112 protein-coding genes and 1 riboswitch (2 of these 113 running past the window's edge) are annotated in these 112,830 nt (G+C 56.0%); of the genes, 46 read left to right on the top strand and 66 right to left on the bottom strand.

Annotation, left to right across the window (positions count from 1 at the left end):
* The 4 genes in view from H7F20_RS00945 to H7F20_RS00960 are tightly spaced (at most 6 nt apart) and all read left to right on the top strand, a layout consistent with a single transcriptional unit that may run on beyond the window.
* Positions 1–560 carry the 3' portion of an RnfABCDGE type electron transport complex subunit D gene (locus H7F20_RS00945; protein WP_185784275.1) on the top strand. Its footprint begins 451 nt before the window's first position, so only the last 560 of its 1,011 coding nucleotides appear in the window; its start codon lies beyond the left edge, outside the window; its stop codon occupies positions 558–560.
* Positions 557–1,156 carry an RnfABCDGE type electron transport complex subunit G gene (locus H7F20_RS00950; protein WP_185784276.1) on the top strand — a complete coding sequence of 200 codons (600 nt, stop codon included), beginning with the start codon at positions 557–559 and terminating at the stop codon, positions 1,154–1,156. Before H7F20_RS00945 ends, H7F20_RS00950 begins: the two co-directional genes overlap by 4 nt.
* A gap of 6 nt (positions 1,157–1,162) precedes the next feature.
* Positions 1,163–1,768, top strand: coding sequence for an electron transport complex subunit RsxE (gene rsxE, locus H7F20_RS00955; RefSeq protein ID WP_185784277.1), 606 nt, complete (start codon positions 1,163–1,165; stop codon positions 1,766–1,768).
* 1 nt (position 1,769) lies between these two features.
* A complete protein-coding gene (locus tag H7F20_RS00960; RefSeq protein ID WP_185784278.1) occupies positions 1,770–2,345 on the top strand; it encodes an electron transport complex protein RnfA in 576 nt (191 codons plus the stop codon).
* 22 nt (positions 2,346–2,367) lie between these two features.
* On the opposite strand, the gene H7F20_RS00965 is transcribed toward H7F20_RS00960, so the two are convergent.
* The gene (locus H7F20_RS00965) at positions 2,368–3,378 is read right to left on the bottom strand and encodes a 2-oxoacid:ferredoxin oxidoreductase subunit beta (RefSeq protein ID WP_185784279.1); all 1,011 of its coding nucleotides are present in this window, start codon (positions 3,376–3,378) and stop codon (positions 2,368–2,370) included.
* A 2-nt stretch (positions 3,379–3,380) separates the two neighbouring features.
* Complete coding sequence (locus H7F20_RS00970; protein ID WP_185784280.1) at positions 3,381–5,240, bottom strand: 2-oxoacid:acceptor oxidoreductase subunit alpha; 1,860 nt, start codon at positions 5,238–5,240, stop codon at positions 3,381–3,383.
* Positions 5,241–5,390: 150 nt separating this feature from the next.
* On the opposite strand from H7F20_RS00970, the gene H7F20_RS00975 reads away from it, so the two are divergent.
* The 3 genes from H7F20_RS00975 to H7F20_RS00985 all read left to right on the top strand — a co-directional run bounded on the left by H7F20_RS00975 (position 5,391) and on the right by H7F20_RS00985 (position 9,869).
* Positions 5,391–5,744: a 4Fe-4S dicluster domain-containing protein gene (locus H7F20_RS00975; protein ID WP_185784281.1), complete on the top strand. Its 354-nt coding sequence runs from the start codon at positions 5,391–5,393 to the stop codon at positions 5,742–5,744.
* A gap of 143 nt (positions 5,745–5,887) precedes the next feature.
* Positions 5,888–9,418 carry a pyruvate:ferredoxin (flavodoxin) oxidoreductase gene (nifJ, locus tag H7F20_RS00980; RefSeq protein ID WP_185784282.1) on the top strand — a complete coding sequence of 1,177 codons (3,531 nt, stop codon included), beginning with the start codon at positions 5,888–5,890 and terminating at the stop codon, positions 9,416–9,418.
* 73 nt (positions 9,419–9,491) lie between these two features.
* A complete protein-coding gene (locus H7F20_RS00985) occupies positions 9,492–9,869 on the top strand; it encodes a HEPN domain-containing protein (RefSeq protein WP_185784283.1) in 378 nt (125 codons plus the stop codon).
* A 9-nt stretch (positions 9,870–9,878) separates the two neighbouring features.
* Here the strand turns inward: H7F20_RS00985 and H7F20_RS00990 are convergent, their stop codons facing one another.
* From H7F20_RS00990 to H7F20_RS01030, 9 genes are all read right to left on the bottom strand, one after another.
* Entirely contained in the window at positions 9,879–10,211 is a 333-nt protein-coding gene (locus H7F20_RS00990; protein WP_185784284.1) for a 2Fe-2S iron-sulfur cluster-binding protein, read from the bottom strand.
* 18 nt (positions 10,212–10,229) lie between these two features.
* Positions 10,230–11,291: an NAD(P)/FAD-dependent oxidoreductase gene (locus tag H7F20_RS00995; protein ID WP_185784285.1), complete on the bottom strand. Its 1,062-nt coding sequence runs from the start codon at positions 11,289–11,291 to the stop codon at positions 10,230–10,232.
* A complete protein-coding gene (locus H7F20_RS01000) occupies positions 11,288–11,527 on the bottom strand; it encodes a NifU family protein (RefSeq protein WP_185784286.1) in 240 nt (79 codons plus the stop codon). Before H7F20_RS01000 ends, H7F20_RS00995 begins: the two co-directional genes overlap by 4 nt.
* A 2-nt stretch (positions 11,528–11,529) precedes the next feature.
* Entirely contained in the window at positions 11,530–12,672 is a 1,143-nt protein-coding gene (locus H7F20_RS01005) for an Mrp/NBP35 family ATP-binding protein (RefSeq protein WP_185784287.1), read from the bottom strand.
* Positions 12,673–12,883: 211 nt separating this feature from the next.
* Entirely contained in the window at positions 12,884–13,216 is a 333-nt protein-coding gene (locus tag H7F20_RS01010; RefSeq protein WP_185784288.1) for an MGMT family protein, read from the bottom strand.
* A 4-nt stretch (positions 13,217–13,220) separates the two neighbouring features.
* On the bottom strand, positions 13,221–13,850 hold the full coding sequence (locus H7F20_RS01015) for a LysE family transporter (protein WP_185784289.1): 630 nt from the start codon (positions 13,848–13,850) through the stop codon (positions 13,221–13,223).
* Positions 13,847–14,524, bottom strand: coding sequence for a tRNA (guanosine(46)-N7)-methyltransferase TrmB (gene trmB / locus H7F20_RS01020; protein ID WP_185784290.1), 678 nt, complete (start codon positions 14,522–14,524; stop codon positions 13,847–13,849). The genes H7F20_RS01015 and trmB overlap by 4 nt, the downstream gene beginning before the upstream one ends.
* A 41-nt stretch (positions 14,525–14,565) precedes the next feature.
* On the bottom strand, positions 14,566–15,639 hold the full coding sequence (locus H7F20_RS01025; RefSeq protein WP_185784291.1) for a cell wall metabolism sensor histidine kinase WalK: 1,074 nt from the start codon (positions 15,637–15,639) through the stop codon (positions 14,566–14,568).
* Entirely contained in the window at positions 15,639–16,325 is a 687-nt protein-coding gene (locus tag H7F20_RS01030) for a response regulator transcription factor (protein ID WP_185784292.1), read from the bottom strand. The genes H7F20_RS01025 and H7F20_RS01030 overlap by 1 nt, the downstream gene beginning before the upstream one ends.
* A gap of 234 nt (positions 16,326–16,559) precedes the next feature.
* Here H7F20_RS01030 and H7F20_RS01035 point away from each other — a divergent pair, with 234 nt between their 5' ends.
* The 3 genes from H7F20_RS01035 (at position 16,560) to H7F20_RS01045 (ending at position 18,404) form a co-directional block, all read left to right on the top strand.
* Positions 16,560–16,868, top strand: coding sequence for a T9SS type A sorting domain-containing protein (locus tag H7F20_RS01035; RefSeq protein WP_185784293.1), 309 nt, complete (start codon positions 16,560–16,562; stop codon positions 16,866–16,868).
* A gap of 163 nt (positions 16,869–17,031) precedes the next feature.
* Positions 17,032–17,346, top strand: a complete 315-nt coding sequence (locus H7F20_RS01040; protein ID WP_185784294.1) for a T9SS type A sorting domain-containing protein — start codon at positions 17,032–17,034, stop codon at positions 17,344–17,346.
* A gap of 74 nt (positions 17,347–17,420) precedes the next feature.
* Complete coding sequence (locus H7F20_RS01045) at positions 17,421–18,404, top strand: acyl transferase (RefSeq protein ID WP_185784295.1); 984 nt, start codon at positions 17,421–17,423, stop codon at positions 18,402–18,404.
* A gap of 21 nt (positions 18,405–18,425) precedes the next feature.
* On the opposite strand, the gene tyrS is transcribed toward H7F20_RS01045, so the two are convergent.
* Positions 18,426–19,727: a tyrosine--tRNA ligase gene (gene tyrS / locus H7F20_RS01050; protein ID WP_185784296.1), complete on the bottom strand. Its 1,302-nt coding sequence runs from the start codon at positions 19,725–19,727 to the stop codon at positions 18,426–18,428.
* A gap of 92 nt (positions 19,728–19,819) precedes the next feature.
* Between tyrS and H7F20_RS01055 the strand changes: the two genes are divergently transcribed.
* Positions 19,820–20,830: an NAD-dependent epimerase/dehydratase family protein gene (locus H7F20_RS01055; RefSeq protein WP_185784297.1), complete on the top strand. Its 1,011-nt coding sequence runs from the start codon at positions 19,820–19,822 to the stop codon at positions 20,828–20,830.
* Here H7F20_RS01055 and H7F20_RS01060 read toward each other — a convergent pair.
* Genes H7F20_RS01060 through H7F20_RS01070 form a run of 3 tightly spaced genes read right to left on the bottom strand, consistent with a single transcriptional unit; the run spans position 20,827 to position 23,287 of the window.
* On the bottom strand, positions 20,827–21,228 hold the full coding sequence (locus tag H7F20_RS01060) for a DUF4296 domain-containing protein (protein WP_185784298.1): 402 nt from the start codon (positions 21,226–21,228) through the stop codon (positions 20,827–20,829). The two genes, H7F20_RS01055 and H7F20_RS01060, sit on opposite strands and share 4 nt — an antisense overlap.
* Positions 21,225–22,559, bottom strand: a complete 1,335-nt coding sequence (locus H7F20_RS01065) for a dihydroorotase (protein WP_185784299.1) — start codon at positions 22,557–22,559, stop codon at positions 21,225–21,227. The genes H7F20_RS01060 and H7F20_RS01065 overlap by 4 nt, the downstream gene beginning before the upstream one ends.
* Positions 22,559–23,287 carry a polyprenol monophosphomannose synthase gene (locus H7F20_RS01070; RefSeq protein WP_185784300.1) on the bottom strand — a complete coding sequence of 243 codons (729 nt, stop codon included), beginning with the start codon at positions 23,285–23,287 and terminating at the stop codon, positions 22,559–22,561. Before H7F20_RS01070 ends, H7F20_RS01065 begins: the two co-directional genes overlap by 1 nt.
* A 127-nt stretch (positions 23,288–23,414) precedes the next feature.
* Between H7F20_RS01070 and H7F20_RS01075 the strand changes: the two genes are divergently transcribed.
* The 3 genes from H7F20_RS01075 to H7F20_RS01085 are packed head-to-tail and all read left to right on the top strand — an operon-like array spanning position 23,415 to position 26,486.
* On the top strand, positions 23,415–25,079 hold the full coding sequence (locus tag H7F20_RS01075; protein ID WP_185784301.1) for a glycosyltransferase family 39 protein: 1,665 nt from the start codon (positions 23,415–23,417) through the stop codon (positions 25,077–25,079).
* Positions 25,076–25,735, top strand: a complete 660-nt coding sequence (locus H7F20_RS01080; RefSeq protein ID WP_255443942.1) for a DUF4271 domain-containing protein — start codon at positions 25,076–25,078, stop codon at positions 25,733–25,735. Before H7F20_RS01075 ends, H7F20_RS01080 begins: the two co-directional genes overlap by 4 nt.
* Positions 25,736–25,739: 4 nt before the next feature.
* Positions 25,740–26,486, top strand: coding sequence for a uroporphyrinogen-III synthase (locus H7F20_RS01085; RefSeq protein WP_185784302.1), 747 nt, complete (start codon positions 25,740–25,742; stop codon positions 26,484–26,486).
* A 98-nt stretch (positions 26,487–26,584) separates the two neighbouring features.
* Here H7F20_RS01085 and pckA read toward each other — a convergent pair whose 3' ends face one another.
* Both pckA and H7F20_RS01095 read right to left on the bottom strand, forming a co-directional pair.
* Entirely contained in the window at positions 26,585–28,201 is a 1,617-nt protein-coding gene (pckA, locus tag H7F20_RS01090) for a phosphoenolpyruvate carboxykinase (ATP) (protein ID WP_185784303.1), read from the bottom strand.
* 64 nt (positions 28,202–28,265) lie between these two features.
* Positions 28,266–28,655 (bottom strand): DUF423 domain-containing protein, encoded by a 390-nt coding sequence (locus H7F20_RS01095; protein ID WP_185784304.1) that lies wholly within the window; start codon positions 28,653–28,655, stop codon positions 28,266–28,268.
* A gap of 75 nt (positions 28,656–28,730) precedes the next feature.
* On the opposite strand from H7F20_RS01095, the gene H7F20_RS01100 reads away from it, so the two are divergent.
* Positions 28,731–30,104 (top strand): saccharopine dehydrogenase family protein, encoded by a 1,374-nt coding sequence (locus H7F20_RS01100; RefSeq protein ID WP_185784305.1) that lies wholly within the window; start codon positions 28,731–28,733, stop codon positions 30,102–30,104.
* 49 nt (positions 30,105–30,153) lie between these two features.
* Positions 30,154–30,624, top strand: coding sequence for an Lrp/AsnC ligand binding domain-containing protein (locus H7F20_RS01105; protein WP_185784306.1), 471 nt, complete (start codon positions 30,154–30,156; stop codon positions 30,622–30,624).
* 6 nt (positions 30,625–30,630) lie between these two features.
* On the opposite strand, the gene H7F20_RS01110 is transcribed toward H7F20_RS01105, so the two are convergent.
* The 3 genes from H7F20_RS01110 to leuS all read right to left on the bottom strand — a co-directional run bounded on the left by H7F20_RS01110 (position 30,631) and on the right by leuS (position 35,807).
* Complete coding sequence (locus H7F20_RS01110) at positions 30,631–31,326, bottom strand: zinc metallopeptidase (RefSeq protein ID WP_185784307.1); 696 nt, start codon at positions 31,324–31,326, stop codon at positions 30,631–30,633.
* Between the two features lie 114 nt (positions 31,327–31,440).
* Positions 31,441–32,544: an alanine dehydrogenase gene (ald, locus tag H7F20_RS01115; RefSeq protein ID WP_185784308.1), complete on the bottom strand. Its 1,104-nt coding sequence runs from the start codon at positions 32,542–32,544 to the stop codon at positions 31,441–31,443.
* 425 nt (positions 32,545–32,969) lie between these two features.
* The gene (gene leuS / locus H7F20_RS01120; protein WP_185784309.1) at positions 32,970–35,807 is read right to left on the bottom strand and encodes a leucine--tRNA ligase; all 2,838 of its coding nucleotides are present in this window, start codon (positions 35,805–35,807) and stop codon (positions 32,970–32,972) included.
* Positions 35,808–35,987: 180 nt separating this feature from the next.
* On the opposite strand from leuS, the gene H7F20_RS01125 reads away from it, so the two are divergent.
* The 5 genes from H7F20_RS01125 (at position 35,988) to H7F20_RS01145 (ending at position 39,487) form a co-directional block, all read left to right on the top strand.
* Positions 35,988–36,866: an ABC transporter permease gene (locus H7F20_RS01125; protein ID WP_185784310.1), complete on the top strand. Its 879-nt coding sequence runs from the start codon at positions 35,988–35,990 to the stop codon at positions 36,864–36,866.
* 18 nt (positions 36,867–36,884) lie between these two features.
* Positions 36,885–37,157, top strand: a complete 273-nt coding sequence (locus H7F20_RS01130) for a DUF3098 domain-containing protein (protein ID WP_185784311.1) — start codon at positions 36,885–36,887, stop codon at positions 37,155–37,157.
* Between the two features lie 5 nt (positions 37,158–37,162).
* A complete protein-coding gene (locus H7F20_RS01135) occupies positions 37,163–37,963 on the top strand; it encodes an undecaprenyl-diphosphate phosphatase (protein WP_185784312.1) in 801 nt (266 codons plus the stop codon).
* 25 nt (positions 37,964–37,988) lie between these two features.
* The gene (truB, locus tag H7F20_RS01140; RefSeq protein WP_185784313.1) at positions 37,989–38,699 is read left to right on the top strand and encodes a tRNA pseudouridine(55) synthase TruB; all 711 of its coding nucleotides are present in this window, start codon (positions 37,989–37,991) and stop codon (positions 38,697–38,699) included.
* 65 nt (positions 38,700–38,764) lie between these two features.
* Positions 38,765–39,487, top strand: coding sequence for a hypothetical protein (locus H7F20_RS01145; RefSeq protein ID WP_185784314.1), 723 nt, complete (start codon positions 38,765–38,767; stop codon positions 39,485–39,487).
* Here the strand turns inward: H7F20_RS01145 and H7F20_RS01150 are convergent.
* Genes H7F20_RS01150 through H7F20_RS01175 form a run of 6 tightly spaced genes read right to left on the bottom strand, consistent with a single transcriptional unit; the run spans position 39,470 to position 46,160 of the window.
* Positions 39,470–40,126 (bottom strand): thioredoxin family protein, encoded by a 657-nt coding sequence (locus H7F20_RS01150; RefSeq protein WP_185784315.1) that lies wholly within the window; start codon positions 40,124–40,126, stop codon positions 39,470–39,472. The genes H7F20_RS01145 and H7F20_RS01150 overlap by 18 nt on opposite strands.
* A 37-nt stretch (positions 40,127–40,163) precedes the next feature.
* Positions 40,164–41,030: a YitT family protein gene (locus H7F20_RS01155; protein WP_185784316.1), complete on the bottom strand. Its 867-nt coding sequence runs from the start codon at positions 41,028–41,030 to the stop codon at positions 40,164–40,166.
* A complete protein-coding gene (locus tag H7F20_RS01160; protein WP_185784317.1) occupies positions 41,027–42,445 on the bottom strand; it encodes a TolC family protein in 1,419 nt (472 codons plus the stop codon). The genes H7F20_RS01155 and H7F20_RS01160 overlap by 4 nt, the downstream gene beginning before the upstream one ends.
* Positions 42,442–43,800 (bottom strand): HlyD family secretion protein, encoded by a 1,359-nt coding sequence (locus H7F20_RS01165; protein WP_185784318.1) that lies wholly within the window; start codon positions 43,798–43,800, stop codon positions 42,442–42,444. The genes H7F20_RS01160 and H7F20_RS01165 overlap by 4 nt, the downstream gene beginning before the upstream one ends.
* Positions 43,794–45,470, bottom strand: coding sequence for a peptidase domain-containing ABC transporter (locus tag H7F20_RS01170; protein WP_185784319.1), 1,677 nt, complete (start codon positions 45,468–45,470; stop codon positions 43,794–43,796). Before H7F20_RS01170 ends, H7F20_RS01165 begins: the two co-directional genes overlap by 7 nt.
* A gap of 15 nt (positions 45,471–45,485) precedes the next feature.
* Entirely contained in the window at positions 45,486–46,160 is a 675-nt protein-coding gene (locus H7F20_RS01175; RefSeq protein WP_185784320.1) for a TetR/AcrR family transcriptional regulator, read from the bottom strand.
* 136 nt (positions 46,161–46,296) lie between these two features.
* On the opposite strand from H7F20_RS01175, the gene H7F20_RS01180 reads away from it, so the two are divergent.
* From H7F20_RS01180 to H7F20_RS01190, 3 genes are read left to right on the top strand one after another with little or no spacing between them, the layout of a single operon-like run.
* Positions 46,297–46,650: a hypothetical protein gene (locus H7F20_RS01180; protein ID WP_185784321.1), complete on the top strand. Its 354-nt coding sequence runs from the start codon at positions 46,297–46,299 to the stop codon at positions 46,648–46,650.
* A gap of 39 nt (positions 46,651–46,689) precedes the next feature.
* Positions 46,690–47,253: a DNA-3-methyladenine glycosylase I gene (locus tag H7F20_RS01185; RefSeq protein ID WP_185784322.1), complete on the top strand. Its 564-nt coding sequence runs from the start codon at positions 46,690–46,692 to the stop codon at positions 47,251–47,253.
* A complete protein-coding gene (locus H7F20_RS01190) occupies positions 47,240–47,827 on the top strand; it encodes a hypothetical protein (protein WP_185784323.1) in 588 nt (195 codons plus the stop codon). The genes H7F20_RS01185 and H7F20_RS01190 overlap by 14 nt, the downstream gene beginning before the upstream one ends.
* Before the next feature lie 56 nt (positions 47,828–47,883).
* Here H7F20_RS01190 and aat read toward each other — a convergent pair whose 3' ends face one another.
* The 4 genes from aat to H7F20_RS01210 are packed head-to-tail and all read right to left on the bottom strand — an operon-like array spanning position 47,884 to position 51,335.
* Entirely contained in the window at positions 47,884–48,564 is a 681-nt protein-coding gene (gene aat, locus H7F20_RS01195) for a leucyl/phenylalanyl-tRNA--protein transferase (protein ID WP_185784324.1), read from the bottom strand.
* 29 nt (positions 48,565–48,593) lie between these two features.
* Entirely contained in the window at positions 48,594–49,976 is a 1,383-nt protein-coding gene (locus H7F20_RS01200; protein WP_185784325.1) for a short-chain fatty acid transporter, read from the bottom strand.
* Between the two features lie 36 nt (positions 49,977–50,012).
* Positions 50,013–50,390, bottom strand: a complete 378-nt coding sequence (locus tag H7F20_RS01205; protein ID WP_185784326.1) for a DUF3127 domain-containing protein — start codon at positions 50,388–50,390, stop codon at positions 50,013–50,015.
* A gap of 54 nt (positions 50,391–50,444) precedes the next feature.
* On the bottom strand, positions 50,445–51,335 hold the full coding sequence (locus H7F20_RS01210; protein WP_185784327.1) for a flavin reductase family protein: 891 nt from the start codon (positions 51,333–51,335) through the stop codon (positions 50,445–50,447).
* 155 nt (positions 51,336–51,490) lie between these two features.
* Here H7F20_RS01210 and H7F20_RS01215 point away from each other — a divergent pair, with 155 nt between their 5' ends.
* Together H7F20_RS01215 and H7F20_RS01220 are read left to right on the top strand one after the other, a co-directional pair.
* Positions 51,491–52,639 carry a PAS domain-containing sensor histidine kinase gene (locus H7F20_RS01215; protein WP_185784328.1) on the top strand — a complete coding sequence of 383 codons (1,149 nt, stop codon included), beginning with the start codon at positions 51,491–51,493 and terminating at the stop codon, positions 52,637–52,639.
* Positions 52,640–52,641: 2 nt separating this feature from the next.
* A complete protein-coding gene (locus H7F20_RS01220) occupies positions 52,642–52,992 on the top strand; it encodes a hypothetical protein (protein ID WP_185784329.1) in 351 nt (116 codons plus the stop codon).
* An 88-nt stretch (positions 52,993–53,080) separates the two neighbouring features.
* Here H7F20_RS01220 and H7F20_RS01225 read toward each other — a convergent pair whose 3' ends face one another.
* From H7F20_RS01225 to greA, 4 genes are all read right to left on the bottom strand, one after another.
* Positions 53,081–53,473, bottom strand: a complete 393-nt coding sequence (locus H7F20_RS01225; protein ID WP_185784330.1) for an HIT family protein — start codon at positions 53,471–53,473, stop codon at positions 53,081–53,083.
* 132 nt (positions 53,474–53,605) lie between these two features.
* Complete coding sequence (locus tag H7F20_RS01230) at positions 53,606–54,256, bottom strand: SdpI family protein (protein ID WP_185784331.1); 651 nt, start codon at positions 54,254–54,256, stop codon at positions 53,606–53,608.
* Between the two features lie 4 nt (positions 54,257–54,260).
* Positions 54,261–54,515: an autorepressor SdpR family transcription factor gene (locus H7F20_RS01235; RefSeq protein ID WP_185784332.1), complete on the bottom strand. Its 255-nt coding sequence runs from the start codon at positions 54,513–54,515 to the stop codon at positions 54,261–54,263.
* 178 nt (positions 54,516–54,693) lie between these two features.
* Entirely contained in the window at positions 54,694–55,167 is a 474-nt protein-coding gene (greA, locus tag H7F20_RS01240; RefSeq protein ID WP_185784333.1) for a transcription elongation factor GreA, read from the bottom strand.
* Positions 55,168–55,290: 123 nt separating this feature from the next.
* Here greA and H7F20_RS01245 point away from each other — a divergent pair, with 123 nt between their 5' ends.
* Positions 55,291–55,737 (top strand): hypothetical protein, encoded by a 447-nt coding sequence (locus H7F20_RS01245; protein WP_185784334.1) that lies wholly within the window; start codon positions 55,291–55,293, stop codon positions 55,735–55,737.
* 2 nt (positions 55,738–55,739) lie between these two features.
* Here H7F20_RS01245 and H7F20_RS01250 read toward each other — a convergent pair whose 3' ends face one another.
* The 5 genes from H7F20_RS01250 to H7F20_RS01270 form a co-directional block, all read right to left on the bottom strand.
* Positions 55,740–57,974 (bottom strand): TonB-dependent receptor, encoded by a 2,235-nt coding sequence (locus H7F20_RS01250; protein WP_185784335.1) that lies wholly within the window; start codon positions 57,972–57,974, stop codon positions 55,740–55,742.
* A 117-nt stretch (positions 57,975–58,091) separates the two neighbouring features.
* A riboswitch (TPP riboswitch) is annotated at positions 58,092–58,218 on the bottom strand.
* Between the two features lie 66 nt (positions 58,219–58,284).
* Entirely contained in the window at positions 58,285–60,393 is a 2,109-nt protein-coding gene (locus H7F20_RS01255; protein ID WP_185784336.1) for a DUF4301 family protein, read from the bottom strand.
* Positions 60,354–60,986, bottom strand: a complete 633-nt coding sequence (pnuC, locus tag H7F20_RS01260) for a nicotinamide riboside transporter PnuC (RefSeq protein ID WP_185784337.1) — start codon at positions 60,984–60,986, stop codon at positions 60,354–60,356. The genes H7F20_RS01255 and pnuC overlap by 40 nt, the downstream gene beginning before the upstream one ends.
* The gene (locus H7F20_RS01265) at positions 60,970–61,230 is read right to left on the bottom strand and encodes a thiamine-binding protein (RefSeq protein WP_185784338.1); all 261 of its coding nucleotides are present in this window, start codon (positions 61,228–61,230) and stop codon (positions 60,970–60,972) included. The genes pnuC and H7F20_RS01265 overlap by 17 nt, the downstream gene beginning before the upstream one ends.
* Positions 61,231–61,290: 60 nt before the next feature.
* Entirely contained in the window at positions 61,291–61,929 is a 639-nt protein-coding gene (locus H7F20_RS01270) for a 4'-phosphopantetheinyl transferase superfamily protein (RefSeq protein WP_185784339.1), read from the bottom strand.
* 131 nt (positions 61,930–62,060) lie between these two features.
* On the opposite strand from H7F20_RS01270, the gene ahcY reads away from it, so the two are divergent.
* On the top strand, positions 62,061–63,377 hold the full coding sequence (gene ahcY / locus H7F20_RS01275; RefSeq protein ID WP_185784340.1) for an adenosylhomocysteinase: 1,317 nt from the start codon (positions 62,061–62,063) through the stop codon (positions 63,375–63,377).
* Between the two features lie 130 nt (positions 63,378–63,507).
* Here ahcY and H7F20_RS01280 read toward each other — a convergent pair whose 3' ends face one another.
* The 4 genes from H7F20_RS01280 to H7F20_RS01295 all read right to left on the bottom strand — a co-directional run bounded on the left by H7F20_RS01280 (position 63,508) and on the right by H7F20_RS01295 (position 65,725).
* Complete coding sequence (locus tag H7F20_RS01280; protein ID WP_185784341.1) at positions 63,508–64,092, bottom strand: DUF3332 domain-containing protein; 585 nt, start codon at positions 64,090–64,092, stop codon at positions 63,508–63,510.
* A 183-nt stretch (positions 64,093–64,275) separates the two neighbouring features.
* On the bottom strand, positions 64,276–64,536 hold the full coding sequence (gene rpmA / locus H7F20_RS01285) for a 50S ribosomal protein L27 (RefSeq protein ID WP_185784342.1): 261 nt from the start codon (positions 64,534–64,536) through the stop codon (positions 64,276–64,278).
* A gap of 39 nt (positions 64,537–64,575) precedes the next feature.
* The gene (gene rplU / locus H7F20_RS01290; protein WP_185784343.1) at positions 64,576–65,151 is read right to left on the bottom strand and encodes a 50S ribosomal protein L21; all 576 of its coding nucleotides are present in this window, start codon (positions 65,149–65,151) and stop codon (positions 64,576–64,578) included.
* 121 nt (positions 65,152–65,272) lie between these two features.
* Positions 65,273–65,725, bottom strand: a complete 453-nt coding sequence (locus H7F20_RS01295; protein WP_185784344.1) for a DUF4199 domain-containing protein — start codon at positions 65,723–65,725, stop codon at positions 65,273–65,275.
* 219 nt (positions 65,726–65,944) lie between these two features.
* Here H7F20_RS01295 and H7F20_RS01300 point away from each other — a divergent pair, with 219 nt between their 5' ends.
* Both H7F20_RS01300 and H7F20_RS01305 read left to right on the top strand, forming a co-directional pair.
* Positions 65,945–67,264: a pitrilysin family protein gene (locus H7F20_RS01300; protein ID WP_185784345.1), complete on the top strand. Its 1,320-nt coding sequence runs from the start codon at positions 65,945–65,947 to the stop codon at positions 67,262–67,264.
* Between the two features lie 4 nt (positions 67,265–67,268).
* Entirely contained in the window at positions 67,269–69,347 is a 2,079-nt protein-coding gene (locus tag H7F20_RS01305; RefSeq protein WP_185784346.1) for a pitrilysin family protein, read from the top strand.
* 1 nt (position 69,348) lies between these two features.
* Here the strand turns inward: H7F20_RS01305 and H7F20_RS01310 are convergent, their stop codons facing one another.
* On the bottom strand, positions 69,349–70,263 hold the full coding sequence (locus H7F20_RS01310; RefSeq protein ID WP_255443943.1) for a DMT family transporter: 915 nt from the start codon (positions 70,261–70,263) through the stop codon (positions 69,349–69,351).
* Between the two features lie 51 nt (positions 70,264–70,314).
* On the opposite strand from H7F20_RS01310, the gene H7F20_RS01315 reads away from it, so the two are divergent.
* Positions 70,315–70,770 (top strand): hypothetical protein, encoded by a 456-nt coding sequence (locus tag H7F20_RS01315; RefSeq protein ID WP_255443944.1) that lies wholly within the window; start codon positions 70,315–70,317, stop codon positions 70,768–70,770.
* Between the two features lie 72 nt (positions 70,771–70,842).
* Here H7F20_RS01315 and H7F20_RS01320 read toward each other — a convergent pair whose 3' ends face one another.
* The 5 genes from H7F20_RS01320 to mutY are packed head-to-tail and all read right to left on the bottom strand — an operon-like array spanning position 70,843 to position 75,296.
* A complete protein-coding gene (locus H7F20_RS01320) occupies positions 70,843–71,820 on the bottom strand; it encodes a pyridoxal-phosphate dependent enzyme (protein ID WP_185784347.1) in 978 nt (325 codons plus the stop codon).
* A 28-nt stretch (positions 71,821–71,848) separates the two neighbouring features.
* Positions 71,849–72,406 (bottom strand): gliding motility lipoprotein GldD, encoded by a 558-nt coding sequence (gldD, locus tag H7F20_RS01325; protein WP_185784348.1) that lies wholly within the window; start codon positions 72,404–72,406, stop codon positions 71,849–71,851.
* The gene (locus H7F20_RS01330; RefSeq protein ID WP_185784349.1) at positions 72,396–73,724 is read right to left on the bottom strand and encodes a gliding motility-associated protein GldE; all 1,329 of its coding nucleotides are present in this window, start codon (positions 73,722–73,724) and stop codon (positions 72,396–72,398) included. Before H7F20_RS01330 ends, gldD begins: the two co-directional genes overlap by 11 nt.
* An 18-nt stretch (positions 73,725–73,742) precedes the next feature.
* Positions 73,743–74,207: a single-stranded DNA-binding protein gene (locus H7F20_RS01335; protein WP_185784350.1), complete on the bottom strand. Its 465-nt coding sequence runs from the start codon at positions 74,205–74,207 to the stop codon at positions 73,743–73,745.
* Between the two features lie 15 nt (positions 74,208–74,222).
* Complete coding sequence (gene mutY / locus H7F20_RS01340) at positions 74,223–75,296, bottom strand: A/G-specific adenine glycosylase (RefSeq protein WP_185784351.1); 1,074 nt, start codon at positions 75,294–75,296, stop codon at positions 74,223–74,225.
* 100 nt (positions 75,297–75,396) lie between these two features.
* Between mutY and H7F20_RS01345 the strand changes: the two genes are divergently transcribed.
* From H7F20_RS01345 to H7F20_RS01360, 4 genes are all read left to right on the top strand, one after another.
* A complete protein-coding gene (locus H7F20_RS01345) occupies positions 75,397–75,687 on the top strand; it encodes an HU family DNA-binding protein (protein WP_185784352.1) in 291 nt (96 codons plus the stop codon).
* Between the two features lie 255 nt (positions 75,688–75,942).
* The gene (locus H7F20_RS01350) at positions 75,943–77,505 is read left to right on the top strand and encodes a ribonuclease E/G (protein ID WP_185784353.1); all 1,563 of its coding nucleotides are present in this window, start codon (positions 75,943–75,945) and stop codon (positions 77,503–77,505) included.
* Positions 77,506–77,622: 117 nt separating this feature from the next.
* Entirely contained in the window at positions 77,623–80,031 is a 2,409-nt protein-coding gene (locus tag H7F20_RS01355; protein WP_185784354.1) for an amylo-alpha-1,6-glucosidase, read from the top strand.
* Positions 80,032–80,033: 2 nt separating this feature from the next.
* Positions 80,034–80,522 carry a regulatory protein RecX gene (locus tag H7F20_RS01360; protein ID WP_185784355.1) on the top strand — a complete coding sequence of 163 codons (489 nt, stop codon included), beginning with the start codon at positions 80,034–80,036 and terminating at the stop codon, positions 80,520–80,522.
* A gap of 61 nt (positions 80,523–80,583) precedes the next feature.
* Here H7F20_RS01360 and H7F20_RS01365 read toward each other — a convergent pair whose 3' ends face one another.
* The 4 genes from H7F20_RS01365 to bioA form a co-directional block, all read right to left on the bottom strand.
* Complete coding sequence (locus tag H7F20_RS01365) at positions 80,584–81,447, bottom strand: cupin-like domain-containing protein (RefSeq protein WP_185784356.1); 864 nt, start codon at positions 81,445–81,447, stop codon at positions 80,584–80,586.
* A gap of 78 nt (positions 81,448–81,525) precedes the next feature.
* Positions 81,526–82,614 (bottom strand): biotin synthase BioB, encoded by a 1,089-nt coding sequence (gene bioB / locus H7F20_RS01370; protein ID WP_185784357.1) that lies wholly within the window; start codon positions 82,612–82,614, stop codon positions 81,526–81,528.
* A 60-nt stretch (positions 82,615–82,674) separates the two neighbouring features.
* Positions 82,675–83,859 carry a beta-ketoacyl synthase N-terminal-like domain-containing protein gene (locus H7F20_RS01375; protein ID WP_185784358.1) on the bottom strand — a complete coding sequence of 395 codons (1,185 nt, stop codon included), beginning with the start codon at positions 83,857–83,859 and terminating at the stop codon, positions 82,675–82,677.
* A gap of 4 nt (positions 83,860–83,863) precedes the next feature.
* Positions 83,864–85,138, bottom strand: a complete 1,275-nt coding sequence (bioA, locus tag H7F20_RS01380) for an adenosylmethionine--8-amino-7-oxononanoate transaminase (RefSeq protein WP_185784359.1) — start codon at positions 85,136–85,138, stop codon at positions 83,864–83,866.
* A 63-nt stretch (positions 85,139–85,201) separates the two neighbouring features.
* On the opposite strand from bioA, the gene H7F20_RS01385 reads away from it, so the two are divergent.
* Positions 85,202–86,683, top strand: a complete 1,482-nt coding sequence (locus H7F20_RS01385; RefSeq protein ID WP_185784360.1) for a glycosyltransferase family 39 protein — start codon at positions 85,202–85,204, stop codon at positions 86,681–86,683.
* On the opposite strand, the gene bioD is transcribed toward H7F20_RS01385, so the two are convergent.
* From bioD to H7F20_RS01430, 9 genes are all read right to left on the bottom strand, one after another.
* Positions 86,668–87,321 carry a dethiobiotin synthase gene (gene bioD, locus H7F20_RS01390; protein WP_185784361.1) on the bottom strand — a complete coding sequence of 218 codons (654 nt, stop codon included), beginning with the start codon at positions 87,319–87,321 and terminating at the stop codon, positions 86,668–86,670. The genes H7F20_RS01385 and bioD overlap by 16 nt on opposite strands.
* A complete protein-coding gene (locus H7F20_RS01395; protein WP_185784362.1) occupies positions 87,291–87,677 on the bottom strand; it encodes a DUF2007 domain-containing protein in 387 nt (128 codons plus the stop codon). Before H7F20_RS01395 ends, bioD begins: the two co-directional genes overlap by 31 nt.
* Positions 87,670–88,827, bottom strand: a complete 1,158-nt coding sequence (locus H7F20_RS01400) for an aminotransferase class I/II-fold pyridoxal phosphate-dependent enzyme (RefSeq protein ID WP_185784363.1) — start codon at positions 88,825–88,827, stop codon at positions 87,670–87,672. The genes H7F20_RS01395 and H7F20_RS01400 overlap by 8 nt, the downstream gene beginning before the upstream one ends.
* A gap of 114 nt (positions 88,828–88,941) precedes the next feature.
* The gene (locus H7F20_RS01405) at positions 88,942–89,220 is read right to left on the bottom strand and encodes a F0F1 ATP synthase subunit epsilon (RefSeq protein ID WP_185784364.1); all 279 of its coding nucleotides are present in this window, start codon (positions 89,218–89,220) and stop codon (positions 88,942–88,944) included.
* A 46-nt stretch (positions 89,221–89,266) separates the two neighbouring features.
* Positions 89,267–90,775, bottom strand: a complete 1,509-nt coding sequence (gene atpD / locus H7F20_RS01410) for a F0F1 ATP synthase subunit beta (RefSeq protein ID WP_185784365.1) — start codon at positions 90,773–90,775, stop codon at positions 89,267–89,269.
* A gap of 149 nt (positions 90,776–90,924) precedes the next feature.
* A complete protein-coding gene (locus tag H7F20_RS01415; protein ID WP_185784366.1) occupies positions 90,925–93,678 on the bottom strand; it encodes a TonB-dependent receptor domain-containing protein in 2,754 nt (917 codons plus the stop codon).
* 203 nt (positions 93,679–93,881) lie between these two features.
* A complete protein-coding gene (gene glmS, locus H7F20_RS01420; RefSeq protein ID WP_185784367.1) occupies positions 93,882–95,729 on the bottom strand; it encodes a glutamine--fructose-6-phosphate transaminase (isomerizing) in 1,848 nt (615 codons plus the stop codon).
* 103 nt (positions 95,730–95,832) lie between these two features.
* On the bottom strand, positions 95,833–97,641 hold the full coding sequence (locus H7F20_RS01425) for a DUF4270 domain-containing protein (RefSeq protein ID WP_185784368.1): 1,809 nt from the start codon (positions 97,639–97,641) through the stop codon (positions 95,833–95,835).
* 6 nt (positions 97,642–97,647) lie between these two features.
* Complete coding sequence (locus H7F20_RS01430) at positions 97,648–98,457, bottom strand: glycogen/starch synthase (protein WP_185784369.1); 810 nt, start codon at positions 98,455–98,457, stop codon at positions 97,648–97,650.
* Positions 98,458–98,559: 102 nt separating this feature from the next.
* Between H7F20_RS01430 and panC the strand changes: the two genes are divergently transcribed.
* From panC to H7F20_RS01460, 6 genes are all read left to right on the top strand, one after another.
* Positions 98,560–99,408, top strand: a complete 849-nt coding sequence (gene panC, locus H7F20_RS01435; protein WP_185784370.1) for a pantoate--beta-alanine ligase — start codon at positions 98,560–98,562, stop codon at positions 99,406–99,408.
* A 13-nt stretch (positions 99,409–99,421) separates the two neighbouring features.
* Positions 99,422–99,772: an aspartate 1-decarboxylase gene (gene panD, locus H7F20_RS01440; RefSeq protein ID WP_185784371.1), complete on the top strand. Its 351-nt coding sequence runs from the start codon at positions 99,422–99,424 to the stop codon at positions 99,770–99,772.
* A gap of 2 nt (positions 99,773–99,774) precedes the next feature.
* A complete protein-coding gene (locus H7F20_RS01445) occupies positions 99,775–100,740 on the top strand; it encodes a lysylphosphatidylglycerol synthase transmembrane domain-containing protein (protein WP_185784372.1) in 966 nt (321 codons plus the stop codon).
* A 22-nt stretch (positions 100,741–100,762) separates the two neighbouring features.
* Positions 100,763–101,908 carry an alpha/beta hydrolase gene (locus tag H7F20_RS01450; protein ID WP_185784373.1) on the top strand — a complete coding sequence of 382 codons (1,146 nt, stop codon included), beginning with the start codon at positions 100,763–100,765 and terminating at the stop codon, positions 101,906–101,908.
* A gap of 71 nt (positions 101,909–101,979) precedes the next feature.
* On the top strand, positions 101,980–103,338 hold the full coding sequence (gene radA, locus H7F20_RS01455; protein ID WP_185784374.1) for a DNA repair protein RadA: 1,359 nt from the start codon (positions 101,980–101,982) through the stop codon (positions 103,336–103,338).
* 149 nt (positions 103,339–103,487) lie between these two features.
* Positions 103,488–104,174 carry a hypothetical protein gene (locus H7F20_RS01460; RefSeq protein WP_185784375.1) on the top strand — a complete coding sequence of 229 codons (687 nt, stop codon included), beginning with the start codon at positions 103,488–103,490 and terminating at the stop codon, positions 104,172–104,174.
* Positions 104,175–104,294: 120 nt separating this feature from the next.
* On the opposite strand, the gene H7F20_RS01465 is transcribed toward H7F20_RS01460, so the two are convergent.
* A complete protein-coding gene (locus tag H7F20_RS01465; protein ID WP_185784376.1) occupies positions 104,295–105,335 on the bottom strand; it encodes an NADP(H)-dependent aldo-keto reductase in 1,041 nt (346 codons plus the stop codon).
* 21 nt (positions 105,336–105,356) lie between these two features.
* Positions 105,357–106,121, bottom strand: a complete 765-nt coding sequence (locus H7F20_RS01470) for an exodeoxyribonuclease III (RefSeq protein WP_185784377.1) — start codon at positions 106,119–106,121, stop codon at positions 105,357–105,359.
* 133 nt (positions 106,122–106,254) lie between these two features.
* On the opposite strand from H7F20_RS01470, the gene H7F20_RS01475 reads away from it, so the two are divergent.
* Positions 106,255–106,776, top strand: coding sequence for a hypothetical protein (locus H7F20_RS01475; RefSeq protein WP_185784378.1), 522 nt, complete (start codon positions 106,255–106,257; stop codon positions 106,774–106,776).
* Between the two features lie 74 nt (positions 106,777–106,850).
* The gene (locus H7F20_RS01480) at positions 106,851–108,926 is read left to right on the top strand and encodes a TonB-dependent receptor domain-containing protein (RefSeq protein ID WP_185784379.1); all 2,076 of its coding nucleotides are present in this window, start codon (positions 106,851–106,853) and stop codon (positions 108,924–108,926) included.
* Between the two features lie 103 nt (positions 108,927–109,029).
* On the opposite strand, the gene H7F20_RS01485 is transcribed toward H7F20_RS01480, so the two are convergent.
* Both H7F20_RS01485 and H7F20_RS01490 read right to left on the bottom strand, forming a co-directional pair.
* Positions 109,030–110,583, bottom strand: coding sequence for a glycine--tRNA ligase (locus tag H7F20_RS01485; protein ID WP_185784380.1), 1,554 nt, complete (start codon positions 110,581–110,583; stop codon positions 109,030–109,032).
* 38 nt (positions 110,584–110,621) lie between these two features.
* Positions 110,622–111,518 (bottom strand): hypothetical protein, encoded by an 897-nt coding sequence (locus H7F20_RS01490; RefSeq protein ID WP_185784381.1) that lies wholly within the window; start codon positions 111,516–111,518, stop codon positions 110,622–110,624.
* A gap of 44 nt (positions 111,519–111,562) precedes the next feature.
* Here H7F20_RS01490 and H7F20_RS01495 point away from each other — a divergent pair, with 44 nt between their 5' ends.
* Both H7F20_RS01495 and H7F20_RS01500 read left to right on the top strand, forming a co-directional pair.
* Positions 111,563–112,264 (top strand): ComF family protein, encoded by a 702-nt coding sequence (locus H7F20_RS01495; RefSeq protein WP_255443945.1) that lies wholly within the window; start codon positions 111,563–111,565, stop codon positions 112,262–112,264.
* Positions 112,265–112,315: 51 nt separating this feature from the next.
* A protein-coding gene (locus H7F20_RS01500) for an Ig-like domain-containing protein (protein WP_185784382.1) crosses the window boundary here: on the top strand, positions 112,316–112,830 show its start. 1,105 nt of this gene lie beyond the right edge of the window; 515 of the gene's 1,620 nt are visible here — the first part of the coding sequence; the start codon lies at positions 112,316–112,318; its stop codon lies off the right edge, out of view.

The following is a 112,830-nucleotide window of genomic DNA, read 5'->3' on the forward strand; positions in this document are numbered from 1 at the left end:
ATACCTCCCTGGTGGATGCCATTACCGGGGCCACACCGCTTGGGATGATAAAGGAAGGTGTGCAATACGGGCAGAGCATGAGCGAGATCAGTGCTTCCCTGCCTTCCGCCCTGGAGATGTTCCTGGGGGTGACCGGGGGGTCCCTGGGGGAAATGTCTGCCCTTGCCTTGCTTTTAGGGGGTGCTTACCTGATTATCAGGCGCGTGATCTCCTGGCACATTCCGGTAACCGTACTGGCTACCATTGCGGTAATGACGGCCATTTTCTGGTGGCTGGACCCGGAGCACTATGCCAATCCGCTGATCCATATACTTTCCGGGGGGGCAATTTTAGGCGCATTCTACATGGCAACAGACCTGGTGACCAGCCCGGTAACCAAAAAAGGCATGGTGGTCTTTGCGGTGGGTATCGGGGCGCTTACGGTGGTCATCCGGTTATTCGGGGCCTACCCGGAGGGCATCTCCTTTGCCATCCTGATCATGAACGCATTTGTACCGCTGATCAATACCTATTTCAAACCCAGGAGGTTCGGGTCCCGGATAAAAGCAAAGATGCTATGACTGCACAAAAGAAAGATTCCACATTGATCAACATGGTGCTGGCACTTTTTATCATCACCGGGGCAGCCGGTTTGTCCCTTGGATATGTCAATGAACTTACCCGGGGGCCAAAGGCAGCGGCGAAACTGGCCAGGAAAGTCCAGGCGGTGGAAACGGTATTGCCGGAATTCGATAACCAGCCCGTGTCGGAGGTGGTCAGGGTAATGGCCGGGGAACCCGGAGACAGCACTGAAATCTATCCCGCCTACCTGCAGGGGGAATTCGTGGGGGCGGCAGTGACAGGCGCCTCGGAAAAGGGTTACAACGGCCTGATCCGCCTACTGGTGGGCTTTCATGCCGATGGAAGCATGGAGAATATCGCAGTTTTGGAACAAAAGGAAACCCCCGGGCTGGGCACCAAAATGAAAGGCGAACGTTTTCTGCGCCAATTCCGGGGGAAAGATCCATCGGAATTTGAGTTGAAAGCCGTCAAGGACGGGGGGGACGTAGATGCGCTGACCGGGGCCACCATCACCACCCGGGCGTTTTCAGAGGCGGTGCAACAGGCCTGCGAAGCATACAGGGGATACAAAGAATCCCTGCCAACCGAAAATTGAGCGGACATGAGCAATGCATCCAAATACAAAAGCACATTCCTGAGGGGTATCATCCGGGAGAACCCCGTATTTGTCATGTTGCTGGGGATGTGCCCCACCCTGGGGGTGACCTCATCGGCATTCAACGGCCTGGGGATGGGGGTGGCCACCTTATTCGTGCTCCTGATGTCAAATACGGTGGTTTCCCTTGTAAAATCGCAGATTCCGGCCAAGGTGCGCATCCCCGCATTCATCGTGATCATCGCGGCCTTCGTTACGGTGGTGGAAATGATCCTGGAAGCCTATATCCCCCTCCTCTATGAACAACTCGGGATCTTTATACCGCTTATCGTGGTCAATTGCCTGATCCTTGGGAGGGCGGAAGCCTTCGCTTCAAAGCACTCCGTGGCATCCTCCGCAGTCGACGCACTGGGGATGGGGTTGGGGTTTACGATGGCACTCACGGTCCTGGGGGGCACCCGGGAGATCCTGGGAAGCGGAAGTTTGTTCGGGTTCCCCTTTGTAGGGGAGGAAGCGAACATGCTGATCCTGTTCATCCTGCCCCCGGGCGCATTTATCGCTCTGGCCTACCTGGCTGCAGTATTTAACAAACTAACCCGTAAAATAGCATAAGATGGAATTCTGGGTCATTTTTGTCGGTGCCGTATTTGTGAATAACATCGTACTGTCCCAGTTCCTGGGGATCTGCCCGTTTTTAGGGGTATCCAGCAAGGTATCCACCTCCCTGGGAATGGCTGCGGCCGTCCTTTTTGTGATGACTATCGCCACCACGGTCACGTATTTGCTGCACCAGTATATCCTGGTACCCATGGGCCTGGAATACCTGCGGACGATTGCGTTTATACTGGTCATAGCAGCCCTGGTCCAGATGGTGGAGATTGTCTTAAAGAAAGTCAGTCCGTCCCTCTACCAGGCCCTCGGGGTATTCCTGCCGCTGATCACCACCAATTGCGCAGTGCTTGGGGTCGCCATCCTGGCCCTTGGGATGGAAGACGGGAATTTGATCAAGGCGGTATTCTTTGCCGTATCCAGTTCGGCAGGCTTTGCCCTGGCGCTGATCGTTTTTGCCAGCATCCGCGAATACCTGGAACTGGCAGACCTGCCCGAAGGCATGAAAGGGGTCCCCATCAACCTGCTTGTGGCAGGCTTGCTGTCCCTGGCCTTCCTCGGGTTTGCCAACCTGGTCTAGAAGCGGGGTATCCGTCTTAAGGTCAGTGTACTTCGTAAGTCTCCCCTGAAAAAAACAGGTCGTCCGTTTTTCTGAAATCCGAGTTGGATTTTACCTGTCGGGTCAGGGCGTCTTCGCGCTGCTCAAAGGTCACGTCCCCGTAACTCCGGATAATCCCGGTAACCAGCGGATCCTCCAGGCGAATCAGCATCTGGTGCAGGGTCGGGTCCTGTTCGCAGGCGTCGTGGACCAGAATGTCTTCGGGGGTCACCCCGTTCTCCCCCAGCTTCACCACCCGCAACCGGAGCCCCTCGAGTACCAGGCCCTTATCCCGGTCTTTTCCGAAAATCATGGGTTTTCCGTGTTCCACGTAGAGCTGTTTGTCTGCGCGAACGGACTTGTCCGTATACTCCGCATAACACCCGTCGTTGAAGATGACGCAATTCTGCAGTACCTCGATCAGGGAGGTACCCTCAAAACGCCCGGCGGCCGTAAATATCTCGGCCATTTCTGCGGGCATGTTGCCCGCCACCCGGGCAAAAAAACGGGCTTGTGCCCCAATGGCCAGTTCCCCGGCATGGAATGGGGGCTGGGTATTGCCGTAGGGCGAGGACTTGGTTTTCTGCCCCACGAACGAGGTGGGCGAGAACTGCCCTTTTGTTAGGCCGTAAATCCGGTTGTTGAATAAAATCATGTTCAGGTCAATGTTCCGCCGGAGTACGTGTATGAAATGATTCCCCCCGATGGCCAGGCTATCGCCGTCCCCAGTGATCACCCAAACGCTGAGGTCCGGGTTTGCCAGCTTCACCCCGGAAGCAATTGCCGGCGCCCTGCCGTGGATGCCATGCATGCCATAGGTATCCATATAATAGGGGAAACGGGAGGAACACCCGATACCGGAAATAAACACGACATCCTCCTTGGGAATCTCGAGGTCGGCCAGTGCCTTTTGCACGGAGCGCAGGATCACATAGTCATCGCATCCAGGGCACCAGCGGATTTCCTGGTCGCTGGCGAAATCCTTATAGGTATACTTTTTCGTTTTGGTTTCCATAGCTAAGACAAAAGTTGTTTGAATTTATCCATCAGTTCATCGTTTCCAAAGGGCAGTCCCTGCACCTTGTTGAACTGTTCCGGTTCCAGTCCGGAAAAATTGATCCGGAGCAGTTTGGCAAACTGTCCGGTGTTTAATTCGCAAACCAGGATCTTTTTAAATGCTCTCAAAACCTCTCCGGTGTTCCCGGGCAGGGGATTGATGTAATTGAAATGGGCCAGGCCGATATTCCCGTACCCTTCCTGCTGCATTTGCTTGACCGCGGTATGCAGCGCACCATAGGTACCTCCCCAGCCGACGACCAGCAGGTCCCCTTCCGAGGCAAACTCCGGGACCACATCGGGGATGCGGTGTTGAACGCGCCGTATTTTCTCGGACCGGATACGGGTCATTTCCTCATGGTTCCCCGGGACGTAGGACACATTGCCCGTGGGGTTGTCCTTTTCCAGCCCCCCCAGCCGGTGTTCAAGGCCCGGTGTCCCGGGGAGCACCCAGGACCTGGCCAGTGTTTCGGGGTCCCGCTGGTAGGGTTGCCAGTCCTCCCGGGCCTCCCGGAGGATCCGGTTCCCGATCTCCGGCAGGCTGGCGGCCGATTCGATCTTCCAGGGAGCCGACCCGTTGGCGATGTAGCCATCCGTCATGAGGATGACAGGGGTCATGTGTTCCAGGGCGAGGCGGCAGGCTTCAAATGCAAAATGAAAACAGTTGGCCGGGGTACTGGCGGCAATAACGATCAACGGGCTGTCCCCGTTGCGGCCATACATGGCTTGCAGCAGGTCCGATTGTTCTGTTTTGGTGGGAAGCCCTGTCGACGGCCCGCCCCTTTGCACATCCACCACCACCAGCGGCAGTTCCAGCATCAGTGCGAGTCCAAGGGCCTCCCCCTTCAGCGCAAGGCCCGGCCCGGAAGTCGTGGTTATGGCCAGGTCGCCCGCAAAGGCGGCACCGATTGCGGAGGATATCCCGGCAATTTCGTCTTCGGCCTGCAGGGTTTTTACTCCAAAATGCTTGTGTTTGACCAGTTCGTGCAGGATCTCCGATGCGGGGGTGATCGGGTAGGATCCCAGGAAAAGCTCCCGACCCGATTTTTCGGCGGCAGCGAGGAAACCCCAGGCTGTGGCCGTGTTCCCCATGATCACCCGGTAGGTGCCCGAAGGCATTTTAGCAGGGGCGATGCTGTAGGAATTCGGGATGAGCTCCAGGGTTTCCGAGTAGTAGTACCCTGCGTTCAGGACCTTGGTGTTGGCTTCAATCAGATGGGGTTGCTTCCGGAATTTCTTGCGGAAGAAATCTATGGTGTGTTCGGGGGAGCGGTGGTACATCCAGTAAACCATCCCAAGGGCGAACATATTCTTGCTGCGGGTAATGGATTTGTTGTCCAGTCCCTCCACGCCTTTGAGGGCTTCTTTGGTCAGGGAAGTCATGGCCACCTCGATCACCCGGTAATTTTCCAGGGAACCGTCCCGGAGCGGGTTGGTTTCGTACTGGGCTTTCTCCAGGTTTTTCTTGGTAAACGAATCCGAGTCGGCGATAATGGTGTGTCCGGGTTTGACGGCATAGAGGTTTGTCTTGAGGCCTGCGGGGTTCATGGCGACCAGCAGGTCCACATTGTCCCCCGGGGTACTGACCTCGATGCTTCCGATATGCACCTGGTAACCGGAAACGCCGTAAAGGCTCCCCTGTGGGGCCCGGATTTCGGATGGATAATTGGGGAATGTGGCCACATCATTGCCAAACATGGCCGAGGTATCCGTGAACTGGGTCCCTGTAAGCTGCATCCCGTCACCGGAATCGCCCACAAAACGTACGACAACTGCTTCAAGGGATTGGATATCCCTGGCCTCTGGAGATGTTTTGATCATGGCATAATTGCTTTTAGGCATTCAAATTTCAAAAGGAGTCAGATTGGAATAAATATACCGTCTATCTAGCGGGTGGCACCTGATAATTATCATGAATAGAGCGGGTTGCGTATCCTAATTTTATGAATCAACCCATTAAACCAGCGAATCATGGCTATTGTAATTACCGATGAATGCATCAATTGTGACGCCTGTATTTCGGAGTGTCCCAACAATGCCATTTACGAACCCGGGGAGGAATGGTCCTACTCGGATGAAACCGCCCTCAGTGGAAGGGTCAGTATGCCGGTCACGGGGCAAGAAGTCGATGCAGATGCCGAAAACGACCCCATTTCAGATGAGTTTTACTACATCGTGCCGGGCAAGTGCACCGAGTGCAAAGGCTTCCACGACGAACCCCAGTGCGCCTCCGTTTGCCCGGTGGATTGCTGTGTACCGGATGAGGACCATGTGGAAACCGAAGAGCAGTTACTGGCTAAGAAGGCCTGGATGCACGGGGAATAAAAATGATTCCCGGGGCCGCCGGGCCAAAGACGTTTTACGCCATGCATTACCCGATTAAGCAGGTACGTGGCGCGGTGTGGAAGCCTGTGCAAACAGGCTGGCTTTCCCCCCAATCTAATGAAGCATATAACAACCTTCCCGTCATGAAAAAAGAATTTCCAAAACTGATTTGCGATGCAAATGAAGCCGTAGCCCGGATAGCCCATAAAACAAACGAGGTCTGTGCCATATACCCCATCACCCCGGCGTCCCCGATGGGGGAACACGTAGACGTGTTCAGCGCCAGGGGAGAAAAAAATATCTGGGGCAATGTCCCCAGGATCGTGGAGATGCAGAGCGAAGGGGGTGCGGCCGGGGCGGTCCACGGTTCCCTGCAGGGGGGTGCCCTGACCACGACCTTCACGGCTTCCCAGGGGCTGCTGCTGATGATCCCGAACCTGTATAAGATTGCCGGGGAGCTGCTCCCCGGGGTAATCCATATAGCGGCCCGTACGGTCGCCACACATGCCTTGTCCATATTCGGCGACCATTCGGATGTTATGGCCGCGCGCCAAACCGGGTTCGCCATGCTCTTCGGGGGGTCTGTACAGGAAGCCATGGACTTTGCCCTGATCGCCCAGGTGGCCTCCCTTAAATCCAGGGTGCCCTTCCTGAATATCTTTGACGGTTTCCGAACCTCCCACGAGATTTCGAAAATCGACGCCATCCCCGACGACATCATCAAAACCATGATGCCGGAAGAAGCCATCATTGCCCACAAACAGCGCTCCCTGGACCCGGACCACCCGGTCGTTAGGGGAACTTCCCAAAACCCGGATGTCTTCTTCCAGGCGCGGGAAGCAGCCAACCCCTTCTATGAAAAGGTACCCGGCATCGTGGCGGAAACCATGGACGAATTCTACCAGCATACCGGTCGGAGGTACAGCCCCTTTTATTACATCGGCCACCCGGAAGCGGAAAGGCTGATCGTTATTATGGGATCCGGGCAGGGGCCGGTAATTGAAGCAGTGGAAACCCTGGTGGAACAGGGCGAAAAGGTCGGGGCCATCATCGTGCGGCTGTTCAGGCCGTTTTCCGTGTCCCACTTTATCGGTTCCATCCCGGAGACTGTCCGTAAAATTGCCGTTCTGGACAGGACTAAGGAACCGGGTAGTACGGGCGAACCCCTGTACCTGGATGTAGTCACGTCGTTTGCGGAAAGCAGCAGGCAAATGCCCCGGATCATCGGGGGAAGGTACGGGCTGTCCAGCAAGGAATTCGACCCCGCCATGGTGCGTGCCGTTTACGATGAACTCGACAAGGCCGCGCCCAAAAACCACTTTACGGTGGGAATCCTGGACGACGTGACCCACAACAGCCTGGAAGTCGGCCAACGGATGCAGACCGTGAAGCATACGTTCAATTGCATGTTCTACGGCCTCGGTTCTGACGGTACCGTGGGGGCCAACAAGAATTCCATCAAGATCATCGGGGAAACCACCGACAATTTCGTTCAGGGGTATTTTGTCTATGACTCCAAAAAGGCCGGGGTGCGCACGGTATCCCACCTGCGATTTGGCCCCGAACCCATCTATTCGACCTACCTGATCCACCAGGCGGATTTCATCGCCTGTCACCAGTTCAATTTCATCGAGAAATTCGACCTGCTGAAAAACATTAAAAAAGGGGGCACCTTTTTGTTGAATGCCCCCTACCCGAATACCGAAATCTGGGACAAACTCCCGCGGAAAATGCAGTCAGCGATCATTGAGAACCAATTGGATTTCTACGTGATCGATGCGACGCGGGTTGCCCAAGAGGCCAACCTGGGCAAACGGACAAATACCATCCTGCAAACCTGCTTCTTCGCCATTTCCGGGATTTTACCGAAGGAGGAAGCGATTGAGAAGATCAAGAATGCCATCGTCAAGACGTACTCCCACAAGGGAGACCGGATTGTACAGATGAACTTTGACGCAGTGGATGCCTCCCTGCAGAACCTTCAGAAGGTGAACTATCCGGACCGGGTAACCAGCAACACGGGGCTCAAACCCATGATGACGGGCACCGAGGATCCCTTTGTCCGGGAAGTCCTGGGCCGCATACTCGCCGGCGAGGGCGATTTGCTTCCCGTCAGTGCCTTCCCCGTGGATGGCACCTTCCCGACGGGGACCACCCAGTATGAAAAAAGGGGGATAGCCGATTTCATCCCTGTTTGGGATGACGCGGACCTGTGTACCCAGTGCAACAAGTGCGTGGCCATTTGTCCGCACGCCGCGATACGGGCCAAGGTGGTTCCGAACGACCTGCTGGCAGATGCACCGGATGCCCTGAAGGCAGTCCCTGCAAAGGGCCGGCCTTTTGACAGCTCGGCGGAATCCTACATCCTGCAGGTATCACCTGAGGACTGTACGGGTTGCGACCTGTGCGTCGCAGTTTGCCCGGCAGTCAGCAAGGAGGTTGAAGACTTCAAGTCCATCAACATGCACCGCAAGCTGGAAGTGGAGGCCGAACAGGACAGGAACTGGGATTACTTCATCAACCTGCCGGATTACGACCGGGCCGCCCTGCAGATAACCAATGTCAAGGGATCCCAATTCCTGGAGCCCCTGTTTGAATTCTCGGGAGCCTGTTCCGGTTGCGGGGAAACCCCCTATATCAAGATGCTTACCCAGCTCTTTGGCGACAGCATCCTGATTGCCAATGCCACCGGGTGTTCCTCCATCTATGGCGGAAACCTGCCCACCACCCCCTACAAGACCAACAAGGAAGGCAGGGGACCTGCCTGGGCCAATTCGCTGTTCGAGGACAATGCAGAATTCGGGTTTGGGATGAAACTGGCCCTGAGCAAGAAACAGGAAATCGCGGTGGACCTGCTACAATCCCTGAAATCACAAATTGGGGAGGACCTGGCAGAGGCCATCCTCAATAACCCGGAAGAATCCGAAGCGGACCGCAACCGGAAATTCTCAGATCTGGAAAAACTCCGGAAAGTCCTCGAAACCGTGGATGATCCAAAAGCCCAAAAACTGCTCCGCCTCGCCGACTATCTCCGCAGGAAAGCCGTATGGATCGTGGGCGGGGACGGATGGGCCTACGATATCGGCTACGGAGGCCTGGATCATGTGCTGGCATCCGGGGAGGACATCAACGTGATGGTCCTGGATACCGAGGTATATTCCAATACCGGCGGACAGACTTCCAAAGCGACCCCCCTGGGCGCGAGCGCCAAATTTTCGGTTTCCGGCAAAAAAACCGGCAAGAAGAGCCTTGCGCTCCAGGCGATATCCTATGAAAACGTCTATGTCGCCCAGGTTGCCATGGGCGCCAGGGACCTTCAGACCCTGAAGGCCATCGAGGAGGCTGCGGCCTATCCGGGGCCTTCCCTTATCGTAGCCTACTCCCATTGCGGGGAACACGGCTATGACCTGAAAGACGGGGCCTTGCAGCAACAAAAGGCCGTCGAAACGGGCTATTGGCCGTTATTCAGGTTTGATCCTTCCAAACCCAAAGGCAAGAAATTCCGGCTGGATTCCAAAGAACCTGCCGCGCCACTGAGTGATTTCATGTACAATGAAACCCGGTTCAGGCGCGTGGTCAAAGAGAATGCAGCATTGGGTGAAGAGCTGTTGAAAAAAGCTCAGGAAGAAGTGGACACCCGGTGGGAGCGGCTCGAGCTTTTCAGTAGCATGTAACCATCGACACCACTGCGATCCGCGACGCCTTCATAAAAGGCGCTCCCGGGTTTCACCAAAATATTTGTCAGTCATGAAAGATAAAGCCAACGTATTATTCAAGGAAGGTCTCCGGAAATTAAGGGAAGCCAATGACGAACTCAGCAGGCCTGAAGAGGATGTGGTTACCGCCCTGGTCTGCAGTAACTCCCACGCAGCCATCGAGAATTACCTCAAAGGGTTCCTGATGCTCCATGCTGTTAAACCGGCAGAAGATGCCTCCATTGAAAACCTGTATGAACAATGCAAATCATTGAACAGGCAATTTGAAGAGGTCCACCTTTCCGGTTTTGAATGCACTGCCCACAAGGAGGAATCCCGGTTCTGCCAGGAATCGTCCCGGTACAGCCGGTGCTTTGACATAGCGGACAGCCTGGACACCTTCCTCAGGAGGACGAAAATCATCGCCTGAGGCCGCGGGTTACGAACCTTCGGGGGCCAGCTCCACCTCGAGGCCGTCCAGACCCTTCGTCAGGTGGATCTGGCACCCGAGCCGGCTGCTGGTCTCCACGTAAAACGCTTCGGACAACATGGCCTCCTCCTCGTCGGATTTCTCAGGCAGGGGATGCCCGCTTTTCACATAGCACTGGCAGGAGGCGCACATGGCAATGCCGCCGCATACCCCGATCGTACCTTCCGGGGCCAGTTCATACACCTTTACCAGCTCCATCAGGTTCATATTCATATCGGTAGGCGCGGTAACCCTGTGGACCTCGCCGTGCCGGTCGGTAATTGTTATTTGTATATCACTCATACCAGGATCAAATGGGGGTTAATCAATGGTGCGGATTACCGCCTTCGGGGCTTCTTTCCTGCTGCCGTCAAATCCGTGGATCCCGCCTACGGTGGTGTATTTCATCACGTATTTTTTGTCGGGATAAATCCGCTGGTACGCACTCTGGCACATCAGCGTCGCTTCGTGGAAGCCGCAGAGGATCAGCTTGAGTTTCCCCGGATAGGTGTTGACATCACCAATGGCGTAGATGCCGGGAATATTTGTCTGGTAATCCAGGGTATTGTCTACCTTGATGGCGTTTTTCTCGATTTCAAGACCCCAGTTGGAGATGGGGCCCAGTTTGGGGGAAAGCCCGAAAAGCGGCACAAAGGCGTCCGTTTCTATCCGGATGTCCTCGCTGGGTTCCGCCGAGCGCCGCACCACCACGGCCTCTAGTTTATCCTTCCCTTCCAGGTGGACCACTTCCGCCGGCGTGAGGAGGCGTATTTTTCCGCAATCCTTCAACACCTGCACCTTCTCCACCGAATCCAGGGCGCCCCGGAATTCATTCCTGCGGTGTACCAGGGTCACTCCACCGGCAATATCTGCCAGGAAGATACTCCAGTCAAGGGCCGAATCGCCCCCGCCTGCAATGACCACCTCTTTCCCCCTATATACCTCGGGGTCCCGGATCATATAGGTCAGCCCCCGGCCCTCATAAAACTCCAGGTTTTTCAGCAGGGGTTTCCGGGGCTCAAAACTGCCCAACCCGCCGGCTATTGCAACCACCGGGGCCTGGTGCCTGGTGCCTTCGCTGGTGGTGACCACAAAGGTCCCGTCCTCCTGCTTTTCGATGGTCTCGGCCCTTTCGCCAAGGGTAAACCCGGGTTGGAACGGCTCTATCTGGGCCATCAGGTTGTCCACCAGTTCCCCGGCAAGCACCTCGGGGAACCCGGGAATATCGTAAATGGGTTTCTTGGGGTATATCTCGGCCAGCTGCCCCCCGGGCTGGGGCAGCGCATCGATGATATGGCATCTGAGCTGCAGGAGGCCGGCTTCAAATACCGCAAAGAGGCCCGTCGGGCCGGCGCCGATAATCAGGATATCCGTCTTTATCATGAGATATTGATGACCTGTTCGATCTGGGGGGCGTGTTTTTTAATGGTCATTTCAACACCGCTCTTCAGGGTCATCTGGTTGACGGTGCAACCCACGCAGGCCCCTTCGAGGCGTACCTTGACCCGGGTGCCGTCCTCGATCCCCACGAGTGTAATATCGCCCCCGTCGCTTTGCAGGAAGGGCCGGATTTCCTCCAGGGCAGCCTCAATTTTAGATTTTAGTTCTTCAGGTGTCATGTTCACTTCTTTTTTACCGCTTCGCAACCGGCCATGGTTGTAATCTTTATCGCCTCGGTGGGCGGCAGTTCCTCATTCCTGGCCACCAGCTCCCGGACGGTCTCGCGGGTAAGTTCTTCGAAGGCCTTGCTGGTAGGGGTACCTTCCTGGAGGGCGGCCGGCCTGCCGATATCCGAGGCTTCCCGGATACTCTGTACCAGGGGGATCTCTCCGAGGAACGGGATATTGAGGTCTTCCGCAAGGTTTCTTGCCCCGTGCTGCCCGAAGATGTAATACTTGTTATCCGGCAGTTCCTCCGGGGTGAAGTACGCCATGTTTTCCACCAAACCGAGGACCGGCACCTGTATGGCTTCCTGACGGAACATGGCAACCCCTTTCCTCGCATCGGCCAGTGCGATTTGTTGGGGGGTGCTGACCACCACGGCCCCGGTTATCGGCAGGGACTGCATGATGCTCAGGTGGATATCGCCCGTACCCGGCGGCAGGTCGACGAGGAGGAAATCCAGCTCGCCCCAATGGGCGTCAAATATCATCTGGTTCAGCGCCTTGGCGGCCATCGGGCCCCTCCAGATCACGGCCTGGTCGGGTTCCGTAAAGAAACCGATGGACAGTACCTTGACCCCGTAGTTTTCTACCGGGCGCATCCTGGATTTGCCGTCGGCCTGCACCGCCAGAGGCTTTTCCCCGGCCACGTCAAACATGATCGGGATGGAGGGCCCATAGATGTCGGCGTCGAGCAGGCCTACTTCAAAGCCCATTTTCGCCAGGGTCACTGCCAGGTTGGCCGTAACCGTGGATTTTCCCACTCCCCCTTTGCCGCTCGCAACGGCAACGATATTCTTTATCCCCGGGATGGCCTTGCCGCGGATGGTATTGGCCTGGGTTTTCCGGGCCGGTGCGTCGACCGCCACGTTCACCTTGATCTTGGCTTTTTCATACACCTCGCGGTGGATGGCCTGCAGGATGCTGACCTCGGTTTTCTTGCGGGCCTGCAGGCTGGGGTTGGAAATGGTGATATCCACCACCACCTCATCCCCGAAAACCTGAATGTTCCGCACCGCTCCGCTCGCGACCATGTTCTCTCCTTCACCGGGAACCGTAATACTTTCCAGCGCCTTCCGTATCTTCTGCTTATTCAGCTTCACAGCCATAGTAATTATTCAAATTCATTCTAAACAACAAAGATACGGCTTGGAATCCAAACCGGAAAAGCGAAACTCCCAATAAATAAGGCTTTTAAACCCGGAGATCATGTGCAGCGTTTCTCTGCCGGGTACCGGGAATCCCGCTCACGGTTCGTCGGCAGGGCCCCGGAAATCCTGTTCCGAGTTTTCCGCAGGGTCCTTGAAATCCCGTTCAGAGTTCCTCTGCAGGGTCCCAGAAATGGCTTTGGAAATCCACCACCTGGTTGTCCCGGATGCGAACCCCTTCATTCTCGAGCAGTTGCTGCATCAGGTTGGTCCCGTCAAAGTGGTGTTTGCCGGTAAGCAGCCCCTTCCGGTTCAGTACCCGGTGAGCCGGCACATCTTCCATCCCGTGGGACTGGTTCATGGCCCAGCCTACCACCCGGGCACTGCGGGCAGTGCCGAGATATCGGGCTATTGCACCGTAGGAGGTTACCCGTCCGTAGGGGATCTGCCGGACAACTTCGTAAACACGGTCAAAAAAATGGGGGTCTTTAGCATCCATGCCCTCAGGTGTAAAATACGCGAATCAGGGTGATGACCAGCAGGATGAGCATCAGCACGGCCAGCACGTAATTGGAATTCTTGGAGAAGGCATTGCTCCGGGAATCGAGCTTGGTGAAATAGACCGTGTACAGGTACAGTACCGCAAAGGTGCCGCAACCGGCCGAAACGATAAAGACGGCAATGTCCCAGAATTTGAAATCGATCCAGCCCGAGGCGTTCCACATGGCGTTCAGCGCGCTGTAGTACGGGATGGTCAACAGGTTCAGGGAGGCCAGCACGATCCCTTTGAGGTAGCTGTTCCGCTTCCTTACTTCCATAAGCTGACGGGGAGCCTGCTTTTCCTTTCGGGCCTTTACAAAAAAGTAAACGGCAAAAAAGCCGAATACCAGCAAGGCTGCTTTTTGCAACCAGACGATCACCTCCGGGTTCCGGTAGAGGAATTTCGAGATCAGCACCGCCACATAGGCCTGCAACACCACCATGGTGGACACCCCCAGGCTGAAGATGATCCCGTTGGACTTGCCTTTTTCCACGCTTATCTTGGCGGCATTCAGGTTCAGCAGGCCCGGTGGCACGGTCGCCATAAAGGCCGCGGAAAACGTCGCGAAAAATAAAATCAGCAGGTGTGTCATAGGTCATCCAGGCAGAACGCGAGGTAGGTAATGGCTTTCCCCTGTTCAAGATACTGTTTTTCGTAAAATGTCTGGATTTCCGTTACGGCTGACGGGGCACCGGAATTCCTGTAGATGTCGTGGTTGGCATAACGGACCGGTATCCCGCAACCCTGGAGGAGGCCCAGGGTGTACCCGTGCATGAACTCGCTGTCTGTTTTGAGGTGGACCACGCCCCCGCCGGCAAGGATGGCCTTATAGCGCCTCAGGAATACCGGGTTGGTCATCCGGTGTTTGGTCCGCTTGAACTTGATCTGGGGATCCGGGAAGGTAATCCAGATTTCCGAGACCTCCCCGGGGGCAAACACCCGGTCGATCAACTCGATATGCGTCCTGAGGAAGGCGGCATTCGGCACCGGTTCTTCCAGGGCTGTCTTGGCGCCCCTCCAGATCCGCGCCCCCTTTATATCGACCCCGAGGTAGTTGACGGCAGGGTTCCGACGCGCCAGTTCCAGGGTATATTCGCCCTTGCCGCAACCGAGCTCCACCACAATGGGGTTGGTATTCCCGAAAAACCCGGACCACTTCCCCCGGTAATTAAAATCGCCGGCGAGCAGGGTGTCCCGATCCGGCTGGATGACATTGGCAAAACGCTCGTTGTCGCTGAAACGTTTCAGTTTGTTTTTACTGCCCACGAAGTCGCAAGGTTTGGTGGGACAAAGCTACGAAAACGGCATCAGACGGATGCAGGTTCCGGAGCTCCGGCAGCCTTTTCGAGGGTAAAGGAGAATTCGGAGCCCACATCCACCACGCTTTCCACATATATCTTTTCATTATGGGCCTCGATGATGTGTTTGACAATAGCCAGGCCGAGACCGCTGCCCCCTTCCTTCCTGCTACCGCTCTTATCGACCCGGTAGAACCGCTCGAACAGGCGGGTGAGGTGTTGCTCGGCGATCCCTTCCCCGTTGTCGGTTACCCGGATGATTACCTTGTTCTTTATCAGGTTTTCCACACTGACCTCCGTGGTGCCTTTCGGGTGTCCGTATTTGATGGAATTAACCACCAGGTTGGTCAGCACCTGCTGGATCTTTTCCTTGTCGGCCCGGACAAAGACCGGCTGGGTGTATTCCATGTCAAAAACCAGGCTGATCTCCTTCTTCGCCGCCTTCATCTCGAGCAGGTCAAACACGTTCTGTATGAGTTCCACAATGTCGAAGGTCTCCCATTCCAGGTGCAGGTCGCCCACTTCGAGCTTCGTGATCAGGTCCAGGTCCTTGATGATGTATATGAGCCGCTCCACCCCTTTGGCAGCGCGGTTGAGGTATTTTTTCCGGACCTTCCGGTCTTCCATCGCGCCGTCGAGGAGGGTGTGGATATAGCCCTGCACGGTAAACAGGGGGGTCTTCAGCTCATGGGAAACATTCCCCAGGAATTCCTTGCGGTATTCCTCCCTAATCCTCAGGGTGTCGATCTCGATTTTTTTGGCCCTGGCAAAATTTTCAATCTCTTCGTTGAGCGTCTTCAGGTCGGTGGTGATAGGGCCGGAGGTCAGGGAAGTGGACTCCAGCAGGGACACATCTTCGTATATCTGCTCAATCCGCCGGTAGATAAACTGCTCCGCCCGTACCTGGATAACGATAAAAGCAATGAAGAATACCAGAACCGCCAGCACGGGGAGGACATACCAATAATCCTGAAGTCCCCCGGCCAGGTACAGGAGGGCGGTGCAGGTCAGGATCAGGAACAGGGTAATGTAGGAGGAGGACCGAAGTGAAAAGCGGTAGGACCTGCGGAGTTTGGTGGCCATTACTCGACGAACTTATACCCCACCCCTTTCACGGTCTTGAAATGCGACTCCCCGATTTTTTCCCGGAGCTTGCGGATGTGGACGTCGATGGTCCGTCCGCCCACGACCACTTCCTGCCCCCAGACCTTGTCCAGGATGACTTCCCTTTTAAACACCTTGTCCGGTTTGGAAGCCAGCAGGGCCAGCAGTTCAAATTCCTTGCGGGGCAACATGAGTTCCTCGCCTTTGTTGACCACTTTGTACTCTTCCCGGTTGATGACCAGTTTGCCCACTTTCAGGATGTCGGCAGCTGCCCCGTCCTGGTTTTTCAGGCGCCGCAACAAGGCCTTTACCTTGCTGACGAACACCTTGGGCTTGATGGGCTTGGTGATATAGTCGTCCGCCCCGGCGTCAAATCCTGCCACCTGGGAATAATCCTCACTGCGGGCCGTCAGAAAGGCGATAATGGTATCCTCCAGCCCTTTTGTTTTCCGGATGATGTCGCAGGCTTCTATCCCGTCCATTTCGGGCATCATAACGTCCAGGATGATCAGGTGGGGGTTCTTTTTGCGGGCCTTCTCCACCCCATCTGCCCCGTTTTTGGCCGTGAACACCTGATAACCCTCCGCGGTGAGGTTGTAGCTGAGGATTTCCAGAATATCGGGTTCGTCGTCTACGAGAAGAATTTTGATATCCTGATTTTTCATGGGAAAGACGTTTGGTTGATGTACTCTCAAAAATATAACAAAAGCACTAGTTTGGGGTTCCCTTAACCGCAATTTAATACTCCTAACATTGCGGTAACACAGCACCGGGCATTTCCGTTAAAGTTTTCCGGATTTATGCATTTCATCGAAAAATGGCGATCTTTAGGGTACCTGCAAGGGGATCGCATGGCAAAAGAATTATCTTTGCGGCACGCGTTTTGTGAGAATTAGACTATGAAGCACCTCTACACCCTGCTTTTTCTTTTATTCCTTACGGCCGGCTTCTCCCAGCAGGAGAAAAGCCGTGGGGATATCGAGGGCTTCAAGTTGTATCCCAACCCCGTTACACAGGGCAAAGTCTACATTGTCACGGCGTCCAACGCGCCCAAAAACGTCCATATCTACGACGTGCTGGGGACGCCTGTTCTCAAAACCACCATCCTCGGTACAGAGTTAAACCTTACAGGCCTCGACGCCGGGGTCTACCTGATCCAGGTATATGAAAAAGACCGGGTGGCGACGCGGAAGCTCATTGTCAAGTAATCGGGTACCGCAGAAATTTCACTCGCTCAAAAGTCCAATTTCATCGATGAACGGCACACCGCCATTCATTTACCTACAAAAATTCCAGCTTCACAACAATTTCTGAGTTCCTGGCACCTGCCGTGCTATATTTATTTCATTGATCCCAAATCAATTCCACCCGATGAAGCAATTATACCTACTGCTGTTCTTCATGGGAACATTCAGCCTTGCCGCCCAACATACCGGTGCGGTTGCCGGCAACGAAGAGGCCCGGATCCGGGTGCACCCGAACCCGGCCACAGCCGACGTGGTTTATGTTGAATCCGATTCGAACGCCCCCAAGACCGTCCGGGTATTTGACCTGTTCGGTAAAGTGGTGCTGGAACGGCGCCTGATGGGCGATGCCCTGGTCATTGACCGTTTGGTCCCGGGGGTCTACATGGTGCGCATTGAGCAAAACGGCAAATACGCCACCAAGAAACTGGTGGTTCGTTAACTGATCCCCCATCCGGTCCCGACTGGAAAGCCCGGAGCGGCAAAATGGTTACTTTTGCGCCATGGCCCCACGGTATGGACCCTTTCGAAACCCTGCGAATAGAAAATAACAATGCCTTTGAGCAACGCGCCCTGGCGCTTTTCCGGGAGCAATGCCGGGAAGTCCCGGTATACGCTGAATTCTGTCGCCACCTCGGGGTACTTCCCCAGGGCGTTACCCGCCTGGCGGACATCCCCTTCCTGCCCATTGCCTGCTTCAAGGACCACCGCGTACTGCGAAGCGGCCTGACCGGGGAAATCGTTTTTCAAAGCAGCGGGACCACCGACAGCGGCCTGAGCCGACACCACGTGCCGGACACCGCCCTGTACGAGGCGAGTTTCTCCCATGGCTTTGAATACTTCTACGGACCGGTTCAGGACTGGTGCATCCTGGCCCTGCTACCCTCCTATCAGGAACGGCCGGGTTCTTCCCTGATTTACATGGTAGAGGGCTTGATTGCACAGGGGGCGGCAGCAGGCAGCGGGTTCCTCAGCGGGGAACCGGGGACAATCGCCCGCCGCGTGCAGGAGGCGGACCGCGGCGGCAAACAGGTGTTGCTCATCGGGGTTTCCTTTGCCCTGCTGGATCTGGCGGAAGCCTGCCCTATGCAACTCAGGAACACCGCCGTTATGGAAACCGGGGGGATGAAGGGCCGGCGGAAGGAAATTGTCCGGGAGGAATTGCACCAAAGGCTTTGCAAGGGGTTTGGCCTGGATCGGATCCACTCGGAATACGGCATGACCGAGCTGCTTTCCCAGGCCTATTCTGCAGGCCACGGGATCTTCCGGTGTCCGCCCTGGATGCAGGTACTCATCAGGGATACCGAAGACCCCCTGAGCCTGAACCCGCCGGGCAAAACCGGGGGCATCAACGTGGTTGACCTGGCCAACAGGGATTCCTGTGCCTTTATCGCCACCCAGGACCTGGGCAAACTGCTGCCGGATAATGGGTTTGAAGTACTTGGCCGCTTTGACCATTCGGACATCCGGGGGTGCAACCTGCTAGCCATCAGCCCGTGAATACCCGGGGCAGAAGCAGGGTTATTCGCCTTCGGCCACCAGCACGAAATAATTTTTTTTGCCCCGCTGCAGCAGGACAAACTTCCCGCTGATAAGGTCCTTTTCATCTATGGTGTAGGAATCGTCCACCTTGTTTTTGTTCACGGAAATGGATTGCTGCTTCAGCTCGCGTAGCGCTTCCCCGTTGGATTTCAGGAATCCGGTGCGTGCCGACAGGGCGGCGACCATATCCAGGCCGGAGCGGATTTCACCAACGGGCAGGTGGTACTGGGGCACCCCTTCAAAGACCTCCATAAAGGTCTCCTCCCCCAGGGATTTCAGGGCCGCTTCGGTCGATTTGCCAAAGAGGATGGAACTCGCCGTCACTGCGTTGTCGAGGTCCTGTTGGGAGTGGACCATCACAGTCAGCTCCTCGGCAAGGCGCCGCTGGAGTTCCCGCTTGTGCGGCGCCGCCTTGTGCGAAGCCACCAGGGCCTCGATTTCCTCCCGGCTCAGGAAGGTGAAAATCTTGATGTATTTTTCGGCATCGTCATCCGAGGTGTTTAGCCAGTACTGGTAGAATTTATACGGGCTCGTCTTGTGCGCGTCCAGCCAGACGTTGCCGCTTTCGGTCTTGCCGAATTTGGTGCCGTCTGCCTTGGTGATCAGCGGACAGGTGAGCGCATAGCCCTTGCCCCCGTCAATGCGCCGGATCAGCTCGGTGCCCGTGGTAATGTTTCCCCACTGGTCACTGCCGCCCATCTGCAGCGTGCAATTGTATTTCCGGTACAGGTGGAGAAAGTCATACCCCTGTACGAGCTGGTAGGTAAACTCGGTGAAAGACATCCCCTCCCCCGACTCGTCGGAGACGCGCTTCCGGACGGAATCCTTGGCCATCATGTAATTGACCGTGATATGCTTGCCGACATCCCGGATAAAATCGAGGAAGCCGAAGTCCTTCATCCAATCGTAGTTGTTGACCAGCACCGCGGCATTCTCTGCATCATTCTCAAAATCCAGGAACCTGGACAATTGCATTTTGATGGCTTCCTGGTTCATCCGCAAGGTCGTCTCGTCCAGGAGGTTGCGCTCCGCAGATTTGCCGGACGGATCCCCGATCATCCCGGTAGCGCCCCCCACCAGGCCAATGGGTTTGTGTCCTGCCAGCTGGAAGTGGCGCAGCATCATCACCCCGACCAGGTGGCCGATATGCAGGGAGTCCGCTGTCGGGTCGATCCCCACATAGGCAGCCTGCATCCCCGACAACAGGTGTTCTTCGGTGCCGGGCATTACATCGTGCAGCATCCCCCGCCATTCCAATTCCTTCACAAAGTTCATAGCCATGTTCCTGAAATTTCCGAGCAAATATAGTTAAAACAGGGCGCTCCGGCAGCCATGCGCCCCAGATATCGGGGCAGAATCCCTAATTTAGGCACATGGTTTTAGTAACGGGCGCAACGGGCCTGGTAGGCAGTCATTTACTCATGGAACTGGTCAGGTCCGGGCAGCCGGTCCGGGCTTTGCACCGGATGGAAAGCGACCTGGAGCGGGTCCGCAACCTGTTCGCCTGGACGGACCCGGCCCTGGAAGGGGCCTGGGGACAGATCGACTGGTTTGAGGCCGATATTTCCGATATCCCGGCCCTGGAGGCTGCTTTTGAAGGGGTGGAAAAGGTCTTTCATTGTGCCGGGTACATTTCCTTTGATCCGGCAGACCGCAGCCTCCTGCAGAAAGTAAACTTCGAAGGCACCCGAAATGTGGTGAACACCTGCCTCGCCTTCGGGGTCCGGCGCCTGTGCCATGTAAGCAGCATCGCGACCATCGGGGGCCATGGGATGCCCGTCACAGAGGAGGACCCCTGGGATCCGGCCAGGACCAATGTATACAGCACCAGCAAGTACCTCGCCGAGATGGAGGCCTGGAGGGGCAGCCAGGAGGGACTGGAAACGGTAATCGTCAACCCGGGTGTCATCCTGGGTACCGGCCAGTATGAGGAGGGGAGCGGGCGGTTGTTCGAAGCCGTGCACCGCGGCCTCCGCTATTACCCCCCCGGGGCCACGGGTTTTGTCACGGTCGGGGATGTGGTCCGGGCTATGTGCGGGCTGATGGAATCCGGACATTCCGGGGAGCGGTATATCCTGGTAAACGAAAACCTGACCTACCGGGAGCTGCTGGGTCGGATTGCCCGGGCTTTTGGCAGGAAGCCGCCATCACGGACCCTCAGGTTCTGGCAATTCCACCTGCTGCGTTCCCTGGATTGGATCCGGTCCATGCTAACGGGAAGCAAACGGAAACTAACGGGGGCCGGGATCCGCGGCCTCCGGGATCCTAAGGAATATGTCAACGGAAAAATCCTCGATGCGCTGCCCGGTTACCGGTATGAAGACCTCAACGCGGTAATTAATGCCTGTATCCGGCATTTCAGGGAGTCCCGGAGTGAGGCCTAGAGGGAATCGTTTTCCTGTTCATCGATCAGGCCTTCCCTCCCCTCCTTGTTTCGCTGCCCGATTACCTCCCCCACGCTGTCGCGCTGCTGGGCCAGCCGGTCCGCTACTTCCTGGTAGATCCGCTCGTAGACCGCCGGCCGGGAAGCATAGTAAAAATCACTCTTTGCAAATTGCAGGCTGTCTACCCGGTGCTTTTCAAAAACGTAGGATAAGGGTTCGATCCCGTTTCGCTCCAGTTGACCGCGATAGGTGTTGTCGATGGCCTCCATAACCGCCAGGTCAAAGAGGATATCGCTCATCTTTCCCGGGGGGATCAGGTTATCCGGTTTTTCGACCAGTGCATCCTGGCATCCCAGCACCAGCGTAAATAAAAGGAAAATCCGCAGTTTTCGCATCATCGGTTGAATTCAAGCCGGCTGGCATTTCGCTTTTCGGATACCCGACCCAGTTCAAAGGCCGGGTGTCCGTTCACAAAGGTGTACCGCACCCGGGATCGGAAGCGCTGTCCCTCAAAAGGGGACCAGCCGCATTTATACAGGATATTGATCGGGTCCACCCGCCATGGGTCATTGTCGTCCACCACCACCAGGTCGGCGTAGTAACCTTCCCTGAGGTAGCCCCGGCGGTCGATATCAAAAAGGATGGCCGGGTTGTGGCACATTTTTTCAACCAGTTTTTCCACCGGAAGCAGCCCATCGGCCACTTTTTCCATCAACGCAGGCAAGGCATGCTGCACCAGCGGGCCGCCCGATGGGGCTTTGGTATAGGGGTTCCGCTTTTCATCCAGTGTGTGGGGGGCGTGGTCGGTGGCGATCAGGTCGATGCGGTCATCCAGCAGGGCTTCCCACAGCCGGTTCCGGTCCGAGGCGGTCTTGACGGCCGGGTTCCATTTGATGAGCGTGCCCTTTTCCCGGTAGTCCTCAGAGCTGAACCACAGGTGGTGGATGCAGACTTCGGCCGTGATTTTCTTCGAGGCCAGCGGGATGTCATTGCGGAACAATTCCATTTCCTTTCCTGTTGAAAGGTGGAATACATGGAGGCGGGCCCCGGTTTTTTTCGCAAGTTCAATGGCTTTGGAAGAAGAGAGGTAGCACGCCTCCTCGCTCCGGATGATGGGGTGGAGTTCGATGGGGATATCGTCCCCGTACTGGCCTTTGTAATATTCCAGGTTTTTCCGGATGGTGGCTTCGTCCTCGCAATGGGCGGAAATGACCATTTCTGTATTGCTGAAAATTTGTTCCAGCACCTTTTCGTCGTCGACCAGCATATTCCCGGTGGAGGAGCCCAGGAAGAGTTTGATGCCGGAGCAGCTTTTGGGGTCCAGTTTTTTGATTTCCTCGAGGTTGTCGTTGGTGCCCCCAAACAGGAAGCTGTAGTTGGCATGGGAATGCCTGGCCCCCAGAGCGAACTTTTCCTCCAGTTTTTCAATGGTGGTGGTCTGTGGGATGGTGTTGGGCTGCTCCATGTAGGAGGTAATGCCCCCTGCCACGGCAGCACGGCTTTCCGAGGCAATGTCCCCTTTGTGGGTAAGCCCGGGCTCGCGGAAATGCACCTGGTCATCGATCAGCCCGGGCAGGAGCCAGGCACCCCTCAGGTCGATGATGGTCGCCCCACCGGTGGTGATCTGCGGGCCTATCCGTTCAATATACGGCCCGTGAATCAGGAGGTCCCCTTCGGTAACCTTGCCCTCATTGACCATCCGCGCATTGGTAAGCAGGTATTTTTTCATTAAAATCCGTTCTTTTTAAACAGGCTCCTCACCTTCATGCTGATGACGCCGAATACGGCTTCCCACACGATGGTCTTGCTCATTTTGGACTGACCCTTTTCCCGGTCCGTGAATACGATGGATACCTCCTGAATCCGGAACTTCCTGAGGTAGGCCCTGAATTTCATTTCAATCTGGAAGGCGTACCCCACGAAGCGCACCTGGTCCAGGTCGATCGCCTCCAGTACCCGTCGATGGTAACAGACAAACCCGGCGGTCGGGTCGTCCACTTTCATCCCGGTGATCAGTTTCACATAAAAAGACGCCCCATAGGAGAGGAGCACCCGGTGCAGCGGCCAGTTCACCACGTTGACCCCTTTTTTATACCGGGACCCGATGGCCATATCCGCCCCGTCCAGGCAGGCGCGGTGCAGGCGCGGCAGGTCCCCGGGCCGGTGGGAGAAATCGGCATCCATCTCAAAGATGTATTCATAGTGCCGGTCCAGGGCCCACTTAAACCCGTGGATATAAGCGGTGCCCAGTCCCGCTTTGCCGGAACGCACCTCCAGGTGCAGGCTTCCTGCAAATTCCGGTTGCAATTCCCGGACCTTCGCGGCCGTTCCGTCGGGGGAGCCATCATCGACGATCAGAATATCATAGGGTTTTGGCAGCCCGAAAACGGCCCGGACGATCGCTTCGATATTCTCAATTTCGTTGTAGGTGGGGATAATTACCAGCCCATCTGCCATGGATCTCCGGGTTTTAGGCAAAAATACCAATTTTACAGGCGCCGGGGCAGCCCCTGCAGAATTTTGTGCAATGGCCTTCCCTGCCCCGTATGCCTTATTTCGTAACTTTGGCCCAACGCCAACGCCGATGAACCAACGTTTTCCCAGGATACTACTGGCTTTAGTCGGGTGTCTTTTACTCCTCAATCTCGTACAGGCTGCCTTTACGGAGTTGTTGTACGACGAGGCGTACTACTGGTACTATGCGAAGGACCTCTCCTGGGGCTATTTTGACCACCCGCCCATGGTAGCCTGGATGATTGGCCTGGGCAGTGCGCTTTTCGAAGGGGAATTGGGGGTGCGACTGATCAGCGCCTTGCTGGGAACAGCAACGGTGGCGCTCATCTGGATCCTGATCGACAACCCGGACAGGAATAAATATCCCGTTTCCCTCTTCCTTTGGATTACCTCCATCACGTTACTTCACGCCTATGGCTTCCTGAGCCTGCCGGATACCCCACTTTTGTTTTTCACCGCCCTTTTCCTGCTGGCCTACAGGCATTTCCTGCAAAAGCCCGGGATTCCGGCGGCCCTGTTGCTGGGAATCGTCATGGCTGCCCTGATGTACAGCAAATACCACGCAGCCCTGGTCATCCTCTTTGTCCTGCTGTCCAACCTGCGGTTGCTGCGATCCGGTCATGCCTGGCTGGCCCTTTGCGTTTCCCTGGTTTGTTACCTGCCGCACCTGGCCTGGCTCTACCAGCAGGAATTCATCTCGGTGCGCTACCACCTTTTTGAACGGCCCAACCAGCCTTATAGTTTTACCAAATTCACTGCGGGTTATTTCCTGAACCTCATCGCCCTGTTCGGGCTGACGTTCCCCTGGGTATACAAAAGCCTGTGGCAATACCGCACGGCAGACCCGTTCCGGCGCGCCCTGAAATATGTCGCGTGGGGCATCCTCCTGTTTTTCTTTGTATCGAGCTTCCAGAGGAGGGTTCAAACCCAGTGGCTCATCGCCGCCTGCATCCCGATGGCCGTGCTGGTCGGGGAGACCCTTCTGAACCGACCGCAGATACGGAAGTGGGTGGTGCGTGCCTCCATGGCCAATGTGGTAATATTGCTTTTCCTTCGGGTAGGCCTGGTCTATGAGCCCCTTTTCCCGGTACCTTTCGAGGCCCACGGGAACAAAGCCTGGGTTTCCAGCCTCCAGCAGACTGCCGGTGGCGCCCCCGTGGTTTTTGAAAATTCCTACCGGCAGGCTTCCATGTATCAATTCTATTCCGGGGCGCCATCTTTCAGCCTCAATAATGCCTGGTACCGGAAAAACCAGTACTCTATTGACGATTCGGAAAGCATCGTACAGGGGAAACGCGTATTCTTCATCCCCGTGGTGGATATGGAATCTACAGATTATTACCTGGACCAATCGGGGAAAAAGAAGTACGGCTGGTTTATCGATCAATTCACCTCCTACCGAAAATTGCGGGCTGGGACCCGGCCGGAAAACAGCTATCCCAGCGGGGAAGAGGGCACGTTCTGGCTGTACAACCCATACCAGAAACCCGTGCCGCTGCAGGATCTCAAATTCGGGATCGTTATCATGGACGGGTACAAGGAAACCCAACGGGTCATCCAGGTGCGGCCCGGGACGGGAGAGGTGTTGCCCGGGGACCTGTCGCCCGCAGACAGCCTGCAGTTCCGGTTCCGGTTCCCCGAGACCGGGGAACGGCCAGTCTATATCCGGGCGGCAGTCACCGTTCCCGGACTGATTTTCGGGCTCAACGGAAATACCCAGAAAATCTCGGAATGATGGAGGCTATTGACCGGTATATCGCTTCGAATGACTGGATTACGGGGATCCTCTTACTGGCCCTGGTTTGCCTGGTTTTTTCCAGGGGCATGTTCTTCAACAAGTTCGAAAACTTCATAATCCTCCCCTTCAACAACAAATATGTGGTGCTCTACAATAAGAAAGGGAGGCTGGTCAGCGGTTTCCATATCGCGCTCAGCATTTTCCAGGTACTGAACCTGGCGCTTTTTATCTACCTCGGAGGGCTGGCGTTTGCCGGGGAAGGCCGGTGGGGGACCCTGTTCCTTTTTCCGGTGATCCTCGGGGGCTTGCTGGCTTTTACGTTCCTGAAAATCGGGATACAGCTCCTGGGGGGATACATCTTCAGTTCGGAGAAACTCGCGGCCTCCATGGTTTTCAGCAAGCTCAGCTACCTGAATTACAGCGCCCTGCTAATCTTTACCGCCAACCTGTTGCTGACTTATCTGCTTCCGGGTTCCCGGGTCGTCGCCGGGGTAGGGGTTTTCCTGCTTTTGGCCATCAATGCCATCGGCTGGATTACCGTGCTGAAAATTCATCAAAAGGAGATTGCATCGCATTTTTTCTATTTTATTTTGTACCTTTGCGCACTTGAAATTGCTCCCTTTCTGATCATTTCAGTAGCGCTAAAAGCTTGATTCTATGAAGGTAAAGACGATTCTGGTTTCACAACCGGAACCAAAAATGGAGAACAGCCCGTATTCCAGGCTTATTGAAAAGGAAAAAGTCAAAGTAGATTTCAGACCGTTTATCCACGTGGAAGGGGTGGATGCCAAGACCGTCCGCCAGCAGAAAATCGATATCTCGAAATACTCGGCGATCATCCTGACCAGCCGGAACTCGGTGGACCATTTTTTCCGTATTGCGGAGGAAATGCGCTTCAAGGTGCCGGACACGATGAAATATTTCTGCCAGTCGGAAGCCGTTGCCTACTACCTGCAGAAATACGTCGTTTACCGGAAACGGAAGATCTATGTAGGTAAACGGAATTTTGTAGACCTGTTGCCCCTGTTCAAAAAGTACAAGGACGAGGTCTACCTGCTGCCTTCGTCGGACGTGTTGAAGCCCCAGGTCCCGGAGACCCTGGAGCAGGCGGGCATCAACTGGACCCGCGGGATCTTCTACCGCACCGTGATCAGCGATTTGTCGGACCTCCGCAATGTATACTACGATATCCTGGTATTTTTCAGCCCTTCGGGAATTGAGTCCCTGCTGAAGAACTTCCCCGATTTTGAGCAGAACAATACGCGGATAGCCGTATTCGGGAATTCGACCATCAACGCTGCCACCGAGGCTGGCCTGCGCATCGACATCAAAGCGCCCACCCCGGAAACCCCCTCCATGACCATGGCGCTTCAGAAGTACATCAACGACGTCAACAAAAAATAACCCGGTTGCGGGCCCCTGCAAACCCTTTGTGGCTCAGCGGTCCCTGAAATTAAATTTACAGTTCAAAAAAAAGCTGCCCCTACAGGCAGCTTTTTTATTTAGAACGCATAGCGCTGGGGGCCTCCCCTCCGTATTTCCTCCGTGGCGTACTCCTCGAACTTCCTGAAATTCTCCCGGAACGCATTGGTGAGCTTGAAGGCCATGGTGTAATAGGCCTTGTCGTCGTTCCAGGTCGCCCTCGGGCTGAGGACCTGGGTGGGCACACCCGGGCATTCCCTTGGTTGTGCCACCCCGAAAACCGAATGGATGTGATATTTATCGTAAGTGTAGAGCCCCAGCTTTCCGCTGAGTGCCGCGTGGATCATCGCCCGGGTATATTTCAGCTTCATGCGGGTACCCACCCCGTATGGCCCGCCTGTCCAGCCGGTATTGACCAGCCAGACGTTGGTCCCCGCTTCCTGCATCTTCCGGCTCAGCATCTCGGCATACACCGTAGGGTGCAAGGGCATGAAGGGAGCCCCGAAACACGCCGAGAACGAAGGCACGGGCTCATCCACGCCTGCTTCGGTCCCCGCCACCTTGGCCGTATACCCGGAGATAAAGTGGTAGGCTGCCTGGGCCGGGGTGAGTCGCGAAATCGGCGGGATAACGCCAAAGGCGTCTGCGGTCAGGAAGAATATGTGTTTCGGATTCTTGCCAATGGAGGGGTCCTGCCGGTTTTCAATATGGGTTAGCGGATAGCTTACGCGCGTATTCTGGGTAATGCGCGTATCCGAATAATCGACCGCCCCGTCCCGGTCCAGGACCACGTTCTCCAGCAGGGCCCCTTCCCGTATGGCGTCGTAGATTTCAGGTTCGTTCTCCGAAGAAAGGTTGATCACCTTCGCATAGCACCCGCCCTCGAAATTGAAAATCCGGTCATCGGGGGTCCATCCGTGTTCGTCATCCCCCACCAGCCGGCGCGTGGGATCCGTGGAAAGCGTGGTCTTCCCGGTGCCTGAGAGGCCAAAGAAGATGGCGGTTTCCCCCGACTCCCCCACATTGGCGGAACAGTGCATGGGCAGCGTGTCCTTAAAGACCGGCAGGATGAAATTCAGGGCAGAGAAAATCCCCTTTTTGATTTCCCCTGTGTAGCCGGTACCGCCGATCAGGGCAATCTTCCGGCTGAAGTTCAGGATGGCAAAATTGTGCTGCCGCGTACCGTCCACCCCGGGATCGGCCAGGAAGCCAGGCGCATTGATAACCGTCCAATCGGGATCAAAACCGGAGAGCTCCGACGCGGTAGGGCGGATAAACATGTTGTAGACAAACAGGTTGGACCAGGGGTATTCATTGACCACCCGGATTCCCATCCGGTATTCGGGGTCTGCGCAGGCAAAGCAATCCCGCACGTAGACTTCCTTGTCGCCCAGGTAGGCAACCACCTTGTCGTACAGGCGGTCGAAGGCATCCGGCTCAAACGGGATATTGATATTCCCCCACCAGACCCGGTCCCGGGTAATATCGTCCCTGACGATAAAGCGGTCCTTGGGGGAACGCCCGGTGAACTCCCCGGTTTCCACCGCCAGGGCCCCGGAATCTGCTTCCCGTCCCATGCCCTTTTCGATGGTAATTCGGTGCAGGTCCTCCGGCGGTAATTGATAATGGACAGTATCCGATCCAATTCCATACGCTTTTAACGAAATCGATTTCGTTCGCGAGGTGGATGTGCTCATAAAACTGAATTTTAGGTTGTTTAATCCGCTGCAAAGGTACGATGACCCGGCGACGGCAGAAAAATTATCTGCCCTTTGACCGGAAAATACGGTATAGCAGGTAGCCCCACCCGGAAATTAGCAATACCCCTCCCAGGGGGGTGATCCATCCGATGGCGCTGAGATCCCACCCGGTCAGGCCGGCGGTGCTCAAAAAGTAAATCGAAAAGGAAAAACAAAGGATGCCGGTGACCACCAGGCCGAAAACACGCTTCCGGCTCCGTGGATCGAGGGTCTTTTCCAGCCCTAAAAACAACAGGAAGAGGGCGTGGTACATCTGGTACTGCACCCCGGTGCGGAAACTTTCGAGTGCCTCCGGTTCCAGTTGCTCCTTCAGGCCGTGGGCGCCCAGGGCCCCCAGGGCCACTGCGGATCCCCCAAAGGCCACTGCCGTCATCACAATTGTTTTGTTCACAACTATATCCTCCTATTTCCTTACAAATGTAACAATTTGATACCTTCGTATCTCGCAAACTCCAAACAGATTCCCATGCCAAAACGCATCCTGATCGTAGGGGCCGGAAAATCGACGTCCTACCTGCTGCATTACCTGCTCCGGAAGGCACCTGAAAAAGACCTGTTGCTGGTCATTGCCGACAAACAACCGGACCAGCTTCCCGAAGAGGTCACCGGCCATCCCCATACCGAAATTACAAAATTGGATATTTCCGATGCCCCTTCGCGGCGGGAGGCCGTCCGCCAATCGGACATCGTGATTTCCATGCTTCCGGCCTCCCTCCATATCGAGGTGGCCCGGGATTGCCTGGAATTCGGGAAAAACCTGGTGACCGCCTCCTATATCAGTGCTGAAATGCGCAAACTCGATCCGCAGGTGCGGGAAAAGGGCCTGATCTTTATGAACGAAATCGGACTGGACCCCGGCATCGACCACATGAGCGCCATGCAGGTGATCGACCGCATCAAGGCTGACGGGGGTAAAATCCTGTTGTTCGAATCCTTTACGGGCGGGCTTGTCTCCCCCCAGAGCGATACCAACCTCTGGAACTATAAGTTTACCTGGAACCCCCGCAACGTGGTGGTTGCCGGACAGGGAGGCGCCGCGAAATTCAAGCAGGAAGGCACCTATAAATACATCCCCTACCATAAATTGTTCCGCCGTACGGAATTCCTGGAAATTGAAGGTTACGGGACGTTCGAGGCCTACGCCAACCGGGACTCCCTCAGTTACCGCGAAGCCTACGGCCTGCAGGATGCGCTGACCCTGTACCGGGGCACCATGCGCCGTGTGGGTTTCTCCCGGGCCTGGAACATCTTCGTGCAACTGGGCATGACGGACGACAGCTACCATATTGAAAATTCCCGGGGCATGTCCTACCGGGACTTTACCAACCTTTTCCTGCCTTATTCCCCTACCGATTCCGTGGAATTGAAACTCCGCCATTACCTGAAGATCGACCAGGACGACATCATCTGGGGCAAGCTGCTGGAGATCCACCTGTTCGACAGGGAGCGCCTCGTTCAGCAGGATAATGCCACCCCGGCCCAGATCCTGCAGGAAATCCTGGAAGCCAGCTGGACCCTGGGCCCCGAGGACCGGGATATGATCGTGATGTACCACAAATTCGGCTACCAGGTGGGCGAGCGCAAATACCAGCTTGACTCCAATATGGTGGTGGTCGGCGAAAACAGGCGGCTTACGGCAATGGCCAAAACGGTTGGCTTGCCCGTTGCCATGGCCACCCTGCTGATCCTGGAGGGAAAGTACCGGAAAGCCGGGGTGCAGATCCCCAGGGACCCTGAAATATACGAGCCGGTACTGGAGGAACTCGCGCAGAACGGTATCGCGTTCCGGGAATACGAGGTGCCCTATCTGGGATATAACCCGGATTCGGTGGCCAGCTAGGCATACGCGATTTTATGGTATATTTAAGTTCCTATCAACCTAACAGCGCATGAAGAACATTCAAGGGAACCTGCAAATAGACGGGATCGACAAAAAGATCCTGCGCTACCTGATGGAAGATGCGCGTAAACCCATCCTTGAAATTGCCCGGAATATTGGCATATCAGGCGCTGCCATCCACCAGCGGCTCAGGAAACTCGAAAAATCGGGCCTGCTCACCGGGTCCAAATTCGTCATCAACCCGAAAGTCCTCGGGTATACGACCATGGCCTATATCGGCATCTTCCTGGATAAGGCCATGAGCAACCCCTATGCCGTAAAGGAACTCGAAAAGATCCCGGAAGTACTGGAATGCCACTATACCACAGGCAACTGGTCCATCCTCATCAAGGTATTATGCCGGGACAATGAACACCTGATGCACCTGCTCAATAAAAAAATCCAGCAAATTGAAGGGGTATCCCGAACGGAGACCTTCATTTCGCTGGATCAGCAAATCGATCGGCAGATCAGTATTTGACCGAGGTCAATCCCTGCCGCCTAATACCTGTAACCCCCAGTATACAAGCGTTGCCAAAGATCCTATGGCCGCCACCAGATAGGTGCGGGCTGCCCACTTGAGGGCATCTTCGGACCCCTTGTATTCCTCCGGGGTAACCACATTCTTTTGTTTCAGCCAGGCCAGGGCCCGGTTGCTGGCATCGTACTCCACCGGCAGGGTGATAAAACTGAACAGGGTGGCCAGGCCCATCATGATCAGGCCCGCCACAGCCACGTAGTATCCAAGCCCGGACCCCGAGGCAGCGCCCAGGATCAGGCCGCCGAAAACAACCCACATGGAAAGGCCTGAGGTTACACTAACCACCGGCACCAGTTTGGAGCGTAGGGTTAGCCACTCATAGGCCTGTGCATGCTGCACAGCGTGCCCGCATTCGTGGGCTGCCACGGCAGCGGCGGCCGCGTTGCGCTGGTTGTAGACCCCTTCGCTGAGGTTAACGGTTTTCTTGACAGGGTTGTAATGGTCCGTGAGCATGCCGGCAGCACTTACTACCTTAACGTCTCGGATCCCATGGTCCGAGAGCATTTTCTCGGCTATTTCGGCCCCGCTCATCCCATTGCGGAGATGCACCTTGGAATAATGGCGGAATTTGGATTTTAAACGGCTGCTGACCAGCCAGCTCACCAGGGCAATGGCACCGATCAGAATATAGTATCCCATCATAATTCAACTCTTTTTTGCGTATTAAAATAGTACATATACAGCAAAAATCCGGCCATACCCGCCGGATTCCCGCTTTCTAACTCCTTTTCTGGACATACCTGACAGATTGTACTGTCAGACCAGGATACGCGCACTCAGGTCAAACGCCTCGCTGATTTCCGAATACACTACCCGTCCGTCGACGATGTTCAGCCCTCTTTTGAGGGAAGCATCTTCCGAACAGGCCGCCTCCCAGCCCTTGTTGGCAATATTCAGCGCATAAGGCAGGGTGACGTTGGTAAGGGCGAGGGTGGAGGTGTAAGGTACTGCCCCCGGCATGTTGGCCACGCAGTAGTGGACTACGTCGTCTATGATGTATATCGGGTTCTCATGGGTGGTGGGTTTGGTGGTTTCCACGCAGCCCCCCTGGTCTACGGCCACATCGACGATTACCGTCCCGGGATGCATGGTCTTGAGCATATCCCTGGTGATGAGCTTGGGGGCACGCCCTCCTTTTATAAGCACCCCGCCCACAATGAGGTCATGGGTGCGGACGTGTTTGCGGATGTTGTATTCGTTGGAATATTCGGTCACCACATGACTGGGCATGACATCGTTCACATAGCGGAGCCGTTTCATGTTGACATCGAGTATCGTAACGTGGGCGCCCAGTCCCGCTGCCATTTTGGCTGCCTGTATCCCCACGGTTCCGGCGCCCAGCACCAGTACCCGGCCCGGGGGTACTCCTGGGACGCCACCGAGCAACACTCCCCTGCCCTTTTTAGGTTTTTCGAGGTACTTGGCACCCTGTTGGATCGCCATCCGTCCCGCCACCTCCGACATGGGGGTGAGCAGTGGGAGGGTCCCGTCTGAATCCTCGACCGTTTCGTAGGCAATACAGACCGCACGGCTGTCGATCATGGCCTGGGTAAGGCGCTGGCTGGACGCAAAATGGAAGTAGGTAAACACAATCTGCCCTTTCTGCACCATCGCGTATTCCTCGCGTATGGGTTCCTTTACCTTGACAATCATTTCGCTGAGCGTGTACACCTGACCAATGGTGTCCAGGATATGCGCCCCGACCTTTTTGTAATCCTCATCGGAGAAGCCACTCCCGAATCCGGCCCCGGACTGCACATGCACCGTATGGCCGTTATGGACCATTTCCATGACGCCGGCAGGGGTCATGCCCACCCGGCTTTCGTTGTTCTTAATCTCTTTTGGAATGCCAATAATCATTTGTCGCTGGTTTTGATGATACAAGGCAAAGATGGATTAAATTTTTTTACCTGATATCTAAAAATCGATAAAATGCAGGGGTATAACTTTAAATTAAAGTATAATATCTACTTATACCCCTATTTTTATAGGGGGTGATTGCCTTATAATGAAGTTTTTTAAAGTATACCCCCCCCCTGACTATCTGCAGGTGATTCTGGCTCCCGAGCAAAAAGTCCCGTGCCCGTTTGGCCTTTCGATTGAGACATGGCAATGCCTGTCCGGGGCGCTGTCGGCATCCGGTTACTTTGAACCGGAAAGGGATGGCAAGTGAGCCAAAAGCGAAGGGGGCCTGGTTCCCAGGAAGGAATTTCAGGGACTGAACCGAAGAGTTTGAGGCGTCTACCGGGAAATTCCCGGAATCCCGCCTTAGGGCCGTGGACTTCCTATCCTACGATATTCACAATCTTCCCCGGCACCACGATCACCTTTTTGGGGGTGCGGCCTCCGAGTTGCTGCCGGGTTTTCTCATGGGCCAGGACGGCCGCCTCGATCTCTTCCCGGCTCATGTCCAGGGGGAGTTCCATGGTAAAGCGCATTTTCCCGTTGAAAGAAATCGGGTATTCCTTGCTGCTCTCCACGAGGTATTGCTGCTCATAGACAGGGTAAGGCTCCCGGGCAACCGATCCGGTATGCCCGAGCTTTTGCCAGAGCTCCTCCGCTATATGGGGGGCATAGGGCTCGATGAGTACCACCAGGGGCTCCAGGATGGCGCGGTCCCGGCAGTTGCTCGCGGTGAGTTCGTTGACGCAGATCATAAAGGTGGAAACCGAGGTATTAAAGGAAAAGGCCTCGATGTCCTCGGTCACCTTCTTAATGGTCTTGTGTAGCGTTTTCAAATCGGTTTTTGCAGGATTCCCGTCGAGCACCTCAAAGGTGCGGTCCGGGCCCTGGTGGAAGAGGCGCCAGAATTTTTTAAGGAACCCGTATACCCCACTGAGGCCTGCCGTGTTCCATGGCTTGGACTGCTCCAGGGGCCCCAGGAACATTTCGTACATGCGCAGGGCATCGGCCCCGTATTCCTCGCAGATATCGTCCGGGTTGACGACGTTGTATTTGGATTTGGACATTTTTTCGACTTCCCGGCCCACATAAAACCCGCCATTCTCCCGGAGGAATTCACACTCCTCAAATTGGGGCTGCCATTTTTTAAGGCCTTCCAGGTCCAGTTCATCCGATGGGCTAACCAGGCTGACATCCACCCGGATCGCATCGGTGTCCTCGCCGGCAGCCAGGCCTTTGCTCAGATAGGTCTGGGTGCCGCTCCGGCGATACATCACCGCACTCGTCCCCAGAATCATCCCCTGGTTGATGAGTTTTCGCGCGTATTCGTCAGTGGGCAACCAACCCCGGTCGAACAGGAATTTCTGCCAGAAACGGGAGTACAGCAGGTGGCCCGTTGCGTGCTCGCTGCCCCCGATATACAGGTCCACATCCTTCCAGTATCCAATAGCTGCTTCGGAGACCAGGGCGTGTGAATTGCCCGGGTCCATGTACCGGTTGAAATACTGGGAACTGCCCGCCCAGCCCGGCATGGTATTGAGCTCCAGGGGGAATACGGTTTGCCGGTCAATCCGGGAATTATCCACCACCGCTTCATTTTTGGTGTCCCAGGCCCATTTCAAGGCATTCCCCAATGGAGGCTCCCCGGTTTCGGTGGGCAGGTACTTTTCTACTTCCGGCAACTCCAGTGGCAGGCAATGCTCCGGCAACAAACGGGGCAACCCATCGGTGTCGTAATAAACCGGGAAGGGTTCCCCCCAGTAGCGCTGCCTGCTGAACACCGCATCGCGGAGGCGGTAGTTGATGGTCCCCCTGCCGAGGCCTTTGGCTTCCAGGGCTTCAATCACCTTTCGGGCCGCCGCTTCCTGCCCCAGGCCGGAGATGAAATCCGAATTCGCAATCACAGCACCGGCCTTGTCCTCAAAGGCCTCCTCCTCAATGGAAACACCCTCGAAAATATTCGGGATCGGGATCCCGAACTGCTTTGCAAAATCATAATCCCGCTGGTCCCCGCAGGGAACCGCCATCACCGCACCCGTTCCGTAGCCGGCCAGCACGTAGTCCCCGATCCAGACGGGCACCTTCTCCCCGGTAAGCGGGTGGGAGGCATATGCGCCGGTAAATACGCCAGACACCGTTTTTACATCGGCCATCCGCTCCCTTTCCGAGCGGCGGGAAGTCGCCTCCACGTAGGCGGACACCTGCTCCTGCTGCCCCGGGGTGGTGATTTTGGAAACCAGGTCGTGCTCGGGGGCAAGGGTCATGAAGCTCACCCCGAAAATCGTATCCGGCCGGGTGGTGAACACCTCGATGTCGAAGGATTCCTGCTGGTGGGCATCTGGCACCGTGCGGAAGGTAACCGAGGCGCCGACGGAACGGCCGATCCAGTTGGTCTGGGCATCCTTGAGCGGCTGCGGCCAGTCTATCTGGTCCAGGCCGTCGAGCAACCGCTGCGCATAGGCGGTGATGCGCATCATCCACTGGGTCATTTTTTTCCGTACCACGGGGAACCCGCCCCGTTCCGAAACCCCGTTGACCACCTCATCGTTCGCCAGCACCGTCCCGAGTTCCGGGCACCAGTTGACCTCGGCCTCCGCGAGGTAGGTCAGGCGGTACTTCAGGAGGAGGCGCTGCTTTTCGGCTTCGGAGAGTGATTTCCACCGGGCCGCGGAAAAATCGGGCGTATCCGCGTCGCAGGCTGCCCTGATCCCCGCATTGCCCCCGGCCTCAAATTTTTCGACCAGGGTGTGCAGCGGCTCCGCCCGGTCGGTATCCCGGTTGTACCAGGAATCGAAAAGTTGCATGAACACCCATTGGGTCCAGCGGTAATAGGCGGGGTCGGAGGTACGTACTTCCCGGCTCCAGTCGTAGGAGAAGCCCAGCTCGTCGAGTTGTTCCCGGTACCGGTTGATATTGGCCTCGGTGGTGACGGCCGGGTGCTGCCCGGTCTGTATGGCGTATTGTTCGGCGGGCAGGCCAAAGGAATCATACCCCATGGGCTGCAGTACATTGAACCCCTGGTGCCTTTTGAACCGGGCGTAGATATCGCAGGCAATGTATCCCAGCGGGTGGCCTACGTGCAGGCCAGCCCCCGACGGGTACGGAAACATGGTCAGTGTATAGAATTTGGGTTTTTCGGAGGGGAATTCGGCCTGGAAGGTTTTGTTTTCCGCCCAGTACTGCTGCCACCTGGACTCAATTTCCTTGAAGTTGTACTGCATGTTTCAGGGTAATCCTCACGGGGCGGCTGCCCCGTTTATTAATTTGCGCAAAAATAAGGGGAATCCGTTTACTTTCCTATTTTTACGGAGAACTTGGACGGGGCCTGCGCGGGTATCCCGCAAACCTGCAATATGCGGGATATGCCATAGCCCGGGGCCGGTTTGCATTGTGAATGACGTATGGGCAAGTCTTTTGAACGCTACCAGAAACGGAAGCTGATTTCCTCCTATTTCTCGGTTACCCTCAGTATCGGGCTGGTCCTGTTCCTGCTGGGGATCCTGGGCCTGCTGGTGCTGAACACCAAAAAGCTCGGCGACCACTTCAAGGAGCAGATCACCATTTCCGTATTCTTCAGGGATTCGGCCAAGCAGGTCGAAATAGACCAGTTACAGAAAAGCCTGGTAATGGCCGACTACACCAAGTCCGCGGTCTATGTCTCCAAGGAAGAGGCCGCCGAGCAGCACAGCGAGGAAATCGGGGAGAATTTCATGGAATTTCTGGGGTATAACCCGCTGAAGAATTCCATTGACGTCCATCTGAATGCGGCTTATGTGTCCCCGGTACAAATCGATTCCATCGCGGCGGACATAGGTGAAAAATCCTTCGTGGAGGAGGTGAGCTACGACCGGCCCACCATCGAACTGCTCAGCGAAAATGTACAGCGCATCGGCCTGGGGATCCTGGTGGCCTCGGCCGTATTCACCCTGATTGCGGTCCTGCTGATCAATTCCTCCATCCGGCTTTCGATCTACTCCAAACGCTTTATCATCAAGACCATGCAAATGGTAGGGGCGACCAAGGCCTTTATCCGGAAACCATTTATCGCTACCAGCGTGAAACTCGGCTTGCTGGGCGCGCTGATCGCCCTGCTGGCCCTTTACGGGCTGCTGGTATACCTGGACAACAACTTCCCGGAACTCGGGCTCCTGGACGACCCCGCCCAACTGGGCCTGCTTTTCGGCTCGGTTTTCCTGCTGGGGATCTTCATCGCGGGGATCAGCACCTTCTTTGCCACCCAGCGGTTCCTGAATCTGCGTACGGACGATTTATATTACTAAGTTCACTACCTTTGCGCCATGAGTAAAAAGACCAAAACTCCCGACAATCAGAAGCCGAAGCGGGAATTCATCTTCCAGAAACGCAACTATATACTCATGTTCATCGGCATTGGTTTCATCGCCCTGGGGTACATCCTGATGTCGGGCGGTGGCAGTAACGACCCGAATGTCTTTAACCCGGAAATCTTCAGCTTCCGCCGCATCCGCCTGGCACCGACCCTGGTGCTGATCGGGCTGGGCATACAGGTCTACGCGATCCTCGCCAACCCCCACAAGAATAAATCCAACTAGGATCCTTGGAATTAATCGATGCCATCCTGCTGGGAATCATCCAGGGCCTGACGGAATTCCTGCCGGTCTCCTCCAGCGGCCACCTGGAGTTGGGCAAGGCCCTCCTGGGCGACAAGTCCGTGCCTGAGGAAAGCCTATTGTTCACGGTGGTCCTGCACTTTGCCACTGCACTGAGCACCCTGGTGGTATACCGGAAAGATGTCGGCCGCATCCTGGGCGACCTGTTCCGGTTCCAGGACAACGAATCCACCCGTTTTTCCCTTAAAATCGTACTGTCCATGATCCCTGCAGCCCTGATCGGCCTGTTTCTGGAAGAGGAACTCGAACTGTTTTTTGGCGGGAATATCGTTTTTGTAGGGTGCATGCTCCTCTTTACGGCCCTGCTCCTATTCCTGGCCGACCGGGCCCGGAGGACGGACCGGCCGGTGTCCTTTGTCGATTCCTTTGTGATCGGCATTGCCCAGGCTGTTGCCCTGCTCCCCGGTATTTCACGTAGCGGCGCGACCATTGCAACCAGTGTCCTGCTGGGGGTCGACAAAGCCAGGGCTGCCCGCTTCTCTTTCCTTATGGTGGTTCCCCTGATCCTCGGGAAGATTGCCAAGGACCTCCTGGACGGGGAACTGGTGTTTGAAAACGGCAATGCGCTCCCCGTGGCTGCGGGTTTTGCAGCTGCCTTTGTTTCCGGTCTGCTGGCCTGCACCTGGATGATCCGCCTGGTGCGCAACAGCAAACTAACCTATTTTGCCGTATATTGCCTGTTAGCCGGGCTCCTCGCCATCGTGGCCGGTACCTGGCTTGCCGGCTGATGCGGCACCCCAAAGAATACCTGTTTTGGAATTTACCAAGGAACCCTATCTGAGCGGGCAGATCCTGCTTATCGACAAACCGTATGAATGGTCGTCTTTCCAGGCCCTCAATGCGGTAAGGTGGACATTGCGCCGCGCCTTTTCCCTCAAAAAAATAAAAGTTGGCCACGCCGGGACCCTGGATCCGCTGGCCACCGGCCTGCTACTGATCTGTACGGGGAAGGCCACCAAACAAATTGCCGACTTACAGGGGATGCCCAAGGAATATACGGGCACCATCCGCTTTGGGGCGGTCACGGCCTCCTACGATCTGGAAACCCCGCCCGAAGGCAACTATCCCACCAACCACCTGACGGAAGAAGCCCTGCATCGTGCGACGGAGGCGTTCACGGGTGAAATCCGCCAGCAACCCCCGGTTTTTTCCGCCCTGAAAAAAGACGGGAAAAGGCTTTATGAGTATGCCCGTGCGGGCGAAGAGGTGGAAATCCCCTCCAGGACCGTGCATATCGGGTTATTTGAACTGACCCGGGTGGAACTGCCTGAGGTGGATTTCCGGGTACGGTGCAGCAAAGGCACTTACATCCGGTCCCTGGCCCACGATTTTGGGCAGCACCTTGGATCCGGGGCCTATCTTTCGGCCCTGAAAAGAACCAAAATAGGTCCGTATTCCGTAGATATAGCCCGGACGCCGGATGCATTCCGGCAGGCATTCCGCGAAAAAGGGTTTGAAATATGACCCGGTTTATGGGGTAGGCAACCCGGCCAAATAAAATAAATTGCCGAAAAAAAGGTTATAGCAATATGAATTTGAACCGCAGTCAACTGGCGCTACTGATTACCGGCTTTACGCTGGGCATCGTGGTATTGACGTTGTTCAACATTCATCTGGGCAGTGGAGAGGCCGAGGAATACGTCATTGAGATGAGCCTTGACGAGGAGGACCTCGAAACCCTGTTTGAGGAAGATGAGCCCGCCAAGCAGACCCCCCAGGAGGCCATCAAGAGCCACATGGCCTTCAACGAAACCGCCAAACCCAGTTTTGGCAACCCCGAACCCCTGAAAACCCTTCAGGAAATACTCGAAGAACGGCAGGCACAGTCTGATTCCGAATCGGAAGCCGGATTAGGCGAGGACAGCGAGGAATTTTCCAGCAGTTTGCGGGAACTCGCAAAGAAGCGTCAGGAGTCTGAAGAGTTGCTGGGCGAAAAAGAAGCCGAGAAAAAGGAATACACGAATTACCTGAAGGACAAACGCACTTCCATATCTTATTCCCTGATCGACCGGAATGCCTATGACCTGCCACCGCCAATCTATACCTGTATCGAAGGCGGCAAGGTAGTGGTAAACATTGAGGTAGACCGCTCGGGGTACGTGGTGGATGCATCCTTCAATGCCAGCAGCTCCTCGACCTCCAATGGGTGCCTGGTAGAAAATGCCATCCAATATGCCCTGCGGGCCCGTTTCAGCAGCGCTTCCCGCGAGGAGCAGAAAGGCACGATCACCTATTTATTCGTCGGCAAATAAGATCCCCGCCAATTCCCGGGCTATTGACCGGCCCTTGTCCCTGTTGTACCACATTTGAAGCGATTCCCGGAATTCCGGGGTCAATTTCCCATGCTTTGCCTTATAGGCCCTGACCAGCTCCTTTGCTTCCGCCGGACGCGGCCCCCAGCACCCGCCCACCTCCAGGCTTTCCGGGTCGAAGGCGATGAGCTTCGGGATGGAAAGCGCCCCATCGGTGCGGAAATGCTCCATCAATTCGGGGTTTCCGTCCCGGGAGGCGATCCGCAAATCCAGGGAAGGTATTTGCCGTGCAATGGCGTGCATTACAGGCAGCACCGGGGCTGCATCCCCGCACCAGCTTTCGGTAAGCACCAGCCAGGTCAGGGGTTGGGAAACCCGGGACACTGCCTTGTTGATTTCGGGGTCGAGCCTTAGGGTTTTGTCCCACCGGTTCATCCGCTGGTGGTTCAGGCGCGTATACTGGACGTTCGCCTCGCTGGGAACTGCACCGGAGGTTTCCCCCTTTTCCGCCATCCGGCCCACGGCCTCCCGGTAGGCCCCATATCCCACGGCACCGTCCAGGGCCCGGGCCAGCAACCCGGGTAGGCCCGGTGGGGCATCTATTTCACAATTGGCTTGCTGCTGGTGTTTTTCTTGCATATTCATCGGGACCTTGGCCGGGATCCGGCCGGATTCCTTACAAACGCCGCTTTTTGATCATCCCGCCCCGGGTATCGCTGATCCGGTGCATCACCACAAAGGCGCCGGGGTCAATCCGCTCCAGTTCCCGGTAGAGCCGGCTGATCTCCAGCCTGGTAATTACGGTAAAGACAGCTTCGTAGGACTGGTGGACCCCGCTTACCCGGTAGCCCCCGCGGGCAGGGAGGAGGGTGACCCCCCTCCCGAGTTTTTCGATCAGCATGTGGCGGATGGCTTCGCTTTGCTCGGAGATGACCGTCACCCCGTGGTACTCTTCAATCCCGTCAACGACAAAGTCAAGAGTTTTCGATGCCGCCAGGTAGGTGAGCATGGAGTACAGGGCAACCTCAAAGGAAAGCAGGTAGGCAGCCGCCACGAATATAAGGAGATTGATCAGGATAATCACGTCCCCGATCTTTACCCGGAGCTTCTTGCTCAGGAAAATTGCCAGTACCTCCGTGCCGTCCAGCACGCCCCCTCCGCGTATGGACAAACCGATACCTGCCCCCAGGAAAAATCCGCCGAATACCGAGACGAGCAGCGGGTCGTCAGTCACTTCGGGGAATTCAAACAGCGCCAGGCAGCCGGCCAGGCCCAGGATGGCCAGGGCGGCGCGGACTACAAAACCGCGTCCGACCACCCGGTAGCCAAAAATGAGGAAGGGGATGTTGACTACGACAATCAGGATGGCCAGGGGAATGTCGGTTATCCCCGATATCAGCAGGGAGATACCCGTAGCCCCGCCATCGATAAACCGGTTGGGCAGCAGGAAGCCTTCCAGGCCAAATGCGGCTGAGGCAATCCCCAGCACGATGTAGCCCGTATCCTTGATGGCGTTGATTATTGCTTTGGTGTTGTCGGTCATGGTCGTGGTGTTTCGGGTTCCCCCTGGTTGAGCGCCAGGGCCTGGAAAAGCTTTGCCTTGGCCGACAAAAATTTATTCTCCACTTCGTTTGCTTTGAGGCGCGCATCGATCAGGGCCCGCTCGCGGCTATTGATCAAAAAGAGCGAACTCTCCCCGAACTCAAACTTTCGTTCCTCCGCCCGGAGCAGCTGGCTGTAGTCATTTACAATATCGCGGATCAGGCTGTTCTGGGTCTCAAAGGATTCCAGTTCGGTGAAGATACCCAAAACCTTGTTGCGGATACCCACCCCTGCACTGATCCTTTCGAGTTCCACATCCCTGAGCTGCAGTTTGGCCAGTTTGAGCTCCCCCCGTTCTTTCCTGAGGAAAAGCGGCATGCTGAAGCGGAGGCCGCCTTTGTACTGCCCGGTGTCGAAGGAGTTCAACAACTCGGGGGTCTCGGTTAGGAAATTGTATTCCAGGTCCAGCTCGGGAAGCAACTGACTGGCCTTCAGGCGACGTTCCACATCCAGCGCCTCCATTTTATACTCCAGGGACCGGAGTTTCGGGTGAGTTTCCAGGTCCCAGCTTTCTGCAAGATCCTCTTCCAGGCCCAGGGCCAGGTCCACTGACAGGGAGGGCGCGGGCTCGGGGGTCACCCAGGGCTGCAATTCAACCGGCAGGTCGTCTTCCAGCCAAAGGTAGGTGGAGACTTCCAGGGCTGCCTGCCTGACCGTAACCCGGGCCTGTTCAAGGCCCAGCCTGCGGTTGGAGTAGGCAATCCGCGCTTCCACCGTATCGATGGTAGGCCGGTCCCCGGCCAGGGCGCTGCGCCGGATCCCGTCCAGGCGTACCCCGGCATTCCGGACGAAGCCTTCATAAACCCCCATGTCCCGGTAGGCCTGCAGCCACTGGAAATACGCAATGGAAGCCTCAAAAAGCAGGGCGTTCACCAGCAGCTCCTGCTCGGCCTGGCTCTGCTGCTGATAAAAACGGGCCTTTTTCAGCACGGCCATCCGCTTGTCCATCCAGATGCCCCGGCCCACGGATACCGAGACGCCCGCGCTGTAGAGCCCCGCGTCCGGCAGGGCTTCGGCCGGGTTTAGGAAGTCCCCGTCGCTCTGGGCAAACTCCCCTTTCAGTTCTATCCCGTACCAGGTAGGGATCTTAAAAGTGGCATTCAGGCGGTCATAGTATTCCGACCCCTTGAATTCCTTCCGCTCCAGGTCCACTTCCAGTTTGGGGTCAAATCCTCCCCGTGCCTGCAGCAAGGCGGCCTCCCCCCCATCCAGGACCAGCCGGGCCTGGCTTGCCAGCGGATGGAACTGTTTTACCTGGGCAATATACTCCCGGAACCCCAGAACAATGCTGTCCGACTGTCCGTACAAACCGGTCAGTCCGAGGAATAACGCCAGGAATGTTCCCTTGTACCTCATTGTTTTTCCATGGATTTGGCAGTCCCGGTATCGTTCGGGTTATAGTAATTTGGCGGGAATCCGTTGAGTTGCCTCCAAAGTTCGAACCAGATGGGCACGTCCTGGAGCAGCCCCAGGCTGTAGGCCCCGGAGCCCACGCGGAGCTGGGCCGGCCACGGATGGTCATCGGGATCGGGGGCGATCAGGATGCGGTACTTACCGTTCTGGCTGATATTTGTCTCGATGGCGACCACCACGCCCCCGTATGTACCATAGGACACGTTTGGCCAGCCGCTGAAGATGATTGCCGGCCAGCCGTCGAACTGGATGCGGAACTTCTCGCCCAGGTGGATCAGCGGCAGGTCGATCGGGGCCACATAGGTTTCCACTGCCAGGTCTACCGAGGTGGGCATGATGCTCACCAGTTGCTCCCCTTCCTTGAAGGTCTGGCCGATCCCGGATTGGATGGCCTTATTGACAAACCCGTTCTGGGGCGCGCGGATCACATTGAGGTCCCGCCGCCTTTCGTAATTGGTGAACTGGTTTTCGAGCTTGGTTACCTGGGCCTCCGTATCGAACTGGTCCGACTGGGCCGTAAACAGGTCGCTCTGGGCCTTGGAGATCTTGTCGGTGTATTCCGCCTGAATCCGGCCTACCTCCATGCGCGCATTGAGGACCTCATTCTTGCTGGCGAGCAACTTGTTCTCGGCGGAGATCAGTTTCGCCTGGGCCTCCTGCAGCTTCAACCGCTTTTCTTCCACGTCCGTGACCGCTTTCAGGCCTTCGTCCTCGAGCGTACTGGTACGGTCAAACTGCCGTTGGGCGATGAGGATCCCCGTACGTGCCGCTTCCAGGTCGATGCTGTCGCTCTTGACCTTCAGGTTGGCCTGCATCAGTTTGTTGCGGGTCTGCTCGAGCTTCAGGCCCCGCTCCTGCCCCAGGGCCACGATCTGGGCTTCGAGGGCCCGGACCTTCTCCCGGTAGGAACCCACCGACCGGCTTTTCGCGTCGATCTGCATCTGGGTACGGTCGACCAGGCGCGGGTCAAAATATTCGTCCTTCACTTCCGACATGACCAGGATGGTATCCCCGGCCTCCACAAAATCCCCCTCGCGCACATACCATTTCTCAATCCGCCCGGGGATGGCCGACTGTACCGTCTGCGGCCGCTGGTCCGGCGTGAGTGTGGTGAGGTACCCGTTCCCGTTGATCGTCTGCGTCCACGGCAGGAACAGGATGATCAGCCCGATGATCGTAAAGGCCATCAGGAACCGGTTGAAGTGCTTATAGTGCCGGTGGTGGAATACCAGACGTCCCGATTCGAAAACCTTCAGGTCTACTTCCTTGTTCAGTTTGTTTTCGGTAATGTTCAGCATGGGTCAGAATCGTTTACAAGCCGTCCGGCTTCCATTTTTACAATGCGTTTGGAGATCCTTTTCCAGGCGCCGTTTGAGCTTACCACCACCAGCGACCAGGGGTGTTCCGGGCTGGATATGAAATCCATGATCCCCCGGGCTTCCTCCTCGTCAAACTGGTCGAGCGGGTCCTTCAGCACCAGCAGCTTCGGCCTGTTGAGGATGCTGCGCGCCAGGACGATCTTGCGGGAGATGACATAGGGGATTTGCCGTCCCTCCGGATAGATGATCGTTTTAAGCCCCTGGGGGAGGTTCTTGACAAAATCGAGCAGCCTGGTGTGTTCCAGGGCCCAGTAGACCTGCTCCATTGGGACTTCCGTATTGCCAAAGGTCAGGTTCTCCAGCAGGGTTCCTTCGAACGGGCTCTCTTCCGGGAGGCACTGCCCCAACAGAGACCGGTAGTGGTTGAGCAATACCCCGTCCAGGGCCACGTTGTTCACGGAAATCTGCCCGGAATCGGGTTGCAGGATCCCGGTTATAAGGCGCAACAGGGTGGTTTTGCCCGATCCCCCCCAACCTTCTATAAGGATGCGGCTGCCTGGTGTTATCCGCAGTGACAGGTTGTCGACGATTACCTTCCTGCCATCCGCGGAGTGGAAGGTGACATCCCGGAGTTCCACATCCAGGCTTTCGGCATCGCCGAAGGGGGTATCCCCGTCCAGGGGTTCCAGTTCCTTATCCACCACCTGACCCAGTTTCTCCAGGGAAGTCAGCAGGTCGTAAAAGGTCTCGAGCCCGAGGATCAGTTTCTCCACGGAATTGATGACCAGCAGGATGATGATTTCGGCTGCCACGAACTGCCCTATGTTCATCTGCTGGTTGAGTACCAGCAGCCCCCCGATCAGCAACAACCCGGCAGTGACCAGCACCTTGAAGCCGATCATCTGGATAAACTGCAAAACCAGTATCCGGAAATGGCTTTCACGGGCTTTCAGGTAACGGGTCACCAGGTGGTCGTTCTTATCGACCGCCAGGGAGGTTTTCCCCGAAAGCTTAAAGCTGACAATGCTGCGGGCAACCTCCTGGATCCAGTGCGCCACGCGGTATTTGTGTCGGGATTCCTCCAGGCTGGTCTGCAGCCCCTTGCGGGCCGTGAGCCGGAAAACCCCGTACATCAGCAATAACAGCAGGATGCCATAGGCGATAAAGAAGGGGTGGTAAAAGGACAGCAGCAACAGCCCCAGGATGATCTGCAACATGGCCGCCGGGAAATCCACCAGGATCTTGGCTAGGGATTTCTGCACGGTGAGCGTATCAAAAAACCGGTTCGCCAGTTCGGGCGGGTAGTAGTGGGTGAGTTCGCTCATGCGGATCTTCGGGAACCGATAGGCAAATTCGAAGGACGAACGGGTAAATATCTTTTGCTGCAGGTTTTCGATGATCCGTATCTGCATGAGTTGCAGGATCCCTACAAAAACCACCCCAATGGTTACCAGTACCACCAGCACGATCCAGGAGGTACTGACCTGCGCCCCCTGGATCAGGTTGATGATGGCCTGTATCCCCAGCGGGAGGGAAAGGTTTACCAACCCGGCGAAGACAGCGTAGTAAAAGATTTGGAGGATATCCTTTTTTTCGAGGCTCAGCAGGCCCATCAGGCGCTGCCAGGTATTCATGATTTGTTTCGACATAGATCGCGTCTCGGGTTATTTGTTAATTGCACTCAGTACCAGTTGCCTGAAAAAGAGGGTGTGGTTTTTTACCCCCTCCAGTTCGGTCAGGGAGGGAAAATGCTGTTCCAGGAAAAAGTGGTGGAGCGAACCCTCCAATACCGTACTGGAGAGGCTGGCAGCAAAAGGGTATTCCGGGTTGACGGCCCGTATCATATCGGCCAGGCGATGCACGAGGCGCTTGTATATCTCAAAATATCCCTCCCGGTTTTGCTGGTCGACTTCCCGGGTCAGGAACGGTTTGGAATATTCATTCACTACGATTTCGTGCAGGGCCACCTCATCGATATGGCCGTAGGATGCATCTGCTTCCACGGGACGCGTAAGGGTGTCAATGCCCCGTTTGAGACATTCAAGCGGTTCGGTAATGCGATGCGTCTCCTGTACGAGGCGGAGTTCCAGCCATCCCCAGTACCAGGAACACAGATATATCAGAAACTTGTGCTTGTTTTCGAAATACCTGTAAATGGAACTTTCATTCGAGCCGATCTGCTCCCCCAGTTTTTTGAAATTGAACTGTTCTACCCCCATGGCCGAAATCATGTCGATCCCATTGCTGACGATCCGTTTTCCCAGTTGGGTAGACTGCGGGTCTTTCAGGTAGAGCCGGGGGTTGATCGATACTTCCATATTGCGAATCAGTGCATCCATAAGTCTGGAATTTGTTCAAATATAATAGCAGAACTTTCAACATTTAAAAGTTTAACTCTTATTTAACGATAGTAATACTATTATATTGCTAAATTTGTACTCAGCAGATCAGATATTAACAATAACTCACAAAATCATGGCAAAAAATCTCATATTCACAATTATGGCCCTGGCTTTCTTTGGGCTGAACGCTACCGCCCAAAGCAGTACAGTACGCGATGGAAGCACCCTGATCCTTGGGAAAGCCGACGCTAATGGCTACGATTACATCGCGTTTCCCCGGAAGAATTTTATCATCAAGCGGGGGGCGATCGCAGATTACAAACCGCTCTACGGCATGGAAGTAGTTGTAGAATCCCAAAGGGAACGCAACGGTTCCACCTGGGTAACCCTGAGGCGCGCCGACGGCGGCAAGTTCTTCAGGTTCATACCTTCCGTGGAGGCGCGCCTGGAGAAGGCATTGGATTCCGGGGAGCTCACCCGTTCCTGACCCGTTGCCCCGCAATCGATTTTTGCGTTACTTGCGGGCATGGAAAAACAGCGATGCGGCTGGTGCCTGGGAGATCCGCTTTACGAAGCCTACCACGACCAGGAATGGGGGGTCCCCGTTCGTGATGACCGGAGACTCTTTGAATTCCTGACGCTGGAAACCTTCCAGGCCGGCCTCAGCTGGATTACCGTGCTCAGAAAAAGGGAACATTTCCGCCGGGTTTTCGACAACTTTGATTACCGGAAGGTCGCGGGGTACGGCGAAGACAAGGTAACGGCCCTGCTTGCCGATCCCGGCATTATCCGGAACCGGCTGAAGGTGCAGGCCGCGGTTTCAAACGCACGGGCATTCATGCAGGTGCAGGAGGAATTCGGCAGTTTCAGCAAGTATATCTGGGGCTTTACGGACGGCCACCCCATCCGCAACGCCGTGCGGGACTATAAAAAAGCCCCGGCCACCACGCCCCTCTCGGATGCCCTGAGCCGGGACCTCAAAAAAAGGGGGTTCAAGTTCGTGGGCAGCACGGTGGTGTATGCCCATATGCAGGCTACCGGCATGGTCAATGATCACGAAATAACCTGTTTCCGACATGACCAGGTATAAAATCGTTCTGCCCCTCTTCCTCCTGGCGGTACTGACCTCCGGTTGGGCCCAGCAAAAGCAGGAACGGGAGTTCCGGATCCGGAAGGACCAGTTTCCCCCGGTGGCCCTGGAGGCGATGGAGCCCTTTTTGGCAGATGCCCGCCGGTTGCGCTACTATAAGGAAATCGATTCCGCACGAAGCAGCTTTGAACTGAAATTCAAGCTCCAAAGGCTCTGGTACAGCGTTGAGTTTACCCCGGAAGGCGTCCTGGAAGATGTGGAGGTACGGATCAAACCGGTAGATATTCCCGATGAAACCTGGGCACGCATGCAATCCCATATGACAGAGGCATTCGGAAAACACCGGGTCCGTAAAATCCAGCAGCAGTATCCCCGCGAGGCCTTTGATTCTGTGGAAGTCACGATGAAAAATGCCTTCCAGAACCTGCTCCTGCCCCAGCTCCGCTATGAGCTGGTCATCCAGACACGCACGCAAGAGGGCCTGACACAATACGAAGCCCTGTATGACAGCGAAGGCGCTTTGCTCTTGCTCCGGGAAGCCCTGCCGCCGAACTACAACCATATCCTGTATTGACCCGGCAATCCTTTGAAATAAGGTGGCTCTTAGTGGCACGCAGTGACAGCCAAGTCTTATTTGTCAATCTTAACCTGATCCTCTCCCTGTAAGAGGGCCAGGAATCGTTCCCGGGGTATCTCCCGGGCCCCGAGGCTTTCCAGGTGGCTGGTGTATACCTGGCAATCCACCAGGCGGTATTCCCGGGCTGCCAACTCCCTGACCATATGGATAAACCCGGCCTTTGAGGCATTGGATACACGGCTGAACATGCTCTCCCCGCAAAAGACATCCCCGAGGTCCACCCCGTATAACCCGCCCACAAGTTCGTCCCCCTGCCATACTTCATAGGAAACCGCATGGCCCAGCTCGTGCAACCGGATGTAGGCGGCTTGCATTTCAGGGGTAATCCAGGTCCCCTGCTCCCCCTTCCTGGGAATCTGGGAACAGGCTGCTATCACCCGGGAAAAACACTGGTTCTTGGTAACCCGGAAAACCTTTCGCGAACGCAACTGCCGCATGCTCCTGGAAACGCGGAGCTCATTGGGAAACAGCACCATGCGCGGGTCCGGGCTCCACCAAAGGATGAGGGAGTCGTCGCTGAACCAAGGGAAGATACCGGACCGGTAGGCGAGCAGCAGGCGTTCGGGTTCCAGGTCGCCCCCGATAGCCACCAGCCCGTCCTTGCCCGCCGCTCCGGCGGGTGGGAATACAAGTGCCTCCCCAAGAAAGGGTATGGGGGTCTTTGCCGCTGACATCTGTTTTTACCCCTAATTTACCAAATCCGTCACCAAAGCATCAACCCAAGCAGGTAAACGACCCCTGCCAAACACATAAAAAGGAGCGAATACGGCAGGATTTCCCGCGCCTTAAGCCGGGTGATCCCGAGCAGGGGCAACGCCCAGAAAGGCTGCAGCATATTGGTCAGCTGGTCTCCATAAGCCAGGGACATCAGCGCCTTGGGCAGGGGGACCCCAAGCTGGAGGGCCGCCTCCAGGATGATCGGGCCCTGTACGGCCCATTGGCCACCGCCGCTGGGGACAAACAGGTTCACCAGGCCGGCGCTGAAGAAGGTAAACAGGGGGAAACTCCACTCCGAACTGATGGCGATAAAGAAATCTGAAATACGGTGGATCAGTCCGGCTTCCGTCATTATGCCCATGATCCCGAAATAGAGCGGGAACTGGATGAGGATACCTGCGGTGTCCCCAATGGCCGATTCGACGGCATGGAGGAAATTCCGGAAATTCCCGTGGAGGAGCAGGGCGAGCCCCAGCATGAAGAAATTGAGCATGTCCGGGCTGAGGTTCAACTCCCGCAAATCGGGCAGGTACTGCAACAGGAACGCAGTAAAAATAAGTAGGGCAAACAGTGTGCTCAGCCAGGGGGAGCGGTCCATGCGTTCCGCACCGTGTCCCGGGCCATCGGGCCCCGGGGCGGTATCGAAACGATACTCGGGCAGCTCCACGGCCCGGGTCCTGGTACTCCGCCCCAGCCAGTAAGCAAGGCCGCTTACGGTAAAAAGCACGGCCAGGAAGATGCACAGGTTCCAGAACCCGAATACCGTCTCCGAAGTGGGGATACTTCCCGGCAGGGCAGCCAGGCTTGTTTCCGGCAAAACCCCCCGCAAAAGGCTGTCCAGGTGGCCGGCTTCACTCGCCTTGATTGGCGCGGAACCGCTGATGCCGCCGTGCCAGACCATGAGCCCGAGGTAGCCGCAGGCTCCAATAAGCGGATAATTGATGGGGATTTTATTTTTCAGGGCGTGTTCCCCGACTTTCCGGGCCAGGATCGCCCCGAAAATCAACCCAAGGCCCCAGTTGAAAAAGGAGACCAGCATGGTGGTGGATGCCACAAGCAGTGCGGCACCCGCAGCCGAACCCGCCCGGGCCGTCAGGATGCCAATGAGCTTCTCGGCCGGTTTGCTCAACACCAGGACGTGTCCAAGCACCAGGATGAGCATCATCTGGTAGGCAAAGACCAGCAGGTCCCGGTTCCAAAGCCCGCTTTCCCAGGCACGCAACGTGCCGGACCAGGGATTCCTCCCGTCCGGAAAGGCTCCGAAGAAACCGCCAAGGAGGAAGGTCAGTAAACTCAGCAGTACGGCAATGGCAAAGGGGGACGGCAGGAACCGCCTGAAAAGGCTTTCTATGGTTCGGGTTACAGACATATTAACAGGCCGGGGGCCCCCAGCCCCGATAGCGCCTTAAAAAGGCAGGTCGTCGTAATCTTCCTCCTTCAGGTCATCCGCAGGTTCAAAGGCATCCGCCGGGGGGACCGGGGGGATATTGCTGTCGGGGGCTCCCTCCTGAAGGCTTTCAATCCGCCAGCCCTGGATGGAGTTGAAATATTTGGTGTCGCCCTGAGGGCTGGTCCATTCCCTTCCCCGAAGGTCGATACTGACTTTGACCTGCTGGCCTACCTGAAATTTGTCGAGCAGGTCCGTTTTGTCCTGGACAAATTCCACCAGCAGGTGCTGGGGGTATTGTTCGTCCGTGGTGACAACCAGCTCGCGCTTGCGGAACCCGTTGGTTCCATAGGTTTTGGTTTCGTCGATCAGTTTGATGGTTCCTTGAATTTCCATTAGGGTGTTTAATTTTTATTCCTGTTCATTTTTAATCTTTACAGACCCTGCCAGCTACTGCAGGCCTGCGAGCAACAACTTCCACGCCGACTCCGGGTCTTCCTCCGCGAGGTACTTCTGGGCCCTACGGTGGAGCGCTTCCTCATCCCGGCCGCTGAGTACCTTCCGGGCATCTACATCCCCGTCTACAAAGGCCCGCACCTGGCGGGCATCCGGCAGCTTTTCCACATTCCCGAGTTTCCCCAGGTCATTGCCCGTGAGTACCCGGCTCAGGCGGATCGCATCCGGTATGGCGTCCACACCGATGCCCAGACTGGACAGGGGTTTGGGCACTTCAAAAAGGCCGGCCGCCGCACGGCTGTACCAATTACCCCCAAGCCGGGCGACCAGGTCCATTTTTTTCGGGTCCGGTATGCCGGGGGAAGAGAGGATGTCCTTTTTCAGGTGGAACTTAACCACTTCGCAGAAGATGAGGTTCCCGGCTCCCCCGCCTTCCCCCAGGGGTGTGACCTGCGTAACCCTGCACTCAAACTGGGCAGGGGACTCCGCCACCCGGTAGGGTTTTACCAGGTCGGAGGGGCGCATGGTGAAACCGGCTTTTTCAAATTCATTTACCCCTTCCGGGTATTCGGTACTGGCAAGGGACATCTGCTGTACCATGGCAAAGGACACCATATTGATCACCACCTCCCGGGTCTTTTCGGCATTCTGCAGGGTGTGCTTGGTCGTGTTGTCGCGCACCCGGCGGGCAGGCGAAAAAATCAAAACAGGCGGGTTGGTGCTGAAAACATTGAAATAACTGAAAGGGGCCAGGTTGGGGTTCCCGTCGGCATCGACCGTGCTGGCAAAGGCGATGGGACGCGGGGCCACGGCACCCAGTAAAAAAGCGTGTAACTCTCGTGTTTCCAGTGCTTCCGGCAGGAGTGAAAGGGTGTCTTCCGTCATAGCGCAAAGGTAGGTAAAAATACGCCGATCCCACAACGGGAAGACCTGCCCCGGACCACAACAAATCCCGCCAAATTGAGTTATATTTAACCAACGAGGCGTCCCGGAATACAGGTTGTCCGGCCTGCAGGACGTCAAAAATCCACCACGGGGGAATGCGATTCAATCCGCCAAAAAAAATCCTGAACGCCATCCTGCTGATCACCTCCTTTGTGATCGTCAGCCTGATACTCTGGAACACCAATAGTTTTTTCCGGAAATTCAAGGAGGAGGAACGCAACAAGATGGAGATCTGGGCAACCGCCCAGTCCGAACTCCTGCGACTGTCCGAAGAGCAGGAGCTGGGCAACCTCCACCTGAAGGTTTTCCAGAACAACACCAGTACGCCCATGATCCTGGTCAATGCAGACGGTTCCTACCGCATCAACAACATGCCGGATGTGGCGGCTGAGGACGAGGAACTGATCGCCCGTAAGATTGCCACCTTCCGCTCCGAGAATACGCCCATCCGCATCGACTACCAGGGGCAGCTCCTGGCCACGCTTTACTATGGGAATTCCGAAGTGCTCAACAAGTTGAAATTCTACCCGATTGCCCTGTTGCTTATCATCTTCCTCTTCGGGGCAGTCATCTTCTTCTTCTTCAAAACCAACAAAGCCTCGGAACAGAACAAACTCTGGGCGGGGATGGCCAAGGAAACAGCCCACCAGATCGGCACCCCCCTTACCTCCCTGCTCGGGTGGAACGAATTGCTCAAATCAGAGCTGCTCAACCCAAAGATCACCACGGAAATCGAAAAGGATATCGGGCGGCTGCAAACCATTACGGAACGCTTTTCCCAGATTGGTTCGAAACCACGCCTGGAACCCCACGACCTGGTCGAGGAAACCCGGCACGCTTTTGAATACCTGCGGGTCAGGAGCTCCAAGCTGGTCCATTTCAATTTCCACTCCCGGGTGGAATCCGTAGAGGTACTACTGAACCGGTCCCTTTACAACTGGACCATCGAGAACGTGGTCAAAAACGGGATCGACGCCATGAAGGGCAAGGGGGATATCGCCCTCGAAATCATACCGGACCCGCCCATGGTGCATGTGCTCATCAGCGATACCGGGCACGGGATACCGAAAACCCGATGGAATAGTATCTTTGAACCCGGGTACACCAGCAAGAAAAGGGGATGGGGCCTGGGGCTGTCCCTGGTACGCCGGATCGTCGAAGAATATCACCAGGGAAAGGTCAAAGTGCTTTCTTCCGGCAAGGAGGGTACGGTGATGCAGATTTCCCTCCGCATAAAGCATTGAGTATGGCAAAACAGGAACAAAAAGTCATCAAGGAAGCGCCGCTTAGCAACAACTGCCCGGAATGCTTCAACCAGGACCTGACCCTGCGGTTTTACCAGAAACACCTGTACGGGGCGCTTTACCACCGGATCAGCGGGGAAGTGACCCGGGAACTCGAATGCAACACCTGCAAGAGCCTGATTTACCCCGTCAAATGGACGGAGGATATCGACCGGAGCGTGGAATACTACGAAAAGGCGGTGACTCCCGAGAGGCCCCGGGTACGGTTCAAAGCGGCCTTCTATGTCCTGGTGCTCCTGGGAATCTGCCTGGTGGGTGCCGTGGTCTACGCCTACCTGCAGGGGCTCTTCTGAACCTTCAGGGGCTCTACCGAATGGGTGGTGCCGGCAGCAGGCAGGCCGGACGGGAAGCTATCGGCAGGTCCTTCCCCGGAGGGGCAGGTTAACCGAGCTGTTTCCGGATGGCCCCTGCAATTTCCTCAAATTCGCCCTCATCCAGCTTTTCCTTCTTCTGGAAGGTGGCATCTGCCATGCTGTTGAGGGGGATCAGGTGGACATGGACGTGGGGCACCTCCAGGCCGATGACCGTTATCCCCACCCGCCTGCAAGGAACGGCAGCCTCAATCCCCAGGGCAACCCTGCGGGTAAAGCGCATCAGGGCCTCAAATCCTTCCGGTTCCATATCGGTGATTTTGTCCACTTCCTTTTTGGGGACGCAAAGCGTGTGCCCGCGGCTGTTCGGGTTGACGTCGAGGAAGGCTATGTGGTCCGCGTCTTCGGCAACTTTGTAACAGGGCAACTCCCCATTGATGATACGGGTGAAAATACTGGGCATGGCAACAGAGATTTACCCCTAAGATAGGAAATTCCCCGCCGCACTCCGGACCGCATTTGCATTCTGTCAGGTGCGCTTCTGCTTCCTGTCAGGTCTGCTTCTGCTTCCTGTCAGGTCTGCTTCTGCTTCCTGTCAGGTCTGCTTCTGCTTCCTGTATAGCAGGTAGGAATACACCAGGGGAACGGTGATGACCACGGCGGAAATCCCAATGAAAACCGAAATCAGTGCCTGGCCGCTGAGGAAGGCTGCTGCGATGACCATCAGCAAGCCCCCGACAAACCAGACGACACCCCCCAGGCGGTGTGTCTTGTCCCAGATTTCAGGGCTTTCCAACGTCCAGGGGGTCCGTAACCCGATAAAATAATTGGGGCGGACTGTTTTGAAATAGTTCCCGAGCAGGATAAAAAGCAGGCCGATAACCGCCAGCAGCGGCGCCGGGGACACCTCCCCACTGGTCCCGGACATGTGGATTATTACCACGGCGAGCGCCGCCATACAGGCCGTTACAATGTATTTCAGCTGGGTGTATTTTACGCCCATCTCCTCAATTTTGTTTTTGGGGTCGATGGCCGGCACCACCAGGAATATCAGGTAGACAAGCACCGTAGTCAGGAAGGGGATCAACCACAATTCGGATTTGGAACCCCAGCGGTCTATCTCCCCCCTGGCATTCCAGTGCATGGGGACCTCCTGCGGTAGTTGGTTCCACTGCAGGGCCAGGTAGACAAAGGGTACGGCGACAATCAGGAGCAACGGCAATTCGGTTTTCAAAGAGGTTTTCATGATGTTACTTTTTTAGGTCCAGGACCCACTGGAGCAGGTCCTCTACAATGGTGGTGTTGATGGAGTACAGGATGAACTGGCCCTGCCGCCGGCCCGAGACCAGACCAGCCCGCTTCAGGATGTCCAGGTGGTGCGAGATGCTGGGTTTGGAGATGTCGAACCGATCCGCAATCTCCCCGGCACTGAGGTCCTGTTCCTTTAGGAGTTGCAGGATTTCCCTCCGGGTGGGGTCGTTCAGGGATTTAAAGACGGCATTCACGTATTTATATATTTAGATAAATATCTAAATATTTTTTGAAATATGCAAGGATAAAAACAGGACCCCGCGGCCGCAGGCCGCGGGGTCCTGTTCGTGTACAGATTCGTTTACAGGCAGGGGAAATAATCTTGTGTAGTCCCGGGCCTCAATGGCCTGCCGGTCTTTCGAAGCAAGTCTGCTAGCGGGTGATATCGAGTACCTCGAACTTCAGCGTCCCGTTGGGGACCTGGATTTCGGCCGTGTCCCCGACCTTTTTCCCCAGCAACCCTTTGCCAATGGGCGAAGTAACGGAAATTTTTCCCGCCTTGAGGTCGGCTTCGCTTTCTGCCACGAGCATGTAGCTGAGCTCCTGCCCGTTCTGGAGGTTCCGCAGCTTGACAGTGGATAACACCAGCACTTTGGACGTATCCAGCTGGGATTCGTCGATAAGGCGCGCGTTGGCCACTACCTCTTCCAGCTTGGCAATTTTCATTTCGAGCAGGCCCTGGGCTTCCTTGGCCGCGTCGTATTCCGCATTTTCGGACAGATCGCCTTTGTCGCGCGCTTCGGCTATGGCCTGGGAAGCCCTGGGCCGTTCCACGTCGCGGAGGTGGTTCAACTCATCCTTCAGCTTCTTCATCCCCTCAGGCGTATAATAGGATACCTTACTCATATCATCCGTAATTTATAAAGAGAAAATCCCCTTCAAACCTACCGGCAAAGCGGGTTATTTAGAGAGGATTTAACGCGAATATAGGGAATTTTTGCTGATTTTTGCCAGAGAAACCCCAAGTGCATGAACCCTAGCCGCTTAATTTACAAGGTATTCCTCCCCCTGCTCCTGATGGCGTGCAGCACGGATGCGCGCAACCGGAACCCGAACCTCCAGGAACTGGGATTCCGGTTTGAGATGAACCTCAACCTGCCCTTGTACAGCCCGCTCACCAGCACCGGAAACCCGGTATATATAGGCAATACGGGGACGGGTATCCGGGGGGTTTTTGTCATGAACACTGGTTTTGACCAGATGCGCGCCTTTGAGGCAAGCTGCCCGAACCACCCGCCGAACAGTTGCTCCACCATGCAGCTCGAGGGACAGAATGCCGTATGCCCCTGCGAGGATTACGAGTACAGCCTGTTTACCGGGCAGATGCTGAACCCGCCGGAAGACGGGCAGCGCTACTACAATATGCTGGAATACCGGGCCACGCGCAGCGGGGATATCGTCACCATCAGCAACTAACCTCAGAACTGCACCCGGGCCCCAGCCAGGAAGTGGATGCCCGCCTGGGGGTAATACCCTACCCCTTCGACGGTGGTGATGGTCCCCGGGTTGGAGAAATCGTCGTCAAAGGTGTAAAAGTACCCGTTGGAACTGAACCGGGCATCGAAGATGTTGTTCACCAGGGCCGTTAAGGTTATTTCCGGGAAACCGCCAGAAACGGGAAGCCGGTATTCCAGGTTCAGGTCGGTCTGGGTGTAGGCATCCAGGCGGGAGCGCGCAGCCTCGATATTGCTCATGTACTGGTCACCGACATACTTGGTGAGCACGGCGGCCTGCAGGTTGCCGGTCGGGGTCCACACCAGGCGGCTCCCGGCCACCACCCCGGGGGAATAGGCGATTTCCGTGTTCCCCAGGCCGGTCAGTTCCCCGTCCCGGCGAAAGAAATAATCCACGTTCCGGTTGACACTCAGGGCGATATTGGGTTGCCAGCGGAGGCGGGATGCCAGCTTCAGGTCGGCATCGATCTCCAGGCCCAGCCGGTAGCTGTCCCCCACATTCGCCCGCAGGGGGGCACCCACATCGTTCAGTTGGCCGGTGAGGACGAGCTGGTCCTTATACCTCATATAGTAGACATTGGCATTCAGGGACATCCCCTCCCCGGCCCGGCGCCATCCCAGTTCAAAATCATTTAGCCGTTCGGGCCGGGGGTTACCGCTTTCATAATCGTTCCGGTTTGGCTCCCGGTTTGCCACAGCATAGGAGAAATAAATGTTCTGCCCGGGACGAATCCGGTAGGTAAGTCCCAGCTTGGGGTTGAAGAACCGGAAGGTATCGTCGACTAACCCGGTTTCGACCCCATTGGCCTCGTAGGCCACCCCCCGGTACTGCAGGTCGGCAAAAAAGCGCCAGTGGCTGTCGAGCTCATAGTTGGCCTTGGCAAACACATTGAGATCCTCCTTGCGGGAATCGTCTTCGTAGTACCGGTCCCCCCGTTCCAGGCTGCCCGCATACCGGGCCCAGATCAATTCGCCGAAATGATCCCCCCGATAGGTGTTCCAGCCGCCGCCCACTGTCAGTTCCAGCGGGCCCCGGTTGTAGATGGCCGAAAATACCGTCCCCAGGAAATCGTTGTCGAGCCAGCGGCGCCGGATATAGTCCGTGGTGGCCTGTTCCTCCCCGTCGATCACCGGGTTTTCCAGGCCCAGGAAGGCGTAGAACGCATCCGGGGCAAACAGGATATTGGTGTAGTACCACTCGTCCACATATTCTTCAAAAAATCCGCGCCCCCGCGTATAGTGCAGGGCAAGGCTGGTCTGCAGGTCCCCCGTCCATCGCTCGTTCCAGTGCAACTGGAAATGGTCCTGCTTGTAATTGTCCACCTGGTTCTCGTAAAAGCCCTCGAAGTTGCCGTCCGGGTCGAACTGTATGCCGGCGATATTGAACCGGCGGTTTTCCTCCAGGTCGTTTTCCACGCCTATGGCAGCCAGGGTTGCCGGGTCAAATCCGTACCAGGACTGGTAGGTGATCTCATGTCCGCCGAAGAGGAGCGCCTTGACCAGCGTATTGTCGTCCAGGTAGGCGCCTTGCAAAAAATAGGAGTCCAGGTCCGATGTGGCCCGGTCGATGTACCCGTCGGAACGGATACGGGACAACCTGCCGGACACCTCAAAATGGTCCTTCAGCAGGCCGGAACTGAATTTCAGGGTGGCCTTGTGCGTATTGAAACTGCCGGCGGAGCCGGCAAGGGAAGCATAGGGATCCCGGGAAACGGCATCGGTGAGCAGGTTCAGGCTGGCCCCAAAAGCCCCGGCCCCGTTGGTGGAGGTACCCACGCCCCGCTGCAGCTGGAGGTTTTCCGTGGAGGAGGCAAAATCGGGCATGTTCACCCAGAAGGTACCGTGCGACTCTGCATCGTTGTAGGGGACGCCGTTGATGGTGACGTTGACCCGGGTGGCATCACTGCCACGGACCCGGATACCGGTGTACCCCACCCCGGCACCGGCATCGGAGGTGGTCACCACCGAAGGCAGGTAATTCATCAGTATCGGGATATCCTGGCCGAGGTTACGGCTTTGGATGCGCTCCGCCTTCAGGTTCGAAAACGTCACCGGCGATTCCTGCTGTGCGCGGACGGCGGCAACCAGCACCTCATCGAGGCGGATGGAATCCATTTGTGTGCTGTCTGCGGGAGTTTGCTGGGCAGAAGTCTGAATAGCCAGCCCAAGCGTGGCCAATAAAGCGAAAATAGTTTTCATCCGTAAAAGATTTACGAATAAAAGGGGCTATTATCCTATGGTTAATTTGATTTTTTGAGCGCCCCAGGCAAAGGCCAACCTGTATGGGTTGTCCCTGGCCGGAATCGGCCCGAAAGCCTTTTCCCTACGCTCGGTCCCTTGGCAGCATTACCTGCCCAGGTTCAGCGGGTGTAATCTCAGCCCCGGAGTTTTTGGCCTGGTTGAATAACCTGGCCGGAATCGCGGAGCACCCCTTTGAGATGCTGCAAATATAACCGGCATCTCGCAGAATCCGAAATCTTCCGGGTGCTATTTCCGGGATTTGCCCGTGCTATTTTCCATCCGTACGATGCGCCGGCTTGAGGAGGTCGTTTACTGTTTTAACCGGGTTGAATGTGCTGACCGGCACTTCGGCAAAGACGGTATTCCAGAACGCCATCCCCCCGTTCCAGAGGCCGGGAAGTTCCAGGGCTTTGAGGGGGCGGCCCTCGGAGGTCTTATCGGTGATAAAGCCCTGCTTTTCGTCCACAAAATTCAACAGGTTGTATTTTTCCCCGTAGGCATCCCGCACGCCGCAGACCAAATCTACCGGGTTGAAATGGGTGGATTCGCGAAAGATGGTTTCCTGCTCCTTATCGGAGGTATCCACCTGGGCAGATTCGATAATCTGTAGGGATTCATGGCCCTTTCGGTCCGTAATCCAGAATGGGCCTCCCCCGGGTTCCCCTTCGTTCCTGACCATCCCGCAAACGCGGATCGGCCGGGCCAGTTTATCCCGGAGCACAGCCACCTGGTTTTCAATACTCAGCCCCTGGAAGCCGTCGGCAAACCTTGCATTGAGCCTGTTTTCAAGGAAAGCCTTGATCCGGTTGAGCAGGTCGTGGTCCAGGCTGCCTTCCGACAGCATGCGCGAATAGCTGAAGGCCTGTTGCTGCAGTTCAATCAGGTATCCTCCGAGGATCTCCTTCCAGCGGGTAACCTCCCCGAGGTCCGAACGGACCACCACATTATCGATATTCTTGATGAATATGAGGTCAGCGTCCTGTTCGTCCAGGTTTTCAATCAACGCCCCATGGCCGCCCGGGCGAAACAGTATCCGCCCCTCATTGTCCCTGAAAGGAGTATTCTCCGGGGTCACGGCAATGGTGTCCGTGGATGGTTTCTGGAAAGAATACCCAACCGTGAACGAGCGGGCAACCTCACTGCTCACGCGGTCGTTTACCGCCTTGAATTCCTTGTTGAACAGCTCGCTGTGCTGGGGTGAAATGGTAAAGTGCAGGGCCGCCGTATCCCCGCTGCTGGCATAGGCGGCGCCTTCGTAAAGGTGCTCCTCGAAGGGGGTGACCAGCGTCCCGTCGTAATTGTGGAAAGGCAAAAGCCCCTTGGGATAAAAACCATAGTTCAGGCCATCTTCCGAAAGCAGTTCCCGGACAAATTCATGCAACTCGGCTTCCCTGATGGTCGCCTTCCCGCGGATCCGGGACTGCACCAGCCCGTAAAACGGGAATTCCCGCAGGTGCTGGGAAAACTTCCGGATGTCCCGGTGACCGGGCTTTGCCAGGTATTCCTCCAGCGAATCGGTTTCCGGGTCAAAATCCTGCAGGAAGTTAAAGAGGGCCTTGAACATCCGCGAGGCCGCCCCGGAAGCCGGGATAAACTTCAGCACCTCCAGATCCCCGTCCCGGTTGCGATACGCCTGCTGCAGGCGGTTTTCCTCTTCCGACGAGAACCTTACAATCCCATCCCCCACTACGGCCGCCTTGTGCAACCGCACCGGCGGGATCCCTTCCCGGAACGTTTCGATCTGGCCCTCGGCTTTTTCGGGGCTGATCCCCTTTTCGGCCATATATTCCAGGTCTGCGGGTGTAAAGTTGCTCATGGTGTCCAAAAGTTTATCGATGTGTTTGACTGCTGTTTCCAGCCGGGTTTCCCGGCTTCCGCTTAAGATAACAAATCTGCGATTATTCTCCCGGAGTGCCGACTGGAAATGGCGGAACATCTCCTCCCGCTCCAGGGGTTTGTCGCGCAGGTCATCCGGTTCCCAGGGAATGTCGATATCCGTCAGGAAATACAGGTCGTACCGGTTAGCAAGGGCCGCCTCCTCCAGGCGGGGGTCGCAACTCCCCAGGTAGTAGGTCTCGGAATAGACCTTGGTTTCAAGAAGGTCCGTATCGCAAACCAGCAGCCGCTCCGCCTGTCGGGCGAGCCGGTTCTCCAGCTCCATTTGCCCGCGGGCTATGGGCAACAGGTCTTCCGGTGCACAGGTCTGCTGTAACCGGTCCCATTTGTCCTGCAAATATTCCCGGGCGTATTCGGGCACCCAGGGTTCCCTGTAATGGCGTGCCAGGTCTTTGGCCAGGGTGGTTTTGCCGGTCGATTCGGGACCGAAAAGGACCACTTTCAGGACGCCTGAGGGCTGTTGTCTAAGTGCTTCTTCCATGCCAGGTAGCCTTGGATGGCCAAGATAGTGAATATGAGGTACTGGAGGGACAGCATGCCCCAGCCCCGGTAGGCATAGAGGGGGACGGTAATGATGTCTGCCACAATCCAGAGGGTCCAGTTTTCCAGTTTTTTCAGCGCCATATACCACATGGCCGTAAAGAAGATGCCGGAGGTGACCATATCCACGTAATTGGTCCAACGGATCTCCGTTCCGAAGACCCGGTAGACAAAATAGGTAAACGCCGTCGTAAACACGAAAAGCAGGAACCCAATCCACTTTTCCCGGGCGGTTGTCCGCGAGATGCGCACCAGGATGCGGTCGCCTTTGCGGCGCGACCAGTTCCACCACCCGTAGACGCTCATTACCGAGTAATAGAGGTTCAGCATCATATCCCCGAGCAACTCGTCCCGAAGGAAAATATACATGGTGATCAGGGTGGCAATCAGGCCGGTGGGATAGACCCAGATATTCTCCCGTTTGGCATACACCACGCTGGCGATCCCGAAAACAAAGGCAACTGCTTCCAGGGCGATCAGCCAGGCCTCCCGGTCCCGGTACGGATCAAAAAAGAAATCAGAAATGGGGTTCATACCGGCTGCGGTCCGTCTTTACCATTTTGATGAAAAAGACCGCCTGCCCAACGGCCGAAAGGCTTTTGCGCATTTCTGCGGCAAGGACTTCCATGACGTGGTCGTATTCCCCGTAGACCTGGGTACTCATCGGATTCTCCAGGACAGTGAGCCCGGAGGCCCTCAGGGCGGTGATAAACCGGATTATTTCCTTTTCGTAATCGTCCTGCAGCGGGCTCAGGGTTAATTCGACTGATATGTCCATAGCGTGGTATTGCTGGATAAAGGTAGTCCGATAAATGGGAATATTGCAACCGGGGGGTGCTCAGGCCTCTTCCCGGACGGCAAAGGCACAGGTAAATCCCTCAAATTCCGAGAAATCGATGCCGAAACCGGTCTTTTTGCCATCGTACATTACCTGCCCCCCCGTCTCTCCGCTGTCCATGGCAAAGTCATCAATGCAAATATGGTTGAGGAAGCTCAGGCCGTGGATGGCCATTACCTTATAAAGGGACTCCTTGGCACACCAGACCATGGTGAGCTTGCGGATCAGGGCGTCATCGTTGGCCATGGAACGGTACTCCCGTATGGGGGTAAACCGATGGGCAATGCGCAGGATTTTTTCGCGCTGTTTTTCGATATCGATGCCCACCTCCCTGCTTTTGGAGAGGATGATCCCCGTAAACTCAAAGGAATGCGTAATGGAGATATGTGTGCCGTCCCTGAGGTGGGGCTTTCCGGCAGGGTCGTAATAGAGATCGGCATCAATGTAGCCTTCCCGTGCCATCAGGTGGCGGATGCTCAAAAACGCCCTGCGGTGCAACTCGGAACGCATGCCGTCATATCGCTGCTGGCAATGCGGGTTCAGGGTAATCCCCGCGGCCAGTTCCGCCTCGGGCTCGGTGACCTTCCAGACATGGACCCGGCAATCCGGACCGGCTTGCGTCGATTTGTATAGCGGCATGGGAAATTGGAGTTAATCCGTACCTTTGCACAGAGTTAAGCGCCCACAGGGAGCGAAATACAAATTACTAATTTAAAACCAGATTCCCGAAGCATCCCGGGAAAGCTGCAGACTAAAATAAAAAGGCAATAATGAGTACAAAAGCGGTAGACTACACCCCTTACAAAGTCCGGGATATTTCCCTGGCTGCCTGGGGACGGAAGGAAATTGAACTGGCAGAGGCCGAGATGCCGGGGCTGATGGCGCTCCGGGAAGAGTACGGGCAGGCACAGCCCCTGAAAGGCGCCCGGATTGCGGGCTGCCTGCACATGACCATACAGACGGCAGTCCTGATCGAAACCCTGGTAGCCCTTGGCGCCGAGGTCACCTGGAGCTCCTGTAACATTTTCTCTACCCAGGACCACGCCGCTGCTGCTATCGCCGCCGCGGGGATCCCGGTATACGCCTGGAAGGGGATGAGCGAGGCCGAGTTTGACTGGTGCATCGAACAGACCCTGTTCTTCGGGGAAGACCGCAAGCCGCTGAACATGATCCTGGACGACGGGGGGGACCTCACCAACATGGTGCTGGACCGCTATCCGGAACTTACCAAAGGGATCCGGGGGCTTTCAGAGGAGACCACCACGGGTGTCCACCGGCTGTACGAGCGATTCAAAAAAGGGACCCTGCCCATGCCGGCCATCAATGTGAACGACTCGGTCACCAAATCCAAGTTCGACAACAAATACGGCTGCAAGGAAAGTGCTGTCGACGCCATCCGCAGGGCGACGGACACCATGCTCGCCGGGAAACGGGTCGTGGTAGTCGGCTACGGGGATGTCGGCAAGGGCACGGCTGCCTCCTTCCGTGGGGCCGGTTCCATTGTCACGGTTGCGGAAATCGACCCCATTTGTGCACTGCAGGCCTGTATGGATGGCTTCGAGGTCAAAAAGCTTGAAACCGTCGCTTCGGAAATGGATATCCTGATTACGGCCACCGGGAACCGGGACATCATCACTGAAGCGCATTTCCGCGCCATGAAGGACAAGGCCATTGTCTGTAACATTGGGCACTTCGACAATGAGATCGACATGGCCTGGCTCAATACGCACTACGGGGACACCAAGGACGAAATCAAGCCGCAGGTAGACAAGTACACCATCGACGGGAAAGACATCATCGTACTGGCGGAAGGCCGGCTGGTAAACCTGGGCTGCGCCACGGGCCACCCGAGCTTTGTGATGAGCAACAGCTTTACGAACCAGACCCTGGCCCAGATTGAACTGTGGAAGCACCACGACCGCTATGAAAACCGGGTATATACGCTTCCCAAGCACCTTGACGAAAAAGTAGCGGCGCTCCACCTGGCCCGCCTGGGGGCAGAACTCACGGAATTGCGCCCGGAGCAGGCCAATTATATAGGGGTGCCCCAGAAAGGCCCCTTCAAGCCCGACTATTACCGGTACTGATATTCCGCCGGAGCGGTCCCGCACCTGTTCCGGATCGGCGCTGTATCCCACAAGGCCGTCTTATCGGATAAAATAAAAAACCCCGGCTGGTGAACCCAGCCGGGGTTTTTCGATGAATTTCAACCGGGGATTATTTCGCCTCGGCGAGCATACCATCCAGGGTATAGCAATCCCGGTACTCCCGGATAAGGGCGAGCCCTTCCTCCCGGGTCGTCTGCTGGTTCATGCGCAGTTCCTTGCCGTCGGGCATGTAGACGATGTAGAACCCCTCTTCCATGCGGGAAAGCGGGATGATCTCCCCGCTGGGGCGGATCGCATTCCAGGATTTCTCGTCCGGCCGGTAAAAGAGTTCTATTTTGCCGCCTTTTTTGGGTCCTTCCAGAACTTTAACGGCCATGCGGTTTTTGGTGGCCTTCAGTTCGTAGGTATTCCCCTGGTATTCGACCAGTTGCACCTCGGATTCCCCCTCGCGCATGGCAACCGGGTTGGAGCCGGACCAGAATTCAATCACGTTGAAGATCAGCGTGTCCCCGAGAAAGAACAACCCGTAGACCGGGATGATATTCAACCCCCAGAAAACCAGGTTGTTGACAAATTTACTGTCGGAGATACCCATGTTCCAGTCCTTCAGGTTATTGAACGCGCTGAAGGAGCCCAGACAGCTGCTGAACAGCAGCGTGGAGGCCAGGGCAACGGCCATAATTGATTTTTTCATGCTAGTGGTTTTTTAAGATTCCCGTAAAAAGTAATCCAAAAACACCTTACGGCACAAGTCCAATTCGAAAATTTTAGGCTTAAAAATGCGCCAATAGTGACCAGGGCAGCCTGAATTGGGCATAAAAAAGCCCTGGGACGGAAAGTACCGGCCCAGGGCGTGCGTGTAATCCAACGCAGGGTGTTACGCCTCGCTTGGTTCGATGGAGACAAAGGATTTGCCTCCTGACTTTTTATCGAAACGGACAATACCGTCCACTTTGGCGTGCAGGGTATGGTCCTTACCCAGATACACATTGTCGCCGGGGTTATGACGTGTGCCTCGCTGGCGGACAATGATATTGCCTGCAACAGCCTTCTGGCCACCGAATATCTTTACGCCCAGGCGTTTCGATTCCGATTCGCGTCCGTTCTTAGAACTTCCTACACCTTTCTTGTGAGCCATGATCTGTTAGATTTTTGGGAAACGCTTCCCGGTTCAAATTTATTTTCCGCCCAGGGCTTCGATCAACTCCGCCTTCTTCATGGAAGAATAGCCGGTGATTTCCTGAGCCTTTGCCATTTCGCGCAATTCCGCTACCGTTTTGGACGACAGGTCCTCAGCGGCCTTCGGGGCTGGCTTGGCCGGAGCTTTCTTCTCGGCGGCTGCCTCCTTTTTGGCTTCGGCCTTGGCCGGGGCTTCTTTTTTGGCGGGGGCTGCCTCTTTTGTTGCAGGCTCTGCTTTCTTAGGAGCAGCTTTTTTGGCCCCTTTGGCAACGATGCCCTCAATCATCAATTCGGTTAATGACTGGCGGTGTCCGTTTTTCTTTTGGTAACCTTTTCTGCGTTTTTTCTTGAAGACAATAACCTTGTCTCCCTTCAGGTGTTTTACGACTTTAGCCTCTACTGCGGCTCCGTCTATAGCCGGGGCGCCGATGGTTACTGAATCCCCGTCCCCGATAAGAAGCACCTGGTCAAAGGAAACCTTCTGACCTTCTTCTTCCCGGAGGCGGTGGACATAAACCTTCTGGTCTTTTGCAACTTTGAATTGCTGCCCTGCTATCTCTACAATTGCGTACATAGCGTATCCGTTACTTTTGTTTTTGAATTACCTCCGATCCGGGCGCTCCACGTCCGCTACCGTCAAAGGCGGGTGCAAATATACTGCTTAATTCACAACTGGCAAGGCTGGTACGGGGATTTTAGGAAGATTTTTTAGGGTTGTTGGAAGATTTAAACAACTGCATAAAAGTGAGGGTCAGAACGACCGTCGTCGCGAAGCCCATGATGGCTACGGTGAAGAAGACAATCCCCTCAAAGTCCTTGAAATCCTTGAAGAAGGTAGTGGAAAGGTTGGACAGGAAGTCGGTGTTGACCTCCGTGCTGTAGAATGCAAAGAAGATGGTGAAAACTAGCGTGGCAACAAATCCCGTCACAACCCCGGCCGTAAAACCCCTTCCGTAATTGAAGCGATCCCCGGACCGCAACCGGAAGACCTTGATCGCCTCATAGATGCCGAATCCGGTTATCACCCCGTTGAACAAGCTGAAAAAAACATTGGTATGCATGTCAAAGAGGGAAAGGATCAGGAAATAGGCAATCAGGCAACCGCTGGTCGCCAGTCCGAAACGGACGGGAAGTGCATATAGCGTCATAGTGAAATGCTGTTATTTGGATGATTTAAAGATAACATTATTGTGGCAATATCCATGTCCTGAAGCCCCGTAAATCGGGCTGACCGCTTTTTGCCTATTAACAAAGTGTTAAAACACCCGGGGCACCGGGAATAATTCTACAGAATCTCTTTATTTTAGAAAAAAACAGCTAACGTAAGAAGAATCCTTCACCCTTTATTGCTTAACACCATACCAGAAATGAAAAAAAATTTCCTATCAGCCCTCCTACTGGGCGCCACTCTGTTGGTACAGGCCCAGGAAGTCGCATTCCAGGAATACGACCTCGACAATGGCCTGCATGTCATCCTGCACCAGGATAATACGGCCCCGGTAGTGGTCACTTCGGTGATGTACCATGTGGGGGGCAAAGACCGGACGGAAGGCCGGACCGGTTTCGCCCACCTGTTTGAACACCTGCTCTTTGAAGGGACCAAAAACATCGAAAAAGGCAAATGGTTCGAAATCGTCTCCTCCCGTGGCGGTCAGAACAATGCCAACACCTCTCAGGACCGGACCTATTACTATGAGGTTTTCCCCTCCAACAACCTGGAGCTCGGCCTTTGGCTGGAGTCCGAACGCATGCTGCACCCGGTCATCGACCAGAAGGGACTGGACACCCAGATAGAAGTAGTCAAGGAGGAGCGCCGGCTCCGGTACGACAATTCGCCTTACGGCCAGATCCTCCCCGTCCTGGGGAATAACCTCTTTGAATCCCACCCCTATAAGGATCCGAATATCGGGTATATGGAAGACCTGGAAGCTGCCAGTCTGGAAGATGTGATCGCCTATAACGAAAAGTATTACGTACCCAACAATGCGGTCCTGGTGGTTGCCGGCGACATCGATACGGCCGAAACGCGCACGCTTGTACAGAAATATTTCGGCGAAATCCCGGCAGGCGATCAGATCAGCCGGAGTTATCCCGTGGAACAACCGATTTCCGGCGAGGTGCGGACTACCTTTTACGACAAGAACATCCAGATCCCCGCTTCGATCGTCGCCTACCGCACCCCGGGTTTCAAACAACGGGATGCGTATGTGCTGGATATGATCTCGTCCTACCTGTCCGACGGCAAGAGTTCCAAGCTCTACAAAAAGCTGGTGGACGACCAGAAACAGGCCCTGCAGGTAGGCGCCTTCAATATCGGCCAGGAGGATTACGGGATGTATGTGGTCTTTTGCCTCCCTGTAGGGGAAACGCCCCTGGACACCCTTGTTACCGAAGTCGAGGAGGAAATAGCCCGGGTAAGGATGGAACTCGTCTCCGAACGGGATTACCAGAAGCTCCAGAACAAATTCGAAAACCGGTACGTGAATTCAAACTCCAGTATCCAGGGCATCGCATCCTCCCTGGCTACCAATTATATGTTATACGGGGATACGGAACTCATAAATAAGGAGATCGAAATCTACCGTTCCATTACCCGTGAAGAAATCCGTGAGGTGGCCATCAAGTACCTCAAGCCCAACCAGCGTGTCGTGATCGATTACCTGCCGGAAGAACAACAAGAAAATTAAAAAAATGAAAAAGAGCATATTCCTATATCTGTTAGTTGCAACCTGTTTTGGCTTAAATGCCCAGACAGACCGGTCCCGGATGCCGGAGCCCGGGCCTGCTCCCGAAATCAACCTGCAGGATCCGCAGCGTTTTGAATTGAGTAACGGCCTGAAGGTCCTGGTGGTGGAAAACCACAAGCTCCCCCGGGTCACCATCCAGCTCTTGCTGGACAACCCCCCCATCCTGGAAGGGGACAAGGCCGGCGTGGCCTCCCTCATGGGAAGCCTGCTGGGCAATGGCTCCAAAAATATCCCAAAGGACGAATTCAACGAGGAGGTAGATTTCCTGGGGGCCACCATCAATTTTGGTTCCCAGAGCGCCTTTGCCCAGTCCCTTAGCTCCTATTTCCCGCGCATCCTCGAATTGATGGCCGAGGGCGCCCTCTACCCGATGTTCACGGAAGAGGAATTTGAAAAGGAAAAAGAAAAATTGCTCACAGCCCTGAAAGCAGGGGAAAAAGACGTTTCCGAAATAGCCGGTCGGGTGCAACGGGCCCTGGCCTACGGAAAAAACCACCCCTATGGGGAATTTACCACCGAGGAGACCGTCAACAACGTGACGCTTTACGACGTGGAGGAATTCTACAGGAACTATTTTGTTCCCGCCAATGCCTACCTTGTGGTCATCGGGGATGTTTCCTTTGAACAGGTCGAGGAACTGGTTACCGAATACTTCACGCCCTGGACCAAGGCTGCCCCGCCGACATTTGCCTTTTCGGCGCCCTCGGACGCCCAGTATACCCAGGTGAATTTTGTGGACATGCCCAATGCCGTACAGTCGGAGATCGCCGTCCAGAACCTCGTGGAGCTGCAGATGAACGACCCGGATTACCTGCCTGCCCTGGTAGCCAACAGGATCCTCGGTGGCGGGGGCGAGGCGCGACTTTTTATGAACCTCCGGGAAGATAAAGGGTACACCTATGGTTCGTATTCCAGTATCAGCAGCGACAAATATGGCCCCTCCCGCTTCCGGGCCACAGCCAGCGTCCGGAATATGGTTACCGACAGTTCGGTGGTGGAAATCCTGAAGGAAATCAAACGCATCCGGGAAGAGCCCGTTTCGGACAAGGAACTGGAGATCGCCAAGGCCAAATACACGGGTAGTTTCGTGCTGGCACTGGAACAACCCGCTACCATTGCGCGTTACGCCCTGAATATCGAAACAGAAAACCTGCCCAAGGATTATTACAAGACCTACCTGGAGCGCATCAGCAACATCAGCAAGGAGGACGTGGAGCAGGCCGCCCAGAAGTATTTTGAACCCTCCAACGCGCGTATCGTGGTAGCCGGAAAGGGGAGCGAAGTACTGGAAAACATCGAAAACATCACCTTCGAGGGTCGCAAGGTCCCCGTGAAATACTACGACAAAACCGCTTCCCCGGTTGAGAAGCCGGATTACAGCGCATCCGTCCCGGAAGGGACCACGGTCCAATCCGTCATTGACCGCTTCTTGGAGGCAATCGGGGGCAAGGACCAGATCAGCCAGATCGAGTCCCTCAAACTGGTGTACCAAGGCAATGCCATGGGCGCTACCATCCGGGTTGAAGAGGTCCGCACCGCCGACCGCTATGCCCAGACCACCTTCATGAACGACAACCCGATGATGGGCGTAGTGGCCAAGGGGGACGAACTCTATATGAAACAAGGGCCCAACAAAATGCCCCTGCCCGAACAGATGAAAAAGGACATGCAGCAGGTGATGGGGATTTTCCCGGAACAGGCGGTGGCCGGTAACCCGAATGCCAAATTAGCGGGCACGGAAGAGGTGGCGGGCAGGCCCGCCTACCGCATCGATGTCCCCGGGGAGACCATCCAGGCAAGCTACTATTACGACGTGGAAACCGGCCTGAAGGTGAAGGAAGCCTCTGTGATCAACATGAACGGGCAGACCCAGAACCAGGAAACGCTGATTTCCGACTACCAGGAGGTGGATGGTATCCTGTTCCCTTCCGTAAAAAGCCAGTCCATGGGGCCGCAGCAAATTGAAACGACGCTGCAGGAGGCCGTGGTGAACTACTCCGTCCAGGAGTCTGATTTTGACTGACCTATTTCCCGGACCCGATATCAGGCGCCTGTTTCTGCAGGCGCCTTTTTTTGTTCACCAGGTAAACCCCCAGCAGGATGAGACCGGCGGCCCCCAGTTGTTTAAGGCCAAAGGGCTCCCCGTCCGCCAGGCCCCACAGCACACCGACCACGGGTATCAGGTAGGTTACAGATACCGAGAAAACGGGCGTCGAAATATGGATCAGGTGGTTAAAGAGGACCTTGGCCACACACGTGCCAAAGGCACAGAGCAGGAAGAGGTAGCCGATGGACGGCCAGAATTCCGGATTCTGGCGCACGGGCTCGCTCAGGGCACCGGATACGCCGGTGAGGACCAGGGCAGGCAACAGGATACAGATAAAGTTCCCGACTGCAATCCCCATTGGGCTGACCCCGGAAAGCTTGCTCTTGATGATATTGGCATTGCAGGCATACCCCAGGGAAGCCAAAACCACCAGGCCGGCATACCAGTAATTCCGCCCCGGGCTGACCATGGACCCGAAACCGATCAGGAGGAGGGCTCCCGCAAATCCGACCAGCACACCGATCAATTGGTTCCGGTAAAAGGAGATGCCAAAGGCAAAATAGCCCACAAACAATGTAAAAAGGGGTACGAGCGAATTGAGTACCGCGGCGACCGAACTGGCGATTTCCGTTTCGGCAAAGGCAAACAGGTACATGGGAAACAGGCTTCCGACCACCCCGCTCAGGGCGATCCACTTCCACTGCTTTCTGCCGATGGTTTTCAGGGACCTGAAACCTATGAGAAGCAACATCCCCGTGGCCATTACGATACGCACACTCCCGAGCTGGAGGGGGGTGAACCCGATAAGCGCCTTTTTGATCAGGATATAGGAACTCCCCCAGATCACTGCCAGGACCAATAAATACATCCACCTGCGTCGGGTATCACTCATGGGGGCAAAATTGGGGCAAAGTTCCTACTTTTGAAGGTATAAACCGAAGCAATGAAGCATTTATTGAACCCCGGCGCCCTTTGGGGCCTTGTTCTCGGAGGAGCCTTGCTCCTGGCGGGCTGCAAAGGGGAAAAGAAGCAGGAAACGGATACGGGATCGGACCGGATGGCCGAAGTGGTTGCCATCCACGATGAGGCGATGAACGAAATGAAGACCATCTCGAAACTGGTGGCCGAGCTGAAACCGATTGCCGATTCCACCGGGGCCGGCAGTCCCTACCAAAAGGCGATGACCGACCTGCAGGACGCCTATCAGAGCATGATGGACTGGATGCGGGGCTTCGGGGACCGGTTTGACCATGAGGAAGTCATGAAGGGCAAAGCCCTGAGCCCTGAAAAAAAGGAATGGCTGGAAGAGGAAATGGTAAAAGTACAGGCGATGCGCGACAAGGTATTGGGGAGTATCGAACGGGCCCGGGAGGTCCTTGAAAACAGGCCGGAAGAATAACCTCCTCCTGAAACCTGACACCGCATTGGCTACGGGGGCATTTAACCGCAAGGCCCCACGGTGGCCCTCCTGCTAGAACGGCAGGTCGCCCAGGTCCACGTTGCCGCCGGATACCAGGATGCCGGTGCGTTTCCCGCGGAACCGTCCGGGTTCCTTCAGTACAGCCGCAAATGCCACGGCGCTCGAGGGTTCGATCACGATTTTCATCCGCTCCCAAACCAGCCGCATGGCACTGATAATTTCATCTTCCTCCACCCGGATAATGGTCCGGACATGCTGCCGGATGACCGGGAAAGTATGGCTGCCCAGCACGGTGCGCAACCCATCAGCGACCGTATCGGTGCGCTCGTTTTGTTCAATCCGCCCACTTTGCAGCGACCGGTAGGCATCGTCCACTGCCATCGGTTCCGCACCAACCGGCTCGCAATCGTAGCCGAAACAGGCCGTCGCCAGGCTGGTGCCGGCCAACAATCCCCCACCCCCTACCGGGGCCACCACCACATCCAGGTCCGGGACCTCCGCCAGCAATTCCATGCAGGCCGTGCCCTGGCCCAGGAGCACCATCGGATCGTTGGAAGGGTGGATAAACACGGCTCCCGTTTCCCTGCCAATCCGGGCTGCCTCCGCTTCGCGGGCCTCAAGGGTTGGCTTGCAGAGGACAATGCGGCCCCCGTAGGCAGCCACGGCCTCCCGTTTGACCCGGGGTGCATTTTCCGGCATGACGATGTGGGCCTCCATGCCAAGGCTTTGCGCCCCCAGCGAGAGGGCCTGTGCAAAATTGCCCGAGGAATGGGTGACCACCGCACGGATTTCCCGCTGTTCCTTCAGGCGCAGCAGGGCATGCGTGGCCCCGCGGATCTTGTAGGAACCCCCCCGCTGGAAATTTTCGCATTTAAAAAAGAGCTGTGCCCCCGAAAGCCCGTCGAGCTGCTTCGAGCTCATTACCGGCGTCCTGTGGACATAAGGCGTTACCAGGCCCAGCGCCCTTTCCAGGGATTGTGCGGTACCTTCCGCATCGAAACCGGCCAATTCTCCTTGGTTTGCTTTCATCTCAGTGGATTGCTTCTGCCTTAATGGGCTATTTCCATCTCAGGCTTTCCATGATACGCCGGATATCCTGCTGGAGGTACACGGCTGCCGGGAGGATGGAATCGTAGTTGGGATTGGCATCGAAGTACAGGGACCCTATCACAAAATGATCGGTGCTGTCGGTTACGTAAAACTGGGACTGGGAGGCAGCGTCGCCACGCACCTCGTAAAACATGCCGTATACCCCATGGTCCGGGTTGATGTAGGGTTGTTCCACGATATTATCCGCCTTTACCACATGTTCGTAAGACAGTTTCTGGGCGTCCGACAACAGGGACCGCAGGTTGTCTGTTACCGGTTTATAGGAAATGAAGATGGATCCCTTCATCTGCGGGTAATCCAGGACCAGGTTACAGCCTTCCTTCAGGTCTTCCACAGCCATCTGGTTGTATTCAAACTCGTATGGGCATTCCGATTCGAGCACCCTGTAGGCTTTCCGGGGGTATTCGAGCCGGAGCATGGCCTTGGGTTTCGGCAGGGTTTCCTCCCCGCAACCCCCCAGCAATATCAGGGAAAAAACGGTCAACGGCATCCATTTAAGCTTCATCCGGCAAGGTAATTTTTATCTGTTTTAATCGCTTTTTATCCACGCTTTCCACCAGGAACCGGTAATTGTTGAATACCACAGACTCCCCCCGTTTGGGGAAGTTGCCTGCAATTTCCAGCACAAAGCCGGCAATGGTTTCCGATTCGCCCTTTTGCTGTTCAAACGGCTCCGGGTCCTTAATGCGGGCCACCCGGTAAAAATCTTTCAGGTTGGTCTTCCCCTCAAAGACATAGTTCAGCTCATCGAGCTTGGAATAGACCAGGTCCTCGTCGTCAAATTCATCGCTGATATCCCCCACAATCTCCTCGATCACATCCTCCAGGGTCACAATGCCCGATGTCCCGCCGAACTCGTCCACCACTACCGCCAGGTGGTTCTTCTTGCTCTGGAATTCCAGGAGCAGGTCGTCCAGCTTTTTGTTTTCCGGCACAAAGAAAGGTTCGCGTATCAGGGTAATCCAGTTAAAAGTCTTCCGGTCCAGGTAGGGAAGCAGGTCCTTCACGTAGAGCACGCCCAGTACGTTGTCCAGGTTTTCCGAAAATACCGGGATGCGCGAATAGCCATTCTTCTTGATCTCATCGAGGACTTCCGGGAACTTCATCCCCTCGTTCAGCGCAAATATGTCGATCCGGGGCCGCATGACCTGTTTGGTATCCGTATTGCCGAAGGAGACGATCCCCTGGAGTATTTTCTGCTCCTCCCGGGTCGTGTCGCCTTCGGAGGTCAGCTCCAGGGCCTGGGAAAGGTGGTCAACGCTCAGGTTTGATTTTTGTTTGCCCAGGCGCCTGTACAAGAGGATGGTGCCGGAGCGCATGGGGGTGGTCAGGGGGGTAAAAAGGATATCCAGCGCCTTGATGGGATAGGCCATTCGCAGGGCAAAGGCCTGGCGGTTCCGGTTGGCGTATACCTTGGGCAGGATTTCCCCGAAAAGCAGGATCAGGAAAGTCGCCAGCACGATTTCCAGGACAAAGCGGAGCGAGATAAACCCGAGGTAGACCTGGTCCACCCCGGCAAACAGGGTTTCGCCCACATTGGTCAGGAGCAGGACGATCCCAATATTGATCGCATTGTTGGCGATCAGGATGGTGGCCAGGAGTTTCTTGGGTTTTTTCAGCTGGCGGAAAACGATGTTGCCCTGGGTACTGCCCGAATCACGGAAGGCGTTGCGCTCGGTCTGGGACAACCCGAAAAAGGCCACCTCGGCCCCTGAAATAAGCGCAGACCCTCCCAGCAGAACCAACAACAGGACGAGTTTGGAAATCAGCAGCACGTCTGTGCCGATCTGTAGGATTACCGCACTTAGGGGTTCAGGGTCCAATAGCGTCGATTAGGTTATTTAAAACGGAAGGTCGTCCTCCTCTTCGGGGGTATCCACCGGGGCCGGCCGCTGTCCGCCCTGGGAACCCTGGCCTGCGGACGTCTCCCGCGAGGGCGCAGTGCCCTGGGGAGGCCCGGTCGGGTCATTCCGGTTTGAGAGGAAGGTAAAATCCGTAGCCTGTATCTCGGTTGTATACCGGGTATTGCCGTCCTCACCCTGCCACTGGCGGGTCTTGAGCCGGCCTTCCACATAGATCAGGTCGCCCTTGCTCAGGTATTTCTCGCAGACTTCGGCCGCCTTGTTCCGAACCACGATATTGTGCCATTCGGTATTGGTGACTTTCTCGCCCGTCTGACGGTTCGTATAGGATTCGTTGGTGGCGATGGGAAAACGGCCGATGCAGTTGCCGCCTTCAAAATAATGCAACTTCACTTCATCGCCCAGATGCCCGATCAGCATCACTTTATTCAGTGTTCCGCTCATATCTTTTCTCTTGGCTCAAAAGTACGAATTTTTAGCCGTATCCATAAAATCAGAAATAAGCACGGGAACCGGCAACCGTTCCGTTTCGGGCAGGGCCAGGGCATGGTCCGGCAGGGGGCCGGTGTGGGCGATCCAGAAGGTGGTGTACAGGTGCTGGTGGGACAGCTTGTGCACCAGAGGGGAATCGTTGAACCGGACCGTCCGGTGCACCTCGGCCGGGCCCGGCCCGCAGTGTTCCCGGAGCAACCTGTCGATTTCCTCCCGGGTTGGGTCCTGTTGCTGCTCCAGCAGCGGGAACTCGTAGAGCCCCCGCCAGATCCCCGGACCATCCCTGCGGGACAAAATCGTCCGCAAGGAGGCGTCCAGCGGAACGATATAGTGGAAATACCGTTTGCGAACGGTTGTCCTGCCCTGTTTTACAGGACGGTCTGCCACGGTACCGGAAGCACGGGCACCACAGGAATCCCCCAGGGGGCAGTTCCCGCAGTCCGGGTTTGTGGGAACACATTGCAGGGCCCCGAATTCCATCAGGGCCTGGTTGTACGTCCCGATCCGGGAGGAATCCATCACTTCCCGGGCCAGCGTGTCGAAATACCTGCGTCCGGGGCCTGTATCCATGGGCAGGGGAATATCAAAATAACGACCCAGGACGCGATAGACATTGCCGTCCACCACCGGATGGGGCAGGTCAAAGCAAATGGAGGCAATGGCGGCGGCGGTATAGGGTCCTACCCCCCGGAGGGCCCGCAACCCTTCATAACTGTCCGGGAATTGCCCGTCCATTTCAAAGGCTACCGTTTTGGCGGTTGCATGAAGGTTCCGGGCCCTGGAATAATAACCCAGCCCCTGCCAGAGCTTGAGCACTTCCTCCTCCGACGCATCGGCCAGGTCCGCCACAGTTGGAAACCGTTCGCAGAAACTCAAATAATAGGGCGTCCCCTGGGCCACACGGGTCTGCTGGAGGATGATCTCCGACAGCCAGACCCGGTAGGGGTCCCGGGTTCCCCTCCAGGGCAACTCCCTTTTGTGGATGCGGTACCATTCCAATATCCTGTCTGAAAAATCGGGGTGCCCCGGGGATGCTTGCAAGCCTATCTGGTTTAAGTACTTAAAATTAATTCGTTGGCCGAAAGATTCAATAATATTTATATATTTGCAACCCTGAAAACCTACAGTTAATTATTTCAAAATGACCAAAGCGGATATCGTATCAAAAATCTCAGAGAAGCTGGGAATGGAAAAAGGAGATGTACAAGCTACCGTAGAGAGCTTTATGGAAGAAGTGAAATCATCTCTGGAGAATGGTGACAATGTTTATCTGAGAGGATTTGGAAGCTTCATCATCAAGACCCGTGCAGAAAAAACCGGTCGCAATATTTCCAAGAACACAACCATCAAGATTCCTGCCCACAACATCCCGGCATTCAAACCGGCAAAGGTCTTCGTAGAAGGCGTGAAGAGCAACGTGCAGGTTAAATAAGAATCGTTAAGAAGTAGTTATGCCGAGTGGTAAGAAAAGAAAGAGACATAAGGTAGCAACCCACAAGCGTAAAAAGCGCAGGAGAGCTAACCGCCATAAGAAAAAGTAGTCCTAGCACTACTTTTTCATTTTAGATACGTTCATTGACATAGAAATTCCTATCGGGATTTCGACGGGTTTACGATATAACCTGCAATTATTATTGTTTAATCTTTCGGGTCCGGTTTGCCGGGCCGCGAAATAAAAATTAATCAGGTGAATAGAGAATTAATCGTAAGATCCAATTCCAATTCCGTCGATTTTGCCTTGCTTAAAAATGGGAAACTCATCGAGCTTCACCAGGATGAAGACGATCACAAATTCAACGTTGGCGACATTATGCTCGCCAAAATCCGGAAACCGGTTACCGGGCTCAATGCAGCCTTTGTAAACGTGGGGTATGAGAAGGATGCATTCCTTCACTATCACGACCTCGGCCCTCAGCTGAAAAGTATGCTGAAATTCTTAAAGATGGCCCGTTCCGGAAGGATGAAGGACTTTTCCCTCAAGAATTTTCCATTGGAAAAAGATATCGACAAGAATGGCAGCATCAAGGATGTTGTCAAGCCGAATCAAACCATGCTGGTGCAAATCGTCAAGGAGCCTATCTCTACCAAAGGACCCCGTATCAGCTCTGAACTTTCCATAGCAGGACGGTACCTTATTCTGGTTCCCTTCTCCGACCGGGTATCCGTGTCGCAGAAGATCGGCAGCAAGGAGGAAAAAGACCGCCTCAAAAGGCTGGTACAAAGCATCAAGCCCAAAGGGTTTGGCGTAATCATCCGGACTGTTGCGGAAGGCAAAAAAGTAGCGGAGCTGGATAAGGATCTCGAGAATCTGATGTCCAAATGGATATCGATGTGCAAGAAAATCAACCGGGCGTCCACCCCCTCCAAGGTGTTGGTGGAATTAAACCGCGCCTCTTCGATCCTGCGCGACGTCTTCAACGATTCCTTCAGCGGAATCCACGTGGATGATGAAACGCTGTATAACCAGATCAAGGATTATGTACACGAAATCGCCCCAGACAAAGAATCCATCGTAAAGTTGTACGCTTCCAACGTGCCTATTTTCGAAAAATTCGGAATAGAGCGCCAGATAAAGACCTCTTTCGGACGCACCGCGTCCATGAGCAAAGGGGCCTACCTGGTTATCGAGCATACTGAAGCCCTGCACGTCATCGACGTGAACAGCGGCAACCGCTCCACAAAAGCCAAAAATCAGGAAGATACGGCCCTTGAAGTCAACCTCATCGCCGCTTCGGAGGTGGCCCGCCAGCTCAGGCTGCGGGATATGGGGGGGATCATTGTGATCGACTTCATCGACATGGTCCGCCCGGACCACCGCAAGAAACTGTACAACCAGTTACGGGATGAAATGAAGGACGACCGCGCCAAACACAAGATTTTGCCTCCGAGCAAATTCGGTTTGGTACAGATCACCCGCCAACGGGTACGCCCCGAGGTGAACATCAAGACCACCGAGGTGGATCCCAGCGGTAAAGGGGAGGAAGTGGAAGCGCCCATCGTGCTGATCGAGAAAATCAGCGATGAACTGGAGCGCGTCCTCAAAGGCGAAGGCAAGGAAAAGGCAATCACCCTGAATGCCCATCCCTTTATCGCCGCCTATCTGACCAAAGGGTTCCCTTCCATACGTTCCAAATGGTTTCTGGAATTCAAGAAGTGGATCAAGATTCAGCCCCGGGACGCCTATTCCTATCTGGAGTACCGCTTTACAGATAAAGACGGGGCTCCCTTGGAGGAAGCTCAGGAAGCATAGACAAAACAGCCGCCATTCCAGCGGCTGTTTTTTTTTGTCCTGATGGGTCGTTTCACCCCGTGCGGCTTTTTTAGGGAATGCCTACATTTACAGGGAATAATTCACCATACCGGCAACATGCAAACCATCCGAATCATCCCTTTCCTCGCACTGGCCATACTGGGAGGTTGCGCTCCGGGGGAACCCGGGGAACCGGACTCCTTTGGCGACCTCCTGAAAAACAGCCCCGCCATCAGCGGGAAACTGGCATACCTGGAAAGCCCGTATGTGACCCCGGGGAACCGGGCCTATATGGTAGGCCACCAGGACGGTTCCTTTCCCGAGATCGGCTGGCATATCCCGGGGGAAATGGGCGGCATCTGGATGCATCCCGTCAAGCTTATGGACGGGTTCCACACGGAAATCCGCGTTGGCGGCCAATTACTCCCCAAACCCGATTCGACCCTTTTTGTCAATTATCCCATGGCAAACAGCCACCGGTGGGAATGGAAGGGGCAACCCCTGGTGGTCCGCCGCGTGCAATTTTCCCCGGACGACCTGCCCGGCGTTGCCCTGGAATACGTGTTTGAGAATCCGGGTCCCGAACCCCTGCAACTGGAATTCGACTTTTTCGGGGCCGCCGACCTCAGGCCTACCTGGCTCGGGGAACGCACGGGCATGACCGATGGCCCGGATTCTGCCTCCTTCGATCCGGAAGAGGGTACCTGGACCGCCCGGGATGCCGGCCAGCCCTGGTTTGTCACCTGGGGGGCCGACCGGGCTCCCCGGGAGTCCCTGTCCCCCAGGACCGACAATGGGTACAAGGGCAACGGGGTTACCGCGGGCCTGCGCTATTCCCTGGAAATACCAGCCAAAGGGTCGCAAAGGATCCGCTTTGCCATTGGCGGCTCAGACACCTCTGCCGCACTGGCCGGCCAGGTTTGGAAAAAAGTCCTGGAGGATGCACCCACCCTGCTCGTCGGGAAACGCGACCGGTACGAGGGCCTGGCAGCACTTAGTAAGCTGACCATCCCGGACAAGGACCTGCAGGAGGCCTTTGAATGGCTTAAATACAATTCGGACTGGATGGTGCAAACGGTGCCGGGGATCGGGACGGGCATCACCGCCGGCATCCCGGATTACCCCTGGTGGTTCGGGGTGGACAGCGAATACGCCCTCCGGGGGTATATGGCTGTCGGCCAGGACGCGGTTGTTTTCGAAACCATCCGGTTGCTGGACAGCGTTTCCCGGGCCGTGAACGGCAACGGGCGTATCCTGCACGAAATGTCCACCAACGGCGCGGTTTTCAACCCCGGCAATATCAACGAGACCCCCCAGTTCGCCTCCCTGGTCTGGCATGTTTACCGCTGGAGCGGCGACCGGGAATTCCTCAGGGCGTATTTCCCGACGATCCGGCAGGGGCTGGACTGGCTGCTCCGCGAGAACGATGCCGACGGGAACGGCTTCCCGGATGGGTTCGGGATGATGGAGATTCACGGGCTGGACAGCGAAATGATCGACGTGGCCGCCTATACGCAGGCGGCCTTCGAACACGCCTCGAAAATCGCGGCCGTCCTGGGAGAAAGCGAATTGTCCGAAAGGTATTCCACCAAGGCGGGGCAGCTGAAGGATCGCATCAATTCGGACTTCTGGTCGGAGCCGAACAATTCCTATGCGGACTTCCGGGGGACTGACCAACAGGCGCTGCGCCTGATCGAAGATGCGATTGTCCGTGCGGACACCCTGGACAAACCCTGGGCAGTAGCTGAACTCGAAGCTACCCGTGAATCCCTCAGGGGAAACCCTGCAACCGGGGTGCGGCCATTTGTGCTTCACCATAACTGGGTGGTGAATACCCCCATGGAAATGGGCATTGCAGATTCGGCCCGGGCTTTACGGGCCCTGGAAACGGCCCGGAAATTCACCAACCCGTTCGGTGTTTTTGTTACCGGCATCGACCGGGATGAAACGGCCGGATCCGATGCGGGATCTTTCCGGGGCAGCAAGGCCTTCTCCTATACCGGGGCGGTAATGACTTTGCCCACCGGGGTGCTTGCCGTGGCGGAAAACAACTACGGCCGGCCCGACCGCGCCCTGGATTACCTCCGTCGCATGACGCGGAGCTTCAGCTTTGCGCTGCCCGGGAGCATGTACGAGGTTTCCCCCGATTACGGCATGATTGCACAGGCGTGGAATATCTATTCATTTGCCGTTCCCGTCGTGGAACAGTTCTTCGGCATCCAACCGATGGCATCGGAGCGCAAAATCAGGATTGCCCCCCAAATGCCAGGGGCCTGGAAGGAAGCTTCCCTGGAGCACGTGCAGGTTGCCGGCAATTCCATTTCCGTCTATTACCGGGAAGTAAACGGGGAGCAGGCCACCCTGCAGGTAACACAAACCTCCGGCTGGGAACTGGAGATCCCACTGAGCGCCGAACAGGCAGCAAATTCCGTGGTGGAAGGGGGGGGAATGGAACAGGCTACCGACGGTGCCTACCGTGCATTCAGCACCTCCGGATCCCTGACGGTAACCTACCCCATAAACTGACCATGGGGCAATTCGGAAGGAAAAACTACACGGTGGAAGACGCCACCCGGCGCATGGAGCGCTATTGTGCCTACCAGGAACGATGCCACCAGGACGTAGTGGATAAATTGCGGGAGATGCGGATGATCCCTGAAGCCATCGACCAGATTGTCGTTCACCTGATCCAGGGGAATTTCCTCAGCGAGGAGCGGTTTGCCATGGCCTTTACCCGCGGGAAGTTCCGGCAGAAGTCCTGGGGGCAGAACCGGATCCGAAGGGAACTGAAAATGCGGGGGATTTCCGATTTCCTGATCCGCAGGGCCCTGGGGTCCTTTTCCGAACCCGAATACCGTGCCCAATTTCAGCACCTCGCGGAAAAACGGCTGGAATCGCTCCAAGGGAAACCACCAGCCGAAATACAGCAAAAATTATACAACTACCTGTATTACCGGGGATGGGCTTCAGATTGGATCTATGAATTCCTGAATGGGAAAACCCTGTCGGGCCCTTGATGGGGGGACGGTTCTCCTACCGGATTTGACCCTATGGCTTGACGTGGTGCCTATTAGCGATTCAAATGCCCCCAAGGTGTTTATTGGTGCGGGAAATCGCCTGCTCATTCTTCCGCTCGATCCACTGCTGACCCTGGATCTTCCGCATCATGGTATCGTAATGCCGCATGATAAAAATATTGTACAGGGCCTTGCTCAGGTTTTTGGGGTTCCGGGCAATCGCCCTCAGGCTCATTGAAAACCCGGGGGTGATATAGCGCATATAATGCCAGTACCCCTCCGGGATATAGAGCACCTCCCCGTGCTGCAGTTCCGCGCGGTACCCGTTGACATAGCGGAGTGCCGGCCACTGGGAAAGGTCCGGGGCCGAAAAGTCGATGCTTTCGTGGGTGATCAGGGAATGGGGCACCCGGTAGAGGTACTTGTTTTCCGACTGGGAAAACAGGATGCATTCCTTCCGGCCCTCAAAATGGAAATGGAAAATGTTGGCCAGGTCGATGTCGTAGTGCATGAAGGTGTAGGAATCCTGCCCCCCGAAAAACAACATGGGCAGGCTCTTCATCAGGCGCAACCCGAAGTCGGGATACTCAAAATCCTCCTGCAGCCGGGGTACCTCCCGAAGGATATTCCACAGGAAGATCCGGTACCGGGTGGGTTCCCGCCGGAGCAGGTCGATATAGTCGGCCATGCGCATTTTTGCATGGGGTTCGTTGAACCCGTCCTTGTGGTCTACCGGCCGGTCGTCATACAGGGGGACGGTCAGGTCACCGGCAACTTCCCGGATGTAGTCCAGGTTCCACTTCTTATAGGCCGGCCAATCCTCTATGGCCTTTTCAATGACCACCGGGGTCTGCGTCCTGAAGAAATCGCTGAGGAACGCCTCTTTGGAGATCGTAGTTACCCGTTGTACGTGCTGTAGGTACACCTCGCTTTGATTTTAGCAACCTAAAGGTAATAATCCCTGCAATTTCTCCGCAGGATTATTCCCGAAAGGCAGAACTGCTTATTGCTTTTTGCCGGCACGGGCCTCCTGGTTCCGGGGGATGGTATGACCCGGTCGGCTCCAGCGGGGTTTTTCGCCCAGGGGTTCCAATTCGGATTCGGCGGCTTCCACCGTCCGGGGCTGGGCCTTCTTGACAAAGGGTTTCTGGGGCTGCAGCCCGAGTTGCCTGAAGAGTTCCATATCCTCCGCCACATCGGGATTGGGCGTGGTCAGCAATTTATCCCCTGCAAAAATGCTGTTGGCCCCCGCAAAGAAACACAGGGCCTGGCCTTCAGGACTCATTTGGGTACGGCCCGCAGAGAGGCGGACCTGGGTTTCCGGCATCACGATCCGGGTAGTCGCAACCATCCGGACCATTTCCCATATGGACACGGGTTCCATCTCCTCCATGGGGGTGCCGGGTACGGCCACCAGTGCATTGATCGGCACGGATTCCGGTTGCGGGCTGAGCGTGCTCAGGGCAACCAACATGCCGGCGCGGTCTTCCACGCCTTCCCCCATCCCGATGATCCCGCCGCTGCAAACGGTGACATTGGTCTTCCGGACATTCCCGATGGTTTCTAACCGGTCTTCAAAAGCCCGGGTCGAGATGACATCCTTGTAATAGTCTTCCGAAGTATCGAGGTTGTGGTTATAGGCATACAGCCCGGCCTCGGCAAGGCGCCGGGCCTGGTTTTCGGTAAGCATGCCGAGCGTACAGCAAACCTCCATATCCAGTTTGTTGATGGTCCGGACCATCTCGAGCACGTTATCGAACTCCGGGCCGTCCTTGACGTTCCTCCACGCAGCCCCCATGCACACACGGGAACTGCCGGAAGCCTTTGCCCGGAGCGCCTGGGCTTTGACCTGGCTGACGCTCATCAGCTCGTTGCCTTCGATATCCGTGTGGTACCTGGCCGCCTGGGGACAATATCCGCAGTCCTCGGGGCATCCACCCGTCTTGATGGACAACAGGGTGGAAACCTGAACCGTATTCGGGTCATGGTGCATTCTGTGTACCCCGGCCGCTTCGTAAAGGAGCTCCATGAGGGGGCGGTTGTAGACTTCAAGTATTTCTTCCCGGGTCCAGTCGTTTCGGATCGCACTCATATATATTACGCTTAGTGGTATCAAAAATAGGCTATCCCCCGGGAACCTCCAATTCCGGAATCAGGACAGGGTCTGTGCCTGTATTTTGGCGCGCTCCAGCAGGATGCTTACCGCATTGCCCCCGAAGCCGACGGCATTTACGAGTATATAGTCCAGGCGACCGGGCCTTTTGGCACCTTCCAGGAAGGGAATGCCAATAAATTCCTGGTTGAGGAGCATCCCCACGGCGAGCTCCAGGCTCAGGACCCCGGAAGCCCCAAGGGTATGCCCTATTTTCCATTTATTGGAGGTTACCGCAGGCATTTCCGCCCCGAACACGGCCTCGATTGCACGCAATTCTGCCAGGTCCCCTTTTCGGGTTCCGGGGGCATGCGCAATCACCACATCCACTTCCCCTGCCGGCAAATCCCCGAGGGCGAGGCGCATGGATTCCTGCAGGCAGGCCGCATCTGCCGAAAGGGAAACGGCGTGTTTCAGTTTCTCCGTGGCATAGCCCACCCCACGGATGGTGGCCAGCGACCGCGGGTGGATACCTGGTTCCAGGCAAACAGACCCGGCCCCTTCACCAAGGACCATGCTGTTGTTGGTTTTTGAAGGGTCCAGGGAAAGGCAGGGAAAGCCGGTTTCCTCCCTGCTGTAGATCTTGAGGGCCTGCATCTGAGCCAGGGTAAACCCCGTGAGCGGGGCCTCGCTCCCCCCGCAGAGGAACCGGGGCGCCATGCCGGAACGAAGCCAGGCCACCCCGTTCAGGAGTGCGTGAAGGGCGGTGGAACAGGTAATGGAATGGGACAGGCCGGGGCCTGATGTGCCCAGGTCCTGCGCCACCCAGGAGGCAATGTTTCCAAGGGTGGTGCTGGGCGATGCAAGGGAAGGGACCCGCCCCGATTGGGAATACTCCCCGAAATACCGTTCGAACAGGCCGGTGGCACCCCGGGATGAGCCGATATTTACGCCAAATTTTTCATCCCGTCCCCAGCCCGCCTGCTTTACCGCAATCCGGCTGGCCAGGATGGCCAGGAGGACGCTGCGGTCCAGGGCGGCGTACTCCGGACGGGATCCTGTAAGATCCGAAAGGGCCTCCCCGACAACGTCCGGGAGTTGCCCCGCCCAGGCCGGGTCCCCTGGGAACGCCCCGCGGGTCAGGTAGTGGCCCGGATCCCGGTATGCCTGCCAACTGCAATCCGCCCCAAACCCCAGGGGTGAAACCGTTCCTATTGCCGTAATTGAAATTTCCAGCGGGGCCATGGGGTTATCGGATGAATTCCAGAACCTCCTCCAGCGCCTGGTACAGCTTTTGGAGTTCTTCGTTTGTTATGACATAAGGGGGCAGGATGTACACCGTATTCCCAAGGGGCCGCAGATACACCCCGCGGTCCATGAAAAAGCTGTAAAGCGTATCCCGGAGGTTCCCGTACCGCTCCCCTTCAACGGCCAGGTCCATCGCAAAAATGACGCCTATATGCCGGGCTTCCCTTACGCGGGGGTGCTGGCTGACCTTCCGGGCAAATTCCGCGTGGGAAGCGGTAATACGCGCAATATTTTGCTGCATTTCAGCGGTTTCAAGCAATTCCAGGGCAGCCAGGGCGGCGCTACAGGCCAGCGGGTTCGCCGTATAGGTATGCCCGTGGAAAAAACCCTTTTCGATGGAATCACTGTAAAAGGCCCCGAATACCGCGGCAGAACAACTGGTGATCCCCATGGGCAGCAAACCGGCCGTCAGCGCCTTGGACAGGCAGATCAGGTCCGGGCTTAACGGGAGTTGCTCGGAGGCAAAAAAGGTCCCCGTTTTGCCAAAACCCGTCATGACCTCATCGGCAATGAGCAGTGCCCCGGATTCCCGGACCCGTAGGAGGATCTTCCCCAGGCCCTCCGGGTCATGGGTCTTCATGGCGGCAGCTCCCTGTACCAGCGGCTCATAGATAAACCCGGCGACGGGCGCCTCCTCCAATACGCGTTCCAGGGCGTGCAGGCTTTCGGTAGCAGCGGCATCCCGGGGGACCGGGATGCGACGCACTTCGAGGGCCATCCCTTCAAAAGGCCCGTTGTAGACAGAGAGGCCCGAAACCGAGAGCGCCCCGAACGTATCCCCGTGGAATCCAGACTCAAATGCCAGGAGCACCGGTCGCGGGGCACCGAGGTTGTGGTGGTACTGCAGGGCCATCTTGATGGCGACCTCCACGGCGGTGGAGCCATTCTCCGAAAAAAACAGTTTCTCCTGGTTTCCCGGCAGGCGGGCGATCAGCTTCTCGGACAACCGCACGGCCGGTTCATGGGTAAACCCGCTGAAAACCACCTGGTCCAGTTGCTGCATCTGCGCCGCAACCGGTCCGGTGATCCGGTCGTTACAGTGGCCGTAAACTGCGGTATACCAGGAGGAGATTGCGTCGATGTAGGCCTTTCCCTCCGTATCGTACAGGTAGACACCGCTGGCCCGTGACAAGGCATGCGATTTGGCGTGCGTCTTGTGCTGGGTGAGCGGGTGCCAGATGTGCTTTGCGTCTCGCTGGGAAAGATTGTGCCGCATGCCGGAAGGAACTAAGGTTGATTTTCTATCTTGCAAAGATGAGAAATAATCGGAACTAGCCCTATGTTTCAAAGGATGATCCTCCGGGTTGGCCGACACGTCACCCAGGCCCGGGGACACGTGATTTTTCTGTATTTCCTGACAGCCTCCTTCCTGATCAGGCTGCCCTTTTTCTTCCGGGACTACATCGACCGGGACGAGAGCACCTTTATCCTGGTTGCCCAGTCCCTGGTGGAGGGACACCTGCCCTATACGGAACTCTGGGACCTGAAACCCCCCCTGGTATTCCTGTTGTTTGCCGGACCTATCTGGTTGTTTGGCAAAAGCTTTATCGCCATTCGGGCCCTCGGGTTGCTGGCGGTCACCGCCATCGCCTACTCCACCTATCGCATCGGGTCTTCCCTGTATGGGAAAACGGCAGGTTTCCCGGCCGGGTTGCTCTGCTTGTTCCTGATGAGCCTCTTTGGCAGTGTGCAGGGGGTGATGTCGGAACACCTAAGCATGGCCTTCATGCTTCCGGCCGTATGGCAGCTGATCTACCGGAAAACGGCCCGGGGTTATTTTGTGGCCGGCCTGTTGCTCGGACTGACGGTCCTTGCCAAAAGCAACCTGGCCGTTGCCCTGGTGGTGGCCGGGGTGTACCTTGCCGGCAGGGCCTGGCAAAACCGGGACCGACGGGAATGGGCCCGTCTTGGCCTCCTGGTCATCGGGGGCACCCTGGTGGTTTTCCTCACCCTGCTGCCTTACCGGCTCTCGGGGCAACCGGAACTGTGGTGGGGAGCGGTGGTGCAGGCCCCCCTGGCCTATTCGGGGGAACAGGAAGGCCTTTCATTTGGCCAGCTTCCCTTTTATGCGCTGGTAGCTGCAGGGCTGTGGCTGGCCTGGAAACGGCGCTGGCTGGACCCCGGGCTTCCAGGCAACGGGTTACTTACGGCCCTCCTGGCGGGAATCCTGCTTTCCTTTATCTCGGGCGGGAAACTCAATGGCCATTACCTGTTGCAATTCTACCCCTTGTTCCTGGTGGTCCTGTTCGGGGTGTTGTCCCGGCTTGGAAGCCGGATACCCGAAACCCTTTGCGGCCTGAGCCTGGTGCTGTTGCTGGTAGTCCCTGTTGAATCCTACCTGGAATACGGGGCTGTCGCTGCCAATTACCGGGAGAAGGGAACGCTTTACAATGGGGAGGGCATCGATGTCCCCCGCTACCTGGTGAAGCATTACGGTGACCCCGGGCGGGTGCTCTTTTTTGAATACCATATCGGCTACTGGTTGCTGGATACGCTTCCCCCCAGCCCGGCAGCTACCCACCCGAGCAATATCTGCCGCCCCGCCCTCTATCCCTATATGCCCATAAACAGGCGTACCCCCGAGGCGGAAATCGATTTCCTGCTGGGGGAATTCCGCCCGGATTTTGTCATCTGCCGTGAGGGGAAAACCGTTTTTAACAGGTCGCACATGGAGGCAAATGCCTCGGTTATGAGCTACCTGCAGGTGTATTACCAACAGGATACCGTCCTGGGGCGGGCCGTCATCTACAAGAGGTTGTAAGACCGGAGGGCAGGCATAAACGAAGTTGCAACACGCCGGACCTGTGCGGGGGAAACCTCCTGCAACTCCTCGATGCGCCCCAGTACCTGCACACCTGTTTTTTGAAGTATGATCGATTCCGTACTCGGGTGGGGGTCCCCGCTGAAGATCAGGAAGGGCTCCAGGCCCCGGCGTTCCAGGCATTCCAGGGTCATCAGCGTGTGGTTGATGCTGCCCAGGTAATGGCGGGATACCACGATTACCCTGTACCCCGGTTCAATCAGGTCGCAGATCGTGTCCTGCCCGTTCAGGGGGACCAACAGCCCCCCGGCCCCTTCGATGACCAGGGTGTTCCGGGTGTCGGGTGTTTTGATTTCCTTCAGGTCGATGCGGATGTTGTCAATTTCGGCCGCGGCGTGCGGGCTCATCGGCGTGCGGAGCGCATAGGCGTTGGGGTGGATCACCGTTTTTGCATTGCTGATAAGGTCCCGAACCGTGTGGCTGTCCGATGCATCCAGGTCGCCGGCCTGTATGGGTTTCCAGTAATCGGCCTGCAAGGCCTCCACCAGGATGGCGGCCGCCAGGGTCTTGCCGACCCCGGTGGAAATCCCGGTGACGAACAGACGGTTCACGAATGGCCCTTCGTTATCATCCCGCATTGGGTGCAGCGATATTTAGGGGGTTCCAGAAAGGGGAAGAGCTTGTCCCTGAGTGTTTTGCGCATAAAATGGCGCTCACTCCGGGCGGCCTTGCAATTCGGGCAGACCACCGGGTTTCCGTGTTTGTCGAGGGCAAAGCGCCGGAGTCCGTCGTATACAGCATTGGCGCGTAAAAAGTCCTCCTTCTCCACCATCACCTTGACCCCGCCGGTTGCGGCAGCGGTAAAGGGCTGGGCCTGCATGATATTTGCATCCTTCAGGAATACGGGAATCCCCTCGGATTCGAGCTTCAGGCGGAGTATTTCGGCATCCGCCACCAATTCAAAAGACTCCAGGACTACGTAGCGGCTATTCATCGGCTCCGGGTTGATATTCCCTGGACAAGATACTCAAAACCCCCTGTATTTCATCGTCCGTATTGAAACTGTGCAGGCAAATCCGCAGGCATTCCATCCCCCTCGGGACCGTAGGGTACAGGATGGGCTTTACCAGGAAGCCCGCAGCGTTGATTTTCCTGCCCAATTCCCCGGCCCTGGCGGTGTCGCCCACGCGGAACGTCTGGATCGCCGCCCCACCCTGGTGAAAGCCTCCCGCCAGGCCGAAATCCGCGGCTTTTTCACGGAAACAGGCAATATTGGACCGGAGCCGGGCGCGGCGCTCGTCCCCCCCGGCACCGGTCAGGGTGTCATAGGCCTGCAGGATCCCTTCCAGGGTATCCGGCGGCAAGGCCGTGGTATAGATCAGGCTCCTGCTGAAATTGACGAGGTATTCCCGCAGGTCAGGCCGGCACAATATGGCCGCCCCATGGCGGCCCAAGGCCTTGCCAAACGTCACGATCCGGGCAAATACCGCTCCTTCCAGGCCGGATTCGGCAATAACCCCCTCCCCCTTCGGCCCGATGATACCGGCTGCATGGGCTTCATCCACCAGCAGCCGGAAACCTCGTCCGGCACAATAGGCGGCAAGCGCCTTCAGGTCCGGGCTGTCCCCTTCCATGGAAAATACGGATTCGGTAACTACGTAAGCCTCGGCCCCCCGGGGCACTCCGTCCGGAAGGACCTTGCCAACGCGTTCCTCCAGGCCCTGGAGGGAATTATGTGCAAAGGAAAAAGTGCGGGCCCGGCCCAGGGCCAATCCGTCCCGGATACTCGCATGTACGCTTTGGTCATAAAAAACGTAATCTGTCCGCTGGGGAACCGCAGAAAGCAGGCCGATGTTGGCATCGTACCCCGAATTGAACACCAGGGCGGCCTCCGAGCGGTGGACCGTACACAGGCGCTGCTCCAGGGAATCGTAAAGCGGGTGGTTGCCGCTGATTAGGCGGGATCCGCCGCTCCCCCGGCGTTTGGACCCCTCCTGGTAAACAGCGGGATCCTCCCGGGCAAACCCCAGGTAATCGTTGGAGTAGAAATCCACCCCTTCAGCAGCTGGTGACAGGGAGCGGAGGTTGCCTTCCCTTTCCCTCGCCATGAGCTTTTCCCGGAGTTTTGACGGTAATTCAGTCATAATCCAAAGATACTACATAGGGGGTATACTCGGATCGCTGGGGTCCGCATCCGGGAATAAAAAAAGCCCTGCCGCCTTTCGGTTGCAGGGCCCTGTGAATGTATAGTGATTGAATTAGTCAGCCAGTACGATCACCCGGTTGTTCTTCAGCTCGATGGTCCCGCTCCGGATAGGCAGGATGGTTTTCCCGTCCGTGCTCTTGCGGAACCGATCCGAAAATTCTTCGGCAATGCCGGTATTCCCGGTAAACCGGACCTCCCCTTCCTGGAGGAGGGATACAATAGGCGCATGGTTTTCCAGCATCTGGAACTCCCCATTGATCCCCGGTACGGTGACCGAAGACACCTCTCCTGAGAACAGGGTCGCTTCCGGGCTTACGATTTCTAAATGCATATCTGTCGGTTCAAATGTTCGGCCTGTCGGGCCTCAATTTTACTTATCAGGCTTCGGCCAGCATCTTCTCGCCGGCTTCAATCGCCTCTTCAATGGTTCCCTTCAGGTTGAAGGCAGCTTCCGGCAGGTGGTCGAGTTTTCCGTCCATGATCATGTTGAAGCCTTTGATGGCGTCCTTGATATCGACGAATACCCCTGGGATCCCTGTAAACTGCTCCGCTACGTGGAAGGGCTGGGACAGGAAACGCTGTACCCGCCGGGCACGTGCCACGGCCTGTTTGTCTTCTTCGGAGAGTTCCTCCATCCCGAGGATGGCGATGATATCCTGTAATTCCTTATACCGCTGCAGGAGCTCCTTGACGCGCTGTGCGCACGCATAATGCTCTTTTCCCAGGATTTCGGGGGTGAGGATCCGGGAGGTGGAGTCCAGCGGGTCCACCGCAGGGTAGATCCCCAGCTCGGCAATCTTCCGGGACAATACAGTGTTGGCATCCAGGTGGGCAAAAGTGGTTGCGGGTGCCGGGTCGGTCAAGTCATCCGCAGGTACGTAAACCGCCTGAACCGAAGTAATGGAGCCGCGTTTTGTGGAGGTGATCCGCTCCTGCATGGCACCCATCTCGGTGGCCAGGGTGGGTTGGTATCCCACAGCGGAGGGCATCCGTCCCAGAAGGGCGGAAACCTCGGAACCAGCCTGTGTAAAGCGGAAGATGTTGTCGACGAAGAACAGTACGTCCTTCCCCTGTCCTTCCCCGGCGCCGTCGCGGAAGTATTCGGCAATGGTCAGGCCGGAAAGGGCTACCCGGGCGCGGGCTCCCGGGGGCTCGTTCATCTGTCCGAAGACAAAGGTTGCCTTGGATTCCTTCATGGCTTTCTTGTCCACCTTTTTCAGGTCCCAGCCGCCTTCTTCCATGGAATGGAGGAAGTCGTCGCCGTATTTGATAATACCGGACTCGAGCATTTCGCGCAGCAGGTCGTTCCCCTCACGGGTCCGCTCCCCGACACCGGCAAATACGGAAAGTCCTCCGTGGCCCTTGGCGATGTTGTTAATAAGCTCCTGGATGAGTACGGTTTTCCCGACCCCGGCACCTCCGAAGAGTCCGATCTTTCCTCCTTTGGCATAGGGCTCAATCAGGTCGATCACCTTAATACCGGTAAAGAGGACTTCCGTGGAAGTGGAGAGGTCTTCGAACTTGGGTGACTCCCGGTGGATGGGCAGGCCATCCTTGCCGGCTTTGGGCAGGTTGCCCAGACCGTCGATCGCATCCCCGATCACATTGAACAAACGGCCGTAAACCGCATCCCCGATGGGCATCTGGATAGCGGCCCCGGTGGCCACAGCTTCGACCCCCCGGCTCAAACCGTCCGTAGAGTCCATGGAAATGGTCCGCACGGAGTTTTCGCCTATGTGGGATTGAACCTCCAGTACCAGTACAGAGCCATCCGCCCGCTTGATCTCCAGTGAATCGTAAATTCTGGGGAGTTCCGCCCCGGAGGGAAATTCAACATCGATTACCGGGCCGATAATCTGGGATACTTTACCTGCTTGCTTTGCCATTGCGTTTTATTTATCTACCTGTTAATGTAAGGCGCTGTTTTTTCGGCTGCAAAGATATGCTTTTCCTCCAAAAAAAGGAATGCTGTGGCCCGCTTTTTCCCATAAAAAAAGCGCCGGTCTCCCGGCGCTTCCTAACTGTGCCCCAGTCTTCAGGGGTTAATGGTAATAGCGGCGTAAAATATGGAGCCGACAGCCCCAGCGCCGACAGCGGAGAAATACTCCTGCCCGAGGATGTTGGACCCGCCCACCTTGATGACGGAATCCAGGGACGGGATCGTATAATTCACCTGGGCATCCAGCACGGTATAGGCCGGGATTTGGCCATCTGCAAATGTGGCCTGCCAGAAATAGGTGTCGCTCCAGCGGTAGTTTACGTTAAACCCGAAATTCTTGAAAAGTTCCGTATGTCCAAAGGACGCCTTGACCTTGTGGTTGGGCGAGTTGAAGTTTGACCGGAAATCCGGATTGGCTGCTTGGTCAAATTCCTGTTTCATATAGGTATAATTAACCCCCAGGTCAAAATCGCCCAGAATTTTCATATCCACCCCGATGTTTGCTCCATAGGATTCGATATCCACCAGCGAATTGGTATATGTCTGGTAGGGAGCAACATCCCCGTTCTGAAGGGCAAGGAGCGAAAGTGCCCCATCCCCTGCCTGTCCGTAAAGCGGAACCAACACGGTTGTATTCGAAATAAAATTCTTGTACTGGTTGTAGTACCCATTGATATCGATAGCTACCCGCCCAATTTGGGCACGGTAACCAGCCTCAAAGGCCGTGATCTCCTCAGGCTTGACCAACTGGGTTTCAACCGCCTCAGGCGCCCCTGCATTCACAGAGGCCAGGGAATAAGCGTTTTCGTATGCCGCGCGACCAACCACCTGGGCCGTCTGGGTTCCTGTGAGTGCCTGTCCACTGGCGCTTAGGTCGTAGGTACGGATGTCCCGGTCCAGGTTGTCCGGGGCAGAACCTACCAGCACTGCCGCCCCGGTGTTCAGGCCGATAAACAAGTCCTGGGTGGTCGGGTTACGAAATCCTTTCTGAACCGAAACGCGGATGTTGTGGTTACCCCTGGGTCCCAGGATGCTCAGAAGCGAAAGCCTGGGGGAGAAAAACCCATCAAAAAACTCGTTCTTGTCGTATCGGACGGACCCGGTAAATTTCAGGCGTTCGTCCAGCAGTTTTTTCTGCACCTGCAAGTAGGCGCCATATTCATTGTAGGTAATGGGCCCATCGTAATCCGTAAAGATGGTCCCATTGGAATTCAACTCATATTCCCGGTAAGAACCGCCAATCTGGATTTCAGCAAATTCCGAAGTCAGGTGGCTGAAGTTGTAATTGGCGTCGACGTGCCGGAACTTGGTATTGTCGATAAACTTGGCCCCCGTGGTAAAATTGCCGTCTGCGATCACGGAGTTGAAGGCACTCTGGAATTCAGGAGTACCGGGTAGGAACCGCCCCTGATCAGCTGCCTGCCGGGCCGCAGCGTGGGCAGTGGCTTCGTCGAGTTGCACCCCGGTGCCGATTCCAAGTCGGGCACCTATATAGGTCCGGGCATAATCCCCGAACCAATCGTTATCCGATTTCCAGCGACGATTCACGTTGAGGGCGGCACGAAAGGTGTCATAGGACTTTCCCGAACTTTCTTCAGTCATGTAGGCGCGCAGGAAGAAATTGTTGTTGCGCAGTTCTATCCGGTGTTGCTGCATGATGAAGTCACGAATCGCATATCGGCTGGCGCCCTGGTAAATGGTATTACCCCGACCGATCCGGCCATTGTAGATGAGTTCCAAATCATCCCCAAAGGGCCGGTAGTGTAACGCAAAATCAGTTTTAACGCTTTGAGCGTTATAATTATCGATCAGGTCGGCTTCGTCATAACCTGTCCTCGAAATATTCGCAGATCCCAGGGTCCCGGAAGGAAGTCCTGCCAACACATCAAAATTAAGCGGGATGGTAAAGTCATCCCCGTACACATTCAAGCCGTCATAGGCCGGATTGGAACGGTCTGCACCCGGGTTGCCCAGGTCCACCCTGCTGTTGGCATGCCAGTCCTCCCCCTGCAGGAAAGAAAAGTTTGCCTTGATGGCGAGTTTGTCGTTGAAGGCGTGTGCCGCCCGGATGCCGAAGTCGTAATACGGGTTGGAGCCGGCCGCATCCTGTTGGGTAAAACCTGTTTTGAAATAGGTGCTGATTCCCTGGTAATCAAAGGGGCTTTTACTCGTCATGAAAAGGATCCCGTTGAAGGCGCCGGCACCATAGAGTGCGGAGGACGCTCCGGGCAGGATTTCCACGCTCTGTACCTCCAGCTCGGACATCCCCACCAGGTTCCCCAGCACGAAGTTGAGGCCCGGGGCCGTATTGTCCATCCCGTCTACCAGTTGCATGAACCGCGTGTTGGCAAAGGTGGCAAACCCACGGGTATTTATGGACTGGAAAGTCAGACTGTTCGTATTGATATCCACGCCTTTCAGACTTTGCAAACCATCGTAAAATGAGGCCGCCGACGTGGATGCGATATCCTGCAGGCCATAGCGCTCTACCGTTACGGGAGATTCGAAGATCCGTTCCGGGGTCCTGGAAGCCGATATCACCACTTCATCCAGGAAGGTCTGTGCCTCGGAAATGGTAATGGAAAGGTTCTGCCCGCTGGATTGCACCTGAACGGTTCCTTCGGTATAGCCGATACTGGTTATCCGCAGCATAAAGGGAGGGGTTTCGGAGGTCTCAAGGGAAAAGTTTCCGTCAAAATCCGTAGTGGTCCCGATGGCCTTTCCGACGATCACGATATTCGCCCCGGGAACCGGTTCACCGTTGTCATCCGTCACAGTCCCCGTCACCACGGTTTGCGCATAGGTTCCCATTCCCAGCAGGAGCATGGAAAACAAAAAAAGTGTTCTCATTCGATTAGTTTGATTTAACTGGGTTTTAAGGACAAGATACCAATTTTTTCAAACCCGGAATTAAAATTTGATAAAATTATGCGTGCATAATAATAATATGGCAATTGAAGGGCCCGGGTATTAAAATATCCGGAAAACGCGGCAGCGAGACCCGAATTGCACCAGCTTCTGAAAATGGGGAAATCGATAAGGGAAAAGAGGGGTTATTCCACCGTGACGGACTTTGCCAGGTTCCTCGGCTGGTCCACATTGCAACCGCGCATCACCGCGATATGGTAAGAGAGCAATTGCAGGGGGATGGTGGTCAGCAGGGGGGAGAGGCTTTCGGAACACTCAGGAACCTCGATAACGTGGTCTGCGAGGTCGCGTACCTGCTCGTCCCCTTCGGTTACGACAGCGATGATCTTGCCTTTCCGGGACTTGATCTCCTGGATGTTGCTGACGACTTTTTCGTAGTGCCCCTTTTTGGTGGCGATAACGATTACCGGCATGTGCTCGTCGATCAGGGCGATGGGCCCGTGTTTCATCTCAGCCGCCGGGTAGCCTTCCGCATGGATGTAGCTGATTTCCTTGAGTTTCAGGGCGCCTTCCAGGGCTACCGGGAAGTTATAGCCCCGGCCCAGGTACAGGCAGTTGGCCGCGTCCTTGTAGACATCCGCGATCACCTCGATCAGTGCATTGGATTCCAGTGCCCTGGTTACCTTGGCGGGGATGCCTTCTAGTTCGGAAAGCATTTCATGGAGGCGGGACTCGGAAAGTGTCCCGCTGGCCTTGGCGAGCTTCAGGGCCATCAAAGTCAGAACGGTAATCTGGGTGGTAAAGGCCTTGGTGGAAGCAACCCCGATTTCAGGTCCGGCATGGGTATAGGCCCCGGCATCGGTCTCCCTGGCGATGGAAGACCCCACTACGTTGCAGACGCCGAACACAAAAGCCCCGCGTTCCCTGGCCAGTTTGATGGCGGCCAGGGTATCGGCCGTTTCCCCGGACTGGGAAATTGCAATCACCACGTCCCTGTCGGTGATCACCGGATTGCGGTACCGGAACTCGGAGGCGTACTCCACCTCCACCGGGATCCGGGCCAGGTCCTCAAAAATGTATTCGGCTACCAGCCCCGCATGCCAGGACGTCCCGCAGGCAACCACAATGATGCGGTTCGCATTGAGGAACCGCTCCAGGTTCTGGTCGATTCCCGCCATCCGGATCAGGCCCTGATCGGCCAGCAGCCTCCCCCGGAAGGTGTCCTTGATGGCATGGGGTTGCTCGTAGATTTCCTTGAGCATGAAATGTTCATACCCGCCCTTTTCAATGGCCTCGAGGTTTAACTGGAGTTCCTGGACGAGCGGATAGGCTATGGCGTCGTCCTTGATTTTCCGCAGCTTGATCTCCTTCCCAAGCCGGATCACGGCCATCTCCTCGTCCTCCAGGTAAATCGCGTTGTTGGTATATTCAATAAAGGGGGATGCGTCGGAGGCCACAAAGAATTCGTTGTCCCCTATCCCAATCGCCAGGGGGCTTCCCAATTTGGCGACGACGATCTCATTGGGTTTGGTCCGGTCGAAAACAGCGATGGCATAGGCGCCCACCACCTGGTTCAACGCTATCTGGACGGCCTTGCCCAGTTTCACGCCTTCCTTGCTCTTGACCTCTTCGATCAGGTTGACCAGTACCTCGGTATCCGTTTCGGATTCAAAGGAATAGCCGCGTTTGATCAACTCCTTTTTGACCGCTTCGTAATTCTCGATGATCCCGTTGTGGATAATGACCAGATTGCCGGAATTTGAAAAATGGGGGTGTGCATTGCAATCGTTGGGTACCCCATGGGTAGCCCAGCGGGTGTGGCCGATGCCCAGGTTGCCGGCAAGGGAAATTTCCTTTTCGGAGCGGAGCTTTAAATCCTCGACTTTGCCCTTGGTTTTGGAAAGGTTGATTTGGTCCCCGTCAAAGAGCGCCACCCCGGCACTGTCGTAACCGCGGTATTCCAGCCGTTGCAGCCCTTTCATGATGACCGGGTAGGCGTCCCGGTGACCGATATATCCGACAATTCCGCACATAGAGCTTCAGGTTAGGGATTCAGCACCCCAAAAATAGGATAAATGAGTTACAATCCCGGCCGATAATGGATGAAGAACGGGATTAACCCGCCAAAGGATCACCTCAGGGATCGATTTCCGTATAGCGGATCTCGAGGCGGAGGCGGTTGGCCAGGCCAATTGACGCATCCCCCCCGTAAAGCACCGTGCCCAGCGGGGTAATCGACCCGCTCACAGGGAGTTCTTTCAGGGAGCCGTCGGACGGGGGCACCATCAGTTCCTGGGTGCCCGAAAGCCGCAGGTCCGGGGTCAGGGTGAGGCCCAGGCGCGCGTTGGCCGAATCCCGGATGATGATGTTGTTGATATGCTCGGTGATATTGACCCGGTAACTCATCCCAAGGTCCCCTTCCTTTTCGAGGAATCCGTCGTAATTCTGGTATACCCCGAAGGAGGTCTCCGCCGTGCTGTTCTCGGTAAGGCGATTATAGAGGGGGGCGTTCGTTTCCGAATTATAAACGTACAGGCGGGGCGGCTCCACGGTCCCTCCCGCATTGTCCAGGGTTTCCCGGTCTACATGGAAGACAAGGTAAGCCGCATTGATCAGCCAGTTGTTCTGTTTGATCTCGTTGATGATTTCCCCCCCTCCCAGCTGGTCGAAAAGGTCGAGTTCCGCATAGGTGCCGGCGCCCCCCTTCAGGTATATGCGGGAAGCCGGGTCCTGGGCGACAAGCGCATCCGCAATGGTCGCAGGGTAAGCCTCGCTCAGCTGGGTATTGATGGCATTGCCGGAAATGGCCTGGTTGCCGCCCCCGGTAAGCAGCCGCAGGGTAAATGTGCTTTCCTCCGGATCGGTCTGCCCGGCCTGCCGGTACTGGTAGGATACCTGGAGTTGGGCCCGGGTAAGGTCCAGCAGGATCATCAGTTCCTCGTTCTGGGCAGGGGTCAGGCTCAGGTGCAGCCCACGGAAGAATTCCCGGAAATTCAGGTTGCTTAGGAGTTCCGGGCCACCCTCTTTGTCGATCAGGTTCTCCTGGAAGTAATCCGGGTCCAGGTACACCACGATGCCGGGGGGCAACCGTTCACTCAGCGTAAGGGATTCATCCTCTTCGGTATCCGGGTCGTCCTCGTTGAAAATCAGGGTCTCCTCGTTCGAGATGGTCAGCTGGTCCTCAAACAACACATCGGATACGAAATCAGGGCTGATCTGCTGGTCCGAAAAATAGGGCCTGGAATCCTGGAAGTTGCTTCCGGGGTCCAGGTCACTGAGGAAAAAAGTATTCCGTTCTATCTTGAGCGTAAAGGGCTGATCCCGATTGCCATAGATGCTGTCGAGTTTCCGTACATTCGGGTAGGTGTTGACCGGGGTGGAGGTATCGCTGCCGTCCGGGGTGCCATCCCCGTCGGTATCCGGGTTCAGGGGATTGGTGCCCCCCGCGGTCTCCTGGGCATTTGACAGACCGTCCCCGTCCGAGTCATTGGTGGAGTTGTTCGGTTCCTCATCCAGCTCGTCGATCACCCCATCCGAATCCGAATCGGCTGAATTGTCCAGGAAAAAAGGGAGGAACAGGCGTACCCGGGTGACGGTTTCATTCTCCTGAGTGGCATCCGGGTCCGAATCCTCTTCGGCCTGGGAATAGATGCCGAAAACCGGGTTACCGGAACTGTTGGGGAGGTTCAGCTGTGCGGTGATCCGGGATTCGGTCCGTCCGTATATCGGGTCGTTGAAAACCCCGAGTTGGTAGAGGGGCAGGCGATTGGTGGGTACCGCGTTGATCTGGTGGTTATAGGCAAAGACATCATAGTAGGCCGTTCCGGTGCCAAAGGGTTCCCCCCCGATGACGCCTTCCCCGATGGTCAGCGTTTCCTCTTCGCAGGAAACTGCCGCAATAATCAGGCATATTCCCGCCAAAACGGAAATCAAAAGTCGCTTCATGTAGTTTTAGTTTAAAACTTCGGTATCATAAAAATTCGCATATGCCTCTTCAAATTCCTGCAGGGGAACATAGGGCAATACCGGTTTGTCAAGGTTGGCTACATATTCCTTCAGGTCGTCCGGAATATCTTCGGCGGCTAAGATAACCGCGTCGGAATGATCTACTGCGACTTTTAACAAATTATTGTAGGTGGGCGTGCTCAGGGCTTTTACAGTGTTTTCCCCGTCGATGTCAAAGGCGATTTTCTTGCCGAGTTCCGGGCTCAGGCTCCCTTCGAAACCGACCCCGTAGATAGAGGTGACAATCTTACTGTCCGCAAATAGCGGTTCGTCCGCATAGACCTCGCGGAGGTACAGCGGCAGCAGGGAAGCCATCCATCCGTGGACATGGATGATGTCCGGGGCCCAGTTGAGTTTCTTGACCGTTTCCACCACCCCTTTGGCGAAGAAGATGGCCCGCTCGTCATTGTCCGGAAAAAGCTCCCCGTTTTCGTCCGTGAACGTGGCCTTGCGCTTGAAGTACTCCTCATTGTCGATAAAATAGACCTGAATCCGTTCCTTTGGGATGGAGGCCACCTTGATAATCAGGGGCATATCCATGTCATTGATCACCAGGTTCATTCCGGATAACCGGATCACCTCATGCAGTTGGTGCCTGCGCTCGTTGATATTGCCGTATCTCGGCATGAAGATCCGGATTTGCCCGCCGTTGCTGTTCACCATCCGGGGTGCTTCGTAGGACATCAGGGATACTTCGTTCTCGGGTAGGTAGGGTACTAATTCAGAAGATACAAACAATATCTTTTTACCATTCATAGAGGCGGAATTTTATTCGGAGTGAAAACGTAGCTGCAAAATTACAAAATTTATGCAGAATACCCGTAATTATAGTAAGTTTGCACGCTGTTTTCCACGCCAATGAAGCCTTTAAAAACCAAATCGGAGGTGCGAGATTTTTGCCGGTCGGTCCGCGATTCCGGAAAGTCCCTTGGCCTGGTACCCACCATGGGTGCCCTGCACCGGGGCCACCTGGAAATCGTCAGGCGGTCGCTTTCGGAAAACGACACCACGCTGGTGAGCATTTTTGTCAACCCCACCCAGTTCAACAATGCGCAGGACCTCGAAAAATACCCGCGCACCCTGGAGGGAGACCTCGCAAAACTCCGGGAGGTCGGAGGCGACCTCCGCGTATTTGCTCCGGAGGTGTCGGAGATGTACGGGGATGCGGTTTCCTCGCGGGCTTATGATTTTAAGGGACTGGACCAGGTAATGGAAGGGGCTTTCCGGGAGGGACACTTTAACGGGGTGGGGACCATCGTCGAAGCCCTGCTGCGACTGGTTGGCCCGGACCGGGCCTATTTCGGGGAGAAAGACTACCAGCAATTGCAGATTATCCGGAAACTGGTGGAGATCCGGGATATCCCGGTTGAAATTGTCGGGTGCCCGATTGTCAGGGAAGTGGATGGCCTGGCCATGAGTTCGCGCAATGGACGGCTGACAAAAAGGCTCAGGGAGGAAGCGCCCTTTATCTACCGGACCCTGGAGGAAGCCAAAAGGAGGTTTGGCACGAAAAGTGCTGGAAAAGTAAAGGAATTTGTGGAGGGGGTCTTCGGGGCCCATCCCGATTTTGAACTCGAATATATAGAAATTGCCGGGGATCGGGACCTGAAGCCCGTCCTGCGCAAAAGCAGACATAAAAAATACCGGGCCTTTTTGGCGGCCTACCTCGGAGGGGTACGGCTTATCGACAATCTCGCCCTGAATTAAGTATCTTTGCCGCATGCAAATCCAAGTAGTCAAGTCCAAGATTCACCGGGTCCGGGTGACCGGCGCCGACCTGAATTACATCGGTTCGATCACCATTGATGAAGACCTGATGGACGCTGCCAATATTATACAGGGCGAAAAGGTACAGATCGTCAACAACAACAACGGGGAGCGGCTGGAAACCTACGCCATCCCAGGGCCCAGGGGCAGCGGCGAACTGACCCTGAACGGGGCGGCTGCCCGTCGCGTTGCCGTGGGCGATATCCTCATCCTGATCACCTATGCCTGGATGGAGCTGGAAGAAGCCAAAAAATTCAACCCGGCCCTGGTATTCCCCGACGAGGCTACCAACCTGCTGAACTGATCTTGAAAGCGTCGGCCAAAAAAACGCTGAAGGTTATCCTGCCCATTGCCCTGGGGGTTTTCCTGATCTGGTATTCCTACAACATGACCTCCCCGGAAGACCGGAGGGAAATCGTCCACTACATCCGGGAAGCGGACCTGTTCTGGGTTGTTCTGTCGGTACTGATCGGCATCATAAGCCATATTTCCAGGGCCATCCGGTGGAATTACCTGCTGGAACCCATCGGGTACAAGCCGGCCGTGCGAAACAACATCCTGATCATTCTCATGGCCTACCTCGCCAACCTGGGCATCCCGAGGTCGGGGGAATTCCTGCGCGCCACAGCCCTGGCCACCTATGAGGACGTGCCTTTCCAGAAAGGGTTCGGGACCATCGTGACCGAAAGGGTCATTGACCTGATCATGCTTTTCCTGATCATCCTGCTGGCACTGGCTTCCCAGACCGACATCATCCTTGGCTACCTGGCCGAAAACGGGGTGGGCCTTACGGCCAGTGCGTTGCTCCTGGGCGGGGGGATCCTGGGGCTCTTCATATTCCGTGCCTTCCTGAGGAAGTCCAAATGGGCCTTCGCCCAGAAGTTGCGCGGGTTCGTCCGGGGACTCCTCGAAGGGGTGCTCAGCATTTTCCGCATGAAGCGCAAGTGGGCCTTTTTGGGCCATACGCTGCTGATTTGGGGGGCATATATCGGGATGTTCTGGATCATCAAATACACGGTGCCCGAAACCCTGTCGCTCAGTTTCTGGGAACTGCTGGTCGGGTTTATTGCCGGGGCCTTTGCCATGACGGCCACCCCGGGCGGCCTGGGCCTCTACCCCATCGCAGTGGCCCAGGCGCTCATGCTGTTTGGCATCAGTGCAAATTCGGCAGATGCCTTCGGATGGATCATCTGGATCGCCCAGACCCTGATGGTCGTCTTTTTCGGTGCAATATCTTTCCTACTGCTACCGTTATGGAACAGGGGCAAATAGCCCCCTGCCAAATCGTACCCATATGAAACGCCTGTTGCCGATCCTGCTGGCCCTTGGCACATTCCTGCCCGGTGCCGCCCAGATCAAAAAAGAAATCTTCGAGTCCTTCAAACTCCAGGAACGCCGCGATGTCTCTTATTACATACCGGAATCCTACACCCCGGACAAATCCTACCCGCTTGTCATTGTCCTCGATGCAGACCGCCTCTTCGACCAGGTGGTCGCAACTTCCAGGTACTACAGCAACTTCCAGGGGATGCCGGAAACGCTGATCGTGGGCATCCACCAGGAGGAAAAGGACCTGCGCTGGTACGACTGTGCCTTCGAGGAAACTTCCGGTTTGCCATCCGATAAGGGCAAGCTTTTTTACGAGTTCATCGGCCTGGAAATCATCCCTTACATGGTGAGCGCCTACAATGTGGCCCCTTTCAAGATGTTCGTCGGCTTCGACATCACCGCCAACTTCGGGAACTATTACCTGTTCAAGGAAAATTCCCTGTTCAACGCCTATATCAGCATCTCCCCACTGCTGGCTCCGGAAATGGAGACGCGCGTGCCCGAACGCCTGACCGCGATCCAGCAGCCCATCTTTTACCACCTGATCGCCGAGGGGATTTCCGAAGACGACCCGTCGGGCGTCGACATGCTGAACCGGAACCTGCAGCAGGTAAGCCGTAAAGGCCTCACCTATTACTACGACAAATACGAGGATGCCAATGAGACCTCGGTCGCCACCTACGGGATCGGCAGGGCCTGGGACCGGACCTTCAGCATCTTCCGCCCGATCACCCCGAAGGAATACCGGGAGAAGATCCTCAAATCCAGCGATCCGGTTATCGCCTACCTGCAGGACAAATACCAGACCATAGAAGACCTTTTCGGCTTCAGCCAGCCTGTAGCCCTCAACGACGTGCTGGCCGTGTACGCCGGGATCCGGAAAAAAGAAGACTACGAATCCCTGAAACCCCTTTCGGACCTCTGCAAGGAGGCCTTTCCCCATACGATGCTCGGTTTTTACTTCGAAGGCGAGTACTACGAGCAGCTGGGAGAACCCAAAAAGGCGCTGCGCACCTTCGAGAAAGCCTTCGGTATGGAGGAAATCGATTTCCTGACCAAGGAGATGGCCCTGGAAAAAATGGATGCCCTCAAAGCCGATTTCGGATTCTGAAACTGGCCGGCAGCCCACCTTGGAAATTCGGGTAGGGGGGTCTATCTTTAGCCCTTATTCCCCGGATCCGGATGGCCAAGACCAAAACAGCCTATTTCTGCCAGAACTGCGGCGCGCAATACGCCAAATGGACCGGCCAGTGTCCCTCCTGCAAGGAGTGGAATACCCTGGCCGAGGAACTCCTGCAAAAAACCGATTCCAAAGACTGGAAGGCGCCGGATGCCCCAGCGCGCAGTGCCCGTCCCGTCCGCCTGGGTGAAATCCGGACGGATCGCGAAATGCGGCTCTCAAGCGGCGATCCCGAACTGGACCGGGTCCTGGGGGGCGGCCTGGTGCCCGGGTCCCTCACCCTGATCGGCGGGGAGCCCGGAATTGGCAAGAGTACCCTGATGCTGCAGGTGGCGCTGAAGGTCCCTCTGCGTACGCTCTATGTGTCCGGGGAGGAAAGCGAAAGGCAGATTGCCATGCGCGCCCGGCGGGTAAAACCCGATTCGGATTCCTGTTACATCCTCACCGAAACCAACACCAACCGGATTTTCAAGCAGGTGGCCGCCCTGGAGCCGGAGCTGGTGATCGTGGACTCCATCCAGACCCTGCATTCGGACTACCTCGAGGCGGGGGCCGGCAGCGTTTCCCAGATCCGGGAATGCACGGCAGAACTCATCAAATTTGCCAAGGAGTCCCACACCCCGGTGATCCTCATCGGGCATATCACCAAGGAGGGGAGTATTGCCGGCCCGAAGATCCTGGAGCACATGGTGGACACCGTCCTGCAATTCGAAGGGGACCGCAACCACCTTTTCCGGATCGTGAGGGCTTTGAAAAACCGCTTTGGGAACACTTCGGAGCTGGGTATTTACGAGATGAAGGGCGATGGCCTGCACGGGGTGATCAACCCGTCCGAAATCCTGATTTCCCGCAACGGGGAACCCATGAGCGGGACAGCAGTGGCGGCTACTGTCGAAGGACTCCGGCCCCTGTTGATTGAAATCCAGGCCCTGGTCAGCAGCGCCGTCTATGGTACCCCACAGCGGTCTGCCACCGGTTTTCCTGCCAAACGCCTGAACATGCTGCTGGCCGTACTGGAAAAGCGGGCCGGTTTCAAGCTGGCCGCCAAGGACGTTTTCCTGAACATCACCGGCGGCATACAGGTAGACGACCCAGCCATCGACCTGGCCGTACTGGCAGCCATCCTGTCCAGCAATGCGGACATCCCGGTCCCCAAAGGAGTGTGTTTTGCAGCCGAGATTGGCCTGGCCGGCGAAATCCGCCCGGTACCGCGCATCGACCAGCGGATCGGGGAAGCTTCCAAACTGGGCCTGGAAACCATTTACATCTCCGCCAATGCCAAGGTCTCCCTCAAAACGCCGGGTATCGATGTGCGCAGGGTGGCCAAGGTGGAGGAACTCGTACGGGCGCTGTTCGATTGATATAAAATCAGGTCAGCTCCAAAAAGTACAATCTACTCGTAAAGAACAAAACAATCCAAATCAAGAGCTTAAGTACATTAGATGCCTATGTTTTCGTAGCCTATCGAATATTTTTGCCGGTTTCCTATGGTCATGCCAACTTAGCTACCATGCTTCATCTCAAGGCTTTATATAGCCTACGTTTCCTTGGCATTTTACTTTTAGCAGATATTACTTTGCTGATTATCCATGGCGTAAGGGGTATTTTTTACCCAACAAACACTTTCTTTTCCATTTATGCCGAAATGGGATTGGCTGAACTATTTCAATATTTCAAAGAATTTTCGATCTTCTTTTTGCTAATAATCCATGCTATCAAAAAACGAAGATCGATTTTCTTTTTCTGGGCTTTGCTTTTTGTCTACTTATTACTGGACGACTCATTGGAAATCCATGAAACACTGGGAAACCGAATAGCTGTATTATTTAATTTTCCCACTTTAATCAATCTAGGACCGCAGCACATTGGTGAAGTATTTGTTTCTGGGATCGTAGGATTAATTTTTCTTGTTCTTATTGGGTTAAGTTATAAATACGCAAAACCAATTGACAAGCGTGTTTCCTTTCAACTTGTATTATTAATTTTTCTGCTTGCAATCTTTGGTGTTTTTGTTGATTCTGTTCATGCCGCTGTAAATTGGGGTGGGTCTATTTGGGGAATATTGGAAGATGGTGGAGAGATGATTACCATGAGTCTGATTGTTGCATACGTTTTCGACATGCCAAAAAGCATTGAATTAGTGGATAATTTAATCCACAAACTGAATTGTTTGATTCCTAGAATATTCCGTAAATAACATGGAATGGGTAGCCTTGATAACACTTGATCTAATATTCATTTGCTAATACTTTTTCTAATTCGATCAATAAAGTCATCTTAAAGACAATTCAATCGTAATATTTTAAATTTTAGTTAGTTACGGTGCAGGATTCGGGATGCGGTTGTGTACGCCTTCTATGGCTTCCAGAATTTCCGGGGTGAGGCGGATATCAATACTGTCGATATTTTCCCGGAGCTGTTCCATGGAGGTGGCCCCGATGATATTGCTGGTCAGGAAGGGCCGGCTGTTGACAAAGGCCAGTGCCATCTGGGCCAGGGACAGGCCTTTTGACGCTGCGATCTCCTGGTACGCCCGGGTCGCTTCCACGGCCGTTTCCCCGCTGTAGCGGTTGTAATTCGGGAATAGCGTAATCCGCGCTTTTTCGGGCTTTTTCCCATCCAGGTATTTGCCGCTGAGGGTGCCAAACCCAAGGGGTGAGTACGCCAGCAGGCCCATTCCGGAACGATGGGATATTTCCGAGAGCCCGACCTCGAACAAACGGTTCAGGAGGCTATAGGGGTTCTGGATGGTGAGCATCCTGGGCAGGTTGTGGTGTACCTTGGCTTCCTCAAGGTACCGCATCACCCCCCAGGGGGTTTCGTTGGACAGGCCCACATGCCGGATCTTCCCTTCCCGGATGAGTTCTGCCAGGGTACGCAGGACCAGGTGGATATTGTCTTCCCAGTGGTCCCTGGGGTCCGGGGTATAGCCCCGCTGCCCGAAATAATTCGTGCTGCGCTCCGGCCAGTGGAGTTGGTAAAGGTCGATGTAGTCCGTTTTCAGCCGGGCCAGGCTGGCCTCCACCGCCTCCCGGATCGATTCCGGACGGTACCCCGTGGTCCGGATAAATTTTGTGAACGGTGCCGGGCCGGCAATCTTGGTGGCCAGCACCACCTTGTCCCGGTTCCCGGTCCGGGCAAACCAATTGCCGATGATCATCTCCGTATGGGAATGGTAATCCTTGTGGGCCGGCACCGGATAAAGTTCCGCAGTATCAAAGAAGTTGATCCCCCGGTCCAGGGCGTAATCCATCTGTTCGTGCCCCTCTTCCTCCGTATTTTGCCGGCCCCAGGTCATGGTTCCCAGGCAGATCTTGCTGACTTCAATGTCCGTATGGGGTAATTTGGTGTATTGCATGTGTTTCTGGTGTCTGTTGGATTATTCGCTGAGTTCGAGTAAAATGGGGCAGTGGTCGCTGTGCCTGGCCTCCGGCAGGATGACCGAGCGCGCCAGGCGGTCCTCCAGGGGCCGGCTGACCATGCCGTAATCGAGGCGCCAGCCCTTGTTCTTCTCCCGGGCACCCGCCCGATAGGTCCACCAGGTGTAGTGGTGGGGGTCGGGGTTGAAATGCCGGAAGCTGTCGATAAAACCGCTGTCGATAAAATCCCCGATCCATTCCCGTTCCACCGGGAGGAAACCGGAGACATTCTTGTTCCGCACCGGATCGTGGATGTCAATGGGACGATGGCAGATGTTGTAGTCCCCGCAGATGACCAGATCCGGCAGTTCCTGCTTCAGGCCATCCACATAGTCCCTGAAATCGGCCATATACTGCAATTTGTGGTCAAGACGGGCGATGTTGGTGCCGGAGGGAAGGTACAGGCTCATCACGGATACCCCGCTGAAATCGGCCCGGATATTCCGCCCTTCGCTGTCCATGTAGCCGATCCCAGTGCCACGGACCACCCGGTCGGGTTTCTGACGCGAGAGAATCGCCACGCCGCTGTACCCTTTTTTTTCGGCACTGAACCAGTAATGGTAGGGGTAGCCCGCTTTTTCAAAAAGCTCCAGGTCGAGTTGCTCCTTTTGCGCCTTGATCTCCTGCAGGCAGATCACATCGGGCCCGGCCTTTGCCAGCCAGTCCAGGAAACCTTTCCGGATTGCGGCACGGATACCGTTTACGTTGTAGGACGCGATTTTCAACAGGTTGGTTTTCGCACAAAAATAGGCAATGCAGAGCAGGCGTGGAAACCCGTGCATTTTACCATGGAATCCCTAATTTTATAACCAGTGCCCAACGCTTTGGAATGCTCTTTGCAATTACCTCCCTAAAAAGATGATACGACACTTCTTACCCCTCCTGTTAATGCTCACCGGCAGTTCGCTGTTCGCCCAGGCTTACCCCCCCTTTGGCCCGGATCGGGAAGTGAAGTTCAATGCTGGCCTGTTCCTGGCAACCGGGGGTGCCGAATTGTCCTATGAGCACTACGTCGGGGACGACCTCAGCCTGGGGGGGACGGTCTACTGGGATAACGACCGCTATGACTACAACGGCAACTTCGGCATTGGGCCCAACCTGCGGGCCTATTTCGGCTATGCCCCCCGTTCCGGCTTCTTTGCAGAAGCCTTTGGCCTGTACTTCAAAGGGGAAGAGCGGGTGGATTACCTGCCCGATACCCGGGTCAGTGAACGCTATAATACCTTTGCCCTGGGGCTCGGCGCGGGGAGCAAATGGACCACCCGGTCCCAAAGGTTTACCCTGGAATTCCACGGCGGGGTGGGGCGCAGCCTCAACCCCGAACCCTACCAGGACGAATTCATCTTTCGGGCCGGCCTGAATATCGGGGTGCGGTTCTGATACCATTCAGGCGATCCGCAGCATGGCTTTGCCGGCTGCCTTCGCAGGCGTATCTTTGAGGGCAACCCCCGTATATGAAACATATCCTTTTCCTCCTGGTTTTTTCAACGGTCTGCCTGGCTTACGGCCAGGACCAGCCCAGGGATTCGGTCATCGACCTGAACGAAGTGATCCTTCAGGTGGAGCGCACCCGGGAATCCCCCCTTGGGCTGACCCCGTCCGAAGTGGTGACTGCCCGGGCGATCCGGCAGCAGAACCCCGTGGATTTTGCCGGGACGATGAACCAGGTGCCCGGGGTGTATTTCTTGTCCGGGGCGCTGAACACCAACCGCATCACCATCCGGGGGGTGGGGGCACGTACCCCCTTTGGCACGGACAAACTGAGGATGTATTTCAATGGGATCCCGGTGACCAACGGCACCGGGGTTTCCAGCCTGGAATCCTTTGACCTGGAAAACCTCAGCAGCATCCGGGTGGTAAAGGGCCCCAAATCGGCCGCATATGGAGGGGCGCTGGGAGGGGCGCTGCTGCTCCGCTCCGATCCTGCGGGACAACCCGGGACCCAATTCCGGACCCGGACCAGTGTGGGCTCCTATGGCCTGTTTAAATCCAATGTCGCCCTGACCCACGCAGACAGTACGGTAAGCGCGGAAATCCGCTACAACCGGCTGACCACCCAGGGCTACCGGGAGAACAATGCCTTCCAGCGGGACGGCCTGCTGCTGAACCTGGGGATGGATGCCGGCAGGCGTCACCGTTTGAACCTGCTGGCCAACTACATCGACTATTCCGCAGAGATACCGAGCTCCCTTAACCGGACCGATTTTGAAACGGACCCGACCCAGGCTGCCTTTACCTGGGCACAGGCCAAGGGTTTTGAAGCCAATAAATACACGCTGCTCGGGCTGTCGGACCACTATGCCCTTAGCGGGAATACCTCCCTGGTAACCAGCGTGTTTTTTAATTACCTCGATCACTACGAACCCCGGCCCTTCAATATCCTGGACGAATTTACCTTTGGGTTCGGGTTGCGGGCGGTTTTGGAAACCGGATTCCGGATCGGGGACATGCCTGTGCAGGGGCGGCTCGGGGCAGAGCTTTACCGGGACGAATATAGCTGGGGCACCTACGAAAACCTGTACGAGGACAACGCCGGGCAGGGGAGCCTGCAAGGGGCACAAATCAGTCGGAACAAGGAGTTCCGCAGGCAGGACTTTCTCTTTGGCAGCCTGGATTGGGAGGTTTCCGAGGCCATTGGGATCCGGCTGGGCCTCGGCCTGAACAATACCCGTTATGACTTCCGGGACCGGTTCAATAAGGGGCCGGATAACCGGTCTGCCGGGCGCGACTTTGACCCCATCCTGCTGCCCAGCCTGGATATGCGGTATACCTGGCGGGATACCTTCTTTTCGTATCTGAATATCAGCCGGGGGTTCAGCAACCCGAGCCTGGAGGAATCACTCAGCCCTGAAGGCCTGATCAACCCCGACATCGGGCAGGAAAAAGGCTGGAACTACGAAGCCGGCCTCCACTGGGAGTCGGTGGATTCCCGGATGCAGATTACGGCAGCCCTGTACCGGATGGAAATCCGGGATTTGCTGGTGGCCCAGCGGGTAGGTCAGGACCAGTATATCGGGAGGAATGCGGGCAGTACCCGTCACAACGGGATGGAAGTCAGTTGGGAATACCGGTTGCGGCCGGGACGGGATTTTACGGTTACCCCCTTTGTTTCCTACACATTGAACGCGCATCGCTTCCGGGAGTTTACCGACCAGGACCGGGACTATTCCGGGAACCGGCTCACAGGGGTGCCACGGAACCGGTTGTATTCAGGTATCCGCCTCAGCGGGGATGCCGGGTGGTACCTCAACGGCAGCTACCAATATGTGGATCCGATTCCCCTGACCGACAGCAATTCCGTCTTCAGCGACGCTTACGGCCTGGTCAACCTGCAGGCCGGGTATAACTGGGCACTCGGCAGCCGTTTCCGGGCGGGCCTGGAGCTCGGGGTCAACAATTTGCTGGATACGCTCTACGCAAGTTCGGTGCTCATCAATGCGACCGGTTTCGGCGGTTCTCAGCCGCGGTACTACTATCCGGGCAACAGCCGGAACTACTACCTGGGCGTGTTGGTGGTGGGGCGGTTGTAAGGTGCGTTTGCAGTTGTGAGGTGAATTGGCGGTTGTAAGGTGCGTGCGGGTTCCGGGCAGCATCCTCCCGGACCGTACGCGCCCTTGCAAAGACTTTCCGTGATCAGGAGACCGCCTCCATCTTCCGGAGCCATTCCTTCATATCCACCGCTTTCCCGATCCGTCCCGAGAGGCTGTCGATCGCCACCCGTTCCTGCTCCATACTGTCCCGGTGGCGCAGGGTAACCGTTCGGTCTTCAAGCGACTGGTGGTCTACCGTGATGCACAGGGGAGTCCCGGCCGCATCCTGGCGGCGGTAGCGCCGGCCCACGGCATCCTTTTCATCGTATTGCACGCTGAAGTCCCATTTCAGCGTATCGAAGATCTCCCGGGCGAGTTCCGGCAGGCCGTCCCGCTTGATAAGCGGTAGGATTGCTGCCTTTGTCGGCGCCAGGACAGCCGGGAGGCGCAAAACGGTGCGGCTATTTCCGTCCCCGAGATCTTCTTCCTGCAGGGAGTGGGAAAAAACGGCCAGGAACATGCGGTCCAGGCCAATGGAAGTTTCCACCACGTAGGGCGTATAGTGTTCATTCAGGTCCGTGTCAAAGTACTGCAGTTTCTTGCCTGAGTACTTTTCGTGGTTTGACAGGTCAAAATCGGTGCGGGAATGGATGCCTTCCAGTTCCTTGAAGCCAAAGGGGAAGCGGAATTCGATATCGGCGGCGGCATCGGCATAGTGGGCCAGCTTCTCGTGGTCGTGGAAGCGGTAGTTCTCGGCGCCCATCCCCAGGGAAAGGTGCCATTTCATGCGCGCATCCTTCCAGTATTCATACCATTTCTGCTGTTCGCCCGGACGGATAAAGAACTGCATCTCCATCTGCTCGAACTCCCGCATGCGGAAAATGAACTGGCGGGCGACGATTTCGTTCCGGAAGGCCTTCCCGATCTGGGCAATGCCAAAGGGGATCTTCATCCTGCCGGATTTCTGCACGTTCAGGAAATTCACAAAGATCCCCTGGGCCGTTTCGGGGCGCAGGTACAGGTCCATGGCCGAATCGGCGCTTGCCCCGAGTTTGGTGCCAAACATCAGGTTGAATTGCTTGACGTCCGTCCAGTTCCGGGACCCGGAAACCGGGCAGGTGATTTCGAGTTCCTCGATCAGGGCCTTCACATCGGCCAGGTCCTCTTTTTCGAGGGAGCGGGCCATGCGTTTGATAATAGCGTCCGCCTGCTCCTGGTATTTCACCACCCGGGGATGGGTGGAGACAAACTGTTCCCGGTCAAAGGCGTCGCCAAACCGCTTGGCGGCCTTGTCCACCTCTTTCTCGATCTTGGCCTCCAATTTGGCTACATACTCCTCGATCAGGACATCTGCCCGGTACCGCTTTTTGGAATCCTTGTTGTCGATCAGCGGGTCGTTGAAGGCGTCGACGTGGCCGGAGGCCTTCCAGGTGGTGGGGTGCATGAAGATGGCGGCGTCGATGCCCACGATGTTCTCGTGCAGCTGTACCATGGCCTGCCACCAGTATTCCCGTATGTTCTTCTTGAGTTCGGCCCCGTTCTGGGCATAGTCGTAAACGGCGCTGAGCCCGTCGTATATTTCACTGGACTGTACGACATACCCGTACTCCTTTGCGTGGGATATGACCCGTTTGAAGTCGTCTTCTTGTTTTGCCATTGGGCAAAAATAGAATATTCAGGGAAATTGCCGGGGTATTACTTCAGCTCAAATTCGGTGGTGCTGAGTAATTTTTCGTCTTCGAAAATATTCAGCGTGTAGATCCCTTCCCGGAGGGAACCTTCGGGGACGGTGATAAAATCGCAGACGTTGAGCTGTTCGCCCACGTAGATAAGCTCCACCCGCTTGCTGTAGATGTTGCCGTTTACGGATACAATGTTCGCATTGTCCTCGATCACGCCCATGTCCGGGCCCAGGAACTGGAAGTAGAGTACCTTTTCCTCCGCTCCGGCGTTGGGATCCGATTCGATGGTGATACAACCCCGCAGTTTTTCGATGGTGGAAGCCTTGTTTGTCTTGATCGGACGGCCGCTGCGCAAACGGAAACCACTCCCCTCCGGGTTTTCCAGGGAGAGGTAACTCTTGCGGCGGAGCTCCTGGCTCAGCTGCCGGTTCCTTTCACGCAGGAGGGCTTCGGCCTCCGCCAGGCTGCTGCTGCGCCCCCGGAGTTCCTCGATCATCCGGCGGGTTTCCTCATATTTCTCGGTGATTTGCAGGTTGTTGTACTGCAGGTAGTTGTTGCGGAGTTTGATGCTGTCGTAACGTGCTTCCAGTTTGCGGAGTTCCTTGCGATATTCGCGGAGCTTGGCGATATCGTAGTTGAGTTGGCCCACGGAGTCCAGGAGGCTCTGTACCCGCTGGCGGCTGTCCTGCAGTTCGATTTCGTTTACCTCGTTCAGGGCGGAGAGGCGGTCTACCTCAGTGCGCATCAGCGTCAGGTCCTTGACCAGCAGGCTCTTTTCCTTCTCAAGGTAGCTGATTTCCGTCTGGGATTGGGCATAGCTGTAGTAGAACGCGATCAGAATCCCGAGAATAACGGCCACCAGGGCCGCGAAGATAATCTTGTAATTAAATGTATTCTCCTGGAGATTCATTCAGAGCAAGCTACAGTAGGTTAACGTTTTGTACGGCGTAAATAATGCGTGACGAATTATCAAAAATACTAAATGACCTAGAGACCTTCCTGCTACCCGGGCGGTGTTTTGGATGTAATGCGCACTTATATCGGGGAGAGCGCCTCCTTTGTGCGTTTTGTCGGGATGAACTGCCGCTGACCGAGTACAATTTCTGCTTTGAAAACCCCGTAGACCGCCTATTTTTCGGACAAAAGGAAGTTGAAAAATCCGCTGCCCTGCTCTTTTACCATCCCGGAGGGCTGGTGCAGCGGCTGACCCACCAACTCAAATACCAGGGACGGGAGGAGCTAGGGGACTTTTTCGGGGAGTGGTACGGGGCCCTTCTGGCCGGGGAATCCCTCCTGCGGCAAACCGACTGGGTGTTTCCCGTTCCCCTGCACCCCCGGAAACGGCGCCAGCGCGGATACAACCAGTGCAGCCGCCTGGCAGGGCAGATTGCCACCGCACTTGGGGCCCGGTATTCGGAGGGGTTCCTGGTGCGCTGCAAGCACAACCCGACCCAGACTGCCCGGGGCCGCCACAACCGGTACAAAGGCATCCGGGGTGCCTTCTCCCTGCGAAACCCAGCGGAACTCGAGGGAGCCCGGATCCTGCTGGTGGACGATGTCATCACCACCGGGGCTACCCTGGAAGCCTGTTGCGAGGCCTTTGCCCCAGTTGAGCGGAAACGCCTGTTTATCGCCGCCCTGGCAACGGTTCCCTAGTTTCCCGTTTCACCAATTAGTTGTTTCTTTGCAGTTCATCAATCCCCGGCTATGGAAATGGTCCGTCGCCTTACGGCAGCCCTTTTTGTGCTTTTCCTTGTACTGGCGCTCATTCAGTGTGGCCGGCGCGGGACCCCCAGCGGCGGGCCAAAGGACGAAACGCCCCCGGTCCTGGAAAGGGCCGAACCCCCCAACCGCACCACCAATTTCGACGCCGAAAGGATCCGGCTGTATTTTGACGAATACATCCTGGTGGAAAACCTGGAGAAACAGCTGATTATTTCCCCCCCGATGAAGAACCAGCCGGAGATCACCCCCCTCGGCAATACGGCGAAATACCTGCAGGTGGTCATCAAGGATACGCTCCTGCCCAATACCACCTACACGCTGAATTTCGGGCAAAGCGTGGTGGACAACAACGAACGGAACCCCTACAACCTGCTGACCTATGTGTTATCCACGGGGGATTATATCGATTCCCTGAGCCTGACCGGCGTGGTGGCGGATGCCTATAACCTGGAAGCAGACCCCTTTATCAGCGTCATGCTCTACGAGCTCGACAGCGC

Source organism: Robiginitalea sp. SC105 (assembly GCF_014243345.1).
In the GTDB taxonomy this organism is placed as follows: domain Bacteria; phylum Bacteroidota; class Bacteroidia; order Flavobacteriales; family Flavobacteriaceae; genus Robiginitalea.

Bases quoted from the DNA above. Each gene is read 5' to 3' on its own strand.
- H7F20_RS01210 (WP_185784327.1), bottom strand. From the start codon at position 51,335: ATGACGGAAGACACCCTTTCACTCCTGCCGGAAGCACTGGAAACACGA.
- H7F20_RS01130 (WP_185784311.1), top strand. From the start codon at position 36,885: ATGAGTAAAAAGACCAAAACTCCCGACAATCAGAAGCCGAAGCGGGAA.
- H7F20_RS01465 (WP_185784376.1), bottom strand. From the start codon at position 105,335: ATGCAATACACCAAATTACCCCATACGGACATTGAAGTCAGCAAGATC.
- leuS (WP_185784309.1), bottom strand. From the start codon at position 35,807: ATGCAGTACAACTTCAAGGAAATTGAGTCCAGGTGGCAGCAGTACTGG.
- panD (WP_185784371.1), top strand. From the start codon at position 99,422: ATGCAAATCCAAGTAGTCAAGTCCAAGATTCACCGGGTCCGGGTGACC.
- H7F20_RS01305 (WP_185784346.1), top strand. From the start codon at position 67,269: ATGAAAAAGAGCATATTCCTATATCTGTTAGTTGCAACCTGTTTTGGC.
- H7F20_RS00970 (WP_185784280.1), bottom strand. From the start codon at position 5,240: ATGATCAAAACATCTCCAGAGGCCAGGGATATCCAATCCCTTGAAGCA.
- H7F20_RS01170 (WP_185784319.1), bottom strand. From the start codon at position 45,470: ATGTCGAAACAAATCATGAATACCTGGCAGCGCCTGATGGGCCTGCTG.
- H7F20_RS01015 (WP_185784289.1), bottom strand. From the start codon at position 13,850: ATGACACACCTGCTGATTTTATTTTTCGCGACGTTTTCCGCGGCCTTT.
- H7F20_RS01220 (WP_185784329.1), top strand. From the start codon at position 52,642: ATGGCAAAACAGGAACAAAAAGTCATCAAGGAAGCGCCGCTTAGCAAC.
- H7F20_RS01425 (WP_185784368.1), bottom strand. From the start codon at position 97,641: ATGAAGCGACTTTTGATTTCCGTTTTGGCGGGAATATGCCTGATTATT.
- H7F20_RS01035 (WP_185784293.1), top strand. From the start codon at position 16,560: ATGAAGCACCTCTACACCCTGCTTTTTCTTTTATTCCTTACGGCCGGC.
- H7F20_RS01315 (WP_255443944.1), top strand. From the start codon at position 70,315: ATGAAGCATTTATTGAACCCCGGCGCCCTTTGGGGCCTTGTTCTCGGA.
- H7F20_RS01060 (WP_185784298.1), bottom strand. From the start codon at position 21,228: ATGATGCGAAAACTGCGGATTTTCCTTTTATTTACGCTGGTGCTGGGA.
- bioB (WP_185784357.1), bottom strand. From the start codon at position 82,614: ATGAGTGCGATCCGAAACGACTGGACCCGGGAAGAAATACTTGAAGTC.
- H7F20_RS01400 (WP_185784363.1), bottom strand. From the start codon at position 88,827: ATGACTGAATTACCGTCAAAACTCCGGGAAAAGCTCATGGCGAGGGAA.
- ald (WP_185784308.1), bottom strand. From the start codon at position 32,544: ATGATTATTGGCATTCCAAAAGAGATTAAGAACAACGAAAGCCGGGTG.
- H7F20_RS01155 (WP_185784316.1), bottom strand. From the start codon at position 41,030: ATGACCGACAACACCAAAGCAATAATCAACGCCATCAAGGATACGGGC.
- H7F20_RS01040 (WP_185784294.1), top strand. From the start codon at position 17,032: ATGAAGCAATTATACCTACTGCTGTTCTTCATGGGAACATTCAGCCTT.
- H7F20_RS00990 (WP_185784284.1), bottom strand. From the start codon at position 10,211: ATGAGTGATATACAAATAACAATTACCGACCGGCACGGCGAGGTCCAC.
- H7F20_RS01310 (WP_255443943.1), bottom strand. From the start codon at position 70,263: ATGAGTGATACCCGACGCAGGTGGATGTATTTATTGGTCCTGGCAGTG.
- H7F20_RS01375 (WP_185784358.1), bottom strand. From the start codon at position 83,859: ATGGCCCCGCTGGAAATTTCAATTACGGCAATAGGAACGGTTTCACCC.
- ahcY (WP_185784340.1), top strand. From the start codon at position 62,061: ATGAGTACAAAAGCGGTAGACTACACCCCTTACAAAGTCCGGGATATT.
- H7F20_RS01045 (WP_185784295.1), top strand. From the start codon at position 17,421: ATGGACCCTTTCGAAACCCTGCGAATAGAAAATAACAATGCCTTTGAG.
- H7F20_RS01165 (WP_185784318.1), bottom strand. From the start codon at position 43,800: ATGCTGAACATTACCGAAAACAAACTGAACAAGGAAGTAGACCTGAAG.
- aat (WP_185784324.1), bottom strand. From the start codon at position 48,564: ATGTCAGCGGCAAAGACCCCCATACCCTTTCTTGGGGAGGCACTTGTA.
- H7F20_RS00975 (WP_185784281.1), top strand. From the start codon at position 5,391: ATGGCTATTGTAATTACCGATGAATGCATCAATTGTGACGCCTGTATT.
- bioD (WP_185784361.1), bottom strand. From the start codon at position 87,321: ATGCGGGATGATAACGAAGGGCCATTCGTGAACCGTCTGTTCGTCACC.
- nifJ (WP_185784282.1), top strand. From the start codon at position 5,888: ATGAAAAAAGAATTTCCAAAACTGATTTGCGATGCAAATGAAGCCGTA.
- H7F20_RS01415 (WP_185784366.1), bottom strand. From the start codon at position 93,678: ATGAGAACACTTTTTTTGTTTTCCATGCTCCTGCTGGGAATGGGAACC.
- H7F20_RS01105 (WP_185784306.1), top strand. From the start codon at position 30,154: ATGAAGAACATTCAAGGGAACCTGCAAATAGACGGGATCGACAAAAAG.
- H7F20_RS01265 (WP_185784338.1), bottom strand. From the start codon at position 61,230: ATGGACATATCAGTCGAATTAACCCTGAGCCCGCTGCAGGACGATTAC.
- tyrS (WP_185784296.1), bottom strand. From the start codon at position 19,727: ATGGCTATGAACTTTGTGAAGGAATTGGAATGGCGGGGGATGCTGCAC.
- rsxE (WP_185784277.1), top strand. From the start codon at position 1,163: ATGAGCAATGCATCCAAATACAAAAGCACATTCCTGAGGGGTATCATC.
- H7F20_RS01125 (WP_185784310.1), top strand. From the start codon at position 35,988: ATGGGCAAGTCTTTTGAACGCTACCAGAAACGGAAGCTGATTTCCTCC.
- gldD (WP_185784348.1), bottom strand. From the start codon at position 72,406: ATGAAGCTTAAATGGATGCCGTTGACCGTTTTTTCCCTGATATTGCTG.
- H7F20_RS01335 (WP_185784350.1), bottom strand. From the start codon at position 74,207: ATGAGCGGAACACTGAATAAAGTGATGCTGATCGGGCATCTGGGCGAT.
- H7F20_RS01145 (WP_185784314.1), top strand. From the start codon at position 38,765: ATGAATTTGAACCGCAGTCAACTGGCGCTACTGATTACCGGCTTTACG.
- H7F20_RS01355 (WP_185784354.1), top strand. From the start codon at position 77,623: ATGCAAACCATCCGAATCATCCCTTTCCTCGCACTGGCCATACTGGGA.
- H7F20_RS00960 (WP_185784278.1), top strand. From the start codon at position 1,770: ATGGAATTCTGGGTCATTTTTGTCGGTGCCGTATTTGTGAATAACATC.
- H7F20_RS01030 (WP_185784292.1), bottom strand. From the start codon at position 16,325: ATGAAAAATCAGGATATCAAAATTCTTCTCGTAGACGACGAACCCGAT.
- H7F20_RS01475 (WP_185784378.1), top strand. From the start codon at position 106,255: ATGATACGACACTTCTTACCCCTCCTGTTAATGCTCACCGGCAGTTCG.
- H7F20_RS01080 (WP_255443942.1), top strand. From the start codon at position 25,076: ATGATGGAGGCTATTGACCGGTATATCGCTTCGAATGACTGGATTACG.
- H7F20_RS01250 (WP_185784335.1), bottom strand. From the start codon at position 57,974: ATGAAAACTATTTTCGCTTTATTGGCCACGCTTGGGCTGGCTATTCAG.
- H7F20_RS01395 (WP_185784362.1), bottom strand. From the start codon at position 87,677: ATGAATAGCCGCTACGTAGTCCTGGAGTCTTTTGAATTGGTGGCGGAT.
- H7F20_RS01490 (WP_185784381.1), bottom strand. From the start codon at position 111,518: ATGAATCTCCAGGAGAATACATTTAATTACAAGATTATCTTCGCGGCC.
- H7F20_RS01280 (WP_185784341.1), bottom strand. From the start codon at position 64,092: ATGAAAAAATCAATTATGGCCGTTGCCCTGGCCTCCACGCTGCTGTTC.
- H7F20_RS01255 (WP_185784336.1), bottom strand. From the start codon at position 60,393: ATGGAAGAAGCACTTAGACAACAGCCCTCAGGCGTCCTGAAAGTGGTC.
- H7F20_RS01065 (WP_185784299.1), bottom strand. From the start codon at position 22,559: ATGAAAAAATACCTGCTTACCAATGCGCGGATGGTCAATGAGGGCAAG.
- H7F20_RS01480 (WP_185784379.1), top strand. From the start codon at position 106,851: ATGAAACATATCCTTTTCCTCCTGGTTTTTTCAACGGTCTGCCTGGCT.
- H7F20_RS01360 (WP_185784355.1), top strand. From the start codon at position 80,034: ATGGGGCAATTCGGAAGGAAAAACTACACGGTGGAAGACGCCACCCGG.
- H7F20_RS01025 (WP_185784291.1), bottom strand. From the start codon at position 15,639: ATGGCCACCAAACTCCGCAGGTCCTACCGCTTTTCACTTCGGTCCTCC.
- H7F20_RS01300 (WP_185784345.1), top strand. From the start codon at position 65,945: ATGAAAAAAAATTTCCTATCAGCCCTCCTACTGGGCGCCACTCTGTTG.
- H7F20_RS00965 (WP_185784279.1), bottom strand. From the start codon at position 3,378: ATGGAAACCAAAACGAAAAAGTATACCTATAAGGATTTCGCCAGCGAC.
- H7F20_RS00995 (WP_185784285.1), bottom strand. From the start codon at position 11,291: ATGATAAAGACGGATATCCTGATTATCGGCGCCGGCCCGACGGGCCTC.
- H7F20_RS01000 (WP_185784286.1), bottom strand. From the start codon at position 11,527: ATGACACCTGAAGAACTAAAATCTAAAATTGAGGCTGCCCTGGAGGAA.
- H7F20_RS01295 (WP_185784344.1), bottom strand. From the start codon at position 65,725: ATGACGCTATATGCACTTCCCGTCCGTTTCGGACTGGCGACCAGCGGT.
- H7F20_RS01270 (WP_185784339.1), bottom strand. From the start codon at position 61,929: ATGCCGCTATACAAATCGACGCAAGCCGGTCCGGATTGCCGGGTCCAT.
- H7F20_RS01460 (WP_185784375.1), top strand. From the start codon at position 103,488: ATGCTTCATCTCAAGGCTTTATATAGCCTACGTTTCCTTGGCATTTTA.
- H7F20_RS01110 (WP_185784307.1), bottom strand. From the start codon at position 31,326: ATGATGGGATACTATATTCTGATCGGTGCCATTGCCCTGGTGAGCTGG.
- H7F20_RS01485 (WP_185784380.1), bottom strand. From the start codon at position 110,583: ATGGCAAAACAAGAAGACGACTTCAAACGGGTCATATCCCACGCAAAG.
- rpmA (WP_185784342.1), bottom strand. From the start codon at position 64,536: ATGGCTCACAAGAAAGGTGTAGGAAGTTCTAAGAACGGACGCGAATCG.
- H7F20_RS01010 (WP_185784288.1), bottom strand. From the start codon at position 13,216: ATGGATGCTAAAGACCCCCATTTTTTTGACCGTGTTTACGAAGTTGTC.
- atpD (WP_185784365.1), bottom strand. From the start codon at position 90,775: ATGGCAAAGCAAGCAGGTAAAGTATCCCAGATTATCGGCCCGGTAATC.
- H7F20_RS00985 (WP_185784283.1), top strand. From the start codon at position 9,492: ATGAAAGATAAAGCCAACGTATTATTCAAGGAAGGTCTCCGGAAATTA.
- H7F20_RS01100 (WP_185784305.1), top strand. From the start codon at position 28,731: ATGCCAAAACGCATCCTGATCGTAGGGGCCGGAAAATCGACGTCCTAC.
- H7F20_RS01180 (WP_185784321.1), top strand. From the start codon at position 46,297: ATGGCAAAAAATCTCATATTCACAATTATGGCCCTGGCTTTCTTTGGG.
- H7F20_RS01185 (WP_185784322.1), top strand. From the start codon at position 46,690: ATGGAAAAACAGCGATGCGGCTGGTGCCTGGGAGATCCGCTTTACGAA.
- H7F20_RS01070 (WP_185784300.1), bottom strand. From the start codon at position 23,287: ATGGCAGATGGGCTGGTAATTATCCCCACCTACAACGAAATTGAGAAT.
- H7F20_RS01245 (WP_185784334.1), top strand. From the start codon at position 55,291: ATGAACCCTAGCCGCTTAATTTACAAGGTATTCCTCCCCCTGCTCCTG.
- H7F20_RS01190 (WP_185784323.1), top strand. From the start codon at position 47,240: ATGACCAGGTATAAAATCGTTCTGCCCCTCTTCCTCCTGGCGGTACTG.
- H7F20_RS01450 (WP_185784373.1), top strand. From the start codon at position 100,763: ATGAAACGCCTGTTGCCGATCCTGCTGGCCCTTGGCACATTCCTGCCC.
- H7F20_RS01230 (WP_185784331.1), bottom strand. From the start codon at position 54,256: ATGAAAACCTCTTTGAAAACCGAATTGCCGTTGCTCCTGATTGTCGCC.
- H7F20_RS01160 (WP_185784317.1), bottom strand. From the start codon at position 42,445: ATGAGGTACAAGGGAACATTCCTGGCGTTATTCCTCGGACTGACCGGT.
- H7F20_RS01055 (WP_185784297.1), top strand. From the start codon at position 19,820: ATGGTTTTAGTAACGGGCGCAACGGGCCTGGTAGGCAGTCATTTACTC.
- H7F20_RS01405 (WP_185784364.1), bottom strand. From the start codon at position 89,220: ATGCATTTAGAAATCGTAAGCCCGGAAGCGACCCTGTTCTCAGGAGAG.
- H7F20_RS01075 (WP_185784301.1), top strand. From the start codon at position 23,415: ATGAACCAACGTTTTCCCAGGATACTACTGGCTTTAGTCGGGTGTCTT.
- radA (WP_185784374.1), top strand. From the start codon at position 101,980: ATGGCCAAGACCAAAACAGCCTATTTCTGCCAGAACTGCGGCGCGCAA.
- H7F20_RS01430 (WP_185784369.1), bottom strand. From the start codon at position 98,457: ATGAATGGTAAAAAGATATTGTTTGTATCTTCTGAATTAGTACCCTAC.
- H7F20_RS01225 (WP_185784330.1), bottom strand. From the start codon at position 53,473: ATGCCCAGTATTTTCACCCGTATCATCAATGGGGAGTTGCCCTGTTAC.
- H7F20_RS01345 (WP_185784352.1), top strand. From the start codon at position 75,397: ATGACCAAAGCGGATATCGTATCAAAAATCTCAGAGAAGCTGGGAATG.
- H7F20_RS01205 (WP_185784326.1), bottom strand. From the start codon at position 50,390: ATGGAAATTCAAGGAACCATCAAACTGATCGACGAAACCAAAACCTAT.
- H7F20_RS01085 (WP_185784302.1), top strand. From the start codon at position 25,740: ATGAAGGTAAAGACGATTCTGGTTTCACAACCGGAACCAAAAATGGAG.
- H7F20_RS01385 (WP_185784360.1), top strand. From the start codon at position 85,202: ATGTTTCAAAGGATGATCCTCCGGGTTGGCCGACACGTCACCCAGGCC.
- pnuC (WP_185784337.1), bottom strand. From the start codon at position 60,986: ATGAACCCCATTTCTGATTTCTTTTTTGATCCGTACCGGGACCGGGAG.
- H7F20_RS01215 (WP_185784328.1), top strand. From the start codon at position 51,491: ATGCGATTCAATCCGCCAAAAAAAATCCTGAACGCCATCCTGCTGATC.
- bioA (WP_185784359.1), bottom strand. From the start codon at position 85,138: ATGCGGCACAATCTTTCCCAGCGAGACGCAAAGCACATCTGGCACCCG.
- H7F20_RS01320 (WP_185784347.1), bottom strand. From the start codon at position 71,820: ATGAAAGCAAACCAAGGAGAATTGGCCGGTTTCGATGCGGAAGGTACC.
- H7F20_RS01200 (WP_185784325.1), bottom strand. From the start codon at position 49,976: ATGTCTGTAACCCGAACCATAGAAAGCCTTTTCAGGCGGTTCCTGCCG.
- rplU (WP_185784343.1), bottom strand. From the start codon at position 65,151: ATGTACGCAATTGTAGAGATAGCAGGGCAGCAATTCAAAGTTGCAAAA.
- pckA (WP_185784303.1), bottom strand. From the start codon at position 28,201: ATGAGCACATCCACCTCGCGAACGAAATCGATTTCGTTAAAAGCGTAT.
- H7F20_RS01495 (WP_255443945.1), top strand. From the start codon at position 111,563: ATGCGTGACGAATTATCAAAAATACTAAATGACCTAGAGACCTTCCTG.
- H7F20_RS00950 (WP_185784276.1), top strand. From the start codon at position 557: ATGACTGCACAAAAGAAAGATTCCACATTGATCAACATGGTGCTGGCA.
- H7F20_RS01150 (WP_185784315.1), bottom strand. From the start codon at position 40,126: ATGCAAGAAAAACACCAGCAGCAAGCCAATTGTGAAATAGATGCCCCA.
- greA (WP_185784333.1), bottom strand. From the start codon at position 55,167: ATGAGTAAGGTATCCTATTATACGCCTGAGGGGATGAAGAAGCTGAAG.
- H7F20_RS01175 (WP_185784320.1), bottom strand. From the start codon at position 46,160: ATGGATGCACTGATTCGCAATATGGAAGTATCGATCAACCCCCGGCTC.
- glmS (WP_185784367.1), bottom strand. From the start codon at position 95,729: ATGTGCGGAATTGTCGGATATATCGGTCACCGGGACGCCTACCCGGTC.
- panC (WP_185784370.1), top strand. From the start codon at position 98,560: ATGAAGCCTTTAAAAACCAAATCGGAGGTGCGAGATTTTTGCCGGTCG.